The organism is Luteimonas sp. MC1828, assembly GCF_016461615.1.
Classification (GTDB): domain Bacteria; phylum Pseudomonadota; class Gammaproteobacteria; order Xanthomonadales; family Xanthomonadaceae; genus Luteimonas.
Map to the genome: position 1 here is coordinate 959,118 of NZ_JAEMNY010000001.1, position 113,945 is coordinate 1,073,062.

At 69.7% G+C, this 113,945-nt stretch carries 102 protein-coding genes and 1 tRNA gene (2 of these 103 cut by a window edge); 44 read left to right on the forward strand and 59 right to left on the reverse strand.

The annotated features are described in order from the left end of the window. Both JHB91_RS04500 and JHB91_RS04505 read right to left on the reverse strand, forming a co-directional pair. On the reverse strand, positions 1-324 hold the start of the coding sequence (locus JHB91_RS04500; protein WP_199375594.1) for an acyl-CoA dehydrogenase family protein. 846 nt of this gene lie to the left of the window's left edge; only the first 324 of its 1,170 coding nucleotides appear in the window; the start codon lies at positions 322-324; its stop codon lies off the left edge, out of view. A gap of 155 nt (positions 325-479) precedes the next feature. Next, complete coding sequence (locus JHB91_RS04505; protein WP_199375592.1) at positions 480-1,298, reverse strand: glycine zipper 2TM domain-containing protein; 819 nt, start codon at positions 1,296-1,298, stop codon at positions 480-482. Positions 1,299-1,479: 181 nt separating this feature from the next. On the opposite strand from JHB91_RS04505, the gene JHB91_RS04510 reads away from it, so the two are divergent. Together JHB91_RS04510 and JHB91_RS04515 are read left to right on the forward strand one after the other, a co-directional pair. Beyond that, the gene (locus JHB91_RS04510) at positions 1,480-1,710 is read left to right on the forward strand and encodes a DUF6116 family protein (RefSeq protein ID WP_199375591.1); all 231 of its coding nucleotides are present in this window, start codon (positions 1,480-1,482) and stop codon (positions 1,708-1,710) included. Positions 1,711-1,713: 3 nt separating this feature from the next. After that, positions 1,714-2,475, forward strand: a complete 762-nt coding sequence (locus JHB91_RS04515) for a TatD family hydrolase (protein WP_199471776.1) — start codon at positions 1,714-1,716, stop codon at positions 2,473-2,475. Here JHB91_RS04515 and JHB91_RS04520 read toward each other — a convergent pair. Continuing rightward, complete coding sequence (locus JHB91_RS04520; RefSeq protein ID WP_199471779.1) at positions 2,472-3,275, reverse strand: tRNA threonylcarbamoyladenosine dehydratase; 804 nt, start codon at positions 3,273-3,275, stop codon at positions 2,472-2,474. The two genes, JHB91_RS04515 and JHB91_RS04520, sit on opposite strands and share 4 nt — an antisense overlap. Positions 3,276-3,340: 65 nt before the next feature. On the opposite strand from JHB91_RS04520, the gene JHB91_RS04525 reads away from it, so the two are divergent. The 5 genes from JHB91_RS04525 (at position 3,341) to cls (ending at position 7,487) form a co-directional block, all read left to right on the forward strand. Beyond that, positions 3,341-3,823 carry a hypothetical protein gene (locus JHB91_RS04525; protein ID WP_199471781.1) on the forward strand — a complete coding sequence of 161 codons (483 nt, stop codon included), beginning with the start codon at positions 3,341-3,343 and terminating at the stop codon, positions 3,821-3,823. Between the two features lie 82 nt (positions 3,824-3,905). Beyond that, positions 3,906-4,382, forward strand: coding sequence for a glycine zipper 2TM domain-containing protein (locus JHB91_RS04530; protein ID WP_199375583.1), 477 nt, complete (start codon positions 3,906-3,908; stop codon positions 4,380-4,382). Between the two features lie 72 nt (positions 4,383-4,454). Continuing rightward, positions 4,455-4,940 carry a DUF456 domain-containing protein gene (locus tag JHB91_RS04535; RefSeq protein ID WP_199471783.1) on the forward strand — a complete coding sequence of 162 codons (486 nt, stop codon included), beginning with the start codon at positions 4,455-4,457 and terminating at the stop codon, positions 4,938-4,940. 44 nt (positions 4,941-4,984) lie between these two features. Then, entirely contained in the window at positions 4,985-6,112 is a 1,128-nt protein-coding gene (locus JHB91_RS04540) for a phospholipase A (RefSeq protein WP_199471785.1), read from the forward strand. 109 nt (positions 6,113-6,221) lie between these two features. Beyond that, positions 6,222-7,487, forward strand: a complete 1,266-nt coding sequence (cls, locus tag JHB91_RS04545; RefSeq protein ID WP_199472653.1) for a cardiolipin synthase — start codon at positions 6,222-6,224, stop codon at positions 7,485-7,487. A 27-nt stretch (positions 7,488-7,514) separates the two neighbouring features. On the opposite strand, the gene JHB91_RS04550 is transcribed toward cls, so the two are convergent. Further along, positions 7,515-9,044: a fumarate hydratase gene (locus JHB91_RS04550; protein WP_199471786.1), complete on the reverse strand. Its 1,530-nt coding sequence runs from the start codon at positions 9,042-9,044 to the stop codon at positions 7,515-7,517. A gap of 109 nt (positions 9,045-9,153) precedes the next feature. On the opposite strand from JHB91_RS04550, the gene JHB91_RS04555 reads away from it, so the two are divergent. From JHB91_RS04555 to JHB91_RS04580, 6 genes are all read left to right on the forward strand, one after another. Beyond that, complete coding sequence (locus tag JHB91_RS04555; RefSeq protein WP_233348391.1) at positions 9,154-9,729, forward strand: sigma-70 family RNA polymerase sigma factor; 576 nt, start codon at positions 9,154-9,156, stop codon at positions 9,727-9,729. Further along, the gene (locus tag JHB91_RS04560) at positions 9,726-10,352 is read left to right on the forward strand and encodes a hypothetical protein (RefSeq protein ID WP_199471788.1); all 627 of its coding nucleotides are present in this window, start codon (positions 9,726-9,728) and stop codon (positions 10,350-10,352) included. Before JHB91_RS04555 ends, JHB91_RS04560 begins: the two co-directional genes overlap by 4 nt. Positions 10,353-10,395: 43 nt before the next feature. Then, positions 10,396-11,280 (forward strand): DUF4097 family beta strand repeat-containing protein, encoded by an 885-nt coding sequence (locus JHB91_RS04565; RefSeq protein WP_199471790.1) that lies wholly within the window; start codon positions 10,396-10,398, stop codon positions 11,278-11,280. A gap of 75 nt (positions 11,281-11,355) precedes the next feature. Next, positions 11,356-13,239: an ABC transporter ATP-binding protein gene (locus JHB91_RS04570; RefSeq protein ID WP_199471792.1), complete on the forward strand. Its 1,884-nt coding sequence runs from the start codon at positions 11,356-11,358 to the stop codon at positions 13,237-13,239. Positions 13,240-13,286: 47 nt separating this feature from the next. Beyond that, positions 13,287-14,096: a ferredoxin--NADP reductase gene (locus JHB91_RS04575; protein WP_199471794.1), complete on the forward strand. Its 810-nt coding sequence runs from the start codon at positions 13,287-13,289 to the stop codon at positions 14,094-14,096. Between the two features lie 71 nt (positions 14,097-14,167). Next, positions 14,168-14,590 carry a universal stress protein gene (locus JHB91_RS04580; protein ID WP_199471797.1) on the forward strand — a complete coding sequence of 141 codons (423 nt, stop codon included), beginning with the start codon at positions 14,168-14,170 and terminating at the stop codon, positions 14,588-14,590. 33 nt (positions 14,591-14,623) lie between these two features. On the opposite strand, the gene JHB91_RS04585 is transcribed toward JHB91_RS04580, so the two are convergent. After that, positions 14,624-15,121 (reverse strand): glutathione peroxidase, encoded by a 498-nt coding sequence (locus tag JHB91_RS04585; RefSeq protein WP_199471800.1) that lies wholly within the window; start codon positions 15,119-15,121, stop codon positions 14,624-14,626. 73 nt (positions 15,122-15,194) lie between these two features. On the opposite strand from JHB91_RS04585, the gene JHB91_RS04590 reads away from it, so the two are divergent. Continuing rightward, positions 15,195-17,417 (forward strand): M3 family metallopeptidase, encoded by a 2,223-nt coding sequence (locus tag JHB91_RS04590; protein ID WP_199471803.1) that lies wholly within the window; start codon positions 15,195-15,197, stop codon positions 17,415-17,417. Positions 17,418-17,464: 47 nt separating this feature from the next. Here the strand turns inward: JHB91_RS04590 and cfa are convergent, their stop codons facing one another. The 6 genes from cfa to JHB91_RS04620 form a co-directional block, all read right to left on the reverse strand. After that, positions 17,465-18,595, reverse strand: a complete 1,131-nt coding sequence (gene cfa, locus JHB91_RS04595) for a cyclopropane fatty acyl phospholipid synthase (RefSeq protein WP_199375554.1) — start codon at positions 18,593-18,595, stop codon at positions 17,465-17,467. Positions 18,596-18,682: 87 nt separating this feature from the next. Further along, the gene (locus tag JHB91_RS04600) at positions 18,683-19,504 is read right to left on the reverse strand and encodes a DUF3298 and DUF4163 domain-containing protein (protein ID WP_199471805.1); all 822 of its coding nucleotides are present in this window, start codon (positions 19,502-19,504) and stop codon (positions 18,683-18,685) included. 174 nt (positions 19,505-19,678) lie between these two features. After that, positions 19,679-19,888, reverse strand: a complete 210-nt coding sequence (locus JHB91_RS04605; RefSeq protein WP_096297887.1) for a cold-shock protein — start codon at positions 19,886-19,888, stop codon at positions 19,679-19,681. 254 nt (positions 19,889-20,142) lie between these two features. Then, positions 20,143-20,856 (reverse strand): pseudouridine synthase, encoded by a 714-nt coding sequence (locus tag JHB91_RS04610; protein WP_199375549.1) that lies wholly within the window; start codon positions 20,854-20,856, stop codon positions 20,143-20,145. Between the two features lie 161 nt (positions 20,857-21,017). Beyond that, a complete protein-coding gene (locus JHB91_RS04615; protein ID WP_199375547.1) occupies positions 21,018-21,296 on the reverse strand; it encodes a GNAT family N-acetyltransferase in 279 nt (92 codons plus the stop codon). 11 nt (positions 21,297-21,307) lie between these two features. Beyond that, on the reverse strand, positions 21,308-22,180 hold the full coding sequence (locus JHB91_RS04620) for a hypothetical protein (RefSeq protein WP_199471807.1): 873 nt from the start codon (positions 22,178-22,180) through the stop codon (positions 21,308-21,310). 199 nt (positions 22,181-22,379) lie between these two features. On the opposite strand from JHB91_RS04620, the gene JHB91_RS04625 reads away from it, so the two are divergent. Beyond that, a complete protein-coding gene (locus JHB91_RS04625) occupies positions 22,380-22,559 on the forward strand; it encodes a hypothetical protein (protein ID WP_199375543.1) in 180 nt (59 codons plus the stop codon). A gap of 15 nt (positions 22,560-22,574) precedes the next feature. Here the strand turns inward: JHB91_RS04625 and JHB91_RS04630 are convergent, their stop codons facing one another. Both JHB91_RS04630 and JHB91_RS04635 read right to left on the reverse strand, forming a co-directional pair. After that, positions 22,575-23,186 carry a rhomboid family intramembrane serine protease gene (locus JHB91_RS04630; RefSeq protein ID WP_199375541.1) on the reverse strand — a complete coding sequence of 204 codons (612 nt, stop codon included), beginning with the start codon at positions 23,184-23,186 and terminating at the stop codon, positions 22,575-22,577. Positions 23,187-23,194: 8 nt separating this feature from the next. Next, on the reverse strand, positions 23,195-24,754 hold the full coding sequence (locus tag JHB91_RS04635; RefSeq protein ID WP_199471809.1) for an oligopeptide:H+ symporter: 1,560 nt from the start codon (positions 24,752-24,754) through the stop codon (positions 23,195-23,197). A 120-nt stretch (positions 24,755-24,874) separates the two neighbouring features. Between JHB91_RS04635 and JHB91_RS04640 the strand changes: the two genes are divergently transcribed. Then, positions 24,875-26,677 carry a M14 family metallopeptidase gene (locus tag JHB91_RS04640; RefSeq protein WP_199471811.1) on the forward strand — a complete coding sequence of 601 codons (1,803 nt, stop codon included), beginning with the start codon at positions 24,875-24,877 and terminating at the stop codon, positions 26,675-26,677. A 50-nt stretch (positions 26,678-26,727) separates the two neighbouring features. Here JHB91_RS04640 and JHB91_RS04645 read toward each other — a convergent pair whose 3' ends face one another. After that, on the reverse strand, positions 26,728-27,774 hold the full coding sequence (locus tag JHB91_RS04645; protein WP_199375536.1) for a diguanylate cyclase AdrA: 1,047 nt from the start codon (positions 27,772-27,774) through the stop codon (positions 26,728-26,730). Positions 27,775-27,952: 178 nt separating this feature from the next. Here JHB91_RS04645 and JHB91_RS04650 point away from each other — a divergent pair, with 178 nt between their 5' ends. Next, on the forward strand, positions 27,953-29,281 hold the full coding sequence (locus JHB91_RS04650) for a tail fiber protein (protein WP_199471812.1): 1,329 nt from the start codon (positions 27,953-27,955) through the stop codon (positions 29,279-29,281). Between the two features lie 129 nt (positions 29,282-29,410). Here JHB91_RS04650 and JHB91_RS04655 read toward each other — a convergent pair whose 3' ends face one another. From JHB91_RS04655 to JHB91_RS04665, 3 genes are read right to left on the reverse strand one after another with little or no spacing between them, the layout of a single operon-like run. Next, complete coding sequence (locus tag JHB91_RS04655) at positions 29,411-31,321, reverse strand: ATP-binding cassette domain-containing protein (protein ID WP_199471813.1); 1,911 nt, start codon at positions 31,319-31,321, stop codon at positions 29,411-29,413. 40 nt (positions 31,322-31,361) lie between these two features. Continuing rightward, positions 31,362-32,963, reverse strand: a complete 1,602-nt coding sequence (locus tag JHB91_RS04660; protein ID WP_199471815.1) for a YdiU family protein — start codon at positions 32,961-32,963, stop codon at positions 31,362-31,364. Between the two features lie 36 nt (positions 32,964-32,999). Then, a complete protein-coding gene (locus tag JHB91_RS04665) occupies positions 33,000-34,550 on the reverse strand; it encodes a transglycosylase SLT domain-containing protein (protein WP_199471817.1) in 1,551 nt (516 codons plus the stop codon). A 130-nt stretch (positions 34,551-34,680) separates the two neighbouring features. Here JHB91_RS04665 and JHB91_RS04670 point away from each other — a divergent pair, with 130 nt between their 5' ends. The 3 genes from JHB91_RS04670 to greB all read left to right on the forward strand — a co-directional run bounded on the left by JHB91_RS04670 (position 34,681) and on the right by greB (position 37,307). Then, on the forward strand, positions 34,681-36,204 hold the full coding sequence (locus JHB91_RS04670; RefSeq protein WP_199471819.1) for a helicase HerA-like domain-containing protein: 1,524 nt from the start codon (positions 34,681-34,683) through the stop codon (positions 36,202-36,204). A 77-nt stretch (positions 36,205-36,281) separates the two neighbouring features. After that, positions 36,282-36,797: a hypothetical protein gene (locus JHB91_RS04675; RefSeq protein WP_199375512.1), complete on the forward strand. Its 516-nt coding sequence runs from the start codon at positions 36,282-36,284 to the stop codon at positions 36,795-36,797. A 6-nt stretch (positions 36,798-36,803) separates the two neighbouring features. Next, positions 36,804-37,307, forward strand: coding sequence for a transcription elongation factor GreB (gene greB, locus JHB91_RS04680; RefSeq protein WP_199471822.1), 504 nt, complete (start codon positions 36,804-36,806; stop codon positions 37,305-37,307). Here greB and rimO read toward each other — a convergent pair. Continuing rightward, on the reverse strand, positions 37,295-38,701 hold the full coding sequence (rimO, locus tag JHB91_RS04685) for a 30S ribosomal protein S12 methylthiotransferase RimO (RefSeq protein WP_199471825.1): 1,407 nt from the start codon (positions 38,699-38,701) through the stop codon (positions 37,295-37,297). The genes greB and rimO overlap by 13 nt on opposite strands. 131 nt (positions 38,702-38,832) lie before the next feature. Between rimO and JHB91_RS04690 the strand changes: the two genes are divergently transcribed. Next, positions 38,833-39,552, forward strand: coding sequence for a dienelactone hydrolase family protein (locus JHB91_RS04690; protein ID WP_199471827.1), 720 nt, complete (start codon positions 38,833-38,835; stop codon positions 39,550-39,552). Positions 39,553-39,568: 16 nt separating this feature from the next. Further along, positions 39,569-40,003, forward strand: coding sequence for an HIT family protein (locus tag JHB91_RS04695; protein ID WP_199375499.1), 435 nt, complete (start codon positions 39,569-39,571; stop codon positions 40,001-40,003). A gap of 6 nt (positions 40,004-40,009) precedes the next feature. Here JHB91_RS04695 and dcd read toward each other — a convergent pair whose 3' ends face one another. Both dcd and apbC read right to left on the reverse strand, forming a co-directional pair. After that, entirely contained in the window at positions 40,010-40,588 is a 579-nt protein-coding gene (gene dcd / locus JHB91_RS04700; protein WP_199375497.1) for a dCTP deaminase, read from the reverse strand. A gap of 110 nt (positions 40,589-40,698) precedes the next feature. Continuing rightward, entirely contained in the window at positions 40,699-41,577 is an 879-nt protein-coding gene (apbC, locus tag JHB91_RS04705) for an iron-sulfur cluster carrier protein ApbC (RefSeq protein WP_199375749.1), read from the reverse strand. A gap of 218 nt (positions 41,578-41,795) precedes the next feature. On the opposite strand from apbC, the gene JHB91_RS04710 reads away from it, so the two are divergent. The 4 genes from JHB91_RS04710 (at position 41,796) to rnfB (ending at position 48,226) form a co-directional block, all read left to right on the forward strand. After that, positions 41,796-42,221 carry a DUF2147 domain-containing protein gene (locus JHB91_RS04710; protein ID WP_199375495.1) on the forward strand — a complete coding sequence of 142 codons (426 nt, stop codon included), beginning with the start codon at positions 41,796-41,798 and terminating at the stop codon, positions 42,219-42,221. A 280-nt stretch (positions 42,222-42,501) separates the two neighbouring features. Continuing rightward, positions 42,502-45,528 carry a TonB-dependent receptor gene (locus tag JHB91_RS04715; protein WP_199375493.1) on the forward strand — a complete coding sequence of 1,009 codons (3,027 nt, stop codon included), beginning with the start codon at positions 42,502-42,504 and terminating at the stop codon, positions 45,526-45,528. 162 nt (positions 45,529-45,690) lie between these two features. Continuing rightward, positions 45,691-47,781, forward strand: coding sequence for a methionine--tRNA ligase (gene metG / locus JHB91_RS04720; RefSeq protein WP_199471830.1), 2,091 nt, complete (start codon positions 45,691-45,693; stop codon positions 47,779-47,781). A gap of 13 nt (positions 47,782-47,794) precedes the next feature. Then, complete coding sequence (rnfB, locus tag JHB91_RS04725) at positions 47,795-48,226, forward strand: Rnf electron transport complex subunit RnfB (RefSeq protein WP_199471833.1); 432 nt, start codon at positions 47,795-47,797, stop codon at positions 48,224-48,226. Here the strand turns inward: rnfB and JHB91_RS04730 are convergent. The 6 genes from JHB91_RS04730 to JHB91_RS04755 all read right to left on the reverse strand — a co-directional run bounded on the left by JHB91_RS04730 (position 48,217) and on the right by JHB91_RS04755 (position 55,699). Further along, the gene (locus tag JHB91_RS04730; RefSeq protein ID WP_199471835.1) at positions 48,217-49,197 is read right to left on the reverse strand and encodes a TraB/GumN family protein; all 981 of its coding nucleotides are present in this window, start codon (positions 49,195-49,197) and stop codon (positions 48,217-48,219) included. The genes rnfB and JHB91_RS04730 overlap by 10 nt on opposite strands. Positions 49,198-49,219: 22 nt before the next feature. Beyond that, positions 49,220-50,161 carry a DUF1684 domain-containing protein gene (locus JHB91_RS04735; protein ID WP_199471836.1) on the reverse strand — a complete coding sequence of 314 codons (942 nt, stop codon included), beginning with the start codon at positions 50,159-50,161 and terminating at the stop codon, positions 49,220-49,222. An 11-nt stretch (positions 50,162-50,172) separates the two neighbouring features. Beyond that, positions 50,173-52,038: a DNA mismatch repair endonuclease MutL gene (gene mutL, locus JHB91_RS04740; protein ID WP_199471838.1), complete on the reverse strand. Its 1,866-nt coding sequence runs from the start codon at positions 52,036-52,038 to the stop codon at positions 50,173-50,175. A 61-nt stretch (positions 52,039-52,099) separates the two neighbouring features. Beyond that, complete coding sequence (locus tag JHB91_RS04745) at positions 52,100-53,626, reverse strand: N-acetylmuramoyl-L-alanine amidase (protein ID WP_199471840.1); 1,527 nt, start codon at positions 53,624-53,626, stop codon at positions 52,100-52,102. An 88-nt stretch (positions 53,627-53,714) separates the two neighbouring features. Further along, a complete protein-coding gene (tsaE, locus tag JHB91_RS04750) occupies positions 53,715-54,191 on the reverse strand; it encodes a tRNA (adenosine(37)-N6)-threonylcarbamoyltransferase complex ATPase subunit type 1 TsaE (RefSeq protein WP_199472654.1) in 477 nt (158 codons plus the stop codon). An 8-nt stretch (positions 54,192-54,199) separates the two neighbouring features. Further along, entirely contained in the window at positions 54,200-55,699 is a 1,500-nt protein-coding gene (locus JHB91_RS04755; RefSeq protein ID WP_199471842.1) for an NAD(P)H-hydrate dehydratase, read from the reverse strand. A 59-nt stretch (positions 55,700-55,758) separates the two neighbouring features. Between JHB91_RS04755 and queG the strand changes: the two genes are divergently transcribed. Then, a complete protein-coding gene (gene queG / locus JHB91_RS04760; protein WP_343225053.1) occupies positions 55,759-56,877 on the forward strand; it encodes a tRNA epoxyqueuosine(34) reductase QueG in 1,119 nt (372 codons plus the stop codon). Here the strand turns inward: queG and pgi are convergent. The 6 genes from pgi to pcnB form a co-directional block, all read right to left on the reverse strand. Continuing rightward, entirely contained in the window at positions 56,861-58,375 is a 1,515-nt protein-coding gene (gene pgi / locus JHB91_RS04765; protein ID WP_199471844.1) for a glucose-6-phosphate isomerase, read from the reverse strand. The genes queG and pgi overlap by 17 nt on opposite strands. A gap of 4 nt (positions 58,376-58,379) precedes the next feature. Then, positions 58,380-58,760, reverse strand: coding sequence for an aspartate 1-decarboxylase (gene panD / locus JHB91_RS04770; protein WP_182821852.1), 381 nt, complete (start codon positions 58,758-58,760; stop codon positions 58,380-58,382). 89 nt (positions 58,761-58,849) lie between these two features. Then, positions 58,850-59,704 carry a pantoate--beta-alanine ligase gene (gene panC / locus JHB91_RS04775; RefSeq protein WP_199471847.1) on the reverse strand — a complete coding sequence of 285 codons (855 nt, stop codon included), beginning with the start codon at positions 59,702-59,704 and terminating at the stop codon, positions 58,850-58,852. Between the two features lie 19 nt (positions 59,705-59,723). Next, the gene (gene panB / locus JHB91_RS04780; RefSeq protein ID WP_199471850.1) at positions 59,724-60,539 is read right to left on the reverse strand and encodes a 3-methyl-2-oxobutanoate hydroxymethyltransferase; all 816 of its coding nucleotides are present in this window, start codon (positions 60,537-60,539) and stop codon (positions 59,724-59,726) included. Positions 60,540-60,579: 40 nt separating this feature from the next. Further along, on the reverse strand, positions 60,580-61,101 hold the full coding sequence (folK, locus tag JHB91_RS04785) for a 2-amino-4-hydroxy-6-hydroxymethyldihydropteridine diphosphokinase (protein WP_199471852.1): 522 nt from the start codon (positions 61,099-61,101) through the stop codon (positions 60,580-60,582). Next, positions 61,098-62,417: a polynucleotide adenylyltransferase PcnB gene (gene pcnB, locus JHB91_RS04790; protein ID WP_199471853.1), complete on the reverse strand. Its 1,320-nt coding sequence runs from the start codon at positions 62,415-62,417 to the stop codon at positions 61,098-61,100. Before pcnB ends, folK begins: the two co-directional genes overlap by 4 nt. Positions 62,418-62,553: 136 nt before the next feature. Here pcnB and JHB91_RS04795 point away from each other — a divergent pair. Beyond that, positions 62,554-62,629, forward strand: a tRNA-Glu gene (locus tag JHB91_RS04795). Positions 62,630-62,750: 121 nt separating this feature from the next. After that, positions 62,751-63,074: a ferredoxin FdxA gene (gene fdxA, locus JHB91_RS04800; protein WP_199375467.1), complete on the forward strand. Its 324-nt coding sequence runs from the start codon at positions 62,751-62,753 to the stop codon at positions 63,072-63,074. A gap of 96 nt (positions 63,075-63,170) precedes the next feature. Here the strand turns inward: fdxA and JHB91_RS04805 are convergent, their stop codons facing one another. Next, positions 63,171-63,692: a hypothetical protein gene (locus tag JHB91_RS04805; protein WP_199471854.1), complete on the reverse strand. Its 522-nt coding sequence runs from the start codon at positions 63,690-63,692 to the stop codon at positions 63,171-63,173. Positions 63,693-63,714: 22 nt separating this feature from the next. Further along, the gene (gene dapA, locus JHB91_RS04810; protein ID WP_199471855.1) at positions 63,715-64,626 is read right to left on the reverse strand and encodes a 4-hydroxy-tetrahydrodipicolinate synthase; all 912 of its coding nucleotides are present in this window, start codon (positions 64,624-64,626) and stop codon (positions 63,715-63,717) included. Between the two features lie 196 nt (positions 64,627-64,822). Between dapA and JHB91_RS04815 the strand changes: the two genes are divergently transcribed. From JHB91_RS04815 to JHB91_RS04825, 3 genes are all read left to right on the forward strand, one after another. Continuing rightward, a complete protein-coding gene (locus JHB91_RS04815; RefSeq protein WP_233348389.1) occupies positions 64,823-65,389 on the forward strand; it encodes a glycine cleavage system protein R in 567 nt (188 codons plus the stop codon). Between the two features lie 22 nt (positions 65,390-65,411). Then, the gene (locus tag JHB91_RS04820) at positions 65,412-65,891 is read left to right on the forward strand and encodes a peroxiredoxin (RefSeq protein WP_199471856.1); all 480 of its coding nucleotides are present in this window, start codon (positions 65,412-65,414) and stop codon (positions 65,889-65,891) included. A 108-nt stretch (positions 65,892-65,999) separates the two neighbouring features. Beyond that, the gene (locus tag JHB91_RS04825; protein ID WP_199375733.1) at positions 66,000-67,403 is read left to right on the forward strand and encodes a PhoH family protein; all 1,404 of its coding nucleotides are present in this window, start codon (positions 66,000-66,002) and stop codon (positions 67,401-67,403) included. A gap of 90 nt (positions 67,404-67,493) precedes the next feature. Here JHB91_RS04825 and JHB91_RS04830 read toward each other — a convergent pair whose 3' ends face one another. Then, entirely contained in the window at positions 67,494-69,164 is a 1,671-nt protein-coding gene (locus JHB91_RS04830; protein WP_199471857.1) for a SulP family inorganic anion transporter, read from the reverse strand. Positions 69,165-69,233: 69 nt separating this feature from the next. On the opposite strand from JHB91_RS04830, the gene thiD reads away from it, so the two are divergent. The 7 genes from thiD (at position 69,234) to JHB91_RS04865 (ending at position 76,033) form a co-directional block, all read left to right on the forward strand. After that, entirely contained in the window at positions 69,234-70,037 is an 804-nt protein-coding gene (gene thiD / locus JHB91_RS04835) for a bifunctional hydroxymethylpyrimidine kinase/phosphomethylpyrimidine kinase (RefSeq protein WP_199375461.1), read from the forward strand. After that, positions 70,034-70,873, forward strand: a complete 840-nt coding sequence (locus tag JHB91_RS04840) for an alpha/beta fold hydrolase (protein WP_343225054.1) — start codon at positions 70,034-70,036, stop codon at positions 70,871-70,873. The genes thiD and JHB91_RS04840 overlap by 4 nt, the downstream gene beginning before the upstream one ends. Before the next feature lie 99 nt (positions 70,874-70,972). Beyond that, positions 70,973-71,590 carry an XrtA/PEP-CTERM system exopolysaccharide export protein gene (locus JHB91_RS04845; RefSeq protein WP_199375460.1) on the forward strand — a complete coding sequence of 206 codons (618 nt, stop codon included), beginning with the start codon at positions 70,973-70,975 and terminating at the stop codon, positions 71,588-71,590. Beyond that, entirely contained in the window at positions 71,590-73,179 is a 1,590-nt protein-coding gene (locus tag JHB91_RS04850; RefSeq protein WP_199375459.1) for an XrtA system polysaccharide chain length determinant, read from the forward strand. Before JHB91_RS04845 ends, JHB91_RS04850 begins: the two co-directional genes overlap by 1 nt. Continuing rightward, entirely contained in the window at positions 73,176-73,946 is a 771-nt protein-coding gene (locus JHB91_RS04855; protein ID WP_199375458.1) for a CpsD/CapB family tyrosine-protein kinase, read from the forward strand. The genes JHB91_RS04850 and JHB91_RS04855 overlap by 4 nt, the downstream gene beginning before the upstream one ends. Before the next feature lie 49 nt (positions 73,947-73,995). Next, on the forward strand, positions 73,996-75,285 hold the full coding sequence (locus JHB91_RS04860) for a hypothetical protein (RefSeq protein ID WP_199471858.1): 1,290 nt from the start codon (positions 73,996-73,998) through the stop codon (positions 75,283-75,285). Between the two features lie 25 nt (positions 75,286-75,310). After that, complete coding sequence (locus JHB91_RS04865; protein ID WP_199375456.1) at positions 75,311-76,033, forward strand: acyltransferase; 723 nt, start codon at positions 75,311-75,313, stop codon at positions 76,031-76,033. A gap of 26 nt (positions 76,034-76,059) precedes the next feature. On the opposite strand, the gene JHB91_RS04870 is transcribed toward JHB91_RS04865, so the two are convergent. From JHB91_RS04870 to JHB91_RS04915, 10 genes are all read right to left on the reverse strand, one after another. Further along, on the reverse strand, positions 76,060-77,292 hold the full coding sequence (locus JHB91_RS04870; protein ID WP_199471860.1) for a pyridoxal-dependent decarboxylase, exosortase A system-associated: 1,233 nt from the start codon (positions 77,290-77,292) through the stop codon (positions 76,060-76,062). Further along, complete coding sequence (locus JHB91_RS04875) at positions 77,289-78,509, reverse strand: glycosyltransferase family 4 protein (RefSeq protein WP_199375454.1); 1,221 nt, start codon at positions 78,507-78,509, stop codon at positions 77,289-77,291. The genes JHB91_RS04870 and JHB91_RS04875 overlap by 4 nt, the downstream gene beginning before the upstream one ends. 17 nt (positions 78,510-78,526) lie before the next feature. Next, positions 78,527-79,675, reverse strand: a complete 1,149-nt coding sequence (locus tag JHB91_RS04880; RefSeq protein WP_199471862.1) for a GNAT family N-acetyltransferase — start codon at positions 79,673-79,675, stop codon at positions 78,527-78,529. Positions 79,676-79,678: 3 nt separating this feature from the next. Next, positions 79,679-80,755: a hypothetical protein gene (locus JHB91_RS04885; protein WP_199471864.1), complete on the reverse strand. Its 1,077-nt coding sequence runs from the start codon at positions 80,753-80,755 to the stop codon at positions 79,679-79,681. Next, a complete protein-coding gene (gene nadE / locus JHB91_RS04890; protein ID WP_199375451.1) occupies positions 80,752-81,738 on the reverse strand; it encodes an NAD(+) synthase in 987 nt (328 codons plus the stop codon). Before nadE ends, JHB91_RS04885 begins: the two co-directional genes overlap by 4 nt. After that, on the reverse strand, positions 81,735-83,231 hold the full coding sequence (locus tag JHB91_RS04895; RefSeq protein WP_199471866.1) for a class I adenylate-forming enzyme family protein: 1,497 nt from the start codon (positions 83,229-83,231) through the stop codon (positions 81,735-81,737). The genes nadE and JHB91_RS04895 overlap by 4 nt, the downstream gene beginning before the upstream one ends. A 34-nt stretch (positions 83,232-83,265) precedes the next feature. Further along, positions 83,266-83,514, reverse strand: a complete 249-nt coding sequence (locus JHB91_RS04900) for an acyl carrier protein (RefSeq protein ID WP_199375449.1) — start codon at positions 83,512-83,514, stop codon at positions 83,266-83,268. Positions 83,515-83,637: 123 nt separating this feature from the next. Beyond that, positions 83,638-84,867 (reverse strand): glycosyltransferase, encoded by a 1,230-nt coding sequence (locus tag JHB91_RS04905; protein ID WP_199471868.1) that lies wholly within the window; start codon positions 84,865-84,867, stop codon positions 83,638-83,640. Beyond that, positions 84,864-86,186, reverse strand: a complete 1,323-nt coding sequence (locus tag JHB91_RS04910) for an O-antigen ligase family protein (protein ID WP_199471870.1) — start codon at positions 86,184-86,186, stop codon at positions 84,864-84,866. The genes JHB91_RS04905 and JHB91_RS04910 overlap by 4 nt, the downstream gene beginning before the upstream one ends. 13 nt (positions 86,187-86,199) lie before the next feature. Then, entirely contained in the window at positions 86,200-87,318 is a 1,119-nt protein-coding gene (locus JHB91_RS04915; RefSeq protein ID WP_343225055.1) for a glycosyltransferase family 2 protein, read from the reverse strand. 215 nt (positions 87,319-87,533) lie between these two features. Between JHB91_RS04915 and JHB91_RS04920 the strand changes: the two genes are divergently transcribed. Continuing rightward, entirely contained in the window at positions 87,534-88,307 is a 774-nt protein-coding gene (locus JHB91_RS04920; protein ID WP_199471872.1) for a class I SAM-dependent methyltransferase, read from the forward strand. 16 nt (positions 88,308-88,323) lie between these two features. Here JHB91_RS04920 and JHB91_RS04925 read toward each other — a convergent pair whose 3' ends face one another. Both JHB91_RS04925 and JHB91_RS04930 read right to left on the reverse strand, forming a co-directional pair. Further along, positions 88,324-89,859, reverse strand: coding sequence for a polysaccharide biosynthesis C-terminal domain-containing protein (locus JHB91_RS04925; RefSeq protein ID WP_199471875.1), 1,536 nt, complete (start codon positions 89,857-89,859; stop codon positions 88,324-88,326). Further along, positions 89,856-91,031, reverse strand: coding sequence for a glycosyltransferase (locus JHB91_RS04930; protein WP_199471877.1), 1,176 nt, complete (start codon positions 91,029-91,031; stop codon positions 89,856-89,858). Before JHB91_RS04930 ends, JHB91_RS04925 begins: the two co-directional genes overlap by 4 nt. A gap of 58 nt (positions 91,032-91,089) precedes the next feature. Between JHB91_RS04930 and JHB91_RS04935 the strand changes: the two genes are divergently transcribed. Beyond that, positions 91,090-92,253 (forward strand): glycosyltransferase, encoded by a 1,164-nt coding sequence (locus JHB91_RS04935; protein WP_199471878.1) that lies wholly within the window; start codon positions 91,090-91,092, stop codon positions 92,251-92,253. On the opposite strand, the gene JHB91_RS04940 is transcribed toward JHB91_RS04935, so the two are convergent. From JHB91_RS04940 to JHB91_RS04950, 3 genes are read right to left on the reverse strand one after another with little or no spacing between them, the layout of a single operon-like run. Then, complete coding sequence (locus tag JHB91_RS04940) at positions 92,250-93,257, reverse strand: NAD(P)-dependent oxidoreductase (RefSeq protein ID WP_199471880.1); 1,008 nt, start codon at positions 93,255-93,257, stop codon at positions 92,250-92,252. The two genes, JHB91_RS04935 and JHB91_RS04940, sit on opposite strands and share 4 nt — an antisense overlap. Continuing rightward, positions 93,254-94,324 (reverse strand): Gfo/Idh/MocA family oxidoreductase, encoded by a 1,071-nt coding sequence (locus JHB91_RS04945; protein WP_199471883.1) that lies wholly within the window; start codon positions 94,322-94,324, stop codon positions 93,254-93,256. Before JHB91_RS04945 ends, JHB91_RS04940 begins: the two co-directional genes overlap by 4 nt. Positions 94,325-94,361: 37 nt before the next feature. Next, positions 94,362-97,169 (reverse strand): right-handed parallel beta-helix repeat-containing protein, encoded by a 2,808-nt coding sequence (locus tag JHB91_RS04950; RefSeq protein WP_199471885.1) that lies wholly within the window; start codon positions 97,167-97,169, stop codon positions 94,362-94,364. Positions 97,170-97,284: 115 nt separating this feature from the next. Between JHB91_RS04950 and JHB91_RS04955 the strand changes: the two genes are divergently transcribed. From JHB91_RS04955 to asnB, 3 genes are read left to right on the forward strand one after another with little or no spacing between them, the layout of a single operon-like run. Beyond that, positions 97,285-98,271: a polysaccharide deacetylase family protein gene (locus JHB91_RS04955; RefSeq protein WP_199375439.1), complete on the forward strand. Its 987-nt coding sequence runs from the start codon at positions 97,285-97,287 to the stop codon at positions 98,269-98,271. A 16-nt stretch (positions 98,272-98,287) separates the two neighbouring features. Beyond that, positions 98,288-99,073 carry a J domain-containing protein gene (locus JHB91_RS04960; protein ID WP_199471887.1) on the forward strand — a complete coding sequence of 262 codons (786 nt, stop codon included), beginning with the start codon at positions 98,288-98,290 and terminating at the stop codon, positions 99,071-99,073. A 2-nt stretch (positions 99,074-99,075) separates the two neighbouring features. Beyond that, a complete protein-coding gene (gene asnB, locus JHB91_RS04965; protein ID WP_199471890.1) occupies positions 99,076-101,043 on the forward strand; it encodes an asparagine synthase (glutamine-hydrolyzing) in 1,968 nt (655 codons plus the stop codon). Between the two features lie 19 nt (positions 101,044-101,062). Here the strand turns inward: asnB and JHB91_RS04970 are convergent, their stop codons facing one another. From JHB91_RS04970 to JHB91_RS05010, 9 genes are all read right to left on the reverse strand, one after another. Then, the gene (locus tag JHB91_RS04970) at positions 101,063-102,634 is read right to left on the reverse strand and encodes an AMP-binding protein (protein WP_199471892.1); all 1,572 of its coding nucleotides are present in this window, start codon (positions 102,632-102,634) and stop codon (positions 101,063-101,065) included. Beyond that, a complete protein-coding gene (locus tag JHB91_RS04975; RefSeq protein ID WP_234447002.1) occupies positions 102,631-102,897 on the reverse strand; it encodes a phosphopantetheine-binding protein in 267 nt (88 codons plus the stop codon). The genes JHB91_RS04970 and JHB91_RS04975 overlap by 4 nt, the downstream gene beginning before the upstream one ends. 59 nt (positions 102,898-102,956) lie before the next feature. Continuing rightward, the gene (locus JHB91_RS04980) at positions 102,957-104,351 is read right to left on the reverse strand and encodes a TIGR03013 family XrtA/PEP-CTERM system glycosyltransferase (protein WP_234447001.1); all 1,395 of its coding nucleotides are present in this window, start codon (positions 104,349-104,351) and stop codon (positions 102,957-102,959) included. 210 nt (positions 104,352-104,561) lie between these two features. Beyond that, positions 104,562-106,199, reverse strand: a complete 1,638-nt coding sequence (locus JHB91_RS04985) for a right-handed parallel beta-helix repeat-containing protein (RefSeq protein ID WP_199375434.1) — start codon at positions 106,197-106,199, stop codon at positions 104,562-104,564. Between the two features lie 591 nt (positions 106,200-106,790). Beyond that, positions 106,791-107,597 carry a hypothetical protein gene (locus JHB91_RS04990; protein WP_199471894.1) on the reverse strand — a complete coding sequence of 269 codons (807 nt, stop codon included), beginning with the start codon at positions 107,595-107,597 and terminating at the stop codon, positions 106,791-106,793. Further along, on the reverse strand, positions 107,590-108,330 hold the full coding sequence (locus JHB91_RS04995; protein ID WP_199375432.1) for an alpha/beta hydrolase: 741 nt from the start codon (positions 108,328-108,330) through the stop codon (positions 107,590-107,592). Before JHB91_RS04995 ends, JHB91_RS04990 begins: the two co-directional genes overlap by 8 nt. A 110-nt stretch (positions 108,331-108,440) precedes the next feature. After that, a complete protein-coding gene (locus tag JHB91_RS05000; protein WP_199471896.1) occupies positions 108,441-108,776 on the reverse strand; it encodes an acyl carrier protein in 336 nt (111 codons plus the stop codon). 130 nt (positions 108,777-108,906) lie between these two features. Further along, positions 108,907-113,529, reverse strand: a complete 4,623-nt coding sequence (locus JHB91_RS05005; RefSeq protein WP_199471898.1) for a non-ribosomal peptide synthetase — start codon at positions 113,527-113,529, stop codon at positions 108,907-108,909. A 2-nt stretch (positions 113,530-113,531) separates the two neighbouring features. Continuing rightward, positions 113,532-113,945 carry the final stretch of an amino acid adenylation domain-containing protein gene (locus JHB91_RS05010; RefSeq protein ID WP_343225056.1) on the reverse strand. 6,861 nt of this gene lie beyond the right edge of the window, so the window shows 414 of its 7,275 coding nt (coding positions 6,862-7,275); its start codon lies off the right edge, out of view — the gene reads right to left on this strand; it ends in the stop codon at positions 113,532-113,534.

A 113,945-nucleotide genomic window follows, 5' to 3' on the forward strand; every position in this document is an offset into this window, starting at 1 on the left:
GATCGGATGCATGCACAGCGACGACTGCACGCTGGCGAAGCTGCGGATGCCGCTGTCGCCGCGCTCCAGCTCCTGGCAGATCAGGCCGTAGCTGACGTAGTTGAGCTCCGAGCCGCCGTATTCGGCGGGCAGCGTCGCGCCCAGCAGGCCGAGCCCGGCGATCTCCGGGATGAGCTCCTTCGGAAAGCGGCCCTGGTCGAAGCACTCGCCGATGATCGGCAGCACGCGTTCGTCGGTGAACCGCGCCACCGTGTCCTGCACGGCGCGCTCCTCATCGCTGAGCAGGGAGCGGACGTCGTAGAGGTCGTAGGGATTCAGGGCCATGGAAGCGCAACCGGTCGGCGGAAACCCGGCATTGTAGCGATGGCCAGCGGCGCCGGGCAGGCCATGGCGCGGGGCGTTACCGGCCGGCAGATCCCGGAAACGACGCGGGCCCGGAAATCCGGGCCCGCGTCAGCGTTCACCTGGCGGCGCTGCGATCAGCCGCGCTCGGTGTCGCCGTCGACGCTGGCGACCTGGGTGACCACCTGGCCGTCGATCACCGGCAAGCGGTCACCGGGGCGCTCGTCCATGCGGATGCTGCGCTCGTCACCGTCGTAGCGGTAGGTGACGTCGTAGCCGACGGTCACGTCCTGGTTGCCCAGCGGGATGCGGTTGCCAGGCTTGCTGTCGGTGCGCATGGTGCCGGTGGTGCCATCCGGGTTGCGGTAGGTCACGTTGTAGGCGACCACGCGCGACGACTGCGCGCTGTCCTGCACGGTGCGGCACTGGCGGTCCACGCGCTCGACGACCTGGCCACCGACGTGGCGACGGTCCACAGCGCGGCCGGCATAGCCGCCGCCGACGGCACCAGCCACGGTGGCCAGCTTGCGGCCGTTGCCGCTGCCGACCTGGTTGCCCACCAGGCCACCGATGACCGCACCGGCGACGGTGCCGCCGATGTTGCCGTCGCGCTCGGGCAGGCGTTCCTGCACGACCACGTCTTCGCAGACCTGGCGCGGGCTGGAGCTGGTGGTGGTTTCGCGGATCGCCTCGGAGCCGATCACGGTCGCATACAGCGCCTCGCGCTCGGTGATCGGCTTGACGGCGACGACGTCGGCATATTCAAGGCGACCCGCGCTCGGGATCGCGCCATCGTCGAGGCGTCCTTCCGATGCGTCGGCGGCGACGTCCAGCGAGGTGCCGGCGGCGGCGATGTCGGCGCGCGGCTGGTCGGTGCGACCACCCTGGAAGGCGGCGACGGCAACGCCACCGACAAGCAGCGAAGCGAGGGCAATGGCTAGCGTGTTGTTCTTCATGGAGCGCCTCCTCGTGGGCGGAACCGGTGGACCGTGCGGCGGTGCCGCGGATAACGGGATTCGAACACTTCACGCCTGAACGGGTGCCGGCCACCCAGCCTGCAAACTGACGGATCCGTGAACCAGGCCACACCCTGCAGCGTGCTAGCGTGCCTGCATCGCACGCCCGTGGAGTGTCGCCATGCCCAATCCCCTGCTGATCCCGCTGATGCGATGGCTGGGCCGCCTGAGTTTTCCGAAGCTGTTCATGGCCGCGGCGGGCCTGTTCCTGGTCACCCTCGTGGTCCCGGATCCGCTGCCGTTCGTCGACGAGATCCTGTTCGGCCTCGGTGCGCTGCTGCTCGCGCGCCGCAAGCGACCCGCGGGCGGGACGGCGAAGGACACCATCGACGGTGAAGCCCGGCGCGGTTGAACCATGCTGGTCGACAGCCATTGCCATCTCGACGCAATCGAGTTCGACGCCGATCGTGCAGCAGTAATTGCCCGGGCGCGTGCGGCGGGCGTGCGCATGCAGGTCCTGCCGGCGACGCACGCTGGCGCCTGGCCGGGTCTCCGCGAAGCGGCCGCTCTCGACGATGGCCTGTACCCGGCCTACGGCCTGCATCCAACCTTCCTCGCCCACCACCGCCCGGGACACCTCGAGCAGCTGCGCACCTGGCTGGAGCGCGAGCGCCCGGTGGCGGTCGGCGAATGCGGGCTCGACTACTTCGTGGAAGGCCTGGACCCGGCGCAACAGGCGCACTGGTTCGACGGCCAGCTGCAACTTGCGCGCGAGTTCGACCTGCCGGTGATCGTGCACGCACGGCGCTCGGTGGACGCGGTGATCGCCGCCATCCGCCGCATTGGCGGCCTGCGCGGCGTGGTGCACAGTTTTTCCGGCAGCCGCCAACAGGCGGAAGTGCTGTGGCGCGAGGGGTTCCTGCTCGGCCTCGGTGGTCCGGTCACCTACGAACGCGCGCAGCGGCTGCGCCGGCTGGCCGCCGACATGCCGATAGAACACCTGCTGCTGGAAACCGACGCGCCCGACCAGCCGGATGCCGGCCTCCGCGGCCAACGCAACGAACCGGCGCGCCTTGCCGTGGTGTGCGCGACGATCGCCGCGCTGCGCGGCGTGGATGACCATGTGCTGGCCGAAGCCACCAGCGCCAACGCGCGGCGGCTGTTCGCGCTGGACTAGGCGTCGCGCGCCTGGCCGCGTGCCAGCAGTATCTCCAGCGCCTTGCCCGCCGCGGCGAACGCGAATGCGCCGGTGATGTGCGTGGCCGCGCCGAGGCCGCCACCGCAGTCGAGGTTGAGCGCGTCGGCACCGCCGACCTGCGGGCGCAGGCCGCAGACGCTGCCATCGGGCTGCGGGTAACGCACGTTTTCCAGCGAGTACACCGCAGGCACGCTGAAATAGCGCCGCGGCCCCTTGGGGAAATTGAACTCGCCGCGGAGCTTGCGCCGCACCAGCGCCAGCATCGCGTCGTGCTCGGTCTTCGACAGGTCGCGCACGCGCACCAGGGTCGGGTCCACGCGCCCGCCCGCCGAGCCCACGGTGATCAGCGGCAGCTTGCGGCGCCGGCACCATGCGATCGCCTCGACCTTGCTGCGGAAGCTGTCGCAGGCATCGATGACCAGGTCATAGCCGCGGTCGAGCAGTTCGTCGAGGTTGGCCGGCGTGAGGAAACTCGGCAAGGCGTCGACCGTCATCGCCGGGTTGATCGCACGGCAACGTTCCGCCATGGCCTCGACCTTGGCGCGCCCGTAGTGGCCTTCAAGCGCCGGAAGCTGGCGGTTGGTGTTGGACACGCACAGGTCATCGGCATCGATCAGCGTCAGCCGACCGACGGCGCTGCGCGCGAGCGCCTCCGCCACCCACGAGCCCACGCCACCCAGGCCAACCACCGCGACATGGCAGTTGGCAAAACGCGCCACCGCGCCACGCCCGTAAAGGCGGTCGATACCCGCGAACCTGTCCTGCCAGTGCTTGTCCATGCGCGCATTTTAGCGGGTGCGCCGCATACAATCGCCGCTGTCCAACCGCCAGCCGGAGTGCACGCATGTCGACGCCGCCCGATACCACTTCCCACGCAGGTCCCGCGAGCCACGCGGGCAAGCCGCACTCGGCCGCGGTCCGCTACCTGTTCGTGTTCGGCTTGGGCCTGGTGCTTGGCGTGGTGGCGGTGGTGATGCTGTTGCGCGCGCTGGAGGCCCGCAAGACCTGGCAGGACCACTACCCCAAGGCCACCATGCACCTGCTGTCCGCGCACAGCGCACAGCTGCGCGACGCGCTGCAGGCCAACCGTTGCGCGGCGACGGACGTGCTGCCGCACCTGCAGGCGCTGCGCGTGCTGGGCAACGATCTTGAGCCCGCATTCGCCGACCTGCGCGATGACACCCGCTTTGCCACCCACGCCGGCAAGTTCCGCGGCGCCATCGACAGCGCCCTGGCATCGCCGCCGCTGAACTGCGCGGGACTCAAGACCACCACCGAGGCCATCGGCGCGGACTGCAAGGCCTGCCACCGCGACTTCCGCGGTTGATCGGCTGTTCACGACCCTGCTCCTAAGGTCGCGGGGTGGAAGGTCCACCTTCCCATCCCCCCGCGATCTCAGGAGCAACGCAATGAAGATCCGCCTGATCGGTGCCACCGCCGCGCTTGCCGCGCTCACCATGGTCGGCTGTGCGAGCACATCGCCCGGCTATTCCAGCGGCAGCGGCTACGGCAATACCGGTTCGTCCGCCTACGCCTGCCAGGACTGCGGCGTGGTCACCCGCATCGACCATCGCGCGCGCGGTGGCAATACGCCCAATGCCACCGGTGCCGTGCTGGGTGGCGTAGTGGGCGCCGTGGCTGCGCGTGAAATTGCCGGCCGCAACACGGACAGCGAGGGCCGCCGCAACACCGCGACGGTCGCCGGCGCGGTCGGCGGCGCGGTGGCGGGCAACGCCATCCAGAACCGCGTCCAGGGGGACTCGGTCTACGACGTCCACGTGCGCCTCGACAACGGCCGCATGACCGTGGTCACCCAGACTGACCTGGGCGGGATCCGCGAAGGCTCATATGTGCGCGTTGCGGGTGGCCGCGCCTCGCTGCGCTGATCCATCCTCCTCGTTTCGTGTTCTCCTGACGGCCCGCCATGCGGGCCGTCATTAGTTGGGCAGGCTGCCAAGATGGATGCACAGGTTCTCTATTACGTCCTCGCCGCGATCCTGGTGGTCGCCGGCATCGTCGGCACGATCCTGCCCGCCCTACCCGGCCTGCCGCTGGTGTTCGCCGGCATGCTGCTGGCGGCATGGGCCGGCGGATTCGAGCAGATCGGCGTGGCCACGCTCGCGGTGCTGGGGGTGCTGACCCTGCTGTCGCTCCTGATCGATTTCTGGGCCACCGCGCTCGGCGCGAAACGCGTGGGTGCGAGCGGCAAGGCGATCGTTGGCGCGATCATCGGCACCTTCGTCGGTGTGTTCTTCGGCCCGGTGGGGCTGTTCGCCGGTCCCTTCCTGGGCGCGCTGGCGGGTGAGCTGCTGCACGGACGCGACGTCGGGCAAGCGGCGCGGGTCGGCTTCGGCACCTGGCTGGGCATCGTGTTCGCGATCGTGCTGAAGCTGGCGCTGGCTTTCGCGATGCTGGGCCTGTTCGCGTTCGCATGGTTCCTGTGACACCACGCTAGACTCGCGCCTCGCCTCGCCAACACAGCCATCCCATGCCACCACGCCTGTCGGCCATCCTGCCCCTGTTGTGCGCCTTGCCGTTCACCGCAGCCGCCCAGTCGCCACCGGCCGGCAGCGCGACCGCCTGTGTCGCGGTCGAGAGCGACGCCGAGCGCCTTGCCTGCTACGACCTGGCCGCCGGCCGCCAGGCGCGTTCGCCGCAGGCCGCCGATGAAGCCGCCGCCCGCGCCCGCGCGGAGGCCGCGGCGCTCGAAGCCGCAGCCGCGCAGGCTCGACCCGCCGACACCAGCAGCGACTTCTACCCGCACGACGACGATCCGCGCCGCGAGGCGTTGGCCAATGCCGGCCGCGGCTCGCTGCTCGACAGTCGCTGGGAGCTGGCGCGCGACTCGAAGCTCGGCACCTTCAACATGCGTGCGCACAAGCCGGTGTACCTGCTGCCGGTGTTCTGGAGCAGCGACCAGAACCCGTCGCCGGCGAGTTCGTCGCCCGGCGTCGAGGCGCAGGCGATGTCGGTGGACGACTTCGAGACGAAGTTCCAGATCAGCTTCAAGACCAAGGCGCTGGAGAGCATCTTCGGCGACAACGGCGACCTGTGGATGGGCTACACGCAGAGCTCGCGCTGGCAGGTGCTCAACAGCGACGCCTCGCGCCCGTTCCGCGAGACCAACTACGAGCCCGAAGTCCTCCTGGTGTTCCGCAACAGCTACAGCCTGTTCGGCTGGAAGGGGCGGATGGCGGCCGTCGGCATCAACCACCAGTCCAACGGCCGCGCCGACCCGCTGTCGCGCAGCTGGAACCGGGTGATGTTCAACGTCGGCCTGGACCGCGAAGACTGGGCGGTGACGTTCCGCCCCTGGATCCGCCTGTCCGACGGCAGCGATGACGACAACCCCGGCATCGAGGACTACCTCGGCCGCGGCGACGTCACCCTCGTGCACACCCGCGACGATGGCCAGGTGTACTCGCTGATGGCGCGCCACTCCCTGCGCAGCGGCGACCGTTCGCACGGCGCGCTGCAGTTCGACTGGGGGTTCCCGATCAGCAACCAGCTGCGCGGCCACCTGCAGGTGTTCGAGGGCTACGGCGAGAGCATGCTCGACTACGACCACCGCGCGACCTACGTGGGCCTCGGCATTTCGGTGATCGACTGGTTCTGACCCGGCCCGGCTTCACACGCCGGTGAATGCGCGCGCCCCAGAGTAGGCGGACCCGGCCCGACCCTGCCGAGGGGACTGCATGAGCCGCCGAACCTGGAGCCGCAAAAAAATGGCCTGGACCATCGTCCTGACCGTCATCGCCACGGTGCTGGTCGTGGTGGTGGCGATGAACTTCGCCACTCCCGAAAAGAAGATCGAACGCAAGGTCGAGCACACGCACGCCGTGGCCGACCCGCAGTTCCGCCGCGAGATGTCGGTGTTGCTGGGCCCGGCGATCATGCCGGGCAACCACGTGGTCGACTACCAGAACGGCGACGAGATCTTCCCGGCGATGCTCGAGGCGATCGCCGCGGCCGAGAAGACCATCACCTTCGAGACCTACATCTACTGGTCCGGCGACATCGGCCGCAAGTTTGCCGATGCACTGGCCGCGCGCGCCCGCGACGGGGTGCGCGTGCACCTGGTGGTCGACTGGGTGGGCAGCATCAAGATGGACGAGGAGCTGCTGAAGCGCATGCAGGACGCAGGCGTGCGCGTCGAGCGCTACCGGCCGCTGCACTGGTACAACCTCGGCCGCATGAACAACCGCACCCACCGCAAGCTGCTGGTGATCGACGGCAAGGTGGGCTTCACTGGCGGCGTCGGCATCGCCGACCAGTGGACCGGCCACGCGCAGGACCCGGACCACTGGCGCGAAGCGCATTTCCGCATCGAAGGCCCGGCCGTGGCGCAGATGCAGGCCGCGTTCAACGACAACTGGATCAAGACCACGGGCGAGCTTCTCAACGGTCCGGACTACTTCCCGGAACTCGAGCACGCCGGCGACATGGCCGCGCACCTGTTCATCGCGTCGCCCGCGGGCGGCAGCGAGAGCATGCACCTGATGTACCTCTCGGCGGTTGCCGCGGCGGAGCACACGATCGACCTGACCGCGTCGTACTTCGTGCCGGACGAGCTGATCACGAAGGCGCTGATCGCAGCGCGCAAGCGCGGGGTGAAGGTGCGCGTGATGCTGCCCGGCAAGCACATCGATTCGGAAACGGTGCGCCTGTCATCCAAGGCCAGCTGGGGCGAATTGCTGCAGGCGGGCATCGAGATGCACGAGTACCAGCCGACCATGATCCACGTGAAGCTGCTGGTCGTGGACGGCGAACTAGTCTCGGTGGGTTCCACCAACTTCGACATCCGCTCGTTCCGCCTCAACGACGAGGCCAGCCTCAACATCTACAACCACGCCTTCGCCGAACGCATGACCCAGGTCTTCGAGGACGACCTGAAGCACGCCAAGCAGTACTCGTACGAAATGTGGGAACGACGCCCGCTTCGCGAGAAGCTCGCCGAACGGATCGTGCGCCCGATCCGTTCGCAGCTGTAGGGCGTCGCTCGCCTACCCGCAGAGGGCTCAGGCCGGCTCGACCACCACCGGAATCCTGCCGATCCGCGACTGCCACTCGCGCGGGCCCGTTTCGTGCACCGACTCGCCGGTGGAATCGACCGCCACCGTCACCGGCATGTCCTGCACCGTGAACTCGTAGATCGCCTCCATGCCCAGGTCCTCGAAGCCGACCACGCGCGCCGCCTTGATCGCCTTCGACACCAGGTAGGCCGATCCGCCGACCGCCATCAGGTACGCCGACTTGTGCCTGCGGATCGCCTCGATGGCGACCGGCCCCCGCTCCGCCTTGCCGATCATGCCCAGCAGGCCGGTCTGGCTCAGCACCTGCTCGGTGAACTTGTCCATGCGCGTCGCCGTGGTCGGACCGGCCGGGCCGACGACCTCGTCGCGCACCGGATCCACCGGCCCCACGTAGTAGATGAAGCGGCCGCGGAAATCGACCGGCAGCGGCTCGCCGCGGTCGAGCATCCCCACCATGCGCTTGTGCGCCGCATCGCGGCCGGTCAGCAGCTTGCCGTTGAGCAACAGGGTCTCGCCGGGCTTCCAGCTCGCGACCTCCTCCGGCGTGATCGAGTCCAGGTCGACGCGACGCCCCTTGGACGTATCCAGCACCAGCTTCGGCCAGTCCTCCAGCGACGGCGGATCCAGCATCACCGGACCGCTGCCGTCGAGCGTGAAGTGCGCATGGCGCGTGGCCGCGCAGTTCGGGATCAGCGCCACCGGGAGGTTGGCCGCGTGGGTCGGGTAATCCTTGACCTTGATGTCGAGCACCGTGGTCAGCCCGCCCAGCCCCTGCGCGCCGATGCCGAGCGCGTTGACCTTGTCGTACAGCTCCAGGCGCAGTTCCTCGGCGCGATTCGACGCGCCACGCGCCTGCAGGTCGACGATGTCGATCGGCTCCATCAGCGCCTCCTTGGCCAGCAGCATGGCCTTCTCCGCGGTGCCGCCGATGCCGATGCCGAGCATGCCCGGCGGGCACCAGCCGGCGCCCATGGTCGGCACCGTCTTCAGCACCCAGTCGACGACCGAATCCGACGGATTGAGCATCGCGAACTTGCTCTTGGCTTCCGATCCACCGCCCTTGGCGGCCACGATCACGTCGACCTTGTTGCCGGGAACCACCTTGAAGTTCACCACGCCCGGCGTGTTGTCGCGGGTGTTGATGCGCTTGCCGGCGGGGTCGGCCAGCACCGACGCGCGCAGCTTGTTGTCGGGGTGCGCATAGGCGCGGCGCACGCCCTCGTGGACCATGTCCTCGACGCCCATGGTGGCGTCGTCCCAGCGCACGTCCATGCCGATCTCGAGGAACACGGTGACGATGCCGGTGTCCTGGCAGATCGGCCGGTGGCCCTCCGCGCACATGCGCGAATTGATCAGGATCTGCGCCATCGCGTCCTTGGCGGCCGGCGACTCCTCGCGCTCATAGGCGGCGGCGAGGTTCCGGATGTAGTCCACCGGGTGGTAGTGGCTGATGTACTGCAGGGCATCGGCGATGCTCTGGATCAGGTCGTCCTGGCGGATCGTGGTCGGGGTCACGGCTGGCTCGGCTGCTGGCGGGTCAATCGTGCATTTTACGCCGCTGTGCAGGGGCGGCTTAAACCTCCGGGCGTGACGGTGCATCCGACTGGGTATGCTCGACGCCGCGATGACCGCCCCCTGCCACGACCCGGCCCCCGACACCGGCGACTGCGACCTGCCGCTGGCCCGCGCCGCGGCGGCCGGCGATGCCGCGGCATTCGAAGCCCTGTACCGGCGCCACGCGGCGCGCGTCCACGGCGTGGTGCTGCGCCTGGCGGGCTGGCAGCACGCGCGGGCCGAGGACCTGGTGCAGGAAGCCTTCCTGCGCGCCTGGCGGGCTTTGCCGCAGTGGCGCGGCGACAGCGCCTTCGGCACATGGCTGCACCGGCTGGCGGTGAACACCGCACTGATGGACCTGCGCGCACGCAAGGCGCGCCCGGGCCTGGATGGCGACGACGGCGACGTGATCGACGCGCTGGCCGGCGCCGATTCGGCCGGCCACGGCACCGCGCTGGCGCTTGACCTGGACCGCGCCGTGGCGTCGCTGCCGCCGCGCGCCCGCGCTGTGCTGGTGCTGTTCGACATCGAGGGCTGGAGCCACGACGAGATCGCCTCGACCCTCGACATGGCGGTGGGCAGTTCGAAGGCGCAGCTGCACCGCGCGCGCCGGCTGCTCCGCACGCGACTTGGAGACTTCGCATGAACCGTGACAACCACGACGATATCGACCGGGCCGGTCACGACGACGTGCTTCCGGCTGTCCTGCAGGCGCGGCTCGCCGCCCTGCGCCAGGACGTGGCGCCACAGCGCGACCTCTGGCCTGCGATCTCCGCGCAGCTGGCGCAGGCACCCGCGCGCGACCCGACAGCTCCCCCGCGCGCGGTTGGCATGGGCGCAACCACCGCTGCGTCCCGCATCAGCGCTCACCCAGGTGCCAGCCTGGGCCGGCGCGGCACAGCCAGGCTGGCGCCCTACGCCATCGCCGCGTCCGTGCTGGTCGCGGTGGCCGTGGGCTGGCAACTGGCGCCGCGCCTCTCCAAGGGCGCGGCCGCGCCGACCATCGCGGCCGACGCCGCGCAGGACGCACCGCTGCTGCGCGTGGCCGACGCCATGACCCGCGAATACCTCGGCGCGCTGCGCGAGCTGGATGCCGCCCGCGCTGCCGACATGGCGCCGGACGCCTCCGGCGGCGTGCTGGCCGAACTCGACCGCAGCGCGGTCGAAGTGCGCGCCGCGCTGCGGCACGACCCCGACGCCGTGTTCCTCGTCCAGCGCCTGCAGCGCATCTATGCCCAGCGACTGTCGCTGGCACGCCGGCTTGCCTGATGCCTTGTCCCTTCTCGCCCCGCCTTAGCCCCTGGAGCCAGTCATGATCCGTTCCCTCCTGCTCACCGGCCTCGCCGCCGCCTTCGCCGCGCCGGCGTTCGCCGCCACGCCGATCAACGAAACCCGCCCGCTCGACGCCCGCGGCAGCGTCGATGTCTCCAACCTCAAGGGCAGCATCGAGGTGCGCACCTGGGACCGCGCCGAAGTCCGCATCACCGGCAGCCTCGGCGACGGCGTGGAGCGCCTCGCCATCGAGGGCGGCGAGCGCAGCCTCTCGGTGGAGGTGCGCTACCCGCGCAACAGCCGCAATTCCGAACCGACCACCCTGGTCATCGACATCCCGCGCCAGGCCAGCCTGGAGGTCGACTCGGTCGCCGCCAGCGTCAACGTCACCGGGGTCGGCGGCGCGAAGCTCGACATCGAGAGCGTCAGCGGCGCGGTGGTTGCGGTGGGCGCGCCGGGCGAAGCGAGCATCGAAAGCGTGAGCGGCAACCTGCGGCTGAACCTCAACAGCCGTGAGGTCGCTGTCGACAGCGTCAGCGGCAACATCGCGCTGCGCGGGCGCATCGGCAGCAGCGTCGAGGCCGAGTCGGTGTCCGGCAACATCGACATCGACACCCGCGGCGAACGCCTGCGCCGGCTGGACGCAAGCTCCGTATCCGGCGACACCAGCATCCGCACCGGGCTGGCCAGCGGCGGCAGCATCACGCTGGAGTCGGTGAGCGGCGACATCCGCCTCACGCTGCCCCGCGATCTGTCCGCGCGCGCCAGCGGCGCCAGCTTCAGCGGCTCGCTCGACGCGGCCGGTGCCGACGTCAAGCGCAAGAAGTACGGCCCGGGCGCGAGTTTCGAGCACCGCTACGGCGGCGGCGACGGCGAGGTCAAGCTGGAGACATTCTCCGGCGACGCGCGCCTGTCGCTCGACTGACCACGGCGGCCGGCGGCGCATGTCCGCCGGCCGTGATTTCACCCGTGCCTCCGGGGCGCCCGGCATGATGGCGCCATGAGCCCCGCCAGCACCGCAGCCGACAGCGCCCCGCCCCGGCCATCCTCCAGCCCCTCGTTCCGTGAACGCGTCAATGCGCTGCGCAACCTGCCGCCGTTCCTGCGCGAGATCTGGCGCACCAGCCGGCCGCTGACCATTGCCAGCCTCGGCCTGCGGGTGATCCGCGCGCTGTTGCCGGTCGCCATGCTCTACATCGGCAAGCTGATCATCGACGAGGCGATCCGGCTGGTCGGCAGTGGCGCGATCGACGGCGGTTTCGGCGACGCCTGGGCCGCCGGGCTCCTGCATCCGCTGGCGCTGCTGATCGCGCTCGAGTTCGCGCTGGCGATCGTCTCCGACCTGCTCGGGCGGCTGGTGTCGTACTGCGATTCGGTCCTGTCGGAGATGTTCACCAACGCCGCCAGCGTGCGGCTGATGGAGCACGCGGCGACCCTCGACCTCGAGGACTTCGAGGACCCGGAGCTGCAGGACAAGCTCGACCGCGCGCGCCGCCAGACCATGGGGCGCATGAACCTCATGGGCCAGCTGTTCGGCCAGGCCCAGGACATGATCACCGTGGTGAGCTTTGCCGCGGGTCTGCTGGTGTACGCGCCGTGGCTGATCGTGCTGCTGGCGGTGGCGCTGATCCCGGCCTTCGTGGGTGAGGCGCATTTCAACGCGCTCAACTATTCGCTCAACTTCCAGTGGACGCCGGAGCGGCGGCAGCTCGAATACCTGCGCCAGACCGGCGCCAGCGTGGAGAGCGCCAAGGAGGTCAAGATCTTCGGCCTCCACCGCTTCCTGGTGGAGCGCTTCCGCCTGCTGTCGCAGGCCTTCCTGCTCGCCAACCGAAGGCTTGCCCGGCGCCGCGCGTTCTGGGGCGCGCTGCTGGCGGCGTTCGGCACGCTCGGCTACTACGTGGCCTACGGCTATATCGCGTGGCGCACGGTGCAGGGCGACTTCACCATCGGCGACCTCACCTTCCTGGCGGGCAGCTTCCGCCGCCTGCGCCAGCTGCTGGAAAGCCTGCTGATCGGGTTTTCGCAGGTCGCCGGCCAGGCGATGTTCCTCGACGACCTGTACTCGTTCTTCGAGATCCAGCCGGAGATCGTCTCGCGCCCGGACGCCTCGCCCATCCCGCGCCCGATCGCCACCGGCTTCGTGTTCGACAACGTCGGTTTCCGCTATCCGGACGCCGCGCGCTGGGCGCTGCGAGGCGTCGATTTCCAGCTGCATGCCGGCGAAGTGCTGGCACTGGTGGGCGAAAACGGTGCCGGCAAGACCACCCTGGTGAAGCTTCTCGCGCGGCTGTACGACCCGGACGAAGGCCGCATCCTGCTCGACGGCCGCGACCTGCGCGACTACGACCTGGATGACCTGCGCGCCAACATCGGCGTGATCTTCCAGGACTTCGTGCGCTTCCACATGACCGCGGCAGAGAACATCGGCGTCGGCCAGGTGGACGCGATGGACGACCGCCCGCGCATCGAGGCCGCCGCGCGCCGCGCGCTGGCCGACGAGGTCATCGCCGGCCTGCCCGGCGGCTACGACCAGGTCATCGGCCGCCGCTTCAAGACCGGCGTGGACCTGTCGGGCGGCCAGTGGCAGAAGGTCGCGATCGCGCGCGCCTACATGCGCGACGCCCAGGTGATGATCCTCGACGAACCCACCGCAGCCCTCGACGCGCGCAGCGAATACGAAGTCTTCCAGCGCTTCCGCGAGCTCTCCGACAACCGTTCCGCCGTGCTCATCTCCCACCGTTTTTCCAGCGTGCGCATGGCCGACCGCATCCTGGTGATGGCCGACGGCCGGATCGAGGCCAGCGGCACCCATGCGGAACTGATGGCCGCCGGCGGCCGCTATGCCGAGCTGTTCGAACTGCAGGCCGCGGGCTACCGCTAGCGCCGGCGGTACAATGGCCCGGTTTCCTCCCCAGCCAAGAACCCCGCATGTCATCCGCGTTTGGCACCGAAACGGTGCTGGACGTCCGTCACTGGACGGACGACTACTTCAGCTTCACCACCACCCGCGACGACGGCTTCCGCTTCGAGAACGGCCAGTTCGTCATGATCGGGTTGCCGGTCACGCAGGCCGACGGCTCCAGCAAGCCGCTGCTGCGCGCGTACTCGATCGCCAGCGCCAACTGGGAAGAGCAGCTCGAGTTCTTCAGCATCAAGGTGGCCGACGGTGCCCTGACGTCCCGCCTGCAGCACGTCAAGCCAGGCGACCAGGTGCTGATCGGGCGCAAGCCCACCGGCACCCTGCTGATCAGCGACCTGCACCCCGGCCGCAACCTGTATCTGCTGGGCACCGGCACCGGCCTCGCACCGTGGCTGTCGATTATCAAGGACCCCGAAACCTACGAGCGCTTCGAGCGCGTGGTGCTTTGCCACGGCGTGCGCCGCGAGGCGGATCTCGCCTACCGCGACTACTTCAGCAACGAACTGCCGCGGCATGAGCTGCTCGGCGACATCCTGCGCGACCGCCTGCTGTACTACCCGGCCGTCACCCGCGAGGACTTCGTGTTTGACGGCCGCCCGCAGCGCGGGCGCCTGACCGACATGATGGCCAGCGGGCAGATGATGGCCGACCTCGGCCTGGACCCGCTCGATGTCGCACACGACCGCGCCATGCTGTGCGGCAGCCCGCAGATGCTGGCCGACTTCCGCAGCCTGCTCGACGGACGCGGCTTCACCGCATCGAAGCGCATCGGCGTGTCCGGCGACTACGTGTTCGAGCGCGCTTTCGTCGAGAAGTGACGCCGCCGCGCTGTCCGGCCACCGCGCCCAGCGCGTAGAATCGCGCCATTCGATCCGCCGAGGAACATCCGATGAAGATCCTGGTCGCCGTGGACGGCAGCGATATCAGCCTGCGCGCCGTGAAGTACGCCGTGCGCCTGGCGGGCAAGCTTGCCAAGCCAGCGAAGCTGTTCCTGGTGGCGGTCGACGCCGAACCGTTCCCGGGCGTGGAAAGCCGCATCGGCAAGGCGGCCATGGCGCAGATCCACGCCGAAAACCACGAACGCATGCTGGCGCCGGCGCGCAAGGCGCTCGCCCGCGGCAAGGTCGACGTGCGCGAGATGGCGGTGATCGGCGAGCCGGCGGACGCCATTCTTGCGGCCGCCAGGACCGCAAAGGCCGACCTGCTGGTGATGGGCTCGCACGGACGCGGTTCGGTGAAGGGCATCCTGCTCGGCTCGGTCTCGAGCAAGGTCATCGCCCAGACCGAACTGCCGGTCACCATCGTCCGCTGATCGCCGCGCCCCGGGCGCAGGCCCGGGCACGGTTCAGCCGAGCGCGGCCTCGATATCGGCACGCATGGCGTCGGGCGTGGTGGTGGGCGCATAGCGCGCCAGCACGCGGCCATCGCGTCCCACGAGGAACTTCGTGAAGTTCCACTTGACGGCGTCGATGCCGAGCACGCCGCCCTTCTCCGACTTCAGCCAAGCCCACAGCGGGTGCGCATCGCGGCCGTTGACTTCGACCTTGGCGAACATCGGGAAATCGACGCCCTGGTCGATGGAACAGAACCGCGCGATCTCCTCGTCGCTGCCAGGCTCCTGGTGGCCGAACTGGTCGCAGGGAAACCCCAGCACGACCAGGCCGCGCTCGCGGTAGTCGTTCCACAGCTGCTGCAGGCCCGCGTACTGCGGCGTGAACCCGCACTGCGACGCCACGTTGACCACCAGCAGCACCTGCCCGGCGTAGTCGGCCAGCGGTTGCTGCCGTCCATCGATGCGCGTGGCGCTGAAATCCGACGCGGTGCCGGCTGGGGGCGTGACCATGTCTTTCGTCATGTCCTGCATGGGCCCGGGCACGGTACCCTTCGGGGGTTGAGTCTACCTCCGGAGTACCTGAATGAAGCATCCGCTGTCCCTGGCCCTCGCGGCCGTGCTCGCCGGCGCCGCGCTGTCGCCCGCGCTCGCCCAGTCCACCGCCACCGCCGCGGAGTCCGCCATGTCCGCCAGCGCAGATGCCCTGAAGGGCAATCCTTTCGCGGTCGAGAGCACCCTCCCGCTGCAGTACCCGCATTTCGACCGCATCCGTGACGAGCACTTCGCCCCGGCCTTCGATGCCGGCATGGCCGAGCAGCTCGCCGAAGTGCGCGCGATCGCCGACAACCCTGACGCGCCGACCTTCGAGAACACCATCCTGCCGCTGGAAACCAACGGCCAGACGCTGGGCCGCGCAATGCGCGTGTTCTTCAACCTCGTCGGCACCGACACCAACGACGCGCGCAAGAAGCTGCAGGCCGACTACGCCGGCAAGTTCGCCGCGCACCGCGATGCCATCTCGCTGGACCCCAAGCTGTTCGCGCGCATCAAGACGCTGCATGACGCCCGCGCCACGCTGGGCCTGGACGCCGAGGGCGTGCGCCTGGTCGAGGAGTACTACAAGGACCTGGTGCGCTCCGGCGCGGCCCTGGACGAAACCCAGAAGGCGCGCCTGAAGGAGATCAACGGCGAGCTGGCCAAGCTGGGCACCACCTTCAGCCAGAACGTGCTGGCCGAGGTCAACGATTCCGCCGTTGTCGTCGACACCGCCGCCGAGCTCGACGGCCTCACCCCCGAGCAGATCGAAGTGGCGGCCACCGCCGCCAAGGCGCGCGGCCACGCAGGCAAGTACGTCATCACCCTGCTCAACACCACCGGCCAGCCGCCGCTGCCGCAGCTCAACAACCGCGCCCTGCGCCAGCGCGTGCATGAAGCCTCGGTCGTGCGCGGCGCGCGTGGCAACCAGTGGGACAATCGCGAGATCGTGGCCACCGTGCTGAAGCTGCGCGCCGAGCGCGCCAAGCTGCTGGGCTTCGACACCTATGCCGATTACGTGCTCGACGGCGAAACCGCCAAGACCACCGACGCGGTGAACGCCATGCTCGGCCAGCTGGCCCCGGCCGCGGTGGCCAATGCCCGCAGCGAGGCCGCCAAGCTGCAGGCGATGATCGACACCGAGCAGGCCGCCAAGGGCGAGCCGACGTTCCAGCTCGAGGCCTGGGACTGGGCGTACTACACCGAGAAGGTGCGCAAGGCCGAGTACGACTTCGACGAATCCCAGCTCAAGCCCTACCTGGAAATGAAGAACGTGCTGGAGAACGGCGTGTTCTTCGGCGCCACCCAGCTCTACGGCATCACCTTCAAGGAACGCACCGACCTGCCGAAGTACCACCCCGACACCTGGGTGTACGACGTGCACAACGCCGACGGCAGCCAGCTCGCGATCTTCATCTTCGACCCCTACGCGCGCGACTCCAAGCGCGGCGGCGCCTGGATGAACTCGTACGTGTCGCAGTCCGGGCTCGAGAAGACCCTGCCGGTGGTGGCCAACCACCAGAACATCCCGAAGCCGCAGGCCGGCCCGACGCTGCTGACCTGGGACGAGGTCACCACGATGTTCCACGAGTTCGGCCATGGGCTGCACGGCATGTTCTCGGACGTGAAGTACCCGTACTTCAGCGGCACCAGCGTGCCGCGCGACTTCGTCGAGTTCCCGTCGCAGGTCAACGAGATGTGGGCCGACTGGCCGTCGGTGCTCGCCAACTACGCCAAGCACCACCAGACCGGCGAAGCCATGCCGCAGGCGCTGCTGGACAAGGTGGTCGCGACCGCCAAGTTCAACCAGGGCTTCGCCACCACCGAATACCTCGGCGCGGCGATGCTCGACCAGTACCTGCACCAGCTGCCGGCCGACAAGCTGCCCGCCGCCAAGGACGTGCTCGCCACCGAAGCAGCGGCGCTCAAGGCCGCCGGCCTCGATTTCGCCGCAGTGCCGCCGCGCTACCGCACCACCTACTTCAGCCACATCATGGGCGGCTACGCGGCGGGCTACTACGCCTACATCTGGTCCGAAGTTCTGGACGCCAACACCGTGGCGTGGATCGAGGAGAACGGCGGCCTGACGCGCGCCAACGGTGACCGCTTCCGCGCCACGCTGCTGTCGCAGGGCGGCAGCAAGGATGCGCTGCAGCTGTTCACGGACTTCTCGGGCAAGGCTCCGGACATCCAGCCGCTGCTGGTCAAGCGTGGCCTGGACGGCAGCGTCAGCGACGGCGCCGCGCCGGGCGGCGCCGCTCCCGCCAGGTAAGACTCGCGACACCCTTCCTCCGCTCCGGCGGAGGAAGGGTCGCCGCTTCATCGCGGCACCACGATCCCTCCAGGCACTCCGTCGGGCGACAACAGCACCTGCCACAGCTGGATCCGGCGCGTCCTGAAACTCGCCATCGCCGCCGCCAGGTAATACCGCCACATGCGCCGGAACCGCTCGTCGTAACGCGGCGGGAGACGGTCCCACGCGGCCTCGATGTTGGCGCGCCATGCCTGCAGCGTGCGGTCGTAGTCGGCGCCGAAGCCGTGCCAGTCCTCGATCACCATCAGCCCTTCGCAAGCCTGGGAGATCTGCCGTGCCGACGGCAGCATCGAGTTCGGGAAGATGTGCCGCGCGATCCACGGATCGGTGCGCCGTTGCGACACGTTGGCGCCAATGCTGTGCAGCAGGAACAGCCCGTCGCGCGGCAGCAGCCCGCGGACCAGCTCGAAGTACCCCCGATAGTTGCGCAGGCCCACGTGCTCGAACATGCCGATCGAGAACACGCGGTCGAAGCGTTCGCCGCGCAGGTCGCGGTAATCCTGCAGGCGGATGTCCACCGGCAGCCCCGCGCACAGCGCGCGCGCGAAGTCCGCCTGCTCCGCCGAGATCGTCACGCCCACCCCGCTGACGCCATGACGCTCGGCCGCGTACTTCAGCGCCTCGCCCCAGCCACAGCCGATGTCGAGCACGCGCATGCCGGGCTGCAGCCCGAGCTTCCTGCACACCAGGTCGAGCTTGGCTTCCTGCGCGGCATCGAGGTCGTCGAGCGGCGCACCGCAGCGACCACGCCAGTAGCCGCAGCTGTACACCATCCAGCGCCCGAGCATTTCGCGATAGAACGCGTTGCCCAGGTCGTAATGGCGTTCGCCGACCGCGCGGCTGCGACGCCGGGACTGCAGGTTGACCATCCGCGCGAGGATCGCATCGCGGGCATCGGCGAGCCCCCGCGCGCGCCGGTCGATGCCGCAAGCCAGGAGCCTGGCGAGCAACCCGTCCAGCGACTGCGAGTCCCACCAGCCATCCATGTACGCATCGCCCAGCGCAAGCGAGCCTCCCGCCAGGAGCCTCGCCGCGAGCCTGCGCTCGTGGACCTGCATGTCCCACGGTCGATCGCCGCCAACGCGCACGTCGGCCGAGGCGAGCAGGCCCTCGATGCGTTCACTGACCGGATGCATGGCGCCTGCTCCCGCTCTTGCTCCGGCCAAAGATAGCGCGGGGCGGCGGCTCGGGCCACGGCGCGACCGCCCGGCCGGAAAGCTCCCTCAGCCGACGGCGAACAGCTCGCGGTAGGCCGGCGCGACGTGCGGCAGCAGCACGGACGCCGGCACTTCCACCGTCTGCACCCCATCGGAGTACGGCCCCACCTGGTAGGGCGGGAACACGAAGCGCAGCGCGCGAAGGCGGCCGCCGGGACCCGGCACGGGTTCGAACGCGTTGAAATTGCCGGCCTCCGGACCGGTGCCGTCGTCGATCATCCGGCCGATCGAACGCAGCAGGCGCGCGCGCTCTTCGGGCTCGAGCTCTTCGGCGTCGATGCGCTGCGACAGCGCCGCGTGCAGCGATTCGCGCACGAAGGCGGAGACGTCGCGCCAGCCGGCCGGGTCCGGGATCAGCGCCTCCGGGCGCAGCAGTTCCTGGCGCTCGGGCAGCCACACGAAACGCGCCACCAGCGGGGTGCCATGGGCGCCGCCGGTGTAGCTGGTCCCTTCCGCCTTGACCGCCACCATCTGCGGCGTTTCCAGCACCACATCGAACGGCAGCGACAGGTCGTACGGCATGCCCTCCCCACCCTCGCCGGCCGCGGTCACCGCGTCCATCAGGTCGTCGCGCGCCGTGTCGGCATATGCCTTGAGCGCTACGGCAAGGCCCGGGTAACGCGCCATGCCGGGCGGATAGCTGATGCCGATGATGTAGCCGCTGGTGCTTTCCATCACGTCCACGAGTGCCACTTCGGCGGGCGCCGCGGGCTGAGTGGCTGCATCCCCGGGAGCGGGAGCCGTGGCGCCGGAACCGCCAGGCACGTCAGCCTCGCGGCGACATCCGGCCAACACAAGCAGCAGCACGCAGAACAGCAGGCGTTTCATCGGGATCCCCCTCAAGTCCGTGATGGTGGAAAGGCTAAGCGCTCGCACGTGATGTCGGCGATCACGCCATCGCTTGCTCGCACGTGATGTGGGCGATCACCCCATCGCGCACATACGGAAAACCCCGGGCGTTTCCGCCCGGGGTTTCCGGCAAAGCGTTACGAAATGCGGGCCTTAGACGGCCTGCACCTCATCAGCCTGCAGACCCTTCTGGCCCTGCACGACCTTGAACGAAACCTTCTGGCCTTCCTGCAGCGACTTGAAGCCGGTGCCCTGGATCGAACGGAAGTGGACGAAGAGGTCCTGGCCGCTCTCGGGCGTGATGAAACCAAAGCCCTTGGCGTCGTTGAACCACTTGACGGTGCCGGTCTGACGATCGGACATGGTGTTACTCCTTGAACATTTTTAGAGGATGCACGGTCCGCGAACGGATCCGAGACTGTGTCGAGCAAGGGGTAACACAGGAACGATGGAGCGGATCTTCCGGACCCGGCCGTACGACCGGCCTTGAAACCTTTGGATCTACCGCACCGGAGCCACGATGTACCGTGATCCCGCCTTGAACAGTGGGCGCACCATACCGCACTTTCGATTGGAAGTGTGAATAGCCCGTGGCTGGAATCGGCCGGCTGGCGCGGTTACAGCCCCTCCTGCCCGGGCAGCAGCGTTGCCAGTTCCGCATCAGTCAGGTTGCGCCAGCGACCGGGCTTCATGTGAGCCAGCTTGACCGGCCCGATCCGCACCCTGACCAGCTGCTTCACCCGGTAGCCGAAGTGGGCGGCCATCAGCCGGATCTGGCGGTTCAGGCCCTGGACCAGGGTGACCCGGAAGCCGTAGCGGCCGAGCTTGCCCGTGCGGCACGGCAGGGTCACCTGGCCGTGGACCGGCACCCCCCGCGCCATCCCGCGCAGGAACTCGTCGGTGACCGGGTTGTTGACCGCCACCAGGTATTCCTTCTCCAGCCTGGTTTCGGCACGGAGGATGGTGTTGACGATGTCGCCGTTGCTGGTCAGCAGGATCAGCCCTTCCGAATCCTTGTCCAGCCGCCCGATCGGGAAGATCCGCTGCTCGTGGCCGACGAAGTCGACGATGTTGCCCACCACCGTGCTTTCCGTGGTGCAGGTGATGCCGACCGGCTTGTAGAGCGCGATATACACGTGCCGGCGGCGCCCCGGTGCAGCGCTGCGGGCGCTCAGCGGCTGGCCGTCGAGGCGCACCTGGTCGCCCTCGCCGACCTCGGCGCCGACCCGGGCACGCTGGCCGTTCACGGTGACCCGGCCTTCGCCGATCAGGCGGTCCGCCTCGCGGCGCGAGCAGGTGCCGGTGTCGCTGATGTGCTTGTTGAGACGCATGGACGCGCGTATCCGCGGCTGGGAAAACGGGGCGCAAGTCTGGCAGACGCCGGCGGTTCCCGCTTGCCGGCGCCGTGACAGCCCTTGGAACCCCCGATTTGCGCACACCCGCGGGCAACCACGGGCCGCCCAAGGCGACACCGTGGCGCGCCGCGCAGCCGTCAGACCGCCAGGTCGGCGTACTCCGGGTGCTTGCGCAGCCAGGCGCTGGCGTAGGCGCACAGCGTGCGCACCTTCCAGCCTTCCTCGCGGGCATGATGGAACGCCGCCGCCACCAGACGTGCGCCGATACCGCGCCCACCTACCTGCTCCGGCACCACGGTGTGGGTGATATGCATGACCCCGTCGCCCATCTCGTAGTCGAGATAGGCCACATGACCATCCACGTCGGCAACGAAGCGCCCCGGAATGGCGTGATGGATGATGTCGAGTTGCTCCATCGCGCGTCTCCTCAGTCCGTGTCGCCGCGATGGTCGCGACGCCCCTGCGCGTGCCGGTCGCGCGCACCCATGCTGCCATGGTTCGACGCCATGCGGCTCTCGGCGGCATGCAGCTCCACGGCCTTCGCCTTCGCCTCAGGCGACTGGTAGCCGGCATCGGGGACGTGGCTCGTGGTGGGATCGAGCGACTGCCACGGCTGCGCCTCGCGATCACGCCGCTGCTTGGCGGCCAGGAGCTTGCGGGTATTGGCCAGCGCCTTGCGCGGCGTGACGCCCGTGGCGGCCTTGCTGGCCGTGGGATTGGCCATCCTGGCAGCCGCGCCGTTCGCCCCGGCACGCTTGTCGGCGGTGGCCACGGCGTTGCCGGTTCCGCGGGCGTCCGCCTTGCCGCCGGCAGTCTTCTTGACCGCCGGCTTGGCTACAGCCGGCTTCACCTTCACAGCCTTCTTCGCGGTCGCGGATTTCTTGGCCGTGATGGCCTTCTTGGCAGTCGTGGCCTTCCTGGCGGTCGTCGTCCCTGGAGCCTTCGCCACCGCAGGCTTGGCCGCCTTGCTGGCGGCGGTCTGTTTCATCGCAGTGACGGTCGGCGCTTCGCGTCTTGCCTCGACGAAACGCTGCAAAATATCGACCAGCAGCGCTTCCTTGCGCGCGGTGCGGATGGCGGTCTCGGTGCGTCCGCCGGCCACGTCGCCGCGCGCCCGTGCGGCCAGCTTCTGCCGCTTCAGCAGGTCACGCGCGCGGTCACGCGCAGCACGCGCCCTGGCGACGCGAGCCGCCAGCGCGGCGCGGGTCATCGCGCGCAGCGCACCGGGGCGGCTGTCGTCGAAAAGGCGCATCTCGGACAGGTTGAGCAGTTCGCTGGCTTGCGGGCGGTTGACGGCCATTCGCAGTCTCCTGGCGGGTGTGCGGCAAGCAATAGCATCACAGCCATGCACGCCCGGTGAGCGCAGCACGGCGCGTCAGTGGCGGCCCGCGCGCGCCCGGGCCTGACGCGGAGCGTCACACGGCAGCTCGTGCGGCCGACGCCAGTGCGACTGGCACGCTTGATGCGTACTACTCCCCAAACTTCAGGGGAGCCTCGCCATGTACGCCGATATCGACGCCAGCACCGAGCACCAGGCTGTCACCCGGCTGTTCGACCTTGTCCGCGCCGGAGACGTCGACAACCTCGAATTCAGCCAGCTCGACTCGCTGGTCTACGCGCGCCTGCTGCGCACGTATGAAGTGGACACCGCCGCCACCGCGGAAGAGTCGATTTCCTGATCGCGGGACCCGCCGTCAGAACGACGGCGACATCAGTCGCGCGAGGAACACCTCGACCACCCGCGGCTCCATCATCACCGTGAACAGCACGCCATAGCCCGCACCCCACAGGTGCGCGCTGTGGTTGACGTTGTCGCCGCCCTGGCGGTCCATCCAGATCGAATAGCCGACATACAGCACGGCGTACACGATCGCCGGCACCGGCAGGAAGAACACGAAGATCAGCGACCACGGCTGCACCAGGATGAAGGCGAACAGCACCGCCGAGACCGCGCCCGACGCACCCAGGCTGCGATAGGCCGGGTCGTGGCGATGGCGCAGGTAGGTCGGCAGGATCGCCACCAGGATCGCCGACAGGTAGAACAGCGCGAAGCCGAATGCGCCCAGGTACGGCGCGAACATGCGCTCCACGTGCCGGCCGAAAAAATACAGCGTGATCATGTTGAACAGCAGGTGCTGCCAGTCGGCATGCACGAATCCGTGCGTGACCAGGCGGTCGAACTGCTTGTGGCGTTCGATTGCCGGTGGCCACAGCAGCAGGCGCTCCAGCAGCTTGCGGTTGCCGAACGCCTGCCAGGACACCAGCACGGTGACGGCGAGGATGACGAGGGTGACGGGGGCGTCCATGTGCTGCCTCAAACCGCCGCGCGGTAGTTGTCGACCATCCGGTAGCGCCGCGCGTACAGCCCGAACGCCAGCGCCGCCAGGAACGCGAAACCTGCGAAGAAGAACATCAGGAACGCCGCTTCGCTCAGCCCGGTACTGGCTATCCGCTCGGTGACGGCGCCGTTGCGCACCGCCGCGTTGGACAGCAGCACCCACAGGTTGCCGATGGTCGTGGTCAGGTTCCAGAAGCTCATCACCACGCCCTTCATGGCCTGCGGTGCCTGGCTGTAGGCGAACTCCAGCCCGGTCGCCGACACCAGCACTTCGCCGAAGGTCAGCAACGCGTACGGCAGGATCTGCCAGGCGATCGACATCGGATCACCGCCGTCCATGCTCACCTGGATGCCGCCTACCACCACCCACGCCAGGCCGCTGAACGCGATGCCCGCGGTCATCCGCCGCAGCGCGGTCGGCTCCCAGCCCATCCTGCGCAGCAGCGGATACAGCACGAGGTTGTTGAACGGGATCAGGATCATCACCATCGCCGGGTTCAGCGCCTGCATCTGCGAGGCGGTGAACCAGTCGGGCATGGTCATCTGCTGGCCCTGCAGCACCCAGGTCGACGCCTTCTGGTCGAACAGGGAATAGAACGGCGTGGTGAGCGCGAAGATCACCAGCACGCGCAGCACCGAGCGCACGCCATCCACCGCGGCCTCGGGATGCACGGCGCGGGCACGGTCGAGGTGCATCCACGCACCACCGCCCACCCCCACCAGCACCAGCACCAGCACGATGCCCAGGCAGATCACGATGCCGAGGGTGTCGACGAGGGTCAGCGATCCCAGTGCCAGCAGCAGGCAGGCCGCCGCCAGCACCAGACCCGGCCGCCCCTGCCCGGGCGCGTGCGAGAACAGTGCGGTGCGCACCACGTTGGCGAACGAATGCGGGTCCTTGGGCGGCCGCGGCACCATGACGTAGCGGTGCCGGCCCAGCCAGAACACCAGCGTGGCGATGAACATCAGGATGCCGGGAATACCGAACGCCCAGGCAGGCCCCAGGTTCTTCAGCGCGATCGGGATCAGCAGCGACGCGAACAGTGAGCCGAAGTTGATGATCCAGTAGAACGCGTCGAACACCAGCCGCGCGAGGCGCTTGTTGGACTGGTCGAACTGGTCACCCATGAACGACGCGACCAGCGGCTTGATGCCGCCGGCGCCCAGCGCGATCAGGCCGAGCCCGGTGAAGAAGCCCGCGCGGCTGTCCTCGAACATGGCGAGGCAGGCATGCCCCGCGCAGTACACCAGACTGAACCAGAGGATCGTGTGGTACTTGCCGAACCAGCGGTCGGCCAGCCAGCCACCCAGGAGCGGGAAGAAATACACCCCGATCATGAAGCTGTGCATGATGTCCTTGGCCTCGCCCGCGCGCGCGGAATCGGTCAATTCCTGCAGCAGCATCGAGGTGATCAGGAACTGCACCAGGATGTTGCGCATCCCGTAGAAGCTGAAACGCTCGCAGGCTTCGTTGCCGATGATGAAAGGAATCTGGCGCGGCATCCTGCCCGCGTCTGCGGCAACGGTGGCTGTCATCGTCCGGGGCGGCCCGTGTGCGGAAAGATGCGAAGGCTAGCGTATCCATGGGCGCCGCGCGCGCCGTGCGGTACGGGATGCGGCATGATGCGCGGCCACTGCCCCGCACCGGATCCGCGCATGCCCAGCCCCGCCCGCCGCCTGCAGATGCTGTTGCCACTGCTCCTGCTGCCGTGCGCCCTTCCCGCCTTCGCCGCGGGCGTGGGCGCGGGCAGCGAAGTGCCCGCGGCGCTGGTGACCGAATCGGAGCGCTCAGGGTTCATCCGTACCGGACGCTACGACGAGGTGCCCGCGCTCTGCGAAGCGTTCGCGGCGCGCTGGCCGGATGCCGTGCGCTGCAGCGATTTCGGCACCACGCCCGAGGGTCGGCCGATGAAGGTGCTGGTGGCCTCGCGCAGTGGTGCGCTGACGCCCGCGGCGGCCCGCGCCGCCAACCTGCCGGTGCTGCTGGTGCAGGGAGGCATCCACGCCGGCGAGATCGACGGCAAGGACGCCGGCTTCCTCGCGCTGCGCCAGGTGCTGGACGGCGAAGCCGCGCCAGGCGCGCTCGAGCAGCAGGTGCTGGTGTTCGTGCCGGTGTTCAACGTCGACGGCCACGAGCGCTTCGGCGCCTGGAACCGTCCCAACCAGCGCGGCCCGGAGGAAATGGGCTGGCGCACCACGGCGCAGAACTTCAACCTCAACCGCGACTACCTGAAGGCCGATTCGGCCGAGATGCAGGCCATGCTGCGGCTGGTGGCCGAGTGGGACCCGATCGCCACCGTCGACCTGCACGCCACCAACGGCGCGCAGTTCGAACACGACATCTCGGTGCAGATCGAACCGCTGCACTCGGGTGACCAGGGCTTGCGCGCGGCGGGGCTGGACCTGCGCACCGGGCTGCTGGCCGCGCTCAGCGCGACCGGATCGCTGCCGCTGCCGTTCTATCCCTCGTTCATCGAGGACGACAATCCGGACTCTGGGATTGCCGATGGCGTCCCGCCGCCGCGCTTCTCGCACGGCTACTTCCCGCTGCGCAACCGTTTCGGCATCCTGGTCGAGACGCATTCGTGGAAGTCGTATCCGGTGCGCGTGCGGATCACCCGCAACCTGGTGGTGGCGATGCTGGAGCAAACCGCCCGCCACGGTACGCAGTGGTTGCATCTGGCCAGGGCCGCCGATGCCGCCGCCGCCCGCCTGGGCGGCACCCGGATGGCGCTCGACTACCGCGCCAGCGACCATGTCCGGCAGGTGGATTTCCGCGGCTATGCCTGGACGCGCACGCCGTCCGACATCTCCGGTGCATTGATGACCCGCTACGACGAATCCGTCCCGCAGGTCTGGTCGATGCCGCTGCGTGACGAGGTACTGCCGGGCCGCACCGTCGTGGCGCCGCGCGGCGGCTATGTGGTGCCGTCCCGCCACGCCGCGCGCGTAGCCGAGGCGCTGCGCCTGCACGGCGTCGAGTTCCGCACCCTCGACGGCGCGCGCCCGGCGACGGCCGTGCAGGTGTTCCGCGCTGACACCGCGACCTTCGCAAAGTCGTCGAGCGAGGGGCATCAGCGCCTGGAGCTCGCCGGCGACTGGCAACCCGAGACGCACGACCTGGCCGCCGGCGCGCTGTTCGTGCCGATCGCGCAGGCGCGCTCGCGCGTGGCAGTGGCGCTGCTGGAGCCGCAGGCCCCGGATTCTCTGGCCGCGTGGGGTGCGTTCAACAACGCTTTCGAGCGCAAGGAATACATGGAGGCCTATGTCGCCGAAGACGTGGCCCGCGACATGCTGCGCGACCCCGCGGTGAAAGCGGCGTTCGAGGACCGCCTGCGCGACGACGCGGCGTTTGCCGCAAGCCCGCAGGCGCGGCTGGAGTTCTTCTACCGCCTGCACGCGAGCTGGGACGAACGCTTCAGCCTGTACCCGGTATTCCGCATGGACAGCGCCCCGTAGCAAACCGTGCATGTCGTCGCCGTCCTTGGTCGGCGACGGCCAGGCGGCGCTCAGTCGAGGCGCACGACGTCCGGGGAATGCGCTTCGATCCGGTTGCGTCCGGCATCCTTGGCGCGATACATCGCGGCATCCGCGCGCCGCATCCATTCGTCGGCGGTCAGCACCAGCCAGTCGGCTTCGGCCATGCCGATGCTCAGCGTGCAGTCCTGCTGCGCCGCCACCGGCGGCCGCGCCGTCAGGAACCCGGTACGGATGCGCTCGGCCACCATGGCGGCGCCGCGCAGGTCGGTTTCGGCCAGCAGGACGCCGAATTCATCGCCACCATGGCGCGCAGCGGTATCGATGTCGCGCACGCACGCGCGCAGCACGCCGGCGATGCAGCGCAGGACCTCGTCGCCGGCGGCATGGCCATGGACGTCGTTGACCTCCTTGAAGTTGTCGACGTCGATCAACAACAGCACCGCCGGCCTGCGGGTGCGCGTGTGCCGCGCCAGTTCGGTGGTGAGCGCCTGGTTCCAGTGCCGGCGGTTGGGCAGCGTCGTCAACACGTCCATGCGGTTGAGTCGCTCCAGTTGGCGGTTCTGGCGCGCCACGCGATGGCCCATGGCGTGCATGAGCAGGGCGAGCGCGATCGAATAGCCGAACAGGAACGGCAGCGCCCCCACCGCGTCGGCAAGGCTGCCGTCGATCCGTACCGGGAACCCCAGCATTGCCGACACCAGCAGGCACGCCAGCACCAGCGCCGGCGTGGTGCGGGCAGCGAACCGCCAGCCGGCGACGCCGATCTTGTCCACCGTCAGCAGCGTCAGCAGCACCGCGCTGGGCACCAGGTTGAACTGCATGACCGCGATCCAGGCGCCGCCGTTGATCGCGTCCACCACCAGGTTCGCGAGTTCGGTCGCGCGCGGATCGCCGCTGCGGCGCGCTCGCCACCAGGCGTAGTGCGGCCACAGGAACACATTGGCCGCCAGCAGTGCCCACGCCCACGCAGGCGCGTCCAGCCCGTGGAGCACGGTGCCCACGGCGATCCCCGACAAGGCCGCACCCAGCGTGCGCATCCAGTGGATGCGGTCGACGAAACGCAGGTCACGCGACACGGAGGCATCTGGTGCCTGCAGATCCATCGCCTGGTTGCCGCCCCCTGTCCCAATCCGGCACGCAGTCTAGCCGGTCGGGGGTGATCCCCATGCGGGCATGCGTCACGCCAGAACCGGAGCACGCGCTACTATTTCCACAGCCGGTCCGGACGGACAGGCCTTCCAGGGGGAAACATCCATGTTCCAGACCGACCGCGGGCGCCTGCGCGCCATCGCACTGCTGTGTGCCGCATCCGTCATTCCCGCAGCGTCCGCCTATGACGCACCGCGCATCGAATCCGTCGTGGTCATGCACGACCTCGACGCCATCGCCATCATCGGGCGCAACCTGCCCACGCTGCGCTCCCGGATGGCGATCCATCTCGGGCCGGATGGCGAGCCCGGCGACATCACTGCGCAATGCCAGGCCGCAACCCCGTTGTCGACGGCGATCACCTGCCGCTTCCCCGGCGGCCTGCCGCCCGCGGGCGACTACCTCCTGCGCGTTGCCGATACGCGGGCCAACACGGAAACCGGGTTCGCACTCACGCTGGGCGCCGTTGGCCCGCAGGGTGCCGAAGGCGTGCGTGGCCCGGCTGGTCCCGCCGGTCCGACGGGTGCGACCGGTGCGACGGGCGCCGCCGGTCCCCAGGGCCTGGTGGGGGAAGCCGGTTCGCAAGGTGGCATCGGCCCCGCCGGCCCGCAGGGCGAGCCCGGCCCCCAAGGTGCCCAGGGCGAGCTGGGCGCCAGCGGCCCGCAGGGCCAGACCGGTGCCATCGGCCCGCAAGGTCCGGTTGGCCTGACGGGCGCAATCGGACTCACCGGTCCTACTGGTGCATCCGGTCCAGCCGGAGCTGCCGGCCCTACCGGACCTGTCGGCGCCACGGGCACGACGGGTGCGCCTGGCCCTGTCGGTCCCGCCGGCGCGACCGGCTCGACCGGTCCTATCGGTCCGACAGGGCCCGAAGGTGCGCGCGGACTGCAGGGGCTTCGTGGCGACACGGGCCTTCCGGGCAACCCGGGACCGCAGGGCATTCCGGGCAGCGCCGGACCGATCGGGCCGGCCGGTCCTGCCGGTGCGACCGGTGCTCCCGGTCCAGCAGGCGCGCCTGGTCCGGTTGGCGCGGACGGTGCAGCGGGTCCCGCAGGCCTTGCTGGTCCGGCAGGCACCGCGGGCGCCACCGGGCCAGGCGGGCCCATGGGCCCCCCAGGGCCGCAGGGAGTGCCAGGCAACTCGTCGCTGTCCCAGCATTACGGCAACAACACCGGCAACATCGCCCAAAGCCGCACCTACGAATGCGTCCTGGGCACGATCATCCTGACCGCCTCCAGTTACGCCGGCGAAGGCGTGGCCGCACGGGGCCAACTGCTGTCCATCGCCCAGAACACGGCCCTGTTCGCGCTGATCGGTACCACATACGGGGGCGATGGCCAGACCACGTTCGCGCTGCCCGATCTCCGGCCAGTCACGCCGAACAACATGTCCTACATGATCTGCGACCAGGGCATCTTCCCAAGCCAGGCATGATTCGGGTCGCGCTATCCACCAGGACGGCAATGCGGCCGCGGGTGACCCGGCGTGCCATCCCGGCTGCGGGATCAGGCAGGGTCTAGGACAGCACGTCGCGTACGCGGCGGTGCTGTCCCTGTCCCGCAGCTAGGTCGCGCTGTTTTCCAGCTCCGTCCAGCGCGCGTAGGCGGCATCGAGTTCCGCCTGCGCGAGCGCGATCGCGTGGTTGTGCGCGTCGATGGCGGCGCGCTCCTGCTGGAAGAACGCGGGGTCGTTCATCGCCGCGATGTGCCGGGCGATGTCCGCCTCGAGTTTTTCGATGCGCAACGGCAGCTGTTCCAGCTCGCGCTGCAGCTTGAAGCTGAGCTTGCGACGCGGGGCCGGTGCGGCCGCGGGTTGCGTCTCCGGCGGAGGCGCCCCGGCGGCCGACTGGGCCGGCGCGGAGACGGGGCGGCCCGGGACATCGCCGGTGCGCGCGACGGCGCGCTGTCGCAGCCAGTCGCTGTAGCCACCGACGTAGTCGCCGACCCGGCCGTCGCCCTCCATCACCAGGGTGGAGGTCACGACGTTGTCGAGGAAGTCACGATCGTGGCTGACCAGCAGCAGCGTGCCGGCGTAGTCGCCGAGCAGTTCTTCCAGCAGCTCCAGCGTCTCGACATCCAGGTCGTTGGTGGGTTCGTCCATCACCAGCAGGTTGGACGGCTGCGCGAACAGCTTGGCCAGCAGCAGGCGGTTGCGCTCGCCGCCGGACAGGCGCGTGATCGGCGCGCGTGCGCGCTCGGGCGTGAACAGGAAATCCTGCAGGTAGCCGATGACGTGCTTGCGCTTGCCGCCGATCTCGACGAAGTCCTGGCCCTCGGCGACGTTTTCCAGCGCGTTCCAGTCCTCGCGCAGGGTGGCGCGGTACTGGTCGAAGTACGCGACCTGCAGCTGCGTGCCGATGCGGATCTCGCCCTGCTGCGGCTCGAGGTCGCCCAGCAGCATCTTCAGCAGCGTGGTCTTGCCGGTGCCGTTGGCGCCGATCAGGCCGATGCGGTCGCCGCGCAGGATGGTCCCGGAGAAGTCGCGGATCAGCGTCCTGCCCGGATAGCTGAAGGACACGTGCTTGGCCTCGATGACCTTCTTGCCCGAGTTGCCGGCGGCCGCGGTCTCCATGCGCACGTTGCCCGTGAGGTCGCGCCGCTGGGCGCGCTCGTTGCGCATCGCTTCCAGGCGGCGCACGCGGCCTTCGTCGCGGGTGCGGCGTGCCTTGATGCCCTGCCGGATCCAGACCTCCTCCTGCGCGAGCATCTTGTCGAAGCGCGCGTTCTCCTGCGCTTCGGCGTTCAGCCGCTCCTCGCGGCGGCGCTGGTAGTTGGCCCAGTTGCCGGGCCAGTCGGTGACCTGGCCGCGATCGATCTCGACGATGCGGGTGGCCAGTGCGCGCAGGAAGCGCCGGTCATGGGTGACGAACACCAGCGCGCCCGTCCAGCTCTTGAGGAATCCCTCGAGCCAGTCGATGGCGGCGATGTCGAGGTGGTTGGTGGGCTCGTCCAGCAGCAGCACGTCGGGCGCCGAGACCAGCGCGCGCGCCAGCAGCACGCGGCGCTTCATGCCGCCGGAGAGCTCGCCGAAGACCAGGTCGCCGTTGAGGTCGAGCTTCTGCAGCGTCTCCTCCACGCGCTGGTCGGCGGCCCAGCCATCCGCGGCGTCGATCTTGGCCTGCACGGCCGACATCGCATCGCCGTCGAACACCTCGGCATGGCTCAGGTGGTGGAACTCCGCGAGCCACGCGCCCAGTTCGCCCATGCCCTCGGCGACCACGTCGAACACGGTGCCGGCGGCGCCCGCGGGCACCTCCTGCTCGAGGCGTGACACGCGCACGGAGCCCTCGCGACGGATATCGCCGTCATCGGGCTTGAGTTCGCCCGAAAGCAGGCGCATGAGGGTGGACTTTCCGGCACCGTTGCGGCCGATCAGCGCGATGCGCTCTCCGGCTTCAATGGCGAGGTCGACGTGCTGGAGCAGCAGCGGGCCGCCGACGCTGTAGTCGACGGCATTCAGGGTAATCAGAGGCATCCCGCCATTCTACCGGTCGCGGGCGCCGCGACCGGCATATTCAGGAACTGCAGGACAACATCGAGCAGCCGGCACGGTCGCGGGCCCAGTCAGGACGCCGCCCGGCGAAGGCTTCGCGCCCCGGCTGCTCGCCATAGGGGTCGCGCATGACCTCGAGGAGCTCCAGGACGCCGCTGTCGTCGCCCTGCGTGGCACGATCGATCGCCTGCTGCGCCAGGTAGTTGCGCAGCACGAACTTCGGATTGCTGGCGTGCATGTGCGCCACGCGCGCTTCCGGGGGGAGCTCGTCGGCCCGGCAGCGGGCGGCATAGCGTGCCAGCCAGTCGATCAGCGCGGGTTCGGCCGCCGCACGCCTTGCGTCGTCGTAGAAGCCTTCGCGCAGCGGCGCGGGCGTGGGACTGTCCAGATCGATGTCGGCGAGCGCGCGGAAGAAGATCGTCATGTCGGCGCCGGCGGTGTGCAGCAGCGCCTGCAGCTCGCGCATCAGCGCCAGGTCGGCGTCGTCGCAGGACGACAAGCCGAGCTTGCCCGAGGCGTTGTCGCGCTCCGCCTCGGCCCAGGTGGCGGCGTAGGCATCCAGGCCCGCCTGCAGCGGTGCGGCCGAAGCGAACAGCGGCGACAGCGCCTGCGCCAGCCGCGCCAGGTTCCAGTGCGCCACCCGCGGCTGCCAGCCGAAGCGGTAGCGGCGGCCCTGGGCGTCGGTGGTGTTGGGCGTCCAGTCCGGGTCGTAGTCGTCGATCCAGCCGTAGGGGCCGTAATCGATGGTCAGGCCGAGGATCGACATGTTGTCGGTGTTGAGCACGCCATGGACAAAGCCCACACGCATCCAGTGCCCCACCACCACCGCGGTGCGCACGCAGACCTCGTGGAACCAGGCCGCCAGCACCGGCTCGGCGAAGGCGTCCTCCGCGCGCAGCTGCGCCAGCGATGCGTCGGCGCGGCCGACGAGCAGCTCCGGAAAGTCGCGCCAGATGCAGAACTCGGCGAGCTGCCGCAGCAGCGCGACGTCACCGCGCGAGGCCGGCAGTTCGAAGCTGCCAAAGCGCAGGAACGACGGCGCCACCCGGCACACGATCGCGCCCGGCTCCGGCGCGGCGTGGCCGTCGTAGAACATGTCGCGCAGCACGCTGTCGCCGGTGACGACCAGCGACAGCGCACGCGTGGTCGGCACGCCGAGATGGTGCATGGCCTCGCTGCACAGGAACTCGCGGATCGACGAGCGCAACACCGCGCGGCCATCGGCGCGGCGCGAATACGGCGTGGGTCCGGCGCCCTTGAGCTGCAGTTCGTGACGGCGCCCGTCGGCCGCCACCACCTCGCCCAGGCTGATCGCGCGGCCGTCGCCGAGCTGCCCGGCCCAGTGCCCGAACTGGTGGCCGCCGTAGTTCGCCGCCCACGGATCCATGCCGGGACTCAGGCGGTTGCCGGCGAAGGTGGCGGCGAATTCCGGCGAGGCGACGTAATCCGGATCCAGCCCGAGCGCCGCGATCATGTCGGCGGAGGCAGCGACCAGCCGCGGCGCCGCGACCGGCGTCGGCATCACCCGCGACCAGGCCGCGCCCGCCACCTCGCGCGTGCCGGGCCCCTGGTCGGGATCGCCGGGAAGTTCGCGGAGGAAGGCGTTGTCGAAGCGCAGCGGCATGACGGCAGTCTCGCAGGGCGCGCGTGAGCGCCGGCGTCAGCCCTTGCAGCCTTCCAGCTTCAGCTGCTGGCCGACGCGGATCGCGTACGCCGGCGCCTTCACGCCGTTAGCGCGCGCCAGGCCCCTGACGTCGCAGCCATAGCGGCGCGACACCGCAGCCAGCGTCTCGCCAGGGGCGACGCGGTGCTCACGCGCGCGACGCTGCGGCGCCGCCACGGGAGAGGTGGCAGGCAGGACGCTGCCGGCAGCCTCGCTGCCAGTGTCACCCGGGCGCACCACTTCGATCGGCCCGGTACGCACGATGGCGGCATCCACGCTGCTGCCCATCAGCTGCCGCGCCAGGTCGGCGCGCTTGCCTTGCGCGCACCAGCGCTTGTACAGGCCGGCCATGCGCACCGTGCCGTTGAGCACCGTGCCGCCGGCGATCACCGTGTCCGCCTCGTAGCGCGGGTTGAGGTTGCGCAGGCTGCGCAGATAGCCGTGGCGGCTGCCGGCGTCGCCCATGCAGATGGTGAGTTCATAGATCGACGCCGGGCGCGACAGGGCGAAGGTGGCAGGCCGCGCATCCACCTTGGGGAACGACAGGCCGTATTCGCGCGGATGCAGGTACAGCCACGCCGCCGCGATCACCATCGGCACGTAGTCGCGGGTTTCGGCGGGGAACTGGTTGTAGACATCGGCGTCCCAGAACTTGCGCCCGCCACTGCCACGATGCACGCGCGCTGCGCGCCCTTCGCCGCCGTTGTAGGCGGCCAGCCACATTTCAACGTCGTTGCCGAACTCGGCGAAGCGTTCGCTCAGGTAGCTGGCGGCGGCGTCCGACGACATGCGCGGGTCGTAGCGGGTGTCGAAGCCGGTGCCGTCCGGGCCCAGGCCGAAGCGCTGGCCGGTGGCCGGCATGAACTGCAGCGGGCCGACCGCGCCGGCACGCGAGCCGGCGTGCACGCGGCCGTTGGACTCCTTGGCCATGATCCCGAAGAGCAGCGCTTCGGGCAGCCCGCGACGCTCGAACGCCGGGGACATCATGTGGCGCATGTACTGGTAGTTCTCGTGGCTGGTGACCAGCGCCACGCGCATGTCGGTCAGCCAGCGGCGGATGCCGGCCTGCACCGCCGGGTTGAACTGCACCATGCGCACGAAGCGCTGGCCGTCCTCGCTGAGCAGCGCGGCGGCGCTGGCGGCATCCGGCACATCGCCGGTGGGCAGCTCGCCCTCGCCTTCCGCCCAGGCCTCGGGCTCCTCGCCCTCGACACCGGCAACGTCGTCGGCCTGCGCCTTCAGCAACCGCTTCCAGCCCGGCAGCAGCCGGCTGACGTTGCAACCGCGCTGCTTCTCGCAGGCGATCATCACGTCTTCCATGTCCTCCAGCGCGGCGTTGCCTTCGCTGATCGCCTCGGGATCGTTGTTGGCGGCCCTGACCAGCGACTCGCGGTAGCGGACCTCGGCCGCGGCCATGCGTTCCACCAGGCCCTCTGCAGCCGCGCGGTCGCGCTTGGACTGCGCCAGCGCCGCCGGGGCGTGGAGCGTGAACGTCAAGGCGATGGCGACAAGCGCCAGGCGGCGGAACAGCACTGCGGAATCGGGCATGGGGTTCGGATGGGGGTGGACTGCGGGGGCTGGCAGGGTAGCCGCCGGCGTCGAGCAGCAGCAAGGACATCGGCCCCGCCGGCAGGACGCGTCCAGCCGCTAGACTCCCGCTACACGCACAGGAGCGCCCATGGACCCCATCCTCGTTGGCAAGGCCGTCACGACGCCCGATGCACTGCCGGAAACCGGCGGCCGCGTCCACCTGCAGCCGCGCTACGGCAATCGCCACGGCCTGGTGGCCGGCGCCACCGGCACCGGCAAGACCGTCACGCTGATGACGCTGGCGGAGGGGTTCTCGCGGATCGGCGTGCCGGTATTCCTGGCGGACGTGAAGGGCGACGTGGCCGGGCTTGCCGTCGCGGGCGACGGCGGCGAAAAGCTGCTGCAGCGCGCGGCGATGATCGGTGCCGACGGCTACACGCCGGAAGCCAGCCCGGTGCTGTTCTGGGACATCTACGGCAAGTCCGGGCACCCGGTGCGCACCACGGTCAGCGAGATCGGGCCGACGCTGCTCGGGCGCATGCTCGAGCTCAACGACACCCAGTCCGGCGTGCTGGACATCACCTTCAAGCTGGCCGATGACCGCGGCCTGCTGCTGCTCGACCTGGCCGACCTGCGCGCCCTGCTGGCGCTGGTGGCCGAGGAACGCAAGGCCATCTCCACGTCCTACGGACTGGTCAGTGCGCCGTCGATCGGCGCCATCCAGCGCGCCCTGCTGCGCCTGGAGCAGGAAGGCGGCAACCAGTTCTTCGGCGAGCCGGCGCTGGAGCTGGCCGACCTGATGCGCACCACGCCCGAGGGCCGCGGCGTGATCGGCATCCTCGCCGCCGACCAGCTGGTGCTGAAGCCGCGCCTGTACTCCACGTTCCTGCTGTGGCTGCTGTCGGAGCTGTTCGAGAACCTGCCCGAAGTCGGCGATCTGGACAAACCCAAGCTCGTGTTCGTGTTCGACGAGGCGCACCTGCTGTTCAAGGACGCGCCGCCGGCGCTGCGCCAGCGCGTCGAGCAGGTGGTGCGGATCATCCGCTCCAAGGGCGTGGGCATCTACTTCTGCTCGCAGTTCCCGGACGACGTGCCCGACGAGATCCTCGGCCAGCTGGGCAACCGGGTGCAGCACGCGCTGCGCGCGTTCACCCCCCGCGACCAGAAGGCGGTGCGCACCGCGGCCGAGACCTTCGTCGCCAATCCCGCGCTCGACGTGGCCAAGGTCATCGGCCAGCTCGGCACTGGCGAAGCGCTGGTCTCGACCCTGCAGGGCAAGGGCGCGCCGATGCCGGTCGAACAGACGCTCATCGCACCGCCGCGCTGCCGCATGGGCGCGATCACCGAGGCCGAGCGCGCCCGCGTGCGCGCCACCAGCACGGTCGGCGCCAAGTACGACACCACGGTGGATCGGGAATCCGCGTTCGAGATGCTGGCCGCCAAGGCGGAGACGGTGCTGGAAAGCGCGCAGGCGCCCAAGGCACGCACCGCGGCCGAGGACGACGCCGGGGGTGGCGGCTTCGGCCAGTCGGTGAAGGACGCGCTGTTCGGCACCAAGCGGCGCCAGGGCATGGTGGAAACCATGGCCAAGCAGACCGCGCGCACGGTGGGCAACCAGATCGGGCGGCAGATCCTGCGCGGCATCTTCGGCGGCATCACCGGCAAGAGGTGAATGCACGGCGCGGGCACCACGCCGCGACCACGACCGGCGCGCGACACTTCGCGCCAGCCCCCACCCGGATGCACGCCATGCGCCATACCCTCCCAGCGGTCCTGATGCTCGCCGCCCTGCTTGCCGCCGTCGGCTGCCAGCCGACCCCGGACCCGGACACCGTTCCGGCGCCACAGGCGCCGCTTGGCACGGGTCACGCAAGCGCTGGAACCGCGTCCCTGTCGTCCGCCCCGACAGCGCGCCTGCCCGCGGCAGCGCCGGCGAACGCGCCCGGCACGGACGCCGTGGTGGTGGCCGACCGCACCTCGCCGGGCGACTCGGAACCGCGCTTCGATGCGCGCGCCTTCGCCGGCACGTTCATCGCGCCGGGCACGCGCCTGGTGATCGAGCCCGACGGGCGCTACGCGATCAGCACCGACACCGGAAGCAGCGCCGGCAGCTGGTCGCTCGAGTCCGGAAGCGGCCTGCTGCTGCTCGATCCCGACGCCAAGGATGCATCCGACCGCCGCTTCGCCCTGCCCTCGCCCGACGAGCTCGCGCCGCAGGACGGCGGCGTGGCCTTGCGCCGCGACGGCGCGACCGGCAAGCACTGAGCGCGCATGGGCCGCTGGCGACCGCCGCAGGAGGCAAGCACCGCCCTCGTCACGCCCGCCGGCCATGCGCGCCTGAAGGCGGAGCTTGACGATCTCTGGCGCGTGCGCCGCCCCGAAGTGGTGCGCGCACTGAGCGCGGCGGCTGCCGAAGGCGACCGCTCGGAAAACGCCGAGTACCACTACCGCAAGAAGCAGCTCGGCGAGATCGACCGCCGCGTGCGCTACCTGTCGAAGCGCCTGGAAACCCTGCGCGTGATCGATACCGTCCCGTCCGACGCGGGCGCGGTGTTCTTCGGCGCCAGCGTAGAGATCGAGGACATCGATTCCGGCGAGGTCCACCGCTACCGCATTGTCGGCCCCGACGAAATCGACGCCGCACTGGGCTGGATCAGCATCGACGCGCCGCTGGCACGGGCGCTGTTGCGGAAGCGTGTCGACGACGAACTCGAGGCGCAGCTTCCGACCGGCGCGCGCCGCTTCGTCGTGCTCGCGGTCGGCTACCCGACGTAGAGCGTGGATCCGTAGTCGACCTCGCCGTAGAGGTCGTGCTCGTCGCTGCCCATGATGCGCACGTCGACGAACTCGCCGGGGCGCAGGCCCGCCTCGCGGCCATCCTGCACCTGCACCAGGCCGTCGATTTCCGGCGCGTCGGCCATCGAGCGCGCGATCGCGAGATCACCGTCGATCGCATCGACAATGCAGCGCTGCACGCTGCCGACCTTGGCCTCCAGGCGCGCGGCCGAGATCTCCGCCTGCCGCGCCATGAAGCGCGCCAGGCGCTCTTCCTTCACCTCGGCGGGCACCGGGTCCGGCAGCGCGTTCGCCGCCGCGCCATCCACCGGCGAATAGGCGAAGGCGCCGACGCGGTCGAGCTGCGCCTCGTCGAGGAAGTCGAGCAGCGCCTCGAACTCCGCGTCGGTCTCGCCCGGGAAGCCGACGATGAACGTCGAGCGCACGGTGAGCTCCGGGCAGGCCGCGCGCCACGCCTGCACGCGCTCGAGCGTGCGCTCGACCGCGCCGGGCCGCTTCATCAGCTTCAGGATGCGCGGGCTGGCGTGCTGGAACGGGATGTCGAGATATGGCAGCAGGCGCGGCTGGCCGTCGGCGCGGGTCTGCACCATCAGCTCGATGATGTCGTCGACATGCGGGTACGGGTAGACGTAATGCAGGCGCACCCAGGCGTCGAGTTCGGACAGGCCTTCGCACAGCGCCTTCATGCGTGTCTGGTACGCCTTGCCGCGCCACGTGCGCTCCGCATAGCGCAGGTCGACGCCGTAGGCCGAGGTGTCCTGCGACACCACCAGCAGCTCGCGCACGCCGCCGGCGACCAGGCGCTCGGCCTCGCGCAACACGTCGTCGACCGGGCGCGACACCAGGTCGCCGCGCATCGACGGAATGATGCAGAAGCTGCAACGGTGGTTGCAGCCCTCGGAAATCTTCAGGTAGGCATAGTGCCGGGGCGTGAGCTTCACGCCGGACGCGTAGTCTTCGGCGCCGAGCCGCTGGCGCGGCACGAGGTCGAGGAACGGGTCGCGCCGCGGCGGCAGTGCCGCATACACCGCGGACATCACGCTGGCGTAGTCCTGCGGGCCGCTGATCGACAGCACGCCCGGGTGCGCCTCGCGGATCAGCTCGGCGCGCTTGCCCAGGCAGCCGGTCACGATGACCTTGCCGTTCTCGGCCATCGCCTCGCCGATCGCGTCCAGCGATTCGGCCACCGCGGAATCGATGAAGCCGCAGGTGTTGACCACCACCACGTCGGCGTCGTCGTAGCTGGGCACGAGCTCGTAGCCCTCCACCCGCAGCTGGGTGAGGATGCGTTCGGAGTCGACGAGGGCCTTGGGGCAGCCGAGGCTGACGAACCCGACGCGCGGGCTGGCTGTTACGGGGGACGACTGGGACATGCGCTGGGGGTGGCTCGCTGGAGGGGCCGCGCGATGGCAGGCCGGGGGGATGGATTTCGCGCCGCGAGTATACCGGGGGGCTAGACTCGACCCGAGGACCGGAGCGCCCGGCCCGACGAGGAGACCCGCCAATGGGCACGCGCGGCACGCTTGAAGTTCCGGGGATCGGCGAGGTGGGCACGTGGCTGGCGCGGCCCGATGCGACCCCGCGCTGCGGCCTGGTGGTGGTGCAGGAGATCTTCGGGGTCAACGCCCATGTGCGCGCGGTCACCGACCGCTATGCCCGCGACGGCCTGCTGGCGCTGGCGCCGGCGCTGTTCGACCCGGTGGAACGTGATGCCCAGCTCGCCTACGACGAGGCGGGCTTCGAGGGCGGTCGCGCGCTGGCGACAGCCCTGGGCTTCGAACGCGCGGTGGCGATCGTGGCCGCTGCGGCCGCACGGCTGCGCGCGCTGCTGGCCGAAGCGTCGCCTGACTCGCCCGGCAGCGTTGCGGTGGTCGGATTCTGCTGGGGCGGCAGCGTCGCCTGGCTCGCCAACACCCGCCTCGGCCTGCCCGCGGTGAGCTATTACGGCGCGCGGACCGTGCCATTCCTCGACGAGCCGATGCGCGCGCCGATGCTGTTCCACTTCGGCAGCCGCGACCACAGCATCCCGCCCGCCGACGTCGAAGCGCACCGCCGCGCGCAGCCCGCCGCCGAACTGCACGTCTACGACGCCGGGCACGGCTTCAACCGCGATGTCGACCCGCTGCACCACGACCCGGCGAGCGCCCGCCTCGCCCACGCGCGCACGCTGGACTTCCTGCAGCGCGCCTGCGGCGCGATGGCAGGCACCGCGGCGTCACCCTGAATCGGAGGACTCCCCCATGTCCAAGCGAAAACAGCACCAGCCCGAGCCCTACGCCCTGCATCCGCAACTGGCCGCCGACAGCCACCCGCTGGCCACGCTTGCGCTGTGCGACCTGCGGCTGATGGATGACAGCAACTACCCGTGGCTGGTGCTGGTGCCGCGGGTGCCGGAAGCCCGCGAACTGGTCGACCTGTCGCCGGAGCAGCGCGCGCAGCTTGGCGAGGAGGTCGCGCGCTGCGAGCGGCTGCTGCTCGCCGAATACCGGCCGCACAAGCTCAACGTCGCCGCGCTCGGCAACCTGGTGCCGCAGCTGCACGTGCACGTCATCGCGCGCTTCGAACACGATCCGGCCTGGCCGGCGCCAGTGTGGGGGCGCGTGGCCGCCCGCCCCTATGCACCGGAAGCACTGGTGGATTGCATCTCGGTGCTGCGCCACTCGCTGCTCGACTGAGCGCGCTCAGGTGCGCGGCAGGGTCACCCCGGTCTGCCCCTGGTACTTGCCGCCGCGGTCCTTGTACGAGGTCTCGCAGACGTCGTCGGCCGCGGACTGGAAGAACAGCATCTGCGCCACGCCTTCGTTGGCGTAGATGCGCGCCGGCAGCGGCGTGGTGTTGCTGAACTCCAGCGTCACGTGGCCTTCCCACTCGGGCTCCAGCGGCGTGACGTTGACGATGATCCCGCAGCGCGCGTAGGTGCTCTTGCCCAGGCACACCACCAGCGTGTCGCGCGGGATGCGGAAGTACTCCACCGTGCGCGCCAGCGCGAACGAGTTCGGCGGGATGATGCATTCGTCGGCCTCGATATCCACGAAGCTCTTCGGGTCGAAGTGCTTGGGATCGACGATGGTGGAATTGATGTTGGTGAACACCTTGAACTCGCGCGAGCAGCGCACGTCGTAGCCGTAGCTCGAGGTGCCGTAGCTGACGATGCGCTCGCCGTTGCCGGCGTGCTTGACCTGGCCGGGCTCGAAGGGCTCGATCATGCCTCCCGGCATTTCGGACATGCGGCGGATCCAGCGGTCGGACTTGATGCTCATTCGGTTCCCGGATTGGCGTGGCCACGGCGGCACGGCGGCCGCGCGGCAGGACCGGCGATTGTAGGGAATGCGCGCGGCCGCGGCATCCGGCCGCCGCGGGCCGCTCCCGGTCAGACCAGCGAGGCGGAAATCCCGCTCGGCGCGCGCGGGCGCTTCTCGAGCTCGGCAACCAGGTTGCGGGCCAGCGCACGATAGGCCTCGGCCGCAGTCGACGCGGGGGCCGATACGACCACCGGCACGCCGGCGTCGCCCTGCTCGCGGATCGCAAGCTCCAGCGGCAGCGAGCCAAGCAGCGGCACGCCGTACTGCTCCGCCATGCGGCCGCCGCCGCCCTGGCCGAACAGGTGTTCCGCGTGGCCGCAGTTGCTGCATACGTGGACCGCCATGTTCTCGACCAGGCCCAGTACCGCGACCTCGACCTTCTCGAACATCTTCAGCGCCTTGCGCGCATCGAGCGTGGCCATGTCCTGCGGCGTGGTGACGATGACCGCGCCCGCCACCGGGATCTTCTGCGCCAGGGTGAGCTGGATGTCGCCGGTGCCCGGCGGCAGGTCCACCACCAGGTAATCCAGGCCGTCCTCGCCACCCCACAGCGTGTCGCCGAGCAGCTGGGTGAGCGCCGAGGTCGCCATCGGCCCGCGCCAGATCATCGGCGTGTCCTGGTCGACCAGCAGGCCGATCGACATGGCCTCGACGCCGTGCGCGCGCATCGGCGTGATCGACTTGCCGTCCGGGCTGTCCGGGCGGCCGGACAGGCCCAGCATGGCCGGGACGCTGGGGCCGTAGACGTCGGCATCGAGGATGCCCACCCGGGCGCCGTCGGCAGCCAGCGCGAGGGCAAGATTGACGGCGGTCGTGGACTTTCCCACGCCGCCCTTGCCCGAACCCACTGCGATGATGTTGCGGATCCTGGGCAGGGGCTTGAGGGTGCCCTGGACTGCATGCGCCGGCACCCGGGTGCCCGGTGTGGCGCGATTCTTCGAGAACAGCACGTCCTGATCTTCCGTTCGATGCGACTGGAGGCACTAGCTTGCGCCATGCAACGCCGCAAACGCGAATCCACCGCCCAACCCGACCCACAGGATGCCGGACGACCCGTCCATCAACTACGCGGGCGCGAGCTCGACGCCGCCGCAAGCCAGGGCCATTCTTGTGTATAACTCTGCCTGCCGGCGCGTTGCGCGCCCCCCACACACGAGGAAGTTCCATGCGTGCCTTCCAGACGTTGACCCTGATGGCCGCGCTCCTGCCGCTGGTCGCCTTCGCCCAGGCCTCCCCGGTGGGGCGCTGGAAGACCATCGACGACGAGACCGGCAAGGTGAAATCGATCGTCGAGATCACCGAATCCGGCGGCAAGCTGCGCGGCCAGGTGGTCGAGGTCCTCCATTCCACCCGCGGCCCCAATCCGACCTGCGACAAGTGCAAGGGAGCCAACAAGGACAAGCCGGTGAAGGGCATGACCATCCTCTGGAACCTTGTACCCGGCGGCGACGGCTGGGAAGGCGGCACCATCCTCGATCCCGCCAAGGGCAAGACCTACAAGTCCAAGCTCAAGCTCATCGACGACGGCAAGCTCGGCGTGTCCGGCTGCGTCGCCTTCATCTGCCGCGAGCAGGTGTGGATCCGCGAGTAAGCGCATCCACCGGAATTCGCGTCACGCCCACTGGCACTGCCGGCACTCGCCGGGATGCCTGCCGTGCCCCTGTGCAATGCAGGGGCTACAGGGTCGGGGAATGACCGGCCTGCCGCGCGTCGCCGCAAAATGCGACCGCAGTCGTAACAAAAACTTCAAGCGACTTTAACGAAACCTTTCTCAATGGTAGTGTCGGGCCTTCACGGCAGCGTCACGGCACAACCTGCAGCGGCGCTCCCCCGTGAAACCAAGAGTCGTTATCTTTTCAGGGGAGTCATCCATGTCATTTCGCAACACCACGACGTTCAGGCGGAGCCGCCTGAGCGCAGCCCTTCTTGCTGCAATCGTCCTGCCGGCCGCTGGCCCGATCTTCGCGCAGGATGCAGCGCCGAACGAATCCAGCAGCAGCCAGGCCACCACCGACCTGGACCGCGTCACGGTCACCGGCTCCCGCATTGCGCGCGCCGGCTTCGTCACGCCGTCGCCGGTCACGGCCATCACCGCGGAAGAAATCCGCGCAACCGGCGCCGTGAACATCGGCGACCTGATGACCAAGCTTCCGGCCCTCTCGCCCAACTACACCCTGGGCAACTCCACCCGCTTCATCGGTACCGCAGGCCTGGGTCTGCTCGACCTGCGTGGCATGGGCACCTCGCGCACGCTGGTGCTGGTCAACGGCCGCCGCCACGTGGGCGCGAGCCCCGGCTCGACCGCGGTCGACGTGAACACCATCCCGACCGAGTGGATCGAGCGCGTGGAAGTGATCACCGGCGGCGCCTCGGCTGTCTACGGCGCTGACGCCGTTGCCGGCGTGGTCAACTTCATCATGAAGAAGTCGTTCGAAGGCTTCGAGCTGCGCGGCCAGACCGGCCAGGCCAGCGAAGGTGGCTTCGACCGCTCGTTCGTCAGCTTCTCCGGCGGCAGCGACTTCGCCGAAGGTCGCGGCTCGGCCGCGATCTCGCTCGAGTACAGCAAGCAGGACCGCTTCGGCCGTGGCGATCGCCGCATCGGCCGCGAGTTCCTCGTGTCGATCCCGAACCCGAACTTCGACGCCAGCAAGCCGCCGAGCGAAAGCAACCCGCAGACCATCATGTCGGGCCCGGGTGGCAACCACGCCATCTCCTTTGGTGGCACGTTCACCATCGGCACGTTCAACCCGGCCAACCCGGCCACCTGGGGCAACCGCTACGTCTTCGATCAGGATGGCAGCTTCCGCCCCAACCGCTACGACGGCACCGTCGTCAGCGCGTCGTCCTGCGTGGATTGCGACTTCGCCGACCTGAACTCGGTGGCGGACCTGCAGCCTGCGTTCGACCGCTTCAGCTTCAACAGCGTGGTCAACTTCGACCTTGACGAGAACCATCGCCTGTTCTTCGAAGGCAAGTACAGCAAGACCGAGTCGCAGTTCTTCGGTCAGCCCGCCTTCGACCAGCCGATCCGCATCCGTCGCGACAACGCGTTCATCTCGTCCGAGCTGGGTGCACTGATGGACGCCTCGGCCCTTCCCGTCCTCGACGGCCAGAAGATCCTGCAGGTTTCCCGCTTCAACGTCGACGCCGGCCGCCGTGGCGAGAACGTCGAGCGCCAGACTGCACGCGCGGTCCTGGGCATCGAGGGTTACTTCGGCGACGACTGGAGCTACGAGGCCTCGGCCAACTACGGCCAGACGACGATCTCGCGCCTCAACCTCAACAACCGCATCAACGAGCGCTGGCACGCCGGCATGGACTCGGTCATCGATCCGGCCACCGGCAACATCGTCTGCCGCACCACGCTCAATCCGACCGCACTCAATCCGCACACCGGCGTGGCGTACTCGACCTTCGCCCGCACGGGCTGCGTGCCGTTCAGCACGTTCGGCAACGGCGCCGTCAGCTCCGAGGCCGCCGCATGGTTCAACACCAACTCGCTGAACACCTCGAAGCTCGAGCAGCAGGTGGTCTCGGCGACGGTGTCCAACAGCCGCCTGTTCTCGCTGCCGGCGGGTGACGTCGGCTTCGCGGGCGGCGTTGAATACCGCAAGGAACAGAGCCGGGAAAACACCGATCCGCTGGCAGCCCTGGGCCTGACGTTCCTGAACGCCATCCCGAGCCGCGGCGGCGAGTACGACGTGACCGAAGTGTTCGCCGAGACCACCATCCCGGTGCTGGGCGACCTCCCGGGCATCGAGCGCCTCGCGATCGACCTGGCCGGCCGCTATTCGGACTACAGCACGATCGGTTCGGCCGTGACCTGGAACATCGGACTCGACTGGACGATCATCCCGTCGCTGCGCTTCCGCGGCACGCACGCCCAGGCCGTCCGCGCGCCGAGCATCGGTGAGCTGTTCAACCCGCAGTCGCAGAACTTCGCCACCATCAACGATCCCTGCAACTACCAGGTCACCAACCCCAACCGTCCGTCCACCGCCCCGGACGTTGCACTCCGCCAGGCCAACTGCACGGCGCTGGGCGTACCGGTGGGCTGGGTCGACACCTACTCGGCGAACCGCCCCGGCGTGAGCGGTGGCAACCCGAACCTGTCGCAGGAAGAGGCGGAGTCGGTGTCGTTCGGCTTCGTCTGGCAGCCCGAGTTCGTCGAAGGCCTCGGCGTTTCGCTGGACTACTGGCGCGTCACCCTGCACGACGCGATCGGCGCCGTCACGGCGCAGACCAACGCGTCGCGTTGCGTGGATTCGCCCGGCGGCATCAACAACAAGTTCTGCAGCTTCATCACCCGCGCTCCGGCTGGCGGCTACACCGATCCGCAGGGTCGCGACTTCCCGGCCTACAGCATCACGAACTGGCTGGCGCTGAACGAAAACCTCGCCAAGTCGCGTCGCGTCGGCGTCGACCTCGAGGTGGACTATCGCTTCGAGATGTTCGGGGGCAACAGCACCCTGCGCTTCGTCGGCACGCGCATGATCCAGTCGCGCGAGTGGGCGTTCCAGGATTTCCCGGATGAGTTCATCGAGTACGTCACGTACTTCACCGACCCCCGCTGGCGCGCGCAGCTCAACGGCACGTACCGCAAGGGGAACTGGCGTGGTTCGTGGGACCTGAACTACGTGGACGGCAACCTCCGCGTGACGCCGGCGAGCTTCAGCTCCAACCCGGGTTCGCAGAGCCCGATCCGCAACGGTTCGTGGGTCTACCACAACCTGCAGGCCGGCTATAAGTTCGGCGACAGCGGACTCGACCTGTACGTCGGCGTCGACAACGTGTTCGACAAGGATCCGCCGGTGAACTACTTCGGTGCAGACCTCGGCACCGCGCTGTACGACAACATCGGTCGCTTCATCTACGTGGGCGCGACCTACAAGTTCTAAGCGTTTTCGCATCACTGTTCCGCGGGGGCCCGGCGCAAGCCGGGCCCTTTTTGTTTGCGGGGCGGCTGCAGCGGCCAACCACCCGCGGATGCAGCGGACGCGCCTTCGGCCGCCCGGCGGCCGCGTGCGATAATCCGCGATCGTCCGCCACCAGTTGCCCGCATGCCCCGCCCCGCGCTCGTCACCAACGCCCTGCCCTACGCCAACGGCCCGCTGCACATCGGCCACCTGGTGGGCTACGTCCAGGCCGACATCTGGGTACGCGCGCGGCGCATGGCCGGCGGCACGGTGCATTACGTCTGCGCCGACGACACCCACGGCACGCCGATCATGCTCGCCGCGGAAAAGGCCGGCACGACGCCTGAAGCCTTCGTCGCCGGCATCCAGGCCGGGCACGAGCGCGACTTCGCCGCGTTCGGCGTCGCCTTCGACCACTACGACTCGACCCACTCGCCGCGCAACCGCGCGCTCACCGAAGCGATCTACAGCCGCCTTGATGCCGCCGGCCACGTCACCCGGCGTTCCGTGGCGCAGCTGTACGACCCGGTGAAGGGCATGTTCCTGCCCGACCGCTACGTGAAGGGCACCTGCCCGCGCTGCGGCACCGCCGACCAGTACGGCGACAACTGCGAACACTGCGGCGCCACCTATTCACCCACCGAACTGGTGGACCCGGTGTCGGTGGTCAGCGGTACCGCGCCCGAACTGCGCGAGAGCGAGCATTTCTTCTTCGAACTCGGACAGTTCGAAGCATTCCTGCGCGAGTGGCTGGCCGGCGACATGGCCGTGCCCGGCGTCAAGGCAAAGCTGATGGAATGGGTCGACGGCGAGGGTGGCCTGCGCGCCTGGGACATCTCGCGCGACGCACCCTACTTCGGCTTCGAGATTCCAGGGCATCCGGGCAAGTACCTGTATGTCTGGATCGATGCGCCGATCGGATACCTGGCCAGCTTCCAGGCGCTGTGCGAACGCGACGGCCTGGACTTCGACGCGTTCACCGCGGCCGACAGCCAGGCCGAGATGCACCACTTCATCGGCAAGGACATCGTCAATTTCCACGGCCTGTTCTGGCCGGCGGTGCTGCACGGTGCCGGCCTGCGCGCGCCCACGCGCCTGCACGTCAACGGCTACCTGACCGTCGACGGCGCCAAGATGTCGAAGTCGCGCGGCACCTTCGTCATGGCGCGCACCTGGCTCGATGCCGGCCTGCCGGCGGAGGCGCTGCGCTATTACTACGCGGCCAAGTCGTCGGGCGGCGTCGACGACCTCGACCTGAACCTCGCCGACTTCGTGGCGCGGGTGAACGCCGACATCGTCGGCAAGTTCGTGAACCTCGCCAGCCGCTGCGCAGGCTTCATCGACAAGCGCTTCGACGGCATGCTCGCCGGCGCGCTGCCGGACCCGGACATGCATGCGCGCTTCGTGGCCGCGCTCGAGGGCGTGCGCACGGCCTACGCCAACAACGAGCCGGCCAGCGTGCTGCGCCAGGTGATGGCGCTGGCCGACGAGGCCAACCGCTACATCGACGAGAAGAAGCCGTGGGTGCTGGCCAAGCAGGATGGCGCCGACGCGGAACTGCATGCGGTCTGCACCCAGGGCCTGAACCTGTTCCGCGTACTGGCCGGCGCGCTGCGCCCGGTGCTGCCGGCGATGGCCGGCCAGGTGGAATCGTTCCTTGCCGCCCCGCTCGACAGCTGGGACGCGTTCGCGCAGCCGCTGCTGGCGCATCGCATCCAGGCCTACCAACCCCTCTTCACCCGCATCGACCCGAAGCACATTGCCGCCATGACCGACGCCAGCAAGGAAGACCTCAAGCCCACCCAGGCCGTGCCGCAGGCCTCGAGCCTCAAGCTGGCCGGCGATCCGCTGGACAAGGCCGCGGCCAAGGCCGGGGCTGCTTCGACGTCCGCAGATGCGCCCGCCACCATCGGCATCGACGACTTCGCCAAGCTCGACCTGCGCATCGGCAAGGTGCTGGCTTGCGACTTCGTCGAAGGCTCCGACAAGCTGCTGCGCTTCGAGCTCGATGCCGGCGAACTCGGCCGCCGCCAGATCTTCTCCGGCATCCGCGCAAGCTATGGCGAACCGGACAGCCTGGTGGGCCGCAACGTGGTGTTCATCGCCAACCTGGCGCCGCGCAAGATGCGCTTCGGCGTGAGCGAAGGCATGATCCTGTCCGCCGGCTTCGACGGTGGCGCGCTGGCGCTGCTGTGCGCCGATGCCGGCGCCGAGCCGGGCATGCCGGTGCGCTGACAGCCCCGGGGCGATGGACCTCAGCGCGCGCCTCGATCGCATCCTGCCGCAGACCCAGTGCGGCCAGTGCGGCTACGCGGGCTGCCGGCCCTATGCCGAAGCCATGGCCGCCGGCCAGGCCGGCACCGACCGCTGCCCGCCGGGCGGTGATGCCGGCGCGCGGGCGCTTGCACGCGTGCTCGGCACGGAGGCCATTCCCTACGATCGCGCGCTTGGCCTGCAGGCTGCGCCCGAGGTGGCACTGGTCATCGAAGCCGACTGCATCGGCTGCACGAAATGCATCCAGGCCTGCCCGGTGGACGCCATCGTCGGCGCCGGCAAGCACATGCACGTGGTCATCGAGCCGCTGTGCACCGGCTGCCGGCTGTGCGTGCCGGCCTGCCCGGTGGACTGCATCGTGATGCTGGCCGCGCGGCCAGCACCTGCCCTACCGCGTCAGGGCTGAGTGCAGGCCGAGCAGATGCGCTCCACCTGGTAGCCCCTGGCGCGCAGCTTCTCGACCACGCCGTCCTCGCCCAGCAGGTGCATCGCGCCGACCACCACCAGGGTGTCGTCGCTGCCGTCCTCGCGCAGCCGCTGCTCCAGCTTCGGGAGCCAGGCGTCGTTGCGCTCCACGTTGATGACGCGGTAGAGCTCGGGATATTCCCGGCGCATCTCCGCCACCATCTCGCGCAGGATCAGGTCGACATCGCCCGCGCGCCAGGCGGCGTGCAGCGCCATCATTTCCTCGCGCCCGGCCGCGCCCTGGTCGATCGCATCGGACAGCATCTGCAGCTGCTCGTCGGCGCCCATGCCGTCGAGGAAGGCAATCTGCTGTGCGCCGCTCTCAAGTCCGGCGGTCGGCTTCTGCGCGGTCCCGGCGCGCGCCGCGATGTGCGCATCGAGGCCCAATGCGGGGTCGAGGCCATAGCCGGTCAGCTGCGAGATGGTGATCATCAGGCCGGCGAACCATGGCTCGAACATCTGCAGCATGGCCGGCGCCATGCCCAGCTTGGCCAACTGTCCGGCATTGCTTTCCGACCACGACGCAAGCTTCCTGGCCAGGTCGGCAGGCAACTGGCTGTCCAGCGTGGTGCCGTCGGTGCGCATCGCGGCTTGCGCCATCTGCAGCCCGAGCTGCGGTGAGGCCATCTCCTCCGGCGAGAGCTCGAACAGCACCTTCTCGGCATCGGCGAATGCAAGGTCGACGTCCGACGACAGCGGGTAGTCGTCGGGCATCAGCAGGTGGAACGAGCCGAGCAGGTACAGCGCGTTGTCGTCGTCGGAGACCTTCCACAGCAGCGGCACCGGCGCGGTGTGCGCCGCGGCGGGCCTGGTGGCCTGTGTCGCGTCGCGCGCCGCGGCGCCCGGCAGCAGGAACATGGCGAGGGTGGCGGCAAGCAGTGGCGTGGCGAGGCGGCGTCCGATGAGGGGCATGGCGTTCCTGATGTCCGTGGGTTCAGTTGGCGGGTGCGGCGTAGGCCATTTCGCCCGCGGTCACCGCCAGGTCAAGGCGGTTCTCCGGCGGCGGCAGGGGGCAGGTGGCGAACGGCGTGAACGCACAGGGTGGATTGTAGGCGCGGTTGAAGTTGAGGCTCACCCTGCCCGTCGCATCCGGCGCTGCGACATCGAGGTAGCGGCCGGCGCCATAGCTGCCGTGGCCGCTGGTGCGGTCGGCCAGGATCAGGAACAGGCCGCCTTCGCCGCCGTCGAGCGCCTCCAGGCGGTACGCGGCGCCGTCGCGTTCGAATTCCACGACGCCCGGGTTGGCCATCGGCTCCACGCCACCGGTGATGCTGGCGATCTCGATGGTGCGGCCAGCCGGATGGGCGATGAAGCGTGCGTCGACCAGCCAGCCGGGATCCACCGGCCAGTACTCGATGCTGCCGAAGCCGGCGCGCGTGGCGGCGTCGGCATGGCGCACGCGCAGCGCCTTGCGCGGGCCGCGACGGAGGACCGTCAACACGCCCTTGCCGTCGTCGAAGCCGAGCACGCTGGGCGCTTCCGCGTGGTCGTCGTGCAGCTCGGCCCGCCCCTTGAGCGGTGCGCCGTCCAGCGTCACCGCCACGTCGCGCTCGGGCGTGAAGTACACGCGGTCGCCGTCGCGCTGCACGAGCCCGAGCTTGGGCGGGCCGTTGGCGAGACGGATCCCGCTGGTGGCGTCGCTGCCGACGTAGTGCGCGCGCAGCTCCAGCCAGTGCAGGCCGATGAGGCTGGTCCAGCCGTCCTCGGCCACCAGGCGCGCGCGGCGCTCGGCGCGCCACTCCGCTTCGGTGGAGATCATCGCCTGGCTGGTCGGCGGACGCTGGGCATCGGCTTCCGCCGCGGGTGGCGCGCGGTCACACGCGGAGAGCGCGAGTGCCGCGGCAAGCGTTGCCGCGGCCGTTCCGGCGCGTGTCATGTGTCGGGTCATCAACGTCCCCTCAGGAACCAGCGGTCGATATCGGCGAGCGAGAAACGCGTCCACGTGGGACGCCCGTGATTGCATTGCCCGGAGCGCTCGGTAGCCTCCATGTCGCGCAGCAGGCCGTTCATTTCGGCGATCGTCAGCCGGCGATTGGCGCGCACTGCACCGTGGCAGGCCATGGTGGAGAGCAGTTCGTCGCGCGCCGCGCGCACGCGGCGGCTGGCGCCATGCTCGCGCAGGTCGGCCAGCACGTCGCGCAGCAGCGCTTCGCTGTCGCCGTGCGCGAGCAGCGCCGGCACCCCGCGCAGCAGCAGCGACTGCGGCCCGGTGCGCGAGACCTCGAAGCCGAGCTCGCCGAGCGTGGCCGCCTCTCGCTCCGCGATGTCGGCCTCGCGTTCGCTCACAGCCACCGGCTGCGGCACCAGCAGCGGCTGCACCCGCACGCCGGCGCCGTCGTGGGCGTTCTTGAGCTTCTCGTAGCCGATGCGCTCGTGCGCGGCGTGCATGTCCACGACCACCAGGCCGTCGGCGGCTTCGCTGAGGATGAAGATGCCGTGCAGCTGGGCAAGCGCGAACCCCAGCGGTGGAATGCCGTCCTCGCCCGTCGCGGGCAATGGCTGCGCCGGCGCCGGGAATACGGGCCACGCCGCCGTGCCGCCTTCGGACACGGCCGACACGGCGCCGGCGTGGAGCGCGGCGCCGTACAGCGCGGCGTACGCATCGCGCGCCTGCTCAAGGCCCAGTGACAGGTGCGATTGCGAGGAGACCTGCGCGGCAAGTTCGCGCGATACCTCGGCCTGCACGCCCACCGCGGCAACCAGCGGCGCGTTGCCGGCGCGCGTCTCCGCCAGCGCCGCGTGCAGCGCGCGATAGACGAAATCGTGCACCAGCCGCGCGTCGCGGAAGCGCACCTCGTGCTTGGCCGGATGCACGTTGACATCCACGCGCGCCGGGTCGATCTCGAGGAACAGCACGTACGCCGGCTGCCGGCCGTGGAACAGCACGTCGGCATACGCCTGCTTCACCGCGTGCGCGACGCTGCGATCACGCACCGCGCGGCCGTTGACGTAGAGGTACTGCTGGTCGGCGCTGGCGCGCGAGTAGGTGGGCTGCGCGATCCAGCCGTGCACGCGCAGCGCCGGCGCCACGCTGCCGTCGCCCGCCTCGCGCGCGCTGACGGCGTGGTCCACGCGCAGCGCCTGCTGCGCGAAGCCGTCGCCGAGCGTTTCCACCAGCCGCTCGCCCGCCGCGGCGTTGCCGGCCAGGTCGCCGCCGCGATAGCGCCGCGACGGCCGGCCGTTGTGCGCGATCCGCAGCTCCACGTCCGGACGCGCGAGTGCGAGCGAGCGCAGCCACTCCTCGATATGCCCGAGCTCGGTTCGTTCGGCACGCAGGAACTTGCGCCGCGCCGGCACGTTGAAGAACAGGTCGCGCACCTCGACGGTGGTACCAACCGGATGCGCGCTCGGCGCGACGTCGCCGACCTGGCCGCCGTCGACCTGCAGGCTGGCGCCGTGCGCCTGGCCTTCGCGCCGCGAGGTGATGGTGAAGCGGCTGACGGAGGCGATCGACGGCAGGGCCTCGCCGCGGAAGCCGAGCGTGGCCACCACTTCCAGGTCGTCGAGCGAGGCGATCTTGCTGGTGGCGTGGCGCGAGATCGCCAGCGGCAGCTGCGCCGGCTCCACGCCACCGCCGTCGTCGCGCACGCGCACCAGGCGCACCCCGCCCTCCTCGATGTCGATGTCGACGCGGCGCGCGCCGGCGTCGAGCGCGTTTTCGACCAGTTCCTTGACCACCGATGCGGGGCGTTCGATGACTTCGCCTGCGGCGATCTGGTTGACGAGGGTGTCGGGTAGCTGGCGGATGCTCAAGGTATCGGCGCCGGCCGCGACGCGTCCGGCTCTGTGGGCCAGACGCGATGATAAGCGAGCTTCAGCGGCTGCCGCCGCTCGCTGCCGCGGACGAAGCCTGGGCCGAGGCCACGCGCGCGGCGAACAGCGTGCCCGGCGGTGGCTGGCTGGTGAAGTAGGTCTTGACCCCGTCCAGCACCGCGCGCGCCACGTTGGCCTGGAACTGCGGGTCGATCAGGCGCTTTTCTTCTTCCGGATTGGAGAGGAAAGCGGTTTCGACCAGCATCGCCGGTATGTCGGAGGTGCGCAGCACGGCGAAGTTGGCGCGTTCGATGTGCGGCTTGTGGTTGTTGCCGATGCGCTTGAGGCCGTCGAGGATGTGGTTGCCGGCATCCTCCGAGGCCTTCATCTGCCCGCTCTGGGTCAGGTCGAGCAGCACGTTGGTCAGCATGCTGTCGGACGTGGGCAGCTTGCCCCCGCCGATCAGGTCGGCGGCGTTTTCCTTGTCCGCCAGCCAGCGCGCGCGCTGCGAGGACGCGCCCTTCAGCGAGAGCACGTACACCGACGAGCCCTTGGCGTTGCGGTTTTCGGCCGCATCGGCATGGATGGAGATGAACAGGTCGGCGCCTGCGGTGCGCGCCAGCTGCGCGCGGCGGTTGAGCGGGATGAACACGTCGGCGTCGCGCACCAGGTGCGCCTTGAGGCCGGGCGTGGCGTTGATCTGCCGCGCGAGCTCGCGGGCGATGGCCAGGGTGATGTCCTTCTCGCGCTTGCCGGTCGGGCCCACGGCACCGGGGTCCTGGCCGCCGTGGCCGGCGTCGATCGCGATCACCAGCGGACGGCCAGCGGCGGCCGGCTGGGGCTTGCTCGCGGCCGCGGCGGCGGTCGTCGCGTTGGCCGTCGCGACGCGCGCGGGCACGCCGGTGGCGACCGTGGTCGGCACGGACGGCGCCCCGGGGCGGACGCCCGCGGGCGGTGCGGAACGTACCGGATTCGATTGCGCCTGGGCGACAGCCGCGGGCGGCGGCGTGTCGACGGGCGGCAGGCCCGCGATCAGTCGCGAAGTCGCGGCCGCTGACGCCGCGGACGGGTCGGGTGCGGGCGACGCCTGCGGCGCCGCGCCCTTGTCGCCTGCACTGGCCGCGGGCTGGGCCGTACCGCCCTGCGCGGCCTCGGCGATCCTGGCGATCGGGTCGTTCCCCATGTCCCCCGGCCACTCCAGGACCAGGCGGCTGCCGTCGCCCGCGGCCTCGAGCCGCGGGTTCAACACCACCACCGGGGACGCCAGGTCGAACACGATGCGCGTGGTGCCGGGCACCGGCTGGCCACTGCGCACCGCCTTCACCACGCCCACCGCCGCCGCCGGCAGCGAAAACCCGCGCGCCAGCCCGCTGCCCGGCAGGTCGACGACCAGCCGGTCCGGATTGGCGAGGGTGATGAGCTTGAATTCGGCCTGCGTGTCCAGCTGCAGCTCGGCACGCGTGCCGGTGGGGCCGGTATCGACGCGCAAGCCCTTGATTTCAGCAGCGTGGGCAAGGTTCCACAGCAGTGCGGCCAAGAGGGCCGCACCGAGCAGGATCTGCTGGAGGTTGATTCCCCGGGCGCGCATGGCAATCAGTCAATCACCATAACGGAATGTTTGCAACATCTTTTCCCTTTGTAATCCGTGGCCTGCCCCATCTTCCTATGGGCACGGTTCAGGAACGCGCGGCAACCCGCCGACCAGCATCCAGCGCGGCAAGCCAGGAGACCCCGCCGTCCGTGTCCGCATCAAGACGGCAACGTCGCCCCTCGCCCTCCACCGCCAGCGAGACCACCAGATCCGGGCGCGGCAGCGCCGCCAGCCCGCGCTCCGGCCATTCCACCAGCCACAGACGGGCGTCGCTGTCGTCCAGGCCTAGGAACTCGAGCTCGCCGGCGTCCCCGATCCGGTACAGGTCCAGATGCAGCGCCTCGCCGCCGCCGGCCAGCGGATAGCGCTCGACCAGCGTGTAGGTGGGGCTGCGCACCGCGCCGGTCACGCCCAGCGCGCGCAGCCAGGCGCGCGCCAGCGTCGATTTCCCGGCGCCGAGATCGCCATGCAGGTGGACCACCGCACGCGGCGGCTGCGATGCGGCCAGTGCTGCAGCCAGCGCAGCGGTCGCCGCTTCATCCGCCAGGTGCAGCTCGCGCATCGCCGTGCTCATGGATTCACGCTCCGCCGCAGCGCGTCGATGAGGTCGGATGGCAGCAGCCCACGCGCCCCGCCCTCGGCAGCGGCGCGATCGCCGGCCACGCCATGCAGCAGCGCGCCAAGGGCGGCGGCATCGGCAGGCCCATGTCCCTGCGCGCACAGGGCGGCGACGACCCCGGTCAGCGCATCGCCCATGCCGCCAACCGCCATGCCCGGATTGCCGGCATCGATGACCATGATGTCGCGTCCTGGCGCAGCGACCAGCGTGCCCGCGCCTTTCAGCACCACCACGCAGCCCAGCCGCTCACGCAGCGCGCGCACGGCGCCGAAGCGGTCGCCCTGGACACCGGCGGCGGTACTGCCCAGCAGCCGCGCGGCCTCGCCGGGATGCGGGGTGACGATCGTGGACGGCGGCAGCACGCGCGGCGCTTCCGCAAGCAGGTTGAGGGCGTCGGCATCGAGCACCAGCGGCGTGCCGGAGGCGAGCGCCACGTCGAGCAGGCGGCGCGCCCACGCCGTCCGGCCAAGCCCGGGGCCGACCGCGCACACACTCGCTGCCGCGCACAGCACGGACCATGCGTCCGGATCATCGCCGCCATGCGCCATGGCCTCGGGCGCGCGGGCCAGCAGCGCCGATACGTGCGCTTCGCGCGTGGCGACCGACACGAGCCCCGCACCGGCCCGCAGCGCCGCCGCGGCCGCGATGATCACAGCGCCGCCCGTGCCGTGGTCGCCGCCCACGACCAGCACGTGGCCGGAATCGCCCTTGTGGGCGTTGCGGCGGCGCGGCGGCAGGGCTGCCGCAAGCACGTCCGCCGTGGGCGACAACAGGCGCGCACAGGCCTCGACGCCGCTGCGCACCTCATCGGGAATGTCGAGGGTGGCCAGCGCCAGCGCGCCGGTGTACTCCAGCGCGTGCCCGCTGCGCAGGCCGGCATGCTCGGCGATGAATTGCAGCGTGCGCGTGGCGTGGACCGCGGCGCCTGCGGCATCGCCGCGCGCGGCGTCGATGCCCGAGGGCACGTCGAGCGACAGCACGTCGGCATCGAGCGCGTCGATCGCTTCGAGCAGTGCCGCAGTGGTGGCATCCGGGGCGCCGCCGAAACCGATGCCGAACAGCGCGTCCACCACCAGGTCGCACCCGGGAAGCACGTCAGCAGCGACATCGACCCGTCCACCGGCGGCTTCGTAATCGGCCCGCGCGCGCAACGCCAGCGGACTTCGTGCTTCGTGGCCGGCGGCATGGAGCACGCGCACTTCGCGACCGGATTCCAGCGCATGGCGCGCGAACACGTAGCCGTCGCCCCCGTTGTTGCCCGGCCCGCACAGCACCAGGACCCGCTGTGCCTGCGGCCAGTGGCGCAGCGCGAAGCGCCAGGCCGACACCCCGGCGCGGCACATCAGCTCGAAGGCGTCGCCGCCCAGCGCCGCGATGGCCCGGGCCTCGAGCAGGCGCACGGCCGCGATGTCGTGCAGGGGCGTCCCGGCGATGGTTGCAGGGGCATCCATGGCGGGGATTCTATACTTGCGGCACCGTGATCCTTCCCCCACCACCGACAGCCGCGCGCGTGCACCAGCCCGCCTCCTCCGCACCCGACGCGCTGGCGCTCGCTGCGCGCATCCGCGGCCTTGTGCGCGAGGCCGGCTTCCAGCGCTGCGGCATCTCAGGCGTCGACCTCGGTGCCGACGAAGGCCACCTGCGCGAGTGGCTGGGGCGCGGTTTCCACGGCTCGATGGACTGGATGGCGCGCCACGGCGACAAGCGCTCGCGGCCGCAGGAACTGCTGCCGGGTACGGTCAGCGTGTTGTCGGTGGGCCTGGACTACGGCCGCCGCGACGACCAGGAGGCGTGGGCGACGCTCGCCGATGGCCAACGCGCCTATGTCGCCCGCTACGCGCTCGGTCGTGATTACCACAAGCTGATGCGCAACCGGCTGCAGGCGCTGGCCGATCGCATCGCCGCCGAAGTCGGCCCGTTCGGCCACCGCGTGTTCGTCGATTCCGCGCCGGTGCTCGAACGGGCGCTGGCGCGCAACGCCGGCCTCGGCTGGATCGGCAAGCACACCTGCCTGATCGACCGCGACGGCGGCTCGTGGTTCTTCCTCGGCGAGATCTACCTCGACCTGGCGTTGCCGACTGATGCGCCGGCCAGCGCGCACTGCGGCAGTTGCGTGCGCTGCATCGAGATCTGTCCCACTCAGGCGATCGTGGCGCCGAACCAGCTCGACGCGCGGCGCTGCATCAGCTACCTGACCATCGAGCATGAAGGCGCGATCGACGAAGCGCTGCGGCCGCTGATGGGCAACCGCATCTTCGGCTGCGACGACTGCCAGCTGGTGTGTCCGTGGAACAAGTTCGCGCGGCGCAGCGACGAGCCCGACTTCCGCGCCCGCAACAACCTGGACGAGGCGACGCTCGCCGAGCTGTTCGCGTGGACCGAGGACGAGTTCCTGACCCGCACCGAAGGCAGCGCGCTGCGCCGCAGCGGCTATCGGCGCTGGCTGCGCAACATCGCCGTGGCGCTGGGCAATGCGCCGACCGCGCCGGAGGTCCTCGCGGCGCTTGCCTCGCGCCGCGACATCGCCGACCCGGTGGTGGCCGAGCACGTGGAGTGGGCACTGGCGCAACACGACCTGCGTGCCGGCGTGGCGGGTGCTATCCCGCTGCGCCTCATCCCCGCGCCCTGATCTCGTCGACCAGTGCGCGCGTGACCGCGTCCGATGCGGCGGATTCGCCACGCAGCGCGGGCAGCACCTCGCCGGCCAGGCGCTTGCCCAGCTCCACGCCCCACTGGTCGAAGGCGTTGATGCCCCACAGCACGGACTGGGCGTACACGCTGTGCTCGTACATCGCCAGCAGCGCGCCCAGCGCATGCGGCGTCAATGCATCGAGCAGCAGCAGCGTGGACGGCCGGTTGCCGGCGTGGGCCTTGTGCGGATCGGCATCGGCATGGCCATTGGCCAGCGCCTCGCTCTGCGCCAGGAGGTTGGCGAGCAGCACTTCATGGTGTTCGCGATACGGATGCGCCGGGCGCACCACGCCGATGAAATCGGCCGGCACCACGTCGGTGCCCTGGTGCAGCGCCTGGAAGAAGCTGTGCTGCGCACCGGTGCCGGCCGCGCCCCACAGCACCGGCACGGTGGCCACGCCGGGCGGCTGGCCATCGGCACGCACGGATTTCCCCAGGCTCTCCATCACCAGCTGCTGCAGGTATGACGGCAGCAGCGCGAGGCGCTGGTCGTAGGGCAGCACGGCCTGCGTCGGCAGGCCGAGCGCGTTGCGGTTCCACACCGCGACCAGCGCGTGGCGGATCGGCAGGTTGGCGTCGAACGGCGCCTCGACCGCGTGCGCATCCATCTCCGCGGCGCCTGCCAGCAGCGCGTCGAAGCCGTCCATGCCGATCGCCAGCGCGATCGCGAACCCGACCGTCGACCACAGCGAATAGCGGCCTCCCACCCAGTCCCATATCGGCAGCACCCGTGACGCGTCCACGCCGAAGGCCTCGGCGCGCGCGACATTCGCGCTCACCGCATACAGGCGTTCGCCGCCGCCCAGCCAGTCGCGGATCACCGCGCCGTTGAGCAGGGTTTCCTGGGTGCTGAAACTCTTCGATACCAGGATCGCCGCGGTGCGCGCCGGGTCCAGCCCGCGCAGCACGTGCTGGATCTCGCTGCCGTCGACGTTGCTGACGAAGTGGATGCGGAAGCGGCCGTCGTGCAGGTCCTTCAGCGCATCCACCACCAGCCGCGGTCCCAGGTCGGAGCCGCCGATGCCGACGTTGATGATGTCGGTGACGCCCGAGTCGCGCAGCCCGGCCACAAGCGTCGCCATCTGCCCCCGCGCGGCCAGCGCCGCGGCGCGCGCATCACGGGCGACGTCGCTGCGCCCGATCGCCGATCGCAGCGCGGTGTGCAGCGCCGGGCGGCCTTCGGTGGCGTTGACCGTGGCGCCGTCGACCAGCGCCCGCAGCGCCAAGGACAGCCGCACGTGGCCGGCCAGCGCGCCAAGCGTGGCGAGCGTGGGCGCATCGAGGCGCTGGCGCGCGAAGCTCGCGTACAGCGGGCCGACGCGCAGCGCCAGCGCCTGCGCGCGGTCGGGTTCGACCGCGACGAGGTCGGCGATGCACGCCGGCGCGAGCCGCTCCGCGTGGGCCAGGAGTTGTCGGACCAGCGCTTCGCCGGCCATCCCCTCAGGCGGCCTGTGCGGGGATGGCGTCGTTGGTGTGCGTCATCCGGTTCTGCCGGTCGACGTACACCAGGCTCGGCTTGAACGCCGCCGCCTCGGCCTCGTCGCAGGCGCCGTACGCGCAGATGATCACCAGGTCACCGGTCTCGGCCTGGTGCGCGGCGGCACCGTTGACGGAAATGATGCCGCTGCCTTCTTCGCCGCGGATCGCGTAGGTCGCGAAGCGCTTGCCGTTGTTGATGTTGTAGATCTCGATGCGCTCGTACTCGCGGATACCGGCGAGGTCGAGCAGGCGGCCGTCGATCGCGCAGGAGCCTTCGTAGTGCAGCTCGGCGTGGGTCACGGTGGCGCGGTGGATCTTGGCTTTGAGGAGCGTCAGCAGCATGGTCGTCGGGCCGTGGGGCCGTTCAGGCGGGGATGGGGCGATTCTACAAGATGGTGGTTTCACACCTGCTGGCGCCCTGCGGAAGCCGTTCACGCGTCCAGGCCGAATTCCAGGTTGTCGATCAGCCGCGTGCGGCCCAGCCGGGCCGCCACCAGCGCGACGCGTTCGCGACCTTCGTCGTCATCGGGCTCGGCGAGCAGTGGCGTACGCACCACGGCGTAGTCCACGGCGAACCCGGCCTCCGCCAGGCGCGCCGCACCGAGCGCCTCGACCTCGCGCCACGGCATGCCGCCGCGCAGTGCGTCGCGCATCGCCAGCAGGCCACGGTGGATTTCCGGAGCCAGTGCGCGCTCGTCGGTGCCGAGGTACTGGTTGCGGGAACTGCGCGCCAGGCCGTCGGCCTCGCGCACGATCGGTGCCGGCAGCAACTCCACCGGGAACGCCAGGTCGCGGACCATGTGCCGGATCACGGCCAGCTGCTGGTAATCCTTGCGACCGAAGGCGGCAACGTCGGGCTGTACCTGGTTGAACAGCCGCGCGACCACCGTGCACACGCCGTCGAAGTGCCCCGGACGATGCGCGCCATCGAGCACGTCGGTGATACCCGGCACCTGCACGCGCACCGCGCGCGCCAGGCCGAGCGGGTACATCGCGTCTAGCGAAGGCATCCATGCCAGGTCGCAGCCGGCGGCCTCGAGTCCCGCCACGTCGGCTTCGGGCGTACGCGGATACTGCGCATAGTCTTCGTCGGGCCCGAACTGGGTGGGATTGACGAACACGCTCGCCACCACCCGGTCGGCATGCGCGCGCGCCAGCTGTACCAGCGAGTGGTGGCCCGCATGCAGGTTGCCCATGGTGGGCACCAGTCCGACGCGCAGGCCTTCGCGATGCCAACCGGCCACGCGCGCGCGCAGTGCATCCAGGGTCGTCGCAACCTCGATCATGTGCTGCCCTGCCCTGTCCTTACGCGTACGAGTGCGCGGCGTCCGGGAAGCTGCCGTCCTGGACGGCGGCGATGTAGGCGCGCGTGGCGCCTTCGACCGAGCCGCCCTCGGCGAGGAAATCCTTGACGAATTTCGGGCGGCGATGGCCGGAATCGAGGCCAAGGAAATCGTGCATCACCAGCACCTGGCCGTCGCAATGCGGGCCGGCGCCGATACCGATCGTCGGCGCAGCGCTGTCGCGGGTGATGTCGGCGGCGAGCGCGGACGGCACGCCCTCCAGCACCACCAGCGTCGCGCCCGCATCCACCACCGCGCGCGCGTCGGCGCGCAGCTTGGCGGCGGCAGCATCGTCGCGGCCCTGCACCTTGAACCCGCCGAAGCGCAGGACCGACTGCGGCGTCAGGCCGAGATGCGCGGAGACCGGGATCTCGCGTTCGGTGAGGAAACGGATCACATCGAGCTTGTGGTCGGCGCCTTCCAGCTTGACCATCTGCGCGCCGGCCTGCAGCAGCCGCGTGGACGCGTCCAGCGCGCGCTCGGGCGTGGCGTCTGCCTGGAACGGCAGGTCGGAAACCAGCAGCGCATGGCGCAGCACGCGCGCGACGCAGGCGGTGTGGTAGGTGATGTCGTCGACGGTCACCGGCAGTGTCGAGTCGCGGCCCTGCACCACCATGCCCAGCGAATCGCCGATCAGGATGAGGTCGATGCCGGCGGCGTCGAACACGCGCGCGAAGCCCGCGTCGTAGGCGGTCAGCATCGTCAGCTTGCGGCCCGCGCGGCGCGCATCGGCAAGTCCGGGGACCGTCATCGGACGGCGTTGTTCAGTTGTGGCCATTGCGGATCATTGCAACCGGAAACCAGGGGGAACGGCCATGTTACGCCGACGCCCCGCGCGGGGGTTCCAGCGCCACCACGCCTTCGGCATCAACGCCTGCCAGCAGCGCGCGCACGGTACCGTGGCCAGGCACCTCCATGTCGGGCGCGATCTCCGCCAGCGGCACCAGCACGAAGGCACGCAGGTGCAGGTGGGGGTGCGGCAGTACCAGCCCCGGCGCGTCGATCACCGCATCGCCATGCACCAGCAGGTCGAGGTCAAGCGTGCGCGGGCCCCAGCGACTGCCGTCCGCCGCGCGCTCGCGCCCGTGGTCGCGCTCGATCGCCAGCAGCGCATCAAGCAGCGCGCGCGGCGCGAGCGTGGTCCGCAGCGTGGCCGCGGCATTGATGAAATCGGGCTGGGCCTGCAGGCCCCAGGCGGGCGTGCGGTAGCGACGCGAAGCGCGCAGCAGCCGCGTGCCGGGCAGCGCGTCGAGCGCCGCAAGCGCCGACGCGAGGGCCTGGCCGACATCCCCGACGTTGCCGCCAAGACCGACCGCCGCCGTGACGGCTGTCGCGGTCATCCCGCCTGTGCGGGCCGCGGACGGCGGCGACGACGGCGCGGAGCGGCCGCCTCGTCGTCTGCTTCGAACGCCGAGCTGATGGCGATCGCGTTGTCCGGGTCGAGCTGCGCTTCGCGCCAGAACGCGATGTCCTCGGCGTGGTCGTCGGACGCCGCCTGCCTGGCCAGCAGGAAATCGAACGCGGCGCGGAAGCGCGGGTGCGCGATCATCCGCGTGACGCGCTTGCGCTGGCGCTGGCCGAAGCGCGACTGCATCAGCCAGATCTCCTGCATCGGCACCGAGAAGCGGCGCGGCAATGCGATCGCCTCCAACTGGTGCACGGTGACGCGGTCCGCGGCGCGGCGCTGGGCATCGGCGGCATGCACGTCCTGCGCCTGCAGCGACATCAGGGTGCGGCAATAGGCGGGCCACAGCAGCAGTGCGAACAGGAATGACGGCGAAACCGGCTCATCGGCGGCGACGCGCGCATCGGTGCCGCGCAGGCCTTCAATCAGCACCCGGCGCAGCGCGCCGCTGCGGTTGGCGGCCAGCGCCGCCGCGCTTTCAGGCAGCAGCGCGCGCAGCAATCCATGGCGCTCGAGGCCTTCGAAACTCGCGACCGCGTGGCCGGACAGGAACATCTTCAGGCATTCCTCGAACAGCCGCGCGGGCGCGGCCTCGGCCAGCAGCGGCGCCAGCGCATGCAGCGGCGCCGCGGTGGCATCGTCGATGCGGAAGCCGAGCTTGGCCGCCAGGCGCACCGCGCGCAGCATGCGCACCGGATCCTCGCGGTAGCGGGTCTCCGGGTCGCCGATCAGGCGCAGGACGCGGTTCTGCACGTCCTCGAAGCCGCCCACGTAATCACGGACCGAGAAGTCGTCGATCGTGTAGTACAGCGCGTTGGCGGTGAAGTCGCGCCGGATCGCATCGTCCTCGACGCTGCCGTACACGTTGTCGCGCAGCAGCCGGCCACCCTCGTGGGTCTGGCGGTCGCCGCTGCCGTCGTCGACGTTGGCGCGGAAGGTCGCGACCTCGATGATCTCGCGACCGAACACCACGTGCGCCAGGCGGAAGCGGCGGCCGATCACGCGGCAGTTGCGGAACAGCGCGCGCACCTCGTCCGGCGTGGCGCTGGTGGCGAGGTCGAAATCCTTTGGATTCCCGCCCACCAGCAGATCACGGACCGCGCCACCTACGAGGTACGCATCGTGGCCGCATTCGCGCAGGCGGTAGAGGACGCGCAAGGCGTTGGGACTGATGCCCTTGCGGGAAATGCAGTGCTGGTCGCGGGGGATGACCCGCAGGACTGGGGAGTCGGTTGTTATGTCGTTGGGCATCTGAAAAAAGTTCGGGCCGGGCTGCCAAACGGCGCCCGCAGCTGGTTATACTAGCAAGCCACGCTGCGTTGACGACGCTGTCGTGGGCCGGTCGTCCAACCGGTGCCGCCCCTCCGGGTCGGCGATGCATCATCCAGCTCCCTTCGTCTAGAGGCCCAGGACGTGGCCCTCTCAAGGCTAAAACACGGGTTCGAATCCCGTAGGGAGCACCAATCCAGCAGGGCCCGCAGCCGGCGACGGACGCGGGCCCTGTCTTTTTGCGGGCGCCATGCGCGGCCAGCCGTCGCCCCGCTGGCGCTACAATGGCGGGCCTCAACGGACTCTGCGCGCATCATGCCCTTCGTCGTCACCGAAAACTGCATCAAGTGCAAGTACACCGACTGCGTCGAAGTGTGCCCGGTCGACTGTTTCCACGAAGGTCCGAACTTCCTGGTGATCGATCCGGACGAGTGCATCGACTGCACGTTGTGCGAGCCCGAGTGCCCGATCGGCGCCATCTATCCGGAAGACGACGTGCCCGCGGGGCAGGAAGGCTTCCTTGCGCTGAACGCCGAGCTGTCGAAGGAGTGGCCGGTGATCACCACCCGCAAGGACGGCCCGGCCGACGCCAAGGAATGGGAAGGCAAGCCGAACAAGCTGCCGCTCCTCGAGCGCTGAGCGCCTCCATACGGGCCGGATCCGCACAGCAACACGGCCCGTTTCCGGGCCGCGTCTCGACACATGGCGCGTGCACCGGGCGATGCCCGGCGGCGCTTACTCCGCCAGGCCGGCCTTCAGGGCCTCGATGACCTTCACCGCGCCTTCGCCGGTGGCGGCCAGTCCGCGCGGATCGACCGCGGACACGTAGGTACCGCCATCGACCTTGGTCACCCGCACCAGGAACTTGCTGTCGGCGAAATCGATGTCGTAGGTGCCCAGCACCTGCGCCTTGCTGACCACGGTCACGCCGTCGATGCCCTGCAGCAGGCCTTCGACGCGCTGGAACACCACGTCACGCTCGGCCGCAACGGTGAAACCGTTGCTGGCGGCGGCGGTGCCGGCCGCGGCGGGTGCCGGCATGCTCGAACGGCTCACGCTGCCGGCTTCGGGCATGCGCAGCGCCGAACTCGTGTCGGGGCGGTCGAGGTCCGGCGGCACTTCGAGCGGGCGGTTTTCGGGGCTCTGCGCGTACAGGGCGTTGTCCTTGCGCAACCAGCTGCAACCGGCGGTGGCGACCAGTACGACGGCGAGCGCGGCGACGGTGGTCGAGCGAAGGGCTGTGCGGGAAAGCGGCATGGGGATCTCCTGGGAAAGCGGTTCAGGCCGCGAGTGCGTCGCGGCAGGATTGTTCGAGGGCCTCGAGGCCGGCGGCAATGCCGTCGGCTGCGGCGGCGTGTGCGTGGGACAGCGGCAGCAGCGGCAGGCGGATGCCGTCGCGATGGCCAAGGCCGCGCCGTGCGAGCAGCGCCTTGACCGGGATCGGGTTGGATTCGACCCCGCAGAACGCGACCGTCTCGCCAAGCCGCGCATTGAGCGCGGCGGCAGCGACGGCGTTGCCGGCGCGGGCCAGGTCGCACAGCAGGCGGAACGCCGCGGGCGCCGCGTTCGACGCCACCGACACCACGCCGTCGGCACCGGCCAGCATGTCACGCACCGCGGTGGGATCGTCGCCGCTCAGGATGCTGAAGCCGGGGCCGCGCAGGCGCAGCAGGGCCTGCATGCGGTCGGCGTCGCCACGCGCTTCCTTGATGCCGATGATGGCCGGATGCGTGGCCAGCTCCGCCACCGTTGCCGGCAACATGTCGCAGCCGGTGCGCGGCGGCACGTTGTACAGCACCACGGGCAGCGCGCCGTCATCGGCTACGGCCCGGTAATGCGCCACCAGGCCGGCCTGTGTAGGTCGCACGTAAGGCGGCGTGACCACCAGCGCCGCATCGGCACCGCATGCGGCCGCGCGGCGCGTCTGCGCGATGGTGCGCGCGGTGGCCGACTGCCCGGTGCCGGCCAACACCGGTACACGCCCCGCCACCTGCGCCACCGCGGCACGCAGCAGCGTCTCGTACTCGTCATCGGTCAGCGCGGCGGCTTCGCCGGTGGAACCGGCGACGACGAGTGCCTGCGTGCCCGCCGCCAGCTGCGCGTCGATCAGGCGCTGCCAGGCGTCGAGGTCAAGGTCGCCGGACGCCGTGAACGGGGTCACCAGCGCGGTGATGCTGCCGGAAAGATGCAAGCTGGGCCTTCGAGGGGAAACCGTGCGGAATGCGGCGCAAGTATGCGCGCGGCGGGTCGATCTTACTTGCGGGCTCGAAGCGCGGGCAAGTATGCTGGCCGCAGCCTCCGGGCGCCCGCGGAGCCTGCGTTCAGGCCACCGGCGGGAAGCGGCTCCCCGGGTCTCCTTCGCCATCGCCGCTCCCGTGGAACCCGCCTTGACCGACACCGATACCACCGCGCGGCCCGCGCCGACCGAAAACCACCTGCTGATCAACGCCTATACGACGCATCCGCGCTCGCCGCTGCTGGCGGTGTCGCGACGCATCGCCGACAGCGGCTGCAACCTGGTCGACACGCGCCTGTCCACCGTGGGGCGCGACGTTTCAGTCACCGCACTCGCCACCGGGTCGTGGGACGCGGTCGCCAAGCTCGAAGCCATGCTGTCGCGCCTGGAGCGCGAGGAAGACCTGAAGCTCGTCTGGTACCGCACCGGCCCGAAGCCCATCCAGTCCAACCTGCTGCCGTACATCGTCGAAGTGGTGGCGTCGGACAAGCCGGGGATCCTGTTCCAGCTGGCGGATTTCTTCGACCACCAGAACATCACCATCGAGAGCCTGCACTGCTCGCGTTACCGCGCCATGCAGACCGGCGCCGACATGTTCTCGGCGCAGATCACCATCGGCGTGCCGGCCGATATGCACATCGCCGCGCTGCGCGACGACTTCCTCGAGTTCTGCGACCACCTGAATCTCGACGCCATCATGGATCCGATGAAGTTCTGACGCGGCCGCCGACAGCAGACCGATGAACGAAGCCGACATGATCGACCGCGCGACCCGCGACCTGCCGTTGCAGCTTTCGGGCGGCACCACGACCACGCTTGGCGCGTATGCCGGACGCTGGCTGGCGCTGTACTTCTATCCCAAGGACGCCACGCCCGGCTGCACCACCGAGGGCCTGGACTTCAACGCCCTGCTCCCCGAATTCGAAGCACTCGACGCCGACGTGCTCGGCGTCTCGCGCGACACGGTGAAGTCGCACGACAACTTCTGCGCGAAACAGGGGTTCCGCTTCGCGCTGGTCAGCGACGCGGACGAGGCCCTGTGCCGCGCGTTCGACGTGATCCGCGAGAAGAACATGTACGGCCGCAAGGTGATCGGCATCGAGCGCAGCACCTTCCTGGTCGATCCCGACGGCCGCATCCACCGCTCCTGGCGCAAGGTGCGCGTGCCGGGGCATGCCCAGGCCGTGCTCGACGCACTGAAGGACGCGCGCTCCCGGTGAGCCGCCCCTGCGCCGCGTGGCTTCCCCGCCCTCCCGCGCACTCGCCGCCGGCCTGCCGCCGCGCGCATCCACTTGCCACCCTCACCTGACGGGACTGGAGTCCTGATGATCACAGACGCCAAGCTGATCTACGTGCTCGACACCAATGTGCTGATGCACGACCCGACCGCGTTGTTCAAGTTCGAGGAGCATGACGTCTACCTGCCGATGCAGGTCATCGAGGAGCTCGACAACGGGAAGAAGGGCACGACGGAAGCGAGCCGCAACGCACGCCAGGCCAGCCGCTTCATCAACGAACTGATCGAGGCGCAGGGCGCCGACCGCATCGCCTCGGGGCTCAGGCTCGAGCGCCCGGGCGGACTGCAGCTGCGCGGCACCGGGAGCTCCGGCTGCCTGCGCTTCCAGACCACCGCGCCGAAAGAGGATGCCGGCTCGTTCGCGGTGACCGGGCCCGACAACCGCATCCTCGGCGCCATTCTCGACCTGCGCCGCACCGAGCCCGACCACCCGGTGGTGTTCGTCTCCAAGGACATCAACCTGCGCATCAAGGCCGCCATCGCCGGCCTGGCCAGCGAGGACTACGAGAACGACCGCGCGCTCGACGATTTCAGCCTGCTCTACACCGGCGCCACCGCGCTGCCGGAGGATTTCTGGCAGCGCCACGGCAAGGAGCTGAAGTCCTGGACCGACAAGGGCCGCACCTATTACGAGCTGCGCCGCACCGATGACGATGACTGGCATCCCAACCAGTACCTCTACCTGCCCGGCGACGAAGATGCCGAGCTGCGCGTGGCGAAGGTGGAAGGCGACCGGGTCACGCTGCAGATCGTCGACGACTACCGCAGCCACCAGCATGCGGTGTGGGGCATCGTGGCACGCAACCGCGAGCAGAACTTCGCACTGAACGCGCTGATGGACCCGGAGATCGATTTCGTCACGCTGCTCGGCACGGCCGGCACGGGCAAGACATTGCTGGCGCTGGCCGCGGGCCTTGCGCAGACGATGGATGCGCAGCGCTACCGCGAAATCATCATGACGCGCGCCACCATCAGCGTGGGCGAGGACATCGGTTTCCTGCCGGGCACGGAGGAGGAAAAGATGACGCCCTGGATGGGCGCGTTGACCGACAACCTGGAAGTGCTGATGCCGCACAACAAGGACGGCGGCAGCTGGGGCCGGGCGGCGACCAACGACCTGCTGGCATCGCGCATCAAGATCCGCTCGATGAACTTCATGCGCGGGCGCACGCTGCTCGATCGCTGGTTGATCCTGGACGAGGCGCAGAACCTCACGCCCAAGCAGATGAAGACGCTGATCACGCGCGCGGGCCCGGGCACCAAGATCGTGTGCCTCGGCAACGTGGAGCAGATCGACACGCCGTACCTTACCGAGACCACTTCCGGGCTGACGTACGCGGTGGATCGCTTCAAGCACTGGGCGCACAGCGCGCACGTCACGCTGCGTCGCGGCGAGCGGTCGCGGCTGGCGGATTACGCGTCAGAGGTGCTGTAGCGGGTTTGGTCGCGCCCGCTGGGGCCCTGTGGGTTGGGGCCTCGCGGGGCTGTGGTCGCACGAGGTGCTCGGTAGCGGGCGAGCCACCCCTCAATCGTCCTGCGGCGCCTCGGCGCCCTTGCGCGTGGCCTGCGTGTAACGCAGCGCGGACGCGAGGTCCTTGAAGTAGCTGGCGGGATCGTCGCGACGGATGATGTCGGCGCGCAGCAGTTTGCGCAGGACGCCGAGGTTGGCGCCGCTGAGCAGCACCTGGATGCCGCGTGCGCGCAGGCCGGTGATCGTGGATTCGAGGCGCTTGAGACCGGTGGCGTCCATGAAGGGCACGCGGTCGAGGCGCAGCGCGACGTGGCTCGGCGCGGTGCGCGACCAGGACAGGGCGCGCTGCAGCGAGTCCACCGAACCGAAGAAGAACGGGCCCTCGATCGCGTACACCAGGACGTCCTCGGGCAGGGCTTCCATGCCGGCCAGTGCCAACTCCTGCTGCAGGCTGGCCTGCCCGTGCTGGACCACTTCGACCGAAGCGCTCATCCGGCGCATGAACTGGAACATGGCCAGGATCACGCCGATATTCACTGCCACCACCAGGTCGGTGAGGAGCGTGAGGGCGAAGGTGACCAGCAGGATCACCACGTCGGCGCGCGGCGCCTTGCGCGCCATGCGCAGGAACCGTCCCGCTTCGCTCATGTTCCAGGCGACGACGAACAGGATCGCCGCCAGCGCGCACAGCGGGACCTTGCCGGCATACGGCGCCAGCACCACCAGCACCAGCAGCAGGGTGATCGAGTGCACCACGCCGGCCAGCGGACCGGTCGCGCCGTTGCGGTGGTTGGTGGCGGTGCGCGCCAGCGCGCCGGTCGCGGCGATACCGCCGAACAGCGGCGACAGGATGTTGGCGATGCCCTGCCCCACCAGTTCCTGGTTGGAGTCGTGGCGGGTGCCGCCCATGCCGTCGGCGATCACCGCCGACAGCAGCGATTCGATCGCACCGAGCATGGCGATGGTGAACGCCGCCGGCAGCAGCATGGTCACGGTATCGAAGTCCATGTCCGGCCAGGCGAACGACGGCAGCTGGCGCGGGATCGCGCCGAACGCGGATTCAATCGTGGCCACGCCCTGCGGCGCGAACGCGACGTTGAACACGGTTGCGGCCAGCATTGCCAGCAAGGGACCCGGCACCTTGGCCAGGTACGGCAATCGCGGGCCGAGGACCGCCAAGGCCAGACTGCCCAGCGCCAGCAGCGTGGTCGGCAGGTGCAGGCCCGGCAGCGCCTGCAGCAGGCTCCAGGCCTGGCGGTAGAACGCGCCTGCGGCCGGCGCGGGCAGGCCGAAGAAGTACTGCCACTGGCCCACCCAGATGATCACCGCGATGCCGGCGGTGAAGCCCACGATCACCGGGTCGGGAATGAAGCGGATCACCCCGCCCAGGCGCGCCAGGCCCATCAGCACCAGCATCACGCCGGCCATCAGCGTGGCCACCAGCAACCCCTGCACGCCGAACTCGGCCACCACCCCGGCGAGGATGACCACGAAGGCGCCGGTAGGACCCGCGACCTGGATGCGCGTGCCGCCGAACAGCGCCACCGCCGCTCCGGCGATGATCGCGGTGTACAGGCCCTGCTCCGGCTTGACCCCGCTGGCGATCGCGAACGCCATCGCCAGCGGCAGGGCGACGATGCCAACCACGATGCCCGCGGTGATGTCGGCGAGCCAGCGCTCGCGCTTGAACAGCCCGGCGCGCCAGGCTTCGACGGCGGCGATCATGCGGTGGGGCCTCGGCCTCGATCGGGAACTGCCCCATCATAAGCAGCCGGCAGCCGGCACAATAGGCGCATGTCCAAGACCATCGTTTCCGCGCTGACCATCGCCGGCTCCGACTCCGGCGGCGGCGCCGGGATCCAGGCCGACCTCAAGGCATTCGCCGCGCACGACGTGCACGGGCTGTCCGCGATTGCCGCACTGACCGCGCAACACACCCGTGGCGTCACCGCGGTGCACGTGCCGCCGGTGGCGTTCCTGCGCGCGCAGATCGATGCCTGCTTCGACGATTTCAACATCGGCGCGGTCAAGCTGGGGATGCTCGCTTCGGCCGAGGTTATCCACGCGGTCGCCGATGCGCTCGAGGTGCATCGCCCCGCCTGGCTGGTCGTCGACCCGGTCATGGTCGCCACGTCCGGCGCGCGCCTGCTGGAATCCGACGCGCTCGACGCCATGCGCACGCGGCTGCTGCCGATGGCCGACCTGCTGACGCCCAACATCCCGGAAGCCGAGCTGCTGCTCGGCGCGCCGATCGCCGACGCAGCAGCCGCAGCGGACGCGCTTGCGGCGCTGCGCGCGATGGGCGCGCGTGGCGTGCTGCTGAAGGGAGGTCATCTCGCCGAAGGCGACACTGTCGTCGACCGGCTTTCCGAAGGCGCCGGCGTCCGCGAATTCCGCCAGCCGCGCATGGATGTCGACGGCCACGGCACGGGCTGCACCCTGGCGTCGGCGATTGCCGCGAACCTCTGCCTCGGCCGCTCCATGGCAGACGCGTGCAGTGACGCCGTGGCCTATGTGCACCGGGCACTGCAGCTCGGCATCCGCCCGGGGCGCAGCGACGTGCTGGTGCTCGGCCACATCGCAGCGCGCCCGCGGTGAGTGGTGCCGACGGGGCGCGCGTGATCGCGGTCGAGGCTGCCGATGGCCACCGCTACGAGCTGCTCGCCCGCATCCCCGCTCAGCCACGCCGCAGCCTGCTGTGGCTGCCGGCGCTCGGCATCGCGGCGCGCCATTACCTGCCATTCGCCGAAGCGCTTGCCGCGCGCGGCATCGCGGTGTTCATCCACGAATGGCGCGGCCACGGCAGCAGCAGCCTGCGCGCCAGCCGCGCCGTCGACTGGGGCTATCGCGAACTGCTTGAACGTGACATTCCCGCAAGTGAAGCCGTGATCGATGCGACCCTGCCCGGCCTGCCGCGCGTGGCCGGCGGACACAGCCTCGGCGGGCAGCTTGCCTGCTGCCGGCTCGCGCTCGCACCGGCATCAGCGGGCACGCTCTGGCTGGTCGGCAGCGGAGCACCATGGTGGCGCGCATTCCGCCTGCGCGAGCGCATGTGGCTGCCGCTGGCGTACCGCTTCCTGCCGTGGCTCGCGGATCGCGCCGGTGCACTGCCCGGCCGCCACATCGGCTTCGGCGGCAACGAGGCGCGCGGGCTGCTGCGCGACTGGGCCGCAACGGCCATCAGCGGTCGGTACGCCGCGATCGGACTTGGTGACCTGGAGCCACGCATGGCCGCGGTGGACGTGCAGGTGCGTGCCGCGCTTCTGGAACGCGACTGGCTGGCACCCGCGTCATCACTGCAATACCTGCTGTCCAGACTTCCCCGGGCGCAGGCCGAGGTCACGGTCCTCTCCGCTTCCGCGCTGGGCGTGCCGGCGGATCATTTTGCATGGATGAAGTCGCCGCACGCGGTCGCCGCCTGGCTCGGCAGCTGAATCAGCGCGGCTGAACGGAACACCAGACGCGGGCCGCTGACCGGGCGCGCTTCGATTTGCCGTTGTTACTGGCAATCCGGTTCCGTGGAAGTGCAGCACATGATCGTGTTCCGACTGATCACCACTATCGCGCTGGCGGCCCTGCTGGGCGCATGCGCATCGTCCCATGGCAGCGTCGATGCCCCTCCCGACCAGCCCCGCGCCGCCGTCGGCGAATACCTGATCGGCGTCGACGATATCGTCCAGGTGACTGTGTGGCGCAATCCTGAACTGGGGATCACGGTTCCCGTTCGTCCCGACGGAATGATCTCGGTGCCGCTGGTGGGTGACGTGGTGGCCGGTGGCCTCGCGCCTTCGGCCGTGGCCGCCAACATCCAGGAGAAGCTCGCCGCCTACGTGCGCGACCCGCAGGTGGCCGTGATCCTGACCGACCTGCGGAGTCATGAGTACCTGTCGCGCGTGCGGGTGACCGGGGCCGTGCGGCAGCCGATTTCAATCCCTTACCGCCAGGGGATGACGGTGCTCGACGCGGTGCTGGCAGCGGGCGGTGTCAACGAGTTCGCGGCGTCCGACCGTGCCGCCCTGTACCGCCGCAACGACGACTCGACCACGACCTATGCCGTGCGCCTGGACCGTATCCTCGACCGCGGCGACCTGACCACCAACCACCGGGTGGCACCGGGCGACGTGATCACGATCCCGGAGCGCGCATTCTGATGGCTTCCAACGCCCTGGCCGCGCCGCGTCGTCCCGGCCTCCCGCTGCCCAGCACCTCCGAGCTCGCGCCAAACGAGTTGCTTCCCATCCTGCTGCGCGAAGTGCGGGCACGTATCGTGCCCCTGGTTTCGATCTTCACCGCGATCGCCCTGCTCACCCTTGTCGTGGGCCTGTTCGTGATCCCGCGCATCTACACCGCCTCGGTCACGATCCTCGCCCAGGACAGCGACATCATCCAGCCACTGCTCGAGGGCCGCGCCGTTCCCACCGGCGTTGCCGACCGTGCCGGCATGGCGCGCCAGATTGTCTACGGCCGCAAGGTCCTGTCAGCAGCGATGGCTGTCGGTGGTTGGCTTGATGCAAGTCCCAGCCCGCTCGAACAGGACCGGCTGATGGAGGAGATCCGCAACCGCACGCTGATCGAGAGCCCGCGACCCGAACTGGTGCAGATCAGTTACCGCGACCGCGACCCCGAACGCGCCTTCCGGATCACCGAAGCCTTTGGCTCCATGTTCATGAGCGAAGCCGCGGCGGCCAAGGGACGCGAGAGCCGCGAGGCCTACGAGTTCATCGACAGCAAGGTGCAGGAGTACCACGCCAAGCTGTCGAGCGCCGAGGGCAACCTGCAGGAATACCAGTCGCGCAACGTCGACGCCCAGCCCGGCAGCGCCGCAGATGCCACCACCCGGATCGGTGCACTGCGCACCCAGCTCGAGCAGACGCGGATGGCGCTGCTGGAGCAGGAATCGCGCGAGTCGTCGATCGAGGCGCAGCTGTCGGGCGAGTCCGCGGTGACCGCGGTGCAGACCCGCGAGGGCCTGTACCGGACGCGCCTGATCGAGCTCCAGTCCGAGCGCGACCGCCTGTTGCTGACCTACACCGAGCAGCATCCCGACGTGGTCCGCCTCCGCCACCAGATCGACGACATCAACCGGATGCTCGCCGACGAGCGCAGCCGCCGCGAATCACCCGGCGGCGCCGGCAGCCTGTCCGACGAAGCGCAGGCCAACCCGCTCTACCAGGAACTGCGCAGCCAGCTGGCACAGGCGCGGCGCGAGACGGCGGCCACACGCTCGCGGCTGCAGATCGCGCAGTCGCTGCTGGACGACGAGCTCGACCGCAGCCGGCGCATCGCGGCCTCCGAAGGTGCGCTTGCCGAACTCACCCGTGACTACGAGGTCAACCGCGAGATCTACCAGGACCTGTTGCGTCGACGCGAGAATGCGCGGGTATCGATGGGCCTCGACCAGGAAAACCGCGGCCTCACGCTGCGCATCCAGGATCCCGCGACCATGCCGCTGCGCCCGACGGGACTGCGCTTCATGCATATCGCGGCCGCCGGCCTGCTGGTTGCGATCGCGCTGCCACTGGCCCTGGTGTTCGCGGTGGTGCGCTTCGACCCGCGGGTGCGGTCGCCGCACCTCATCGTCAAACACTCCCAGCTGCCCCTGCTGACCACCGTGCCTGCCTATCCCACTCCCGGCGAGCGCCGGCGCGAGTATGCTTCGATGGCGCTCGCCATCGCGATGGTCGGCTCGGTGGTGCTGGTCTATGTCTTCACCTACGCCTACAAGGTGGTAGTCGCATGAGTGCCGCATCGGTGATCGACCCGCACCCCACCCGCGACACCCCGGAGGGCGCCGCCAACGCCGCGAAGCCGCGCCATGAAGGTTCGCGCAACCTGGCCCGCGTCCAGCAGACGCCGCTGACCCCGCGCGCACTCGAGGAGCGCCGCCTGATCCACCGGCAGGACTCGGTCCGCGTCCAGGCCGACGCATTCCGCGACCTGCGCACGCGGCTGCTCAACCTGCGCGGCAACCAGAACTTCATCACCCTGGTGGCGCCGGTCGGGCATGGCTGTGGCGGCAGCTTCGTTGCCCGCAACCTCGCGCTCGCATTCGCCTTTGACGAGGCCAAGACCGCCCTGCTGGTCGACTGCGATGCGCTGCATCCAAGCCACCACATGGCACTCGCTGCCGGCAGCGACAACCGCGGGCTGATGGACTACCTCGGCGGCGGCATCGATGACCTTGCGGAGATCCAGTACCCGACCGGCATCCCGCGACTGCAGCTGATCCCCAACGGCAGCGTGCGCGAGATCGCCGGCGAGTACTTCACCTCCGCGCGCGCGCGCACCATGATCGACTCGCTGCGCGCCGCCGACCCGAACCGCTACATCATCCTCGATGCACCCTCGGCCCTGAACTCTCCGGACGCGCGCATCCTGTCCGACCTGGCCGACGTCGTCGTGCTCGTCGCCGGGTACGGCAAGGTCACGCTCGACGCGATCGACAAGGCCGCCGCCAACTTCGACCCGGACAAACTCGCGGGCATCGTGTTCAACGACAACCACTGATCGCCAGCGGAGGGGGATTGCCATGGGAAGGTCCCGCATACGGACTTCGTTGATCGCCGCCGCCGTGGCCGTGGCGCTCGCGGCACCGGTGTCCGCGCACGCGGCCCGCATCAGCTACGTGGTCGATGCAGGCGTCGAGCACGACGACAACGTCCGCCTGGACGCGGTGGAACCGGACAGCCAGGTGATCATGCGCGCCGGGGTCGGCTTCGTGGCCACCCAGGAAGGCTCCACCGTGCAGGCGGTGGTCACCGGCCGCGCCGACTACCGCCACTTCGAGGAAGGCGTCGACAACGGCGTGGAAGGCGTCCTGTCCGCCTACCTGAACTGGGTCATGGTTCCCGAACGGCTCAGCTTCGCCATCCAGGACGAACTCGAGCTGCAGGCGATCGACCGCTTCGCACCCGACTCGCCCGACAACCGCCAGCAGGTCAACGTGCTCTCGCTGGGCCCGAACTTCCTGTTCCACGTGGGCGACACCCTGCAGGGCCGCCTGGAAGCGCGCTACATCGACACCCACGCCGAGGTGACCGACGAGTTCAACTCGAACCGCATCGGCGCCGCGCTGCGCGTGGCCAAGGCCTTCGACGAGAACAGCAGCCTGGGCGTGAACGCGCAATGGACCGATGTCGATTACGACCAGGACCTCGTCGCGCGCGACCACGAACGGATCGACCTGTACGCCCACTACGTCCGCGTCCTCGCCAACACCGACTACGCCATCGACGCCGGCTACTCGCGGCTGGATTACGACGACGGCGAGCGACGCACTGGCCCGCTGCTCCGTTTGGAGGCGGGCTGGCGGCCAGGCGAGCGCACCCGCCTGTCGCTGGCGCTGGTGGACCAGTTCTCCGACGCCGCCGACACGGCGCTGATCGAAGGTGTCGCCGACAGGTCCGCGACCAGCATCCCCGAAGGCGTCCTGGTCGACGACAGCGCGGTCATCGCGTCGGCCTACCGCGAACAGCGCGTCAGTTTCGCATGGGCCTACAGCGGTGAGCGCCTCGGCTGGCGGGTTCAGCCGTATGCGCAAAGGCTCCGCTACATCGATGCGCAGCAACCCGACGAGGAGGTCCAGGGCGTGCTGCTCGGCCTGGACTACCGCTTCCGGCCCGACCTGACGTTGCGCGCCTGGGCCGGTGGCGAACGCGTCGACTACACGCTGCTCGATGCGCAGGAAGACACGCGCCGCGCCGGCCTCACGCTGGAGAAGCACTGGACGCGGCACTGGAGCACGTCGCTCAGCTATTTCCGCTACGAGCGCGACAGCGACATCCTCGCCGACGTCCACCAGAACATCTGGTACATCTGGATGTCCTACAGCAACCGCCCGCGATGAGGCCACCGGACGTGGGCATGACGACGTGAACGCACTGGCGGCACTTCGCCACTGGACGCGCACCTCGGCCCACCCCGCGGCTGCCGCCGCGCGGCGTGCGAGGGGGATCGGCCGCGGCCTGACCCTGCCGGCACCGCGCATCGTGGTGCGGCCTTACCTCTGGCTGTTCCTGGCCGCGCGCGGCACGCTGTTCTTCCTGCGCCGCATCCTCGTGGCCGAGCCGCTCTTCAAGGCGTACTGCACCCGCGTCGGCCGCGGCGTGACCACCGGCATCTACGTTCCCTGGGTGCAGGGCAGCGGCGAACTCGTGGTCGGCGACCACGTCCACGTCAGCGGGCAGATCTCGATCAACTTCGCCGCGAGCTTCAGCGATCGCCCACGCCTGGAGATCGGCGATCATTCCGATATCGCCCACCTGACCCGTTTCGTGGTCGGGCGCGAGATCCGCATCGGGCGTCACGTCCAGGTCGCAGGCGGCGTGACGTTCCGAGACTCGGGCGGGCATCCCACCGATCCCGAGCGCCGGCGCCTCGGCGGCGCGCCGGACCCGGAAGACGTCAAGCCCATCGTGGTCCACGACCACGCATGGATCGGGACCGGCGTGCTGGTCATGCCGGGCACCGAGATCGGCGAGGGTGCGATCGTCTCCGCACACGCCGTGGTCTCCGGCAAGGTGGCGCCGTACAGCATCGTCGCCGGCAACCCGGCGCGCCGGATCGGCATGGTCGAGCAGTCAGCCGCCGCCTAGGTGGCGCCAACGGCCGGCGGCGCGCGTCAGACCAGTGCTTCGGCCACGTCGGGATGGCCGAGGAAGGCACGCGGGCTCGCGCTGCGCCCATAGGCGCCGGACTGGAAGACCACCACCAGGTCGCCGGGTTGCGCGACGCCCAGCTCCATGCGGTCGCCGAGCAGGTCCAGCGGCGTGCACAGCGGCCCGACGACACTGGCCGTCTCCACCGCGCCACGGCGGCCGTTGACCATCACGGGATAGTTGCGGCGCATGACCTGGCCGAAGTTGCCGGAGGCCGCGAGATGGTGGTGCATGCCGCCGTCGACGACCAGGAACACCTGCCCGCGCGAGTGCTTGCGGTCGACCACGCGCGACACGTAGATCCCGGCCTCGCCCACCAGGTAGCGGCCGAGCTCGATCACGATGTGCGCGCCGGGCGCATCGCCGCGCAGCCGCGCGGTCAGCGCGGCGAGGTTTGCCACGACCGGCGCCAGGTCGAGGTCGGTCTCGTTGGGCGCATAGGGGATGCCGAAGCCGCCACCGAGGTTCAGGCTGCGCAACGGCGCCGGCAGCAGGCCTGCCCACTCCATCGCCAGTTCGTAGCTCCGCGTCTGCGCCTCGACGATCGCCGCGGAGCGCAGGTTCTGCGATCCGGCGAACATGTGGAAGCCCTCGAACGCCAGTCCCGCCGCACCGATGGTGCGCAACGCGGCCGGGATCTCCTCGGCGTCGATGCCGAACTGGCGCGCCCCGCCGGTCATCTTCATGCCCGACGCCTTGAGTTCAAACGGCAGGTTCACGCGCAGTGCAACGCGCGCCGGCGTGCCCGTGGCCTCGCTCGCGCGGGCGAGGATGTCGATTTCACGGAATGATTCGATGTTCACCAGCACGCCGGCCGCTTGCGCCTGGACAAGCTCGGCGTCGGATTTCCCGGGCCCGGCGAAGCTCACGTGCTCCGGGTCCGCTCCTGCGTCCAGCGCCACGCGCAGCTCCCCCGCCGAGGCGACGTCGATGCCGTCCACCAGCGATGCCATGTGCGCGACGAGGGCGGGCATCGGGTTGGCCTTCATCGCGTAGTGCACGCGCACGCCGGCAGGCAGCAGGGCGCGAAGGCCGTCGCTGCGCGCGGTCAGGCGCGCGCGGTCATACAGGTAGCAGGGCGTGGAGCCCACGGCCGCGACCACGCGCGACAGCGGCTTGCCGCCCACCAGCAGTTCCCCGGCGGCGTCGGTAGGCCATGCCATCACCGGATTGCCGGCGTTGCTGGAGTCGTTCACTGGATGGCCTTCCGCGCGGCAAGCGCATGATGGAACGCGATCAGTTCCTCGATATTGTTGCGCCATTGCCGGTGGGCGGCGATATAGCGGCGCGCGGCGGCGCCTACCCTGGCCAGGACCGCGCGGTCGCGGCTCCGCGCCAGGACACTCGCGACCGCGGCATCGAGGTCGCCGGCCTTGAACATCCAGCCCGTCTCCCCCTCCACCAGCACTTCGCGGATCGGCTCGAAGTCGGGCGCGACCGGCGGCACGCCGCAGGCCATGAACTCGAACAGCTTCACGGGCGACGTGTAGTCGCCGGCGCTCGGCAGGACGGCCATGTCCATCGCCGCGAGCAGCCCGGGCACCTCGTCATGCGCCACGCGCCCCGTCATCACCACCTGCGACGACAGCCCGCGGGACTCGACCAGCGCACGCAGCGCGGGATAGGTGGCCCCATCGCCCACCAGCAGCAGTTTCAGGTGTGGCGCCGCCTCGAGGTGGTCCGCGATGCGGTGCACGAAGCGGTCGATCGCATGCCATGGCACGAACCCGCCGAGGTAGCCACAGACCACGTGGCCGTCCAGCCCCAGGCGCGCCCGGGTGCCCTCGCGCTGCTGCTCGCTGAAGGTGAACTTGGCGATGTCCGCGGCGTTCGGCGTCACGATGGCCGGTGCCATGGCCCCGTGCGCCGCCAGCGCGCGGTCGCGGAAGATGCCCGACACGAACACCAGCCCGCTGGCATTGCGGAAGGCCAGGCGCTCGATGGCCATCGCCAGCCCGCGGAACGCCAAGGGCCGCACCCGTTCGACGGTGGCCGAGTCGTTGACCTCCAGGATGATCGGGATCCGGCGCAACCGCGCCAGCCAAATCGGCGCGTACATGAACAGCGAATAGCGCTCGTAGATGAAGTCGACGTCGCGGTTGCGCAGCAGCCAGGCGGCGATGCGCCAGCCCGCGACGACGTTGTAGGCGAGCTCGGCAAGCTCGAACAGCGGCTCGGGCAGGCCGGTCACCAGCTTCATCCACGGCCTCGCCTGCCGGGTCGGCGACATCGCGCGTGGCGACGAATAGGGATCGGCGCCCGGCAGCGAGATGATGTCGACCGCGACCCCCTTGGCACGCAGGGCATCGGTGATCCCGCGGATGTGCACGCCCTCGACGGCCTTGCCCTGCGTGCGATGGTGGTAGAGCACCTTGCGGACCGACTTGCGGCCCGCGTGGCCAATGCTGTCCATTCCGTCCGTTCCTCTGTTCAATCCAGCGCGACCAGGGCGTTCTCCAGCAGGTTCGTGCCCTGCTGCCGGCGCGCCAGCTTCGCCAGCAGTCGCTCGCACGACGCCAGCGGCCCGGCTTTCCGCACGTCGATCCAGTGCAGGCGGCGCGAACGCGTCGCCATGCGTGTCTTGTAGTCCTGGGTCCCGGCGAGGAAGTCGAATTCATCGCGCCCCTCGCCCATGGCCTGCTCGATCGCCGCGTGCAGCGCGGCGACGCCGGGGCGATCGCCCTTGTGCAGCAGCCCGTAGTTGAGCCCGCAGTTGTAGAAGTAGACCCGGTTGCGCCAGCACAGGTTGTAGAGGTAGCCGACGAGGCTGTCGCCGGCGGTGACCCTGGTGATGCGGGTGTAACCGGCTTGCGTTCCCGTGGCTACGAGGTCGCGATGGAAGCGCCCGAAGAACGGGCTGGCGAAGGACCCTTGCTTGCCCCTGGAGCGCCAGTACCGCGTGTGCAGCACTTCAAGTCCGCCGAGCCACTGCAAGGCGGTGCCCGCCTCCGCGGCAACCTCGCATCGGATCGGCCCAAGTCGCGCGTACGCGCGGGCCGTCTGCCTGAGGCTGCTGCGGCTGCTCGCACCCAGTGTCGCGACGTAATCGCCACCAGCCGCCCGCACGGCGCCGAGGTCCACGTAATGGGAGCTCTGCGCCTCGATGCTGACCGCGTGCATCGACCGGGGCAGCGCGGCGAGGATGGCACCGCCGTGCGTCGTCGCCACGATGCGCAGGCGACGCCAGCCGGGCCGGAAGGCACCGAGCGCTTCGAACAGCGCGGCATAGGCACGCTGCTCGGCGCCCCGGCGCGCCAGCAATCCGGAGTACTCGACGGTGATCTCATCGAGCTCGGCGTCCGCGGTTTGCTGCAGGTGCAACGAATGCCTGCCGAACACGCGGCTCGCACCGCGTTCCGCCGCGAGCACCAGCAGGCCAAGTCCGGCCGGGCCGGCGTCGTCATGGGCCCGGAACACCAGCGGCCTGACGTCGGCGGGAAGATTGCGCAGCCAGGCGGCGATCCAGGGCCACGTCGTGAAAGGCGACCCGTCCGCCTCCGCCTCCAACCGCAACCACTCGGCCTCCAGGCCGTGGCACGCGGCCAACGGCACGATCTCCCCTCGCATGTGTGCGGGCATGCCCTACCCGTCCTGCTCGAGATCGGTGAAACGCAGGGACGGGGGCTCTGCGGCGAGCGCCGCGTCGAACCACCTGCCGTAGACGTCCTGGCGGCCGCGTTCCGCGAAGCGTGCCGCCAACCAGGGCGCCTGGCCCGCGCTGTCCGTGCACAGCGACAGGCTCACGGTCGCCCTGCCGTCGCACCATGCCTGTCGCAGCAGCGCGCGGACCTCGTCCACGGAAGGCCGCCCGCCAGCGCCGGCACGCGACCAGAAGTCGAGCACATTGAGGATGTGTGGCCATCGCGCATCGACCTCGCAAGCGAACCAGCAGCACGCCTCGCCGCGATCGTCGCTGAGCACGAGGTAGCGCACCGCCGCGCCCGCGGCACCGTCGAAGCGCCAGCGCAGCATGTCCGTTCCCCGCTCCGAAGTCAGGGCCTCGCCATGGCCGCCCTGCATCCAGAGCCGATCCATGCGTGCATCGCAGGCGTCGATCCACTCCCGGCGCAGCGTCGGCGCGCGCCATGCGGCAGGCACGTCCAGCAGGGCCTGGCCACGGTCGACCAGCCAGCCCGCGACCAGGGCCAAGGGCTTCGGCAGCTTTCGCGCCAGATAGGGCCCGTGGCGGATGACGCGTACCAGCCGCAGCATCTCCCCGACCGGTCGCAGGCCGGCGCGACGCAGGGCGGCACCCGCGCTTTCGCTGTTGCGCGGGATCCCATAGACCAGGTCGAAGCGGCCTGCGGCCTGGGCCAGCAGGCTCTCGAGCAGCATCAGTGCCGGCCCCAGCGACCTGTGCCCGTGATGGATCGCGAAATGCGCGAGCACGGCGGCACGGACCTCCCGGCCGCGGACGACCATGCGCCGCGGAGCCAGCGCGGCAACGCCCACGAAGCGGCCGGTGGCCACGTGTCGCACCAGGTGCATCACCGGCGCGCCGAACGGCGAACGTTCGCACAGCGCCTCGTAGCGCTGCTCGAGCATGTCGTCCGGGCCCAGGGTCCCGCTCCACGCTTCGATCGCGCCGGCGCGGAGATCAGTCTCCCCGGCGCCAACGACCATGTAGGCCGGCAAGCAGGTGGCGCCCTCCATGTTCACGCGGTGCAGGCCTGGTCGGGCTCGCCCATCAGGACCGGCGGCGCATGCAGGTAGCGCGTCGTGCGGCGCTTGTTCTCGATGTCGGCGTAGATCGCCGCGGCGCGCGCCGGCTCGATGCCCAGCGCGTGGCCGAGCTCCACGGCGTCGCGGCCGTGTTCGAGCGCCCACAGCGCGAGGTCCATCTCGCGGTAGCCGAGCGCGAAGTAGAACTCGTCCTGGCCCTGGGACAGGCTGTAGGTGTCGGTGGTCGGCACTGCGTCGCACAGCCGCGCGGGGAGCCCGAGGTGCCGCGCCATCGCGTAGACCTGCGACTTGTAGAGATGCGCGATGGGTTTGACGTCCGCGGCACCGTCGCCGTTCTTGACGAAGAACCCCTGGTCGTACTCCAGCCGGTTCGGCGTGCCGACCACCGCGTAGTTGAGGCGATCGGCATGGAAGTACTCCAGCGCCTTGCGCAGCCGCTGCTTGAAGTTGGTGGCGGCCACGATCTGCAGGTAGTCGGCGAGACCCAGGGTGCGCTCGTGGCGGCTTCCATCGGGGGCCTCGGCGAGCAGCCGGAAGATGTTGATCCGCCCTTCGGAGCCGCCATCAATGGCGATCTTGAAGCGCCAGCCCTCGCCATAGGCGGGCAGCGCCCGGCGTACCGCCGCGTCGCGCTGCTCGTAGCAGCCGATCGCGGCGAGCGCGGGAGCGATGTCCTTGGTCTCGCTGCGGATGCCGAGATGCTCCACCAGCAGCCTTGCGCGCGCTGCGCTGTCTTCGGCCGAATCGCGCTCGGGGAGGATCAACGCGAACACGCGTTCCGGACCGAGCGCACGCACCGCCAACGCGGCGCAACAGGACGAGTCGATGCCGCCGGACACGGCCACGACGAGCCCGCGGCGATGGAGTTCGCGCGCCGTGACGGCGCGCAGCCTGGCGGCGATGCGGTCGGCCTCGGCCTCCAGGTCCATGTCCAGCACATCGTGGCCGAGCGCGCTCATGACAGCACCCGCTCGGCGATCCGGTCGCCAAGCTCGACACGCCGCACCTTGCCGGAGGCGGTTCTGGGCAGCTCGCTTGCGAACTCGACCAGCCTCGGCACCTTGTGCGCCGCGAGCCTGGCGCGGCAGTGCGCGCGCACCGCGTTCGCGTCGAGCGTGCGCCCGTCGCCGACCACGTAGGCCTTGACCACCTGCCCCAGCACGTCGTGATCCACGCCGACCACGGCCGCCTCGACGACGCCGGGCAGCTCGATGAGGACTTCCTCGACTTCCAGCGGATGGACCCGATGCGCACCGGTCTTGATCATGTCGCTGCGGCGCCCGGCCAGGAACAGGAAGCCTTCGTCGTCGAGGTGACCCATGTCGCCAGTGCGCAGCCAACCCTCGTGCAGGACCGCGGCGCTCGCCATGGCGTCGTTCCAGTAACCGGACATCACGTTGTCGCCCTTGGCCCAGACCTCGCCTGCCCTGCCCGGCGGCAGCGGCGCGCCGGCCTCGTTGCGCACTTCAAGGGTGACGCCGGCGATCGCCTGGCCGGCCGAGCCGGGCTTCTCATCAAGCCGTGCCGCAGGCAACCACGCCAGTCGCGACGTAGCCTCCGTCTGGCCGTACATCACGATCAATGCCGCACCCGGCAGCGCTGCGCGCAGGCGGCGCGCGAACGCGGCGGGCAAGGCGCCGCCGGCATTGGTGAGGTAACGCAGGCTGGACAGGTCGTGCTCGGGGCGCGCCAGGTGGTCGAGGAGCAACGCATAGTTCGAAGCGACGCCCGAGAACCCGGTGGGGCGCTCGCGCACCATCGACTCCACCAACAGGTGCGGGAACATGGAATTCGTCTCCAGCACCACGCGCGCGCCGGCCGCGAGATGCGTGTGCAGCACGGACGCGCCGTAGGCATAGTGGAACGGCAGCACCGACACCACGCTGTCCGCCGCGCAAAGCCCGAGGAACCCGTTGATGGCGTCGACGTTCGCCGCGAAGTTCGCGTGCGTCAGCGTCACTCCCTTGGGGCTGCCCGTGGTGCCGGAGGTGTACATGATCGACGCCATGGCGCCGGCCGCACGCGATTCGGCCAGCGGCGCGACGCGCATCGCGTCGTCCCAGCCTGTCGCCACGGCGCTCGGCGGGCGGCCGCCGGGCACGATCCGGACCAGCGGTGGATCGCAGCGATCCGCTGCACCTTGTGCATCGGCGTTGTCCGGCTCGTGCACGATCATGCGCGCGCCGGCATGCCGCAGCAGTGCATGCAACTCGCGCAGCCGCGACTGCGGCGCCAGCGGAACCGCGATGCAGCCGGCGAGCCAGCAGCCGTAGCAGGCCACCACCGCCTCGATGGAGTTGGGCAGCACGATGGCCACGCGCTCACCGCTGCGGATTCCCTGCGCAACGAGCATCGCTGCGAAGCGCCGCACCTGGTCGGCGAGGCCGGCATAGTCGAGGCGCTCCACACCGGAGGCGATCGCGACCGCATCGGGCGTGGCACGCGCTGTCATCAGCAATCGTTGGGCCAAGGCGATCACGGCGGACTCAGGCGGTCGTCTTGCGCTGGAGGAATGCACTGATGGTGTCGATGGAGTCGAAATTGCCCGGCACCATTTCTTCCGCGTCGATGCGGATCCCGCAGGTGGCTTCGAGAAACTCGATCAACTCCAGGATCCCCGTGGAGTCGACGATGCCGCCGCGGATCAGGGAGGAATCGTCCGCGACAGCGGAGGCGTCGTCGGTGAACAGGAAGTTGCCCAGGATGAAAGGTTTGACGATCGTCTTGAAGTCCATCTGGCTCGCGTTGCCCCTGTCGGTTGGCGATGGGCATCCCGCAATGCAAACCTGCCCCTCTTGCATCCAGAGAACGGGGAATGCGGTGCAAACCGGCCCTGGGCAAGCGTGCACGCAGTGCCGCTACGCGATCGATGCGGCTCCCGTCGCCGCGTCCGGACGCCTCTGCCCCAGCATTTCCTCGCAGGCGGCCAGGGTGTCGACGGCGACCGCATCCCAGCCACGGCTGCAGTCGGCCGACATCGCGGCGGCATCCCAGGTCCTCGACATGGCCTCTGCCAACGCGCGCTCCAGCGCCCCGGCGTCGCGCGCCGGCACCAGCAGTCCATTGCCCGCATGGATGATTTCCCCCGCCCCGCCGACGTCGCTGGCAACCACCGGGCAGCCACACGCGATCGCCTCGACGACGACGTTCGGATAGCCCTCCGACCAGCTCGGCAAGGCCAGCACGTTCGACGCGGCGATCCATTCCGCCACCTGCCCCGGTTCCAGGCCGCCGGGCATGTGCACGCGATCCTGCAGCCCGGCAGCGGACACCATGGCGACCAGCTGCGAGCGCATCACGCCGTCGCCGACGAGCGCGAGCGAGACATCCGGGTCGCGCGCGGCCAGCGCGGCAAACGCCGCCAGCAGCTCGTGCATGCCCTTGGCTTCGACGAAGCGGCCGACGTATGTCACCAGCCTGGCGCGCGCATCGATGCCAAGCAGGCTTCGCATCCGGCCGCGGTCCCTCGGCCGGAACACCGCGGTATCGATGCCGTTGACGATCGTGCGCACCTTGTCCGGCTCCACGCCGTAGTCGCCGATCGCCGCGCGGCGCATCGCCTCGCTGACGGTCAGCACCGCGTCCGCGCCCCGCAGTGCCCGGCGGGTGAGGCGGCGGCTGATCCCCGACCGCACGTGGATGTCAGACCCGCGCGCGCCGATGATGCAGGCCAGCCCGAGCCGTCGCGCGGCCATCAGGGCCGCATAGCCATCCGGGTACACCCAGTACGCCAGCACGACATCGGGCGCGAAGGCCCGCAGCCTGGGCACAAGCGCCCATGCCCCGACCACGCCGTTGCTCGCACGCGAGATCCCGGGCAGTCCCGGATAGGTGTAGGGCTCCAGGTCGATGCCGTCGAGGCGGTAGTCGCCGCCGACGTGGCCCTGCAGGAAACTCCTGGGCGCCAGGCCGGGGATGCGCGGGTACCGCACCTGCGGGAAGAACACCCTGACCGTCGCCAGGCGCGACAGCGCGCGTGCGGTCTCGTGGATGTAACGCCCGCGCGTGAGGTCGTGCGGAACGGGAAGGATCGGCGTGACGATGGCGATGCGTCGCGCTGGCGGCCGTGCACGTGCGTCGATGGTCATAGTCTCGCCAGAAGCACCTTGAGGATGAGGTAGAACACGACCACCGCCACCCCCGAATACAGCACCCAGCGCACGAGGTCCTGCCTCAGCCGGAACGGGACCACGTCGGGCCAGCGCTGCCGGACATCGGTGAAGTGCGCGACCACCACGGCCGCCAGCAGGTAGAACAGGATCAGGTAGCTGCGGCTGAGGAAGAAGGCGCAGGTGGCGAAGCCGGCCAGCGACACCAGCAGCGTCCACGCAATCGCGCGGTCGGTCGCCCATGATTCCGCGGCCACGATCTCGTTCGCCACGTCGTCGGCGTCATCGCCGTCGCTGTCGCTGTCGCCGTCGGCAAGCTCGGGTGAATGCCGCACCACCCTGAGCATCATCCAGAAGCAGTAACCCACGAACGCCAGCCAGGGAATGAAGCCGACCAGGCCGTTCTCCGCCAGCACGAGGATCAGCGAGTTGTGCGCGGTCAGCGTGTGGTACTCCTCGAAGCTGCCCGTCCCCACGCCGAACAGCGGGTTCTCGACGAACATCCGGAAGCCTTCGTACCACGCCTCCACCCTGCCCGTGGCCGAACCTTCCTGGACATCGAGGTCCGTGAGCCGCGACGGCATCAGCCGCATGGTCGTCAGGCAGCCCGCCGCGATAAGCGCGGCCAGCATCGGCCCCCGGCGCAGCCAGACGTGAGCCCCCGCCATCACCACGACCGCGAGCATCGCGCCGCGCGAATTGGTCAGGTAGACGCCGTAGAGGAGGAACGCACCGACCGCGACCCACAGCAGGCGTCGCATCCCCATCATGCCGCCGCGGCTGCCCATGTAGACCGTCATCGGCAGGCAGATGACGAACAGCAATCCCAGGTCGTTCGGATCGCTGAAGATGCCCACGTACTGGATGCGTCCGTCCTCCACCAGCGGCATCCCGGTCCAGCCCACGCCGAGCGCCGACTGCTCGACGCCATGCCAGGCCAGCAACAGCGCGCAGAGGATGAAGACCACCATGACCTGCTCCGTCCGCCGCCGGGTGGTGATGGCATTGGCCAGCAGCACGAACGCGACCAGCGTGGGCATGAACTGCTTGTACTGCTCCACCGCACCGCCCAGCCAGCCGTTCACCGCCACTGAAATGCCCGTGGCGACGGTGAACAGCACCAGCAGCGGGTACTGCGGCTCGTCGAAGCGCTTGTTGCGCGAAGCGAGCCACGCCAGCACCGCGAGGATCAGCGCCACCGGCAGGAACGGCACGCCGGAATCCGCCCAGCGCGGATACTCCTGGGGGCGGATCAGGACAAGAATCAGGTAGGCGACGATGAATACGAAGGCGGGCATGGGTGGTTCCCGCTCACCACAGGCGGGTCGCGTCGCGGCGCGCGAACGCGATCGCCGCTTCCGCGGAATAGAGGTTCATGTGCAGGAACGCCGACAGCAGCCGGACCGGGAGCGATCGTGACAGCGCAGGCAGCACGCGGGCGAGCAGCAGCAGGAACCCCGCGGCGAGTGCCAGCCACAGGCACGCCTGGTAGAAGGTTCCGCGCGTGGCCAGTACGCAGGTAGCGGCGAGGAGCACGAGGATCGCCCATGGCGCCACCAGGCGCAGCAGCTTGTGGCTCACGAAGCGGAACCACAGCGGGTTGGCGGACGGGTCCAGCAGCCAGGGCGCCAGCTGGAGCAGCTGGAAGTTTCCGGCCAGCGTCCTGACCTTGCGCGCACGCTCCTGGGCCGGCGACGGCGATGCACGGTCCCAGGCGATGGCACGTTGCTCGAACACCACCCGGAACCCGCGCGCCGCGACCCGCATCGGCACCAGCACGTCGTCCAGCACGGTGCCTTCGGGGAGGGGTTCGAACAGGTTGCGCCGCAGCACGTACAAGGCGCCGGTGACACCGACCACCGAGCCACTCCGGCTCTCCGCCAGCCGCAGCATCTTCTCGTAGCGCCAATAGGCGTCGACGCTGCAAGCGAAACCCGATTCCGGGTCCTCGAAACACAGCTCGCCACTGGCCGCGCCGACGGCGGGATCGGCGAGGCGCGCGACCAGTGTGCGCAGCGCCTGCGGGTCCACCCGCTGGCGCACGTCGACCATCAGCAGCACCTCGCCGCGCGCCACGGCCACCGCGTCGTTGAGGCACGCGGCCTTGCCGCGCCTGGCGTTGGATTCGAGCACGTGCACGCGGGGGTCGCCAACCGCGCGGCATGCCTCGGCCGTGCCGTCGGTGCAGCCGTCGCATGCGACCACGATCTCGAGCCGGTCCCCCGGCCAGTCGAGCTGGAGCAGGTTGTCGAGCTTGGCGCGCACCAGCCCCGCCGCATCACGCACGACCAGGACCACGGTGACCATCGGCTCCTGCGCGGACCGGGCCTCGGGCAGCGGACGCAGGCACGCCAGCAGTCGCATCAGCAACGGGTAACCGGCATAGGTGTACGCCAGCAGCACGACGCAGGCCCAGAACACGCTGCTCACGGCGCTGCCGGGTACGCAGGGCTGTCGGCCCGGTCGGCGGTCAGTTGCGGGCGGATGGGCATCGACATGGCCTTCGGCTGCGGACGTGGCATTCCGTGCAATGACAACGCGCGGAATGCCTGCAACCGGCCATGGCCACGCGCGAACGGCAGCCACGTGCGGGCCGCTGGAATGTTCCGCTACTATCCGGCGGGGCCATCGCCAAGGGTGAGCACATGGGCAATGAAGCGTACCTGCAGCCGCGCGTCGTCGAGGACTTCGCCACGCGTTCCGCACTCACGCCCGCGGAAGTCGCCGCGCTCGGTGAAGCCTGGCCGCTGGTGCGCGGCGACGTGCTCGATGTCGGCGTCGGCGGCGGGCGCACCACCGGCTACCTGCATGCACTCGCGCGCAGCTATCGTGCGCTCGACATCTCGCCGGGCATGGTGGACGCCTGCAGGGCCAGGCATCCGGGGGTCGACATCCGGCTGGGCGATGCGCGCACGCTCGAGGGCATCGGCGACGCCAGCTGCGACCTGGTGCTGTTCTCGTTCAACGGCATCGACTACATCGCATACGAGGAGCGCGCGCAGGTCCACCACGCGGTGGCGCGCGTGCTGCGCCCGGGTGGCGCCTTCGTGTATTCGTCGCACAACATGCGCATCCTCGGCGGCGCGTTCCCCCCGGTCTCGCTGCCCGGCGTCAAGGTCACCGCCAACCCGCTGCGACTCGCGGTGCGGATTGCCAGGGCCATGGCCGCGCGCAGGACGCGCGAGGCCAACCGCAGGCGCCTGGCCGGGGACCAGGTCATGGCGCAAGGCCACGCCGTGGTCAACGACGAGGCCTACGACCACTCGTCGCTCACGGTATACGTGGACCCGGCGCATGAACTCGAAGCGCTGGCCGCGGCCGGCTTCGTCGACGTGGTGACCATCGCGGCCGACGGCCGGCGTGGCCTGGACGTGCTTGACGACCCCTGGATCTATTACGTCGCCTACAAGCCGGGCTGAGCTTCGCCTGGCGCGTTCAGCGCACGCCCAGGCGCGCCAGCGCGGCCAGCAGCCCGCAGGCGCGCGGAAAGCGCGTGGTCAGCTGGGCCAGCATCTCCAGGTCCTGCGCGCTCCACGACTTGAACAGGAACGAGCAGACGACCATGGCGACCGCATAGACCATCGCCGCCACCAGGCCGATCCAGGGGCCATCGCCCGCCCACCACACCAGCGCCGCCAGCGCGGCCGCGACCATGGCACAGGCGAATTGCCTGCCGATTGCCCGCCACGGCAGGCGCACCTGCATCGTGCGCGTCGCGGTGAGCACGATCGTGGTGAACATGACCATCTTCGCGATCAGGTGCGCGGCCACCGCGCCGTTCAGTCCGTAGCGGGGGACCAGCGCGAAGGCGAGGATCGCGCTCACCGTGACCGCCGCGATGGTGAGGATGACGCGCAGGCGCTGGTGGTCGGTCGTGGTCAACAGCGCGTTGAAGGCCCCCTCCATCAGGGTGAGGCCGGCGACAACCACCATCGCGCGGAACACGTTCACCACCGCCGCGTACTCGGGCCCGTACAGCAGCCTGATCGCCAGCTCCGCGCAGAGCACCCCGACGCCAGCCAGCACCAGGCCCATGAACAGGAAGTAGCGCACCGAGTTCGACAGGATCGGGTTCAAGCCGGCGGCGCCGCCACGGCCGTAGGAGTGCGCCATCGCCGGGATCAGGACCGCGGTGAGTCCGTTGACCAGCAGGTCGGCGCCGCCGCGGGTGATCGTGGCCGCGATGATGAAGAAGCCCACGGCCTCGGCGCCGACGGTCTTGTTGAGGAGGAAGGTCTCGACAGTGCGGTTGGAAAAAGTGGCCAACAGCACCAGCAGGACCGTCCAGGCCAGGTGGATGCGCAGGCGCCTTGCCATTGCCTGCTCGATGGGGCCCCGGGCGGGACGGATGGCGGTCCGCCGGATGAAGAAGAAGGTCAGCAGCGCATGGCAGATGCTCAGCACCACCAGCAGTTCGAGATAGGAATCCAGGGGCCGGCGCGCGACCACCAGGCCGATGGTGGCGAGCAGGCCCACCATGCCCAGGATGTTGGTGGTGTTGGCCTCGATGCTGAAATTGCCGTAGCCCTTGGCGACCGACGAATGCAGGAGGTAGAACGCCTTGGCCATGCCGCTGGCGAGCACGATGATGGCGAACAGGCCGATGCCGCCCTCCCAGCCGTCCGGCAGGGTGAAGCGCGCCAGGACCAGGAATGCGAGGCACGCCGCCAGCGTCGACAGCATGAAATAGCGCCGCAGCAATCCATAGACACGCGCGGCTCCCTCGCTGTCGTCGCGACCGAGGCACTCGGCGACGAACTTGATTCCGGTCGTGGTCAAGCCGTTGGTGCAGCCGACCACCACCATTCCCGACAACCACACCACGTAGGAGTAGCGGCCGTAGTCCGCGGGCCCGAGGCCACGCGCGGCCAGCATGCTGATCACCAGGCCGGTGACGTAGGTGACGTAGGTGGCGCCCGTGACGATCAGCGCGGAGCGGATCAGGGCATGGCTGCCGAAGGCGGACTTCATCCGCGACCGCCCGCCCACGCTCCTGCCGTGCGCCTTCGCCCCGGCGCGTCCTCGAGCACCTCGCCGACGAGATCTCCCAGTGCACCGGCCTGCCGCTCCGCCACGAAGCGGTTCCGCGCTTCCCAGGCGACATCCTTCAGCTCGGCCATCCGCGAACGGTCGGACAGCTGGCGATGCAGGTCGTCCGCGGACGAGAACGTGACCAGCGCTCCGTGATCGCGGAGATAGCTCTTGGAGGCCGCGTATCCGTGCCGCGGCAACGCCACCGGCGTCCCGCCCAGCACGCTGGAGATCAAGCGATCGGGGACGGTGAGATCGAAGCGGTCGGTGCGGCTGCACGCGTCCAGGTTGTAGGCGACCAGGCTGGCATCGAAGGCCGACATCCCCTCCATCAGCTGCAGGTTGGACAGCGGCTTGAACTGCACGCGATTGGGATGGCCGTCTTCGGTCTCCGGGGAATAGGCATGGTGCAGTTCGATGCCCGCGTCGAGCAGGCTCCCCATCAGTTCGCGGATGTCGTCGGCGCCATGGACGGTTTTCCCGGAGAGGTCGGTGCGCCCGACGTACACCAGGTTCGGCCGCGAGCGGCCCGGTTCCGCCCGCTGCGTGGGACGGACCGCGTCCGGCCAGCACGGCGCGACCACGCCGACCCGGGTGCGATGCCGGCCCAGGACGCGGCGCTCCAGGTACGCCGCCATCTCGGGCGTTGGACAGATCAGCGCGTCGATGCCCGGCAGGCAGCGGCGCAGCACCAGGTTCTGGCGCGCGATCCCGGCCGGCGATAGCGCCAGCGGAAAGCACAGCAGCATCAACATGGTCCTGAGCGCCGGCCGCGCGCGCCTGATCGCAACGATGTCCGCCAGCGGCAGCGTGCCCCAGTGGAACACCAGCACGTCGGCGCGGCTCGCGTCGATGGCGTCCAGCACATAGCGCATCCAGGACGGGTCGCGCGTCCCCCAGGCGATGTCCATCGCCCGCGCCACGCGACCGCGGCGGTCGCCGCCGTCGCGCGAGAGGAAGGTGTGGGAGTCATCGGCGCTGGCTGCCTCGATCGACAGCGTCGAGAACATCGCCAGCAGTGACTGGCGGTGGAGGATGTCCGGGCCGATCACGCAGGCACGTATGCCGGCCAGGCCGGGGCGCGTCGGCATCCGCTCACTGACCATCGGCATCCGGCACCTCCCCGGCGTGGTCCTCGCGCACCATGGGCGCGCCGTCTATGCTCGCCCGATGGAACCCTCCCGGAAACTCGCGGTCATCCACGTCGTCGATTCGCTCGACCTCGGCGGCCTGGAGCGCGTGGTCGCCGACCTGGCCATCGCCCAGACCGCGCACGGCCACCGGGTGACGGTCTTCAGCATCAACGACACCGCGGGATTCCGCGCGGACCTGGAAGCGGCCGGCGTGCCGGTGGTCATCGGTGGCAAGCGCCGTCCGCTTGATGTCGGCGTGCTGCGCGCCCTGCGCTCCAGCGCGCGCAGCCTGCGGGCGGACATCGTGCACACGCACAACTTCGTGCCCAGCTACTACGCGGCGCTGGCGATGCTGTTCAACCGCCACGCGACCCTCGTCAATACCTGCCACAACATGGGCGGGAGGCTGTCGAACCGGCGCCTGCGCATGCTGTATCGCTGGTCGCTGGCGCGGACGCGGCGGATCGCGATGGTCGGCCAGCAGGTCCACGACCAACTGGTCGCGAACGGCACGGCCCGCGCGCAGCTGGCGGAGGTGGTTCACAACGGCATCCCGATCGTCCGCCATGCCGATCCCGTGGCCGCGCGCGTCGATGCACGCAGGGCGCTGGGCCTGTCCGAGCACGACGGACCGGTGATCGGCTGCGTCGGGCGGCTGGTCGAACTCAAGAACCATCGCATCGTCCTGGAGCAGGTGCCGGCACTGCTCGCGAGCTTCCGGCGCCTGAAGGTCGTGCTGGTCGGCGAAGGCCCGCTCTCCGCCGACCTCCAGGCACTCGCCGACGGGCTGGGAATCGCCGACCGGGTGTTGCTGTCGGGCCCGCGGAACAACGTGCAGGCGCTGCTGCCCGCCTTCGACGTCTTCGCGCTGCCGTCGCTCACCGAAGGCCTGTCGATCGCCCTGCTCGAAGCCTGCGCGGCCGGCCTCGCGGTCGTGGCCGGGCGCGTCGGCGGCAATGTCGAGGTCATCTCGGACGGCGACAACGGCCGCCTGTTCGCTCCCACCGACGGCACGGCGCTGCAGGGCATCCTGCATGAGCTGCTGCGCGACGACGCGCTGCGCGGCCGGCTGGGCGCGGCGGCGCGGCATCGGGTGGAGTTGCACGGGTCGGTCGATGTCATGCGGGCCAGTTACGATGCGTTCTACCAGAGGGCGCTGGGCGGGACGGAAGCTGCGTTGCCGCAGGGCCTCACGCGCTAGGGCGGCTTGCCGGCCAGCGCTTCGAACGTGCGCGCAAGCCCGTCCTGCGTCGGAACCCGTTGCCGCCAGCCCAACGCCTTCAGCGCCGCGTTGGAATGCCGGAACGGACGGTACATCGAGCGCACCACGTAAGGGGTGAATACGGCCGGAAGCTGGCCCTTCGACACGCGGTTGTAGCGCACGAGCCAACGCGAGCCGAGCAGGAAGAGCCAGTAAGGCACCGCCAGCACGCGCAGTCGCCCCACATTGGCCTGGTAGCCCCGGAGGTACTGGCTGCAGCTCGGCAGCTCGTCGTCGACGACGTTGTAGGCGCGGCCATCGACGCCGTTGAGCGTGGCCTGTGCCACCGCATCGGCGCAGTTCTCGACGAACGTCAGCGGCAGCTCGGCGCCGCGGCCAAGGCTGAAGAACACGCCCATGGCGCGGATGCCCACCCGCGACGAGAACGCGCCGCCACCGGGACCGTAGATGACGCCGGGCCGCAACACGATGGTCTCGAATCCGTACCTGCCGCGGTACTCGGCCAGCAGATGCTCCTGGCGCGTCTTGGCGTGGGCGTAGGCTCCCTTCTCGATGCCGACGTCCTCGATCGGGACGGATTCGTCGTGCACCGCGCCCCGCGGCAGCGACTCGGTGCGGTAGACCGAGAATGACCCGACCATCACCACGCGCCTCACGCCAGCCCCCGCGGCGGCGTCGAGCAGGTTGCGCGTGCCGACCACGGTGTTGGCGAACATGTCGGCGGCAGAGCCGCGCATGCCCGCCGCCGCGTGCACGATGCACTCCACGCCCGCGACCAGCGCCGGCAGGTCGCGGGCATACAGCAGGTTGGCCGCGGAAGCCTCGATGCGCGCACCCGGGTGGCGCCGACCCAGGTCCTCGAGCAGCCCGTGGGGCGGGTCACCGCGAAAGTGCAGGCGCAGGTCGTCGATACCCGCCGCGAGCAGGCTGTCGGCCACGCACCGGCCCAGGAACCCGCCCGCCCCCGTCAGCAGGACCTTCATGGCCGCTGCGCCAGGGCGTCGACGATGCCATCGATGATCGCGGCCACGCGCAGGATCTCCGCCTGCGGCACGGGGTCCTCGCCGCGCCCCTCGATGGCGTCGTAGAAGCGGGTCAACAGCACCCGCATGCACTGGAAGTAATGGAACTCGTGGCGACCGAAGGCACCCAGGTTGCGCACCCCGCAGCGCGCGTACCGCCAGGCCTGAACCCAGGCCGGGAACAGGCGACCCACGGCACTCGGCTGGTCCTGGCGGGCGCTGCGCACCAGCGTGCGCGCCGCGTAATCCAGCTCCACCGTGTCGCGGGTCCCGTACACCTTCATGGCATGGCCGATCGGCCGCGCATGCGAGCCGACCATCGCCGATACCGTCCTGCCGTCGCGGTCCTTCAGCAGCAACCTGAGTTCATCAGGCATGGCGTCGACCACCGCGTCGCCGCTCGCCGGGCGCATGCGCCGCGCATCGGCGCACACCACGACCGGTTCGGACAGCATCGGCACGACCTTGGCCAGCACGTGGTCGATCACGTTGTGGAACAGCTTGCCGGGCAGGCGGTGCACCCAGTGCGCGGGATCGGACATCACCGCGATCCCGTAGTCCCCGGCCAGGTTGTAGCCGTAGCAGGTCTCCACGTGCACCACGTCGCCCAGCGCGCCGTCGGCCAGCAGCCTTCCCAGCTCGAGCGCAGGTGATTCGAAGTTGTACAGGTAGTTGACGCCGACGCGCCTGCCAACCGCGTTCGCGCAATCGAGGATCCTGCGCGCACCCTCGCCGTCGAGCGCGAAGGGCTTTTCCACGAAGACATGGCAACCCATTTCCAGCGCGCTGCACGCCAACGCCACGTGTGAATCGGGCGGCGTCGCCACGTGCACCACGTCCAGTCGCTCCCGCAGCACCATCTCCGCCATGTCCGCGTACTGCGCCAGGCCACCCCAGCGCTGCGAGAACTGTTCGGCCATGAGCGGCTCACGGTCGCAGGCCGCCACCAGCTGCGCGCGCCCGATGGCGCGCAGCTGTTCGGCATGGCCATCGGCGATCTTGCCGCAACCCACGATTCCAACCCTCATCCCTTTCCCCCTCTGGCCCCGCGATCCCGTCGTCCGGTCACGGAGTAAGCGCCGCGCGCTCTCCGACGGTGCTCGCGGCCGCCGCACCGCGCCGCGGCCGATAGTGGGGACGGGGAATGGCATGGTCGCGGTACATGCCAGGGTCGCCCTGCAGGCCGGCCTCCGCGGCCTTGGCGATGTTGTAGGCCTCGCGCGCGCTGACGTAGTGCAGCTTCCATTCGCGACCATCGTTGTAGCGCGACTCCAGGTACGAATGCGCCTTGTCCATGGCAGCGCCCAGCAGCGTATCCATGTCACGGTCCTCGGCTCCGTGTGTGTGGATCTTGACGAAGATCCACTCCGGCCGACCTTCGACATGGATCCCCGTGCGCACCCATGCATCGATGCGGTCGGTGGTGGGCGGCGCCACTGCGCGGACGTCGGCGTTCTCGATTCGCGGCACCAGACCGAACTTGCGGCTCCGCCAACGGAATCCCAGCGGGCCCTGTATGAGCATCAGGTCGCCCTCCGCGGAACCGCCCACGCGGACGCGCGGACCGCGATCGTGGGACTTCGGCCGGCACGGATCGTCCTTGGCGTAGTAGATGCGGTTGATGGCGCGCGTCTGGCACGGGTCGGGAGCCGCGGGGAAGGTGAAGTCCGCGTAGCAGCCCTCCTCCCGCAGCACGATCAGTTCGTTGTCGACGCCGCAGTGGCGGCCCGACGGGTGGCTGTTGTCGAGCGCCCAGTTGCCGTGGATGAAGGCCCACCGCGGCTGGCCGGTCACGGGGTCGCGCGGGAGCGCATCGTGGTCGCTCGCCAGCAGCTCGGTGAAGCGCGAAAGCTTGCGGCGCAGCTCGGCTTCGGTGTCGTTGTCGTGGTGGAGGTGGATCTCGATCTCGCCGAGCCCCATCCGGCACAGCGTCGCGAGCGCATCCAGGTGCTCGGGCCGGTACTCCTCCTCCGGATAGAAGAACGTGTGCATCGGCGGACGACCTTCCGAATCGCGATGGCTGGCGCACAGGCGGGGCAGCTCTTCGAGCCAGCGGGCGACGCGCGCATCCTCGCGCGCGCGTCCGGGATTGCCCCAGGCGGGCTCGTAGTGGTCGACAAAGCAGAACATGAGGTGCCGGGTCGTTCCGGGCGGGACCGGGGCGCGCCAATCCTGCCGCAGGTAGGCGGCGAGCCAGTCGGTGACGTTGCGCCGCCGCACCAGGATTGCGCCGGCGACCATGGCCAACAGTGCCAGCGCGGCAAGGAGCGCCGCGCCGATCGCGGGCAACAGCGTCGTGATACCGCGCCCGCCCGCCAGCCATGCGAGCGGAAGGACCGCGGCGGCGACCATGGTCTCCGCCTGCGCAGTGGCCGGCGCGTCACCGCCACCCGTGCCCGCTCCTCCGGCTGCGGGCACGGCCACCGGCACCTGCACGTGGTACGCGCCAAGGGTCTGCGCGCCATCGCGGCGCGCACCCTCGATGTCGTCGGAAACGCCGTCGACCGGCACGCCGGCACCGATGGCCGCGCTGCCGGCGCCCGGCCGCCCGTCGGCATCGAGCGCGAAATCGGCCGATACGCTTCCCGCCTCCGTGCCGCTCGCCAGGCGCCATGCCGGCAGCGACACCGGAAGCGCGATCGAGCCCGGACGGGCATCGCGCAGCAGGCAGTCCGGTGCATAGCCGTTGTGGTCGCTGTGCGGCCAGCCCGTGAGGCCGGACAAGCCACCGAGTTCGTCGGAATAGCGGATCTCGAAACAGCGGCCGCCACTGCCGCGCACCAGGTTGTTGCGAAGCGTCGCATTCACGCTCGGGGGACGCCCACCGTCGGGATCCCAGTCCTGGAACGGGATGCCGAAGTACAGTGCGGCATGCCCGACCCGGGCGGCGTTGTCGATCGTGTTGTTCACCACCACGGCGTCCTTGGCCGCGTACAGGCCGATGCCCGCGTAGTTGGTGTTGCGCACCACGTTGTTGCGCACCACCCCGCGGATCGACTCGTGGTATTCCGGGTTGAGCGCGGTATCGAAGAATTCCAGGCTGGTGTCGAACCCCACCAGGATGCCCGCCATCCCGGTGTCCTCGATGCGGTTGCGCTGCACCACCACGTCGGCCGCGCCACCCTTGAAGTACAGGCCGGTCGTGGCGATATCGTGGATGTAGCTGTCTTCCACCACCATCCCCGAACCGTTGACGTTGTCGATGCCGTCGGCGTTCATCTCTTCCAGCGGCGTGCCGGGCGCGTAGATCGCGCCGGTGTCGCGGATCTCGGTGCGGCGGATGGTGATGTTGTCCGACTTGGGGGTGATCTTGATGCCGTCACGCCCCGTGTCCCTGATCAGCAGGTCCTCGAGGACGATGTCGGAGGCGCCCCGCTCGGCCGGCGCGGCCTCCTGTTCCCAGCCCGTCTGCATCATCACGCCATAGAAGCGCCCGCCGCTGATCTCCAGCCCGCTGACGCGGCTCCCGGAGGCTGGGGGATCGATCTGCACCGCGACACTGTCCGGGGTGGCGATGTCGCAGTGGATGTGCGCGCGCTCGCCGGGGTGCGACCGCAGCACCAGCCTGACGCGCAGGCGCACGTCGCACTCGGAGTAGGTGCGGTTGCCCTCGGGCGCGCGCAGGGTGACGGTGTCGCCATCGCGGACCAGCGCGCTCTCCGGCGACAGCACGTGCCCGATCGTCCGGAAGGGGCGCGCCAGGGAGCCGTCGTTGCTGTCGCTGCCCCCGGTCGAGACGAACCATTCGCGGGCGTGTGCGGGTGCTGCGAGGCCCGCCAGCGCGACCAGGATCCAGCATGCCGCCAGTCGCTTGCCGTGCGGTGAGCCACCGGTGTAAACGCTGTACCGGGGTGGCACGCTATGTCGATGCATGTTGACTGCTTTTCCAGATGGCTGGTTGCGACAGCATTTGCCGTTGGTAAGGGACAACGGATATCCGGCCGGTAACAGGCCGCGCATGTGGGGGCATGGAATGATGAAACGGGACATGGCTGCGAAGGTCTTGGCAACACCGGGCATGCGCCGCCTGGTGGCCGCCGCGCTGCCTCACGATGGAGTGCTGGTCCTCAACTACCACCGCGTGGGCGACAGCAGCCGCTCGCGGTACGACCGTGGGCTCTGGAGCGCGACGGCCGAGGGTTTCGACGCCCAGGTCAGGTTCCTGAAGGACAACTGCGACATCATCGGCCTGGACGACATCGCCGACGCGCTGCGCCGTCCAAGTGGCCGCTACGTGGCCATCACCTTCGACGACGGCTATCTCGACAACCATGACATCGCCCTGCCGGTGCTGAAGCACCACCGCGTGCCCGCGGCGTTCTTCATTGCAACCGGCTTCATAGACCGCAACCTCCTGCCCTGGTGGGACGCGATCGCCATGCAGGTGCGCGAGAGCGCCAGCGGCACGCTCGACCTGTCGCCCTGGATTGCCGGGCGGATCGCTCTCGGCAAGGACCGCGAAGCCTGGATACGGCGCATCATCGCCGCCTACAAGGACCTGCCCTTCGGGCAGACGCTCCCGTTCCGCGCCCGCCTCACCGAAGAGACCGGGCTCGAGCCACCGGACACCGTGGAAGGCCAGTGGATGGACTGGGACATGGTCCGCGCACTGGCCCGGGCCGGCATGACGATTGGCGGCCACACCGTGAACCACCCGATCCTGTCGAGCCTTCCGGTCGAAGAGCAGCGCGCGGAAATCGAGGGTTGCGCCCTGCGCCTGCGGGAGGAACTCGGGATCGACATGACGCACTTCGCCTACCCCGTCGGCGGCCCCACCGCGTTCGACGACAACACCATGCGCCTGCTGCGCGATGCCCGCGTGGCGCAGGCGTTCTCCTTCTACGGCGGGGTGGCCCGCGCCTCGTCCGCACCGCTCGACCTGCAGCGCGTCCCGGTGTCCAAGGAGACGGGACAGGACCTGTTCCGGGCCATGGTGCAGCTGCCGCACATGTTCTGCCGTCAGCTGGCCGCCTGAAGCCGCTGCCCCGGCGATGAACCATGCGACCGACTTCGCAAGGCTCTATGCCGAGCTCGGCGTCTCGCCGCAGTGCGGCCTGCACGCGTTCAAGCAGGCGTACCGCCGCCGCGTGGCGGAGCTGCATCCCGACCGGCCCGCCACCGGACCGCGCGATCCCGACAGGCTCATCGCGCTCAACCTGGGCTACGCCGCCGCGCTGGACTTCCATCGCGCGCGTGGCCGGCTGCCCGGGGCTCCGGCGCACGCCGCCGGCACCACCGGGCAGACCGCGCCGCTGCAACATGGCAGCCAGTGGAACGGGCGGCACATGCAGGCCCGCACCGCGTCACCCACGGCGCAGCTGCCCCCCTCGGCCACACGCCATGCAATGTGGATGCGCTCGGTGCTGACGGTGCTGATCGTGGCGGGTGCAACCTGGCACTGGCTGCCGGCCTCCGAAGAGCCAGCCGCGCCGGCCGCCGAGTCTCCGCAGGCCGCGCCTTTCGCGGAAGCCCCGATGGACGTACAGCTCGTACCCGGCATGGACCGCCGCACCGTCGCGGTCCTGCTCGGCGAACCCATGGTGCGCGACGCCAGCGACTCGCTCTGGATGTATGGACCGTCCTGGGTGCACTTCGAGTGCGGGCGGCTGGCGGACTGGCACAACGCCCCGCTGCATCCACTGCCGGTCGCCACGCAGCGCCCGCAGCACGCGACAGCAGGCGGGGCCAGACGCACCGCCAGCGCACGGCCGCGCGCCTGCGCGGACCATGCGGTCATGACTGCGGACGTCGCGCCCCAGGCCCACGGGGACGACTGACCATGTGCGGGTTGGCCGGCTATCTGGGGGCCGGCATTGCCGCGCACGATGCGCGCGCGGTGCTGGCATCGATGATCACCACCCTCGCCCATCGTGGTCCCGACGGCTACGGCTTCCACGTCAGCGAGGGCGTGGGTCTCGCGCACGCGCGCCTGTCCATCATCGACCTCGCCACCGGCGCCCAGCCGATGGCCAGTCCGGACGCCCAGGTGTGGATCGTCTTCAACGGCGAGATCTTCAATTTCATCGAACTGCGAGCCCGGCTCGAAGCGCAGGGCCACGTGTTCCACACGCGGTCGGATACCGAAGTGATCGTGCATCTGTACCAGCGGCACGGAGATGCGTTCGTCGACCACCTCAACGGCCAGTTCGCCATCGCCCTGTGGGATGGCAGCCGGCGCCGGCTGGTGCTGGCACGCGACCGCCTCGGCATCCGCCCGCTGTACTACACCCGCGCGCGCGGCGCGCTCTGGTTCGCCTCCGAGGTCAAGGCGCTCTTCGCGGCGCTGCCTGGACACGCATGCATCGATCCGACGGGCCTCGCCCAGGCGCTGACCCTGTGGGCGCCGCTCGATCCCGACACGGTCTGGCAAGGCGTGGCCACGCTGCCGCCCGGCCACCTGCTGACCATCGAGGCCGACGGTCGTGAGCGCCTGCGCCGCTACTGGGACTGGACCTTCCCGGACGCGTCCGACCCGGTCCGTCACTGGCATGACATCGACCAGGCCGCGGGCGAACTGCGCGAGCGGCTCGTGGATGCCGTCCGGCTGCAGCTGCGCGCCGACGTACCGGTGGGCGCCTACCTCAGCGGTGGCCTGGACTCGTCGGGCATCGCCGCGCTGATCCGCACCGCCACGAATACGCCGGTGCGCACGTTCTCGGTGGCGTTCGCGCAGCGCGAGTTCGACGAGAGCCGGCACCAGCAGGCCATGGTCCGGCACCTCGGGACCGACCACACCACGCTCCATGTGGGAAGCTCCGACATCGGCCTGGCATTCCGGCGCTTCATCGCGCATGCCGAAACCCCGGTGCTGCGCACCGCGGGCGTGCCCCTGATGCTGCTTGCCGACGACGTGCGGCGCCAGGGGTATCGCGTGGTGCTGACCGGCGAAGGCGCCGACGAGGTCTTCGCCGGCTACGACCTGTTCAAGGAAGCCAAGATCCGCCGTTTCTGGTCACGCCAGCCCGGATCCAGCGCGCGTCCCCGCCTGCTCGGACGCCTGTACGGCTATCTCGCCAATTCGCCATCGTCCAATCCCGCGTTCGCCGCGGCGTTTTTCGGGCAGGGCATGGAGCACATCGACCGGCCCGTGTTTTCGCACGTGCCGCGCTGGACCACGTCGGGGCGCGCGCTCCGGTTCCTGTCGCCCGAACTCCGCACCGCGGTCGCCGGCTTCGACCCGCTGGCGCTGGTGGAGTCCCGCCTGCCAGCCGCGCTCATGCGCTGGAGGCCGCTGGCCCGGGACCAGTACGTGGAGGCGAAGACGTTGCTCGCCGGGTATCTGCTGGCCAGCCAGGGCGATCGCGCGGCGATGGCGGCCTCGATCGAGGGCCGCTATCCCTTTCTCGACCACACCCTGGTCGAGTTCGCGAACCGCCTGCCGCCGCAGTGGAAACTCCATGGGCTGTCCGAGAAGCACGTGCTGCGCAAGGCCTTGGCCGACCTGCTGCCGGCCGACATCCTCAGCCGCACGAAACAGCCCTATCGGGCTCCCGACAGCGAATGCTTTTTCGTCAACGGAAAGCCGCCCGACTACGTGGCCGAAGCCTTCGATCGCGACGCGATCCGCGCCGATGGCATGTTCGACGCCGACGCGGTGTCGCGCCTGTACGAGAAAGCGCGTGCCGGCAACGCGGGAGGCTTCGCCGACAACCAGGCCTTCGTCGGCATCCTGTCCACGCGGCTGCTGCAGGGCATCCACGCCGCAGGCGGGCGGCGGCGCGAGGAAGCAACGGCCGGGGCTGCCTGACCCGGGCGTCCGTGGCGGCTCAGGCCTCCGCGGCCTGGCGACCCTCGGCTTCGGCCTGGAGTTCGCTGCGCCGGATCTTGCCGGTGCCGGTCTTGGGCAGCGATTCGCGGAACTCCACCGTGCGCGGCACCATGAACTCCTCGAGGTGGGCGCGGCAGTGCGCGATCACCGCGCGCGCGTCCAGGCCGGGATCGTCGACCACCAGCAGCGCCTTCAGCGCATGGCCGAGCACCGGATCGGGAACACCCACCAGTGCGGCCTCGCGCACGCCGTGCATCGCATACAGCACGTTCTCGACTTCCTTGGGGCTGACCTTCTCGCCACGCGACTTGAGGATGTCGTCCTTGCGGCCGACGAAGTACAGGAACCCCTCGGCATCCATGCGGAACAGGTCACCGGTGTGCAGCACCCGCTCCCAGGGGTAGCGGCCGGGGCGCAGCGCGCGCGCGGTGGCTTCGGCATTGTTCCAGTAGCCCTGCATCACGTGGCCACCGCGCACCACCAGTTCGCCGACCTCGCCCGCGGGCAGCGGTCGCCCGGCATCGTCGGCCACCCAGGCCTGCGTGCCGGGGATGGCGATGCCGACGCTCTCCGGGCGTCGCGCAAGCTCCTCCGGCGGCAGCCAGGTGCAGCGCTTGGATTCGGTCATCCCATACATCGAATACACCCGCGCGGCCGGGAACAGGTCCTGCAACCTGCGGATGTGCGCGGGCGGCAGCGCAGCGGCGGTGTTGGTGAGATAGCGCACGCTGGCGGCCCAGGCCGGGTCGAAGTTGCGCAGCTGCACGATCAGCGCCGCCATCGTCGGCACCAGCGGAAACGCGGTCACGCGCTCGCTGGCCAGCAGCGGCAGCACCTTCTGCGGAAACGCGAAGGACGTCTCCAGCACGAGGGTGGCGCCCAGCTTCACGCACATCAGCAACTGGTACAGGCCGTAATCGAACGCCAGGGGAAGCACGCTGAGCACGACGTCGTCGCGGCTGGCCTGCAGGTAGCCGGTGATCGACGTGGCCGCGAAGCGCACGTTGGCGTGCGTCATCATCACGCCCTTGGGATTGCCGGTCGACCCCGATGTGTAGACCAGCATCGCCAGGTCGGTATCGATGCCGACCTGTGGCGGCAGGCAGGCCGGGTCGGACGCGGCGAGGAAGCGCCGGTACCCGATGGCCGCGCCATCAACGCCATCGCCATCGGCATCGACCACCACGATGCAGCGAACGCTGGGCGCTCGCGCCGCCGCCGACTGGGCGACAGGCAACAGGCTGGACTGGGTCAGCAGGACCGTCGCGCCGCAATCCGCGAGCACGAACGCCAGCTTGTCGGCCTTGGTGGTGGGATTGATCACCGAGAACACGCCGCCGGCGCGCAGGGTGCCGAAAACGCCGACCGCGGCTTCGACCGAGTTGTCCATGAACACCACGCAGCGCTCGCCGTCCTCCAGGCCGACGTGTTGTGCAAGCGCGGCGGCGAAGCGTTCACTCTCGGCGTGAAGCTCGGCGTAGTCGACGCGGCGGTCGCCGCGGACGATCGCCGGCTTCCCGGGCTGGTGCGCGGCCGCCCGCGCCAGCCAGCGCTCGCAGCGTGCCGTCACTCCGCCAGCTCCATCTCCTGGAGCTTGCGCGCGACGAAGGCATCGATGGCGGCGATGCTGTCGAGGTTTTCCGGCAGCACTTCATCGTCGTCGACGATGAAGCCGAACTCCTGCTCCAGCCAGGTGACGAGCAGCAGCACGCCCATGGAATCGATGACGCCCGATTCAAGCAGGCTCAGCTCGGCCGCGGGCGGCCCGCCGGGGCCCGCCGGGGGGAAGTTCTCATCGATGAATGCGCGGATGCGCGTTTCGTGCTGGCTCACTGGATCATCCGTTCGAGGGTCTGATCAATTAACGGAATCCGCGGCCGCATGCGGCCGGTCTAGCGCGCACCGCGCCGGAACAGCACGACTTCCACGGTCTGCAGCAGGATCATGAAATCGAACACGAGCCCCTGGTTCTTGACGTAGAAGAGGTCGAACTTGAGCTTCTCGTGGGCATCGCTGACCGATGCGCCGTACGGATAGCGCAATTGCGCCCAGCCGGTGAGCCCGGGTTTCACGGAGTGGCGCACGTTGTAGTAGCGGATCTCGCCGTTGAGCTGCTGCACGAACTGCGGCCGCTCCGGCCGCGGGCCGACAAAGCTCATGTCGCCTGCAAGCACGTTGAACAGCTGGGGCAGTTCGTCCAGGCGGGTCTTGCGGATGAAGCGCCCCACGCGCGTGGTGCGGTTGTCGTCACGGCTCGCCCATCGCGCGACGCCATCGCCTTCGGCGTCGGCGCGCATGCTGCGGAACTTGGCCAGCTCGAAGCTGCGCCCGCCCTCGCCCACCCGCACCTGCCGGTAGAGCACGGGCCCGTCGCCTTCGATGCGCACGGCCAGCGCGACCAGCAGCATGGCCGGCCACGCCACCAGCAGCAGCGCCGTCGCAGCGGCGAGGTCGAAGCAGCGCTTGCTCAGGCGTCGCATCAGTGAATGGTCGAAGCCGCCGGAGAACACCAGCGAAGACGGATCGGCCGCCTCGAGCTTGATCATGCCCGCCTCGCGCTCGAAGAACATCGGGATGTTGACCACGGAGATGCCACGCTGTGCGCAGGCCAGGATGTCATCCATCGGCAGGCCGCCGCGACGCTCGTCCGGGGCCAGGACGATCTCCTGCACGCTCAACTCGCGGGTCAGGGAAACCAGGTCGAGCGGGCTGCGCACGAGGAGGTCGGCGGCCACCACGACCCGTTGGCCGGGGGCCGGCACGAATCCGACCACGCAGAATGCCTGCCGGTCGGCCCGGCGGCGCATGCGGCGGTTGATCAGGTCGGCTTGCTCGCCGGCACCGTAGACAAGCACGCGGCGCTTGTAGGCAGCGCCGCCCGTCAGGCTGCGCGCGCCCCAGCGCAGGGCGGCAACCGCCACGAACCCGAGCGCGAGGTTGATCGAGAGCAGGCCGCGTCCCATGTAGGTCTGCGGCAGCACGTAGTAGGTCACCAGCAGCCCGACACCACCGAAGGCGAATGCCAGCACCATGCGCAGCAGCAGTTCCGAGGGGTTGTGGCGCACGTGGGACTGGTAGAGCCCGAATGCCGCCATCGCCATGGTGACGTACATCGGTACCAGGATCGCGGGAAAGGGCACCATGGCCAGGTGCAGGCTGCGGCCATCGGGATCATCTGAAAACCGCAGGCAGATCGCCGCCACCGAGGCGAGCAGCAGGGCCAGCGACTCGAGCAGCCACTGGATGCGCACGAGGCGCTGGGCACGCCCGCCGAAGGCCCCGATCACGGGACCAACCCATTGCATCTGAACGACAACATGCCGACCCCCGTGAGCGATCGCGGCCACTGGACATGGGCGCCGCATGGCGGTGCCCATCCAGAAAAACTCCGATCACGCTGCAAACCGGCCAAAAAAAAACGCGGCAGGCCGCGTGGGGTGTGGTCGACGGGGCCGGGGCCTGGCTGCCGCCCGGGACGGGCGGCAGCCAGGTGACACTCAGTCGGCGGAGAGCTTCTGCTTCGCGCCGTCGATCCAGCTGCCCACCGTCTTCCATGCGGCGGCGGCCGGCGACGTGATCACCACGTCGGACGCTGCCTCGGCCGGTGCGCTCGTGGTGAGCGTCGGGTTGCTGATGCCGGGACGCGCCGGGGTGCGCGCCGGAGGCGTACCGGTATCGACCGGACCACGGAGCCGCGGGCGCGGCGGCGTCGCCACCGGCGGCAGGGTGGCCGTCGGCGTCTTCAGCCGGTTACGACGCGGCGGATTGGTCGTCGGCGGCGGGGTCGTGCCGCCGGCGAGCTGATCGGCACCGATGTCATTGCTGGTGCCACGGACGTGCATGTCGATGTCGTGCACCACCTGGGACAACGGAATGCCGCCGCCGATGGCCGGGCTGCCCGCGGCGATGTGGCCGGTGGCGTTGACGGAGAACGCGGCCAGCTTGCTGTTCGCGTCCTGGCCGGTGGCCGACCGCCACTGTCCCAGCGTGCCGGCCGTGGTCAGGCCACTGCCGGGGCGCGAATCGCGGAACGTGCAGCTCGCGTTGTGGAAGCCGTTGTAGTTCGAGTTGGCCGAACCGCTGAGGCCGGAAAGCCCGCCGAGTTCACCGCTGTAGCGGATATCGATGCAGTTTCCGCCGTCCTGGATCACGAGGTTGTTGACCAGCTTCGGGTTGACGCTCGCCGGGCGGCCCGCCAACGGGTCCCAGTCCTGGAACGGCACGCCGAAGTACAGGGCGCCGTGGCCCTTGCGCGCCGCGTTGACGATGGTGTTGTTGGCGACCAGCGCATCCTTGGCCGCATAGAGGCCGATACCCGCGTACTGCGTGTTGCGGACGACGTTGTTGCGCACGGTGCCGCGGATCGACTCGTAGTACTGCGGATTGAGCTGCAGGTCGAAGAACTCGGTGCTGGTGTCGAAGCCCACCAGGATGCCCGCCATGCCGGTGTTCTCGATGCGGTTGCGCTGCACCACCACGTCCGCCGCGCCGCCCTTGAAGTACAGGCCGGTGGTGGCGATGTCGTGGATGTAGCTGTCCTCGACCAGCATGCCGGAGCCATTGACGTTGTCGATGCCGTCGGCGTTCATCGCATCCGGCGACGTGCCGGCCGGGTACATCTTGCCGGTGTTGCGGATCTCGACGCGACGGATGGTCGCGTTGTTCGACTTCGGGGTGACCTTGATGCCGTCACGGCCGGTATCGCGGATCAGCAGGTCTTCAAGCACCACGTTCTCGGCGCCCTTGTTGCTGGACGGGCCGCCCTGGTACCAGCTGGTCTGCAGCATCACGGCGTAATAGCGCCCGCCACTGATCTCGAGGTTGCTGAGGCGGCTGCCCGAGGCACCCGGATCGATCTGGATGGTGACGCTGTCGGGGGTGTTCACGTCGCAATGGATGTGCGCGCGCTCGCCGGGATAGGAACGCAGCGTCAGCGGCTTGCGCAGGCGGACGTCGCACTCGTTGTAGGTGGCGCCACCGCGCAGCGTGACGGTGTCGCCCGCCGACACCACGCCATTGGTGGTGGAGAGCACGCGCTTCACGGTGCGGAACGGCGAGCCGATGCTGCCATTGCCGCTGCTGTCGTTGCCGGTGGGGGAGACGAACCACTCGGCGGCGTTGGCCGGGGCGGCCACGAAGGCCAGCAGGAGTGGGGTCGCGGCGAGGGCGGCGAGGCCGCGGTGCCGCTTGGACGAGGAAGGCGCGCTATGCGGCCGGGTGGAATCTGTTGCGGAGTGTTGCGGGTTGGAGATGACGGTGGTGGCGGGTAAGCCCGGTAACGGGCGCAGGATTGGTAAACGTAAGCTCGAACGCATGGGTGACTCCGGGTATGCAACAGCGCCCCTGTTCGCCGTGCGTGGATGGTTACAGCCGGCGCAGATTAGCCGCGACGCCCACGCACGAAAGCGACGGCGATCACAGTTGTCCCAGCTGGAAAAGCTGGCATTCATCGGCGCAAACCCGGAACCATCTGCGTAAAACACGAACGCCAGCGGCGGGCCGCTGGCGTTCGTGCACCACATGGTGCGCCCTGAAGAAGGCCCCACCTCCGCCCGACCCGGGTGCGTGGACGGTGCCTGGGGGACGGCACAGGCCGGTGGCGATCGGGTCAGCCGGCACGCCTCGGCATCTCGTTGATCCTCAGGCCATTTCCCCACATCCCGCGGGCCAGCGCGGGCGAAACGACGCACCATTCCTTGAACTGCGTCACACTATTTCGGCGCTGATCAAGGCGCCGCCGCGGGTCGCGTGAACTGCTCGCACCAGTCGCCGAGGCTCGACAGCACGTGATCGCGATCGGCGGGCGACATCAGGGTGTGGTCGAACGCTGGCCAGTACGTGGTCGTCAGGCCCGCATGCCGGCAGGATTTGCCGAAGGTGTCGTCAAGCTGGCGGCGATCCAGCATGTACTTCGACACCCCACCCGTGTACATCGCCAGGATCCGCACACCGCGCGAGAGCAGGTCGGTGGATTGCCGTCGGAATGCCTTCGGCTCGGGCCAATCGCGAATGACGGCGATATCTGCCGCGTACACCCCTTCTTCCGGACGCAGGCCGCGGAGCAGCCGCCAGGCCAATCCCGGCCATTGCCACGGCGGTCGACGCAGTGCCTTTCGTACGCGCGCAAGGCGGAACCACCGGCCCCGATGGGCGAACCCGTCAAGCAGCCAGACGCCCGCGATTCGTGGATCGTGCTGCGCGATGTGCCAGGCCATGTCGGCCGCACTGCAGATGCCGCCGATGACAAAACGCCTGGAACCGACCTCCCGCTCCAGCGCATCCAATGCCGCCGCCACCATTGCATTGACCGACACCCCCGCCGCAGGCCCGTCGCCGACCCGCGGCAGGTCGAAGCGGAAGACATCCACGCTACGCGTGGCAAGGTATCGGGCGATCGCAACGTAACTGCGGAACGGCCCGACCCGATGCGTCAGGCCCGCGTTGAGCAGGACCAGGGTCACCGGCGTCGCCCGACGCCTGGCGGGGGTGAGTATCCCGTAGCCGAACCCCGGGATGTCGATCACTTCATCCATGGGCCACCGTCCGGCGGCGCTGCGGCAGGTCGAGCAGCAGCGCCTGCACCACCGGCTCGGCGTCGCGAAGGTGGATGACGCTGCGCAGGTCGAGTTCGTCGACCCAGTCGGAAGCGACGTCCGGCAACACATGATGGGTGCCGTCGGCAAAGGCCACCGGCATGGTGCCCGGGCCTGTCACGACCGCCACCGGCAATCGCGTACCGCCCGCCACCACGCAGCGCGAGGCGAGCTCCCTGCGAAACCCCGCCGAGGTGCGGAACCCGACCAGCTCGTCGCGTTCGGCCGGCACCGGCAGTGCGCGCAGCGGATAGCGGCGTGGATCGGTCCGCGCAGCGAGGTCCTGGGCTTCCAGCGATTGCACGTGGGCACAACCGTCCACCACCGGCAGCCAGAGCCACAGCGCATCGGCCCGGGCGGGATTGGCGGCATGGAATGCCAGCGGCGCGGACGCGCGGATTCCCATCAGGACCAGCGGATGGTCGCCGGCGCGCCGGCGCAGCTCGGCGGCAGCGCAGGCGATGTCCGCAAGCGCCAGGTCCGGGCTGAAGTCGGCGTCGTCACCTTCGGCGTCGCCGGTTCCGTGGTAGTCGAAGCGCAGGCAGGCGACGCCGTCGGCCGCCAGCCGATCGGCCATCTGCGAGAAGAAGCGATGGCTGCGCGCGTGCTCGTGCAGCAGCGGCGGACACATCAGCACCAGGGCGCGCGGCGTGCCCACTGCGGGATGCAGCACGCCGAACAACCTTCGCTCCTGCGCAAAAAAGTGGAAAGGCTGCATGCTCATGAGAGTGGCGGCGGAAGCTCCCGGCTTCCCGGCACAACGGAAGTGGCGACAGCGGCCGGTCAGCCTCGTGCCGACGCAGAGCCGAACAAACGTTTGACGCGCCCCACCAGGCGGCCGCCGGAGCTGCGCGCACCCGGCGCCACGTCGTCCGGCAGGTCGGCAGCAATTTCGCCCAGGCTCTGCACCGCGAGCTGCATCAGCTTGATGCGCACGCCGGTCTCCTTCGAAACGCGTTCCGACATCTGGATGGCGAGCATTGAATTTCCACCGATGTCGAAGAAGTTGTCCGACGGTTGCACGTCAATGTCCAGCAGCTCCGACCAGATCCCGACCAGATAGGACTCGCGGGACCCGGCGGCCGGGGGCTGGACATTGGTCGCGGTGTTGTCTTGCATGGAGTTCTCCCCCCGTTGAAGCGGCAATCATTCCAACGTCGATTGCGGTGGTGAGCGGCCGGATCCGCGCCAGGCCCGCGTAACGCAGTCCCCGTCGGCGTCCGATTCATGCGGATTCCGTTCGGTTCTGCTACGCCAGCCCGCCGGCGTCGCGCGTGGCCAGGCCCGCGAGCGCCCCGACGCTGCGCGCGGGGTCGTCGGCGATGGCGCGCAGCAGCGCCATGTAGCACGCGCGCAGCCGGAGGATGCTCTGTTCGAACAGGATGTCGGAGTTGTAGATCAGCCCGCCGGCCATCCCGCCGCCATCCTCGACGAACCACAGGCCCAGGTCCTCGGTCGCACCGGGCTGGAAGACCTCGATGCGGCTGTGGTCGAGGTCGCCCCAGCGCACCACGCGCTGGCGGATGTCCTGGAACGAGAACAGCGCCTGGTACAGCATCGTGCCGCCGCCTTCGCTGCGCAGGCTCAGCTCGCGGGTCAGGTCCTCGAGCCGGATGTCGGGCGCGGAAAAACTGTCCAGCACCACGTCGCGTACCTTGCGCACCAGCTCGGTGAACGGCCGCGCCGGGTCGATCTCCATGCGCAGCGGCAACAGGTTGGTGAAATAGCCCATCAGGCCCTCGACTTCCGACGAGTTGCGCCCCCGCACGGGGGTACCGATCACCATGTCGCGCTGGCCGGCATGGTCGGCAAGCAGCAGCGCGTACGCGCTCAGCAGGGTCACGAACAGGGTCACGTCCATGTCGCGGCTGCGGGCATGCAGGGCCGCGGTCAGGTCTCCCGGGACCAGGACCTTGCACGACGCACTGTTGCCCGACATCCCGCGCTTGCGCGGCTTGTCCGTGGGCAGGGCCTGCGGCCGGCCGCCCTGCGAGTTGGGTGCACCCAGCCGCTCGCGCCAGGACACCAGCTGCTTCGCGTACTCCGGGCCCTTGACCCATTCGTTGTGCCAGGCCGCGTAGTCGCCGTAGGTCACCGGCAGTTCCGGCAGCCGTGGCGCCCGTCCCTCGACCAGCGCCGCGTAGCTCTCGGCGATGTCGGAGTACAACAGGTCGAACGACCAGCCGTCCCAGATGATGTGGTGCGGCATGAAGAACAGGGCGTGCTCGTGTTCGGCAAGCTTGAACAGCTGCGCCCGGAACAGCGGCGCCCGCGACAGGTCCTCGAAGGGCGTCTCCACCATCACCTGCATGCGGCGCGCGACTTCGGCTTCACGCTCATCTTCCGGCACCGCGCTCAGGTCCTGCACCTGCAGCAGGCCCGGGTCGATCTCATCGTGGATGACCTGGACCGGCTCGCCGCCCTCGGTGGCGATCGTGGTGCGCAGCACGGTCTGCCGCTGCGCGACTTCGCGGAACGCGCGGTCCAGCAGGGCCACGTCGAGCGGGCCACGCAGGCGGTGTCCGGAAGGCGTGTTGTAGGACAGGATGCCGGGATTGAATGCCTCCAGCATCCGCAGCCGCTCCTGCACCAGCGACAGCGGTGCGCGACTCTGGTCCTTGCGTCGCACGATCCGCGGGCGCGGCGTCGCTTCTCCTGCTTCCTGCTCTACAACTTCCGCCAGCCTGGCCACCGTGGGGCAATCGAACACGGAACGCAGCGACAGCGCCGCGCCGAGGTCGCGGTTCAGTCGCGTGGTCAGCTGCGCGGCCAGCAGCGAATGGCCACCGAGCGCGAAGAAGTCGTCATGCACGCCGATGTCCGGCACGCCGAGCACGTGCGACATCGCCTCGGCGATCGCACGCTCGGTCTCGTTGCGGGGCAGCACCAGGTCGCTGGCGACGCGCGCCGCCAGGTCGGGCGCCGGCAGCGACTTGCGCTCGGCCTTGCCGTTCGGCGACAGCGGAATCGCGTCCATCGCGATGAAGTGCTGCGGCACCATGTAGTCGGGCAGCACCGTTTTCAGATGCGCCGCCAGCCGGACCGGATCGGCCTGGGAACCCGGCCTGGCGACCACGTAGGCCACCAGCCGGACGTCGCCGGGACGATCCTCGCGGGCGATGACCACGGCCTGGGCGACCGATTCTTGCGCCACCAGATTGCTCTCGATCTCGCCCAGCTCGATCCGGAATCCGCGCAGCTTCACCTGGAAATCGTTGCGGCCCAGGTATTCGATGTTGCCGTCGGCACGCCAGCGCCCGAGGTCACCGGTCCTGTACATGCGCGCATCCGGTTCTCTCACGAACGGATCGGGCAGGAAGCGCTCGGCGGTGAGCGCGTCGCGGTTGAGGTAACCGCGGCCGACCTGCACGCCGCCGATGAAGATCTCGCCGGACACGCCGATCGGCACCGGCTGGCCGGACGCATCGAGGATGTAGATGCGGGTGTTGGCGATCGGATGCCCGATCGGCACGCTTGCCGCTCTGGCACCGGCACTGCACGCCCACGCGGTGACATCCACCGCCGCCTCGGTCGGCCCATACAGGTTGTGCAGTTCGACGCCCGGCAGTTCGCGCCCGAATGCCTCCACCAGCGATGCAGGCAGTGCCTCGCCGCTGCAGATCACCCGTCGCAGGCCCGCGCACGCGCGACCCACGCCGGGATGTTCGAGGAACGCATGCAGCATCGATGGCACGAAATGCATCGTGGTCACGCCACGCGCCTGCACGGTGTCGGCCAGGTAGGCCGGATCCTTGTGGCCGTCCGGCCGCGCCATCACCAGGCGCGCGCCCGACAGCAGTGGCAGGAAGAACTCCCACACCGAAACGTCGAAGCTGAAGGGAGTCTTCTGCAGCACCGTGTCGCCAGGGCCGATGCGGTACTCGTCGCGCATCCACAGCAGGCGATTGACCACGCCGCGATGTTCGTTCATCGCGCCCTTGGGCATGCCGGTCGAACCGGAGGTGTAGATCACGTAGGCGAGGTTGGTCGCCAGCGCGACGGGCCCGGGATCGGTCGCCGGCTGCCCCGCCCACTCGGGCTCCGCGGCATCGAGCACCAGCCGCGGCAGCGACGGGGCGATGCCCGCCAGCGTCCCTGCCAGCGCCTGCCGGGTCAGCAGCACCGATGGCCGGCAATCGCCGAGCATGTAGGCGAGGCGATCGGCGGGATAGGCCGGGTCCAGCGGCACGTAGGCGGCACCGGCCTTGAGCACCGCCAGCAGGCCCACCACCATGTCCAGGCTGCGGTCGACGCACACCGCGACACGGTCATCGGGTTTCACGCCGATGCTGCGCAGATGGTGCGCCAGGCGATTGGCCGCCGCGTTGAGCTCATCGAAGCGCAGGCACGCGCCCCCGTGCTCGACCGCGATCGCGTCGGGCGTGCGCCGCACCTGCTGCTCGATCAGTTCCTGGATGCAGGCGTCACGCGGATAGTCGACCTGGGTGTCGTTGAACTTCTCCAGCACCAGCCGGCGCTCGGTCTCGGCGAGCAGCGGCAGCTGCCCGAGTGCCCGCGAATCGTCCTCGACCATCGCCTCGAGCATCGTGCGCCAGTACCCCATCCAATGGCGGATGGTGGCGGTATCGAACAGGTCGCGGCTGTACTGGCACTCCAGGCGCAGCCCGTCCCCCACCTGGACCGCGTTGATGAACAACTCGAAGTTCTCGAACGTGCGCGCGTTGCTGGCGAAGTCCATCTCCAGGCCGGGAAACGCGGCATGTTCGCGACCCAGCGCCTGGTCGATGTTGAACATCACGCTGATCAACGGCAGCCGCGACGGATCGCGGGCGACCTTGAGCTTGCGCAACAGCGTGCCGAAGGTATAGCGCTGGTGGTCGAGCGCATCGAGCAGGGTCGCCTGCGCAGCGTCGATGGCCGCGGCCACCGGCTGCGCGGGATCAAGGTCGAACAGCAGCGGCAGCGTGTTGACGCAGTGCCCGACCAGGTGATCGTGCCCGTCCACGGACTGGCCCGCGGCGGGGATTCCGACCACGACCTGCGACTGGCTCGACAGCCGGGACAGCAGCGCGGCGAAGCTGGCCAGCAGGGTCGCGAACAGGCTCACGCCACGGCGCGCGCCCATCTTCCTGATCGCTGCGACCACCTCGGCATCGAGCACGTAGTCCTCGCGCGCGGACGCGAAGCCGCGGCGCGCGGGGCGCGGCCGGTCGGTGGGCAGGTCGAGTACCGGCGTTTCGCCGGCGAAGCGCGACAGCCAGTAGGCCTCGTCCTCCGCGAAGGCGGCATGGGCATGGCGCGTGGCCTCGGCCAGCGCGTAATCGGCGAAGTCGTCCGCCGGCGGCAGTTCGGACGGCGTGCCCAGCCGCCCTGCGTACAGCGCGGCCAGCTCGCGCGTCAGCACCCACCACGACCAGCCGTCGCAGACGATGTGGTGTGCCGTGAGCACGAGCAGGTGGTCATCGTCGCCCAGGCGCAGCAGTTCGGCGCGGAACAGGCGGTCGTGCTGCAGCGCGAACCGGGTTTCCACCGCCAGCCGCAGGCGCTCGGCGACGGCTGCTTCGCGCGCGGCATCGTCCAGCTTCGAATAGTCGAACGTCGGCAGCGCCAGCTCCACGCAATCGAGCACGCACAGCGTGTCGCCCTCCGGCCCGAGATTGCCACGCAGGGCGCCATGCCGGTCGAGCAGGTCCTGCAACGCGCTGTGCAGCGCGGCGGCGTCCAGGCGGCCCTTGAGCCGCATCGTCACCGACTCGTTGAACGCCAGCGAGGCGTCCCTGCCGAGCTGGTCGGCCAGCCAGATCTCGCGCTGCGGCTCGGTGGTGGGCACCACGCGCGCGAGTGCGCCTTCGGCGAACGGATCGTATTCGACCGCGGCTCCCGCATCGGGGACTGGCTTGACTGCGGACATCGTCAACCTACCTTGAGGAACTTGCCGGGGGCATCGGGATTGGGCACGAACCAGGCAGGGCGACCGTCGGGGTCGCGACCGAGGCGCGCGCCGGGCACCGCCGGACGCGCCGGATCCATCACCGTATGCGTGGTGGCGACGCGACGCGGCAGGAACCCGGACTCCTGCAGTTCGGTGATCGACCCCGTGAACGCCTGGATGATCTTCCCGAAATCGGCCTCGCTGTGCGCCGTGGTCAGGAAGCACGGGAAGTTGTCGAGGATGTGCACGCCGCGACTGCGCATCATCGCGAACAGCAGGTCCTGCAGCGGGTGGTCCTCGAGGAAGAAGGTCTTCCACACCGAGGCGAAGTGGCGAACCTCGACCGGCGCGCCGACCTCGGCGCAGAAGGCGTTGAGCTCCTCCACCATCGCAGT

Coding starts and splice junctions, on each gene's coding strand:
- JHB91_RS04505 (WP_199375592.1), bottom strand. CDS start 1,298: ATGAAGAACAACACGCTAGCCATTGCCCTCGCTTCGCTGCTTGTCGGT.
- JHB91_RS04510 (WP_199375591.1), top strand. CDS start 1,480: ATGCCCAATCCCCTGCTGATCCCGCTGATGCGATGGCTGGGCCGCCTG.
- JHB91_RS04515 (WP_199471776.1), top strand. CDS start 1,714: ATGCTGGTCGACAGCCATTGCCATCTCGACGCAATCGAGTTCGACGCC.
- JHB91_RS04520 (WP_199471779.1), bottom strand. CDS start 3,275: ATGGACAAGCACTGGCAGGACAGGTTCGCGGGTATCGACCGCCTTTAC.
- JHB91_RS04525 (WP_199471781.1), top strand. CDS start 3,341: ATGTCGACGCCGCCCGATACCACTTCCCACGCAGGTCCCGCGAGCCAC.
- JHB91_RS04530 (WP_199375583.1), top strand. CDS start 3,906: ATGAAGATCCGCCTGATCGGTGCCACCGCCGCGCTTGCCGCGCTCACC.
- JHB91_RS04535 (WP_199471783.1), top strand. CDS start 4,455: ATGGATGCACAGGTTCTCTATTACGTCCTCGCCGCGATCCTGGTGGTC.
- JHB91_RS04540 (WP_199471785.1), top strand. CDS start 4,985: ATGCCACCACGCCTGTCGGCCATCCTGCCCCTGTTGTGCGCCTTGCCG.
- cls (WP_199472653.1), top strand. CDS start 6,222: ATGGCCTGGACCATCGTCCTGACCGTCATCGCCACGGTGCTGGTCGTG.
- JHB91_RS04555 (WP_233348391.1), top strand. CDS start 9,154: ATGACCGCCCCCTGCCACGACCCGGCCCCCGACACCGGCGACTGCGAC.
- JHB91_RS04560 (WP_199471788.1), top strand. CDS start 9,726: ATGAACCGTGACAACCACGACGATATCGACCGGGCCGGTCACGACGAC.
- JHB91_RS04565 (WP_199471790.1), top strand. CDS start 10,396: ATGATCCGTTCCCTCCTGCTCACCGGCCTCGCCGCCGCCTTCGCCGCG.
- JHB91_RS04570 (WP_199471792.1), top strand. CDS start 11,356: ATGAGCCCCGCCAGCACCGCAGCCGACAGCGCCCCGCCCCGGCCATCC.
- JHB91_RS04575 (WP_199471794.1), top strand. CDS start 13,287: ATGTCATCCGCGTTTGGCACCGAAACGGTGCTGGACGTCCGTCACTGG.
- JHB91_RS04580 (WP_199471797.1), top strand. CDS start 14,168: ATGAAGATCCTGGTCGCCGTGGACGGCAGCGATATCAGCCTGCGCGCC.
- JHB91_RS04585 (WP_199471800.1), bottom strand. CDS start 15,121: ATGGTCACGCCCCCAGCCGGCACCGCGTCGGATTTCAGCGCCACGCGC.
- JHB91_RS04590 (WP_199471803.1), top strand. CDS start 15,195: ATGAAGCATCCGCTGTCCCTGGCCCTCGCGGCCGTGCTCGCCGGCGCC.
- cfa (WP_199375554.1), bottom strand. CDS start 18,595: ATGCATCCGGTCAGTGAACGCATCGAGGGCCTGCTCGCCTCGGCCGAC.
- JHB91_RS04600 (WP_199471805.1), bottom strand. CDS start 19,504: ATGAAACGCCTGCTGTTCTGCGTGCTGCTGCTTGTGTTGGCCGGATGT.
- JHB91_RS04605 (WP_096297887.1), bottom strand. CDS start 19,888: ATGTCCGATCGTCAGACCGGCACCGTCAAGTGGTTCAACGACGCCAAG.
- JHB91_RS04610 (WP_199375549.1), bottom strand. CDS start 20,856: ATGCGTCTCAACAAGCACATCAGCGACACCGGCACCTGCTCGCGCCGC.
- JHB91_RS04615 (WP_199375547.1), bottom strand. CDS start 21,296: ATGGAGCAACTCGACATCATCCATCACGCCATTCCGGGGCGCTTCGTT.
- JHB91_RS04620 (WP_199471807.1), bottom strand. CDS start 22,180: ATGGCCGTCAACCGCCCGCAAGCCAGCGAACTGCTCAACCTGTCCGAG.
- JHB91_RS04625 (WP_199375543.1), top strand. CDS start 22,380: ATGTACGCCGATATCGACGCCAGCACCGAGCACCAGGCTGTCACCCGG.
- JHB91_RS04630 (WP_199375541.1), bottom strand. CDS start 23,186: ATGGACGCCCCCGTCACCCTCGTCATCCTCGCCGTCACCGTGCTGGTG.
- JHB91_RS04635 (WP_199471809.1), bottom strand. CDS start 24,754: ATGACAGCCACCGTTGCCGCAGACGCGGGCAGGATGCCGCGCCAGATT.
- JHB91_RS04640 (WP_199471811.1), top strand. CDS start 24,875: ATGCCCAGCCCCGCCCGCCGCCTGCAGATGCTGTTGCCACTGCTCCTG.
- JHB91_RS04650 (WP_199471812.1), top strand. CDS start 27,953: ATGTTCCAGACCGACCGCGGGCGCCTGCGCGCCATCGCACTGCTGTGT.
- JHB91_RS04655 (WP_199471813.1), bottom strand. CDS start 31,321: ATGCCTCTGATTACCCTGAATGCCGTCGACTACAGCGTCGGCGGCCCG.
- JHB91_RS04660 (WP_199471815.1), bottom strand. CDS start 32,963: ATGCCGCTGCGCTTCGACAACGCCTTCCTCCGCGAACTTCCCGGCGAT.
- JHB91_RS04665 (WP_199471817.1), bottom strand. CDS start 34,550: ATGCCCGATTCCGCAGTGCTGTTCCGCCGCCTGGCGCTTGTCGCCATC.
- JHB91_RS04670 (WP_199471819.1), top strand. CDS start 34,681: ATGGACCCCATCCTCGTTGGCAAGGCCGTCACGACGCCCGATGCACTG.
- JHB91_RS04675 (WP_199375512.1), top strand. CDS start 36,282: ATGCGCCATACCCTCCCAGCGGTCCTGATGCTCGCCGCCCTGCTTGCC.
- greB (WP_199471822.1), top strand. CDS start 36,804: ATGGGCCGCTGGCGACCGCCGCAGGAGGCAAGCACCGCCCTCGTCACG.
- rimO (WP_199471825.1), bottom strand. CDS start 38,701: ATGTCCCAGTCGTCCCCCGTAACAGCCAGCCCGCGCGTCGGGTTCGTC.
- JHB91_RS04690 (WP_199471827.1), top strand. CDS start 38,833: ATGGGCACGCGCGGCACGCTTGAAGTTCCGGGGATCGGCGAGGTGGGC.
- JHB91_RS04695 (WP_199375499.1), top strand. CDS start 39,569: ATGTCCAAGCGAAAACAGCACCAGCCCGAGCCCTACGCCCTGCATCCG.
- dcd (WP_199375497.1), bottom strand. CDS start 40,588: ATGAGCATCAAGTCCGACCGCTGGATCCGCCGCATGTCCGAAATGCCG.
- JHB91_RS04710 (WP_199375495.1), top strand. CDS start 41,796: ATGCGTGCCTTCCAGACGTTGACCCTGATGGCCGCGCTCCTGCCGCTG.
- JHB91_RS04715 (WP_199375493.1), top strand. CDS start 42,502: ATGTCATTTCGCAACACCACGACGTTCAGGCGGAGCCGCCTGAGCGCA.
- metG (WP_199471830.1), top strand. CDS start 45,691: ATGCCCCGCCCCGCGCTCGTCACCAACGCCCTGCCCTACGCCAACGGC.
- rnfB (WP_199471833.1), top strand. CDS start 47,795: ATGGACCTCAGCGCGCGCCTCGATCGCATCCTGCCGCAGACCCAGTGC.
- JHB91_RS04730 (WP_199471835.1), bottom strand. CDS start 49,197: ATGCCCCTCATCGGACGCCGCCTCGCCACGCCACTGCTTGCCGCCACC.
- JHB91_RS04735 (WP_199471836.1), bottom strand. CDS start 50,161: ATGACACGCGCCGGAACGGCCGCGGCAACGCTTGCCGCGGCACTCGCG.
- JHB91_RS04745 (WP_199471840.1), bottom strand. CDS start 53,626: ATGCGCGCCCGGGGAATCAACCTCCAGCAGATCCTGCTCGGTGCGGCC.
- tsaE (WP_199472654.1), bottom strand. CDS start 54,191: ATGCGCGAGCTGCACCTGGCGGATGAAGCGGCGACCGCTGCGCTGGCT.
- JHB91_RS04755 (WP_199471842.1), bottom strand. CDS start 55,699: ATGGATGCCCCTGCAACCATCGCCGGGACGCCCCTGCACGACATCGCG.
- pgi (WP_199471844.1), bottom strand. CDS start 58,375: ATGGCCGGCGAAGCGCTGGTCCGACAACTCCTGGCCCACGCGGAGCGG.
- panD (WP_182821852.1), bottom strand. CDS start 58,760: ATGCTGCTGACGCTCCTCAAAGCCAAGATCCACCGCGCCACCGTGACC.
- panC (WP_199471847.1), bottom strand. CDS start 59,704: ATGATCGAGGTTGCGACGACCCTGGATGCACTGCGCGCGCGCGTGGCC.
- panB (WP_199471850.1), bottom strand. CDS start 60,539: ATGGCCACAACTGAACAACGCCGTCCGATGACGGTCCCCGGACTTGCC.
- folK (WP_199471852.1), bottom strand. CDS start 61,101: ATGACCGCGACAGCCGTCACGGCGGCGGTCGGTCTTGGCGGCAACGTC.
- pcnB (WP_199471853.1), bottom strand. CDS start 62,417: ATGCCCAACGACATAACAACCGACTCCCCAGTCCTGCGGGTCATCCCC.
- fdxA (WP_199375467.1), top strand. CDS start 62,751: ATGCCCTTCGTCGTCACCGAAAACTGCATCAAGTGCAAGTACACCGAC.
- JHB91_RS04805 (WP_199471854.1), bottom strand. CDS start 63,692: ATGCCGCTTTCCCGCACAGCCCTTCGCTCGACCACCGTCGCCGCGCTC.
- JHB91_RS04820 (WP_199471856.1), top strand. CDS start 65,412: ATGAACGAAGCCGACATGATCGACCGCGCGACCCGCGACCTGCCGTTG.
- JHB91_RS04830 (WP_199471857.1), bottom strand. CDS start 69,164: ATGATCGCCGCCGTCGAAGCCTGGCGCGCCGGGCTGTTCAAGCGCGAG.
- thiD (WP_199375461.1), top strand. CDS start 69,234: ATGTCCAAGACCATCGTTTCCGCGCTGACCATCGCCGGCTCCGACTCC.
- JHB91_RS04845 (WP_199375460.1), top strand. CDS start 70,973: ATGATCGTGTTCCGACTGATCACCACTATCGCGCTGGCGGCCCTGCTG.
- JHB91_RS04850 (WP_199375459.1), top strand. CDS start 71,590: ATGGCTTCCAACGCCCTGGCCGCGCCGCGTCGTCCCGGCCTCCCGCTG.
- JHB91_RS04855 (WP_199375458.1), top strand. CDS start 73,176: ATGAGTGCCGCATCGGTGATCGACCCGCACCCCACCCGCGACACCCCG.
- JHB91_RS04875 (WP_199375454.1), bottom strand. CDS start 78,509: ATGGACAGCATTGGCCACGCGGGCCGCAAGTCGGTCCGCAAGGTGCTC.
- JHB91_RS04880 (WP_199471862.1), bottom strand. CDS start 79,675: ATGCCCGCACACATGCGAGGGGAGATCGTGCCGTTGGCCGCGTGCCAC.
- nadE (WP_199375451.1), bottom strand. CDS start 81,738: ATGAGCGCGCTCGGCCACGATGTGCTGGACATGGACCTGGAGGCCGAG.
- JHB91_RS04895 (WP_199471866.1), bottom strand. CDS start 83,231: ATGACAGCGCGTGCCACGCCCGATGCGGTCGCGATCGCCTCCGGTGTG.
- JHB91_RS04900 (WP_199375449.1), bottom strand. CDS start 83,514: ATGGACTTCAAGACGATCGTCAAACCTTTCATCCTGGGCAACTTCCTG.
- JHB91_RS04905 (WP_199471868.1), bottom strand. CDS start 84,867: ATGACCATCGACGCACGTGCACGGCCGCCAGCGCGACGCATCGCCATC.
- JHB91_RS04910 (WP_199471870.1), bottom strand. CDS start 86,186: ATGCCCGCCTTCGTATTCATCGTCGCCTACCTGATTCTTGTCCTGATC.
- JHB91_RS04920 (WP_199471872.1), top strand. CDS start 87,534: ATGGGCAATGAAGCGTACCTGCAGCCGCGCGTCGTCGAGGACTTCGCC.
- JHB91_RS04925 (WP_199471875.1), bottom strand. CDS start 89,859: ATGAAGTCCGCCTTCGGCAGCCATGCCCTGATCCGCTCCGCGCTGATC.
- JHB91_RS04930 (WP_199471877.1), bottom strand. CDS start 91,031: ATGCCGATGGTCAGTGAGCGGATGCCGACGCGCCCCGGCCTGGCCGGC.
- JHB91_RS04935 (WP_199471878.1), top strand. CDS start 91,090: ATGGAACCCTCCCGGAAACTCGCGGTCATCCACGTCGTCGATTCGCTC.
- JHB91_RS04940 (WP_199471880.1), bottom strand. CDS start 93,257: ATGAAGGTCCTGCTGACGGGGGCGGGCGGGTTCCTGGGCCGGTGCGTG.
- JHB91_RS04945 (WP_199471883.1), bottom strand. CDS start 94,324: ATGAGGGTTGGAATCGTGGGTTGCGGCAAGATCGCCGATGGCCATGCC.
- JHB91_RS04950 (WP_199471885.1), bottom strand. CDS start 97,169: ATGCATCGACATAGCGTGCCACCCCGGTACAGCGTTTACACCGGTGGC.
- JHB91_RS04955 (WP_199375439.1), top strand. CDS start 97,285: ATGGCTGCGAAGGTCTTGGCAACACCGGGCATGCGCCGCCTGGTGGCC.
- JHB91_RS04960 (WP_199471887.1), top strand. CDS start 98,288: ATGAACCATGCGACCGACTTCGCAAGGCTCTATGCCGAGCTCGGCGTC.
- asnB (WP_199471890.1), top strand. CDS start 99,076: ATGTGCGGGTTGGCCGGCTATCTGGGGGCCGGCATTGCCGCGCACGAT.
- JHB91_RS04990 (WP_199471894.1), bottom strand. CDS start 107,597: ATGGATGAAGTGATCGACATCCCGGGGTTCGGCTACGGGATACTCACC.
- JHB91_RS05000 (WP_199471896.1), bottom strand. CDS start 108,776: ATGCAAGACAACACCGCGACCAATGTCCAGCCCCCGGCCGCCGGGTCC.
- JHB91_RS05005 (WP_199471898.1), bottom strand. CDS start 113,529: ATGTCCGCAGTCAAGCCAGTCCCCGATGCGGGAGCCGCGGTCGAATAC.